The 113222-nt window shown below is 70.1% G+C and carries 108 protein-coding genes and 1 pseudogene (1 of these 109 running past the window's edge); 49 read left to right on the top strand and 60 right to left on the bottom strand.

Features of this window, described 5'->3' with window-relative positions:
* Positions 1-91 precede the first annotated feature (91 nt).
* The 3 genes from ACLQ2T_RS09360 to ACLQ2T_RS09370 form a co-directional block, all read right to left on the bottom strand.
* On the bottom strand, positions 92-1339 hold the full coding sequence (locus ACLQ2T_RS09360) for a phosphatidylserine decarboxylase (protein ID WP_425765605.1): 1248 nt from the start codon (positions 1337-1339) through the stop codon (positions 92-94).
* A gap of 184 nt (positions 1340-1523) precedes the next feature.
* Positions 1524-1913: a hypothetical protein gene (locus tag ACLQ2T_RS09365; RefSeq protein ID WP_425765606.1), complete on the bottom strand. Its 390-nt coding sequence runs from the start codon at positions 1911-1913 to the stop codon at positions 1524-1526.
* On the bottom strand, positions 1910-3730 hold the full coding sequence (locus tag ACLQ2T_RS09370; RefSeq protein WP_425765607.1) for a PspC domain-containing protein: 1821 nt from the start codon (positions 3728-3730) through the stop codon (positions 1910-1912). Before ACLQ2T_RS09370 ends, ACLQ2T_RS09365 begins: the two co-directional genes overlap by 4 nt.
* Before the next feature lie 192 nt (positions 3731-3922).
* On the opposite strand from ACLQ2T_RS09370, the gene ACLQ2T_RS09375 reads away from it, so the two are divergent.
* The 7 genes from ACLQ2T_RS09375 to ACLQ2T_RS09405 all read left to right on the top strand — a co-directional run bounded on the left by ACLQ2T_RS09375 (position 3923) and on the right by ACLQ2T_RS09405 (position 12019).
* Positions 3923-5161, top strand: a complete 1239-nt coding sequence (locus ACLQ2T_RS09375; protein WP_425765911.1) for a PspC domain-containing protein — start codon at positions 3923-3925, stop codon at positions 5159-5161.
* Complete coding sequence (locus ACLQ2T_RS09380; RefSeq protein WP_425765608.1) at positions 5161-5847, top strand: response regulator; 687 nt, start codon at positions 5161-5163, stop codon at positions 5845-5847. Before ACLQ2T_RS09375 ends, ACLQ2T_RS09380 begins: the two co-directional genes overlap by 1 nt.
* A 363-nt stretch (positions 5848-6210) precedes the next feature.
* Positions 6211-7842: a peptide ABC transporter substrate-binding protein gene (locus tag ACLQ2T_RS09385; RefSeq protein ID WP_425765609.1), complete on the top strand. Its 1632-nt coding sequence runs from the start codon at positions 6211-6213 to the stop codon at positions 7840-7842.
* A gap of 106 nt (positions 7843-7948) precedes the next feature.
* Complete coding sequence (locus tag ACLQ2T_RS09390) at positions 7949-8959, top strand: ABC transporter permease (protein ID WP_425765610.1); 1011 nt, start codon at positions 7949-7951, stop codon at positions 8957-8959.
* A gap of 71 nt (positions 8960-9030) precedes the next feature.
* Positions 9031-9975, top strand: a complete 945-nt coding sequence (locus tag ACLQ2T_RS09395; protein WP_425765611.1) for an ABC transporter permease — start codon at positions 9031-9033, stop codon at positions 9973-9975.
* Positions 9976-9978: 3 nt separating this feature from the next.
* Positions 9979-11016 (top strand): ABC transporter ATP-binding protein, encoded by a 1038-nt coding sequence (locus ACLQ2T_RS09400; RefSeq protein WP_425765612.1) that lies wholly within the window; start codon positions 9979-9981, stop codon positions 11014-11016.
* The gene (locus ACLQ2T_RS09405) at positions 11009-12019 is read left to right on the top strand and encodes an ABC transporter ATP-binding protein (protein WP_425765613.1); all 1011 of its coding nucleotides are present in this window, start codon (positions 11009-11011) and stop codon (positions 12017-12019) included. The genes ACLQ2T_RS09400 and ACLQ2T_RS09405 overlap by 8 nt, the downstream gene beginning before the upstream one ends.
* 197 nt (positions 12020-12216) lie before the next feature.
* Here the strand turns inward: ACLQ2T_RS09405 and ACLQ2T_RS09410 are convergent, their stop codons facing one another.
* Positions 12217-12576 carry a chorismate mutase gene (locus tag ACLQ2T_RS09410; protein ID WP_425765614.1) on the bottom strand — a complete coding sequence of 120 codons (360 nt, stop codon included), beginning with the start codon at positions 12574-12576 and terminating at the stop codon, positions 12217-12219.
* Positions 12577-12878: 302 nt separating this feature from the next.
* Here ACLQ2T_RS09410 and pcrA point away from each other — a divergent pair, with 302 nt between their 5' ends.
* Together pcrA and ACLQ2T_RS09420 are read left to right on the top strand one after the other, a co-directional pair.
* Positions 12879-15263: a DNA helicase PcrA gene (gene pcrA / locus ACLQ2T_RS09415; RefSeq protein WP_425765615.1), complete on the top strand. Its 2385-nt coding sequence runs from the start codon at positions 12879-12881 to the stop codon at positions 15261-15263.
* Between the two features lie 228 nt (positions 15264-15491).
* Positions 15492-17147, top strand: coding sequence for an ATP-binding cassette domain-containing protein (locus ACLQ2T_RS09420; protein ID WP_425765616.1), 1656 nt, complete (start codon positions 15492-15494; stop codon positions 17145-17147).
* A gap of 4 nt (positions 17148-17151) precedes the next feature.
* Here the strand turns inward: ACLQ2T_RS09420 and ACLQ2T_RS09425 are convergent, their stop codons facing one another.
* Both ACLQ2T_RS09425 and ACLQ2T_RS09430 read right to left on the bottom strand, forming a co-directional pair.
* Positions 17152-17940 (bottom strand): M23 family metallopeptidase, encoded by a 789-nt coding sequence (locus tag ACLQ2T_RS09425; protein WP_425765617.1) that lies wholly within the window; start codon positions 17938-17940, stop codon positions 17152-17154.
* Positions 17941-18216: 276 nt separating this feature from the next.
* Entirely contained in the window at positions 18217-18930 is a 714-nt protein-coding gene (locus tag ACLQ2T_RS09430; protein ID WP_327024121.1) for a M23 family metallopeptidase, read from the bottom strand.
* Between the two features lie 448 nt (positions 18931-19378).
* Between ACLQ2T_RS09430 and ACLQ2T_RS09435 the strand changes: the two genes are divergently transcribed.
* The 3 genes from ACLQ2T_RS09435 (at position 19379) to sucD (ending at position 22369) form a co-directional block, all read left to right on the top strand.
* Positions 19379-19783, top strand: a complete 405-nt coding sequence (locus ACLQ2T_RS09435) for a cobalamin B12-binding domain-containing protein (protein WP_425765618.1) — start codon at positions 19379-19381, stop codon at positions 19781-19783.
* Between the two features lie 517 nt (positions 19784-20300).
* On the top strand, positions 20301-21479 hold the full coding sequence (gene sucC / locus ACLQ2T_RS09440) for an ADP-forming succinate--CoA ligase subunit beta (RefSeq protein WP_425765619.1): 1179 nt from the start codon (positions 20301-20303) through the stop codon (positions 21477-21479).
* A 2-nt stretch (positions 21480-21481) separates the two neighbouring features.
* A complete protein-coding gene (gene sucD, locus ACLQ2T_RS09445) occupies positions 21482-22369 on the top strand; it encodes a succinate--CoA ligase subunit alpha (protein ID WP_425765620.1) in 888 nt (295 codons plus the stop codon).
* A gap of 46 nt (positions 22370-22415) precedes the next feature.
* Here sucD and ACLQ2T_RS09450 read toward each other — a convergent pair whose 3' ends face one another.
* A complete protein-coding gene (locus tag ACLQ2T_RS09450) occupies positions 22416-22679 on the bottom strand; it encodes a DUF4190 domain-containing protein (protein WP_425765621.1) in 264 nt (87 codons plus the stop codon).
* 156 nt (positions 22680-22835) lie between these two features.
* Between ACLQ2T_RS09450 and ACLQ2T_RS09455 the strand changes: the two genes are divergently transcribed.
* Positions 22836-24128 (top strand): DUF6350 family protein, encoded by a 1293-nt coding sequence (locus ACLQ2T_RS09455; protein ID WP_425765622.1) that lies wholly within the window; start codon positions 22836-22838, stop codon positions 24126-24128.
* A gap of 53 nt (positions 24129-24181) precedes the next feature.
* On the opposite strand, the gene ACLQ2T_RS09460 is transcribed toward ACLQ2T_RS09455, so the two are convergent.
* Together ACLQ2T_RS09460 and ACLQ2T_RS09465 are read right to left on the bottom strand one after the other, a co-directional pair.
* Positions 24182-24784 carry an ABC transporter permease gene (locus ACLQ2T_RS09460; protein ID WP_425765623.1) on the bottom strand — a complete coding sequence of 201 codons (603 nt, stop codon included), beginning with the start codon at positions 24782-24784 and terminating at the stop codon, positions 24182-24184.
* Between the two features lie 103 nt (positions 24785-24887).
* Positions 24888-25853, bottom strand: coding sequence for an NAD-dependent epimerase/dehydratase family protein (locus tag ACLQ2T_RS09465; RefSeq protein ID WP_425765624.1), 966 nt, complete (start codon positions 25851-25853; stop codon positions 24888-24890).
* A gap of 110 nt (positions 25854-25963) precedes the next feature.
* On the opposite strand from ACLQ2T_RS09465, the gene ACLQ2T_RS09470 reads away from it, so the two are divergent.
* Positions 25964-26659, top strand: a complete 696-nt coding sequence (locus tag ACLQ2T_RS09470) for a TetR/AcrR family transcriptional regulator (RefSeq protein ID WP_425765625.1) — start codon at positions 25964-25966, stop codon at positions 26657-26659.
* A gap of 83 nt (positions 26660-26742) precedes the next feature.
* Here ACLQ2T_RS09470 and ACLQ2T_RS09475 read toward each other — a convergent pair whose 3' ends face one another.
* On the bottom strand, positions 26743-27495 hold the full coding sequence (locus ACLQ2T_RS09475; protein ID WP_425765626.1) for a DUF4190 domain-containing protein: 753 nt from the start codon (positions 27493-27495) through the stop codon (positions 26743-26745).
* Between the two features lie 5 nt (positions 27496-27500).
* On the bottom strand, positions 27501-27800 hold the full coding sequence (locus tag ACLQ2T_RS09480) for a CD225/dispanin family protein (RefSeq protein ID WP_327024128.1): 300 nt from the start codon (positions 27798-27800) through the stop codon (positions 27501-27503).
* 154 nt (positions 27801-27954) lie between these two features.
* Between ACLQ2T_RS09480 and purN the strand changes: the two genes are divergently transcribed.
* The gene (gene purN / locus ACLQ2T_RS09485; protein WP_425765627.1) at positions 27955-28572 is read left to right on the top strand and encodes a phosphoribosylglycinamide formyltransferase; all 618 of its coding nucleotides are present in this window, start codon (positions 27955-27957) and stop codon (positions 28570-28572) included.
* Entirely contained in the window at positions 28569-30140 is a 1572-nt protein-coding gene (gene purH, locus ACLQ2T_RS09490; protein ID WP_425765628.1) for a bifunctional phosphoribosylaminoimidazolecarboxamide formyltransferase/IMP cyclohydrolase, read from the top strand. Before purN ends, purH begins: the two co-directional genes overlap by 4 nt.
* Before the next feature lie 77 nt (positions 30141-30217).
* Here purH and ACLQ2T_RS09495 read toward each other — a convergent pair whose 3' ends face one another.
* The 5 genes from ACLQ2T_RS09495 to ACLQ2T_RS09515 form a co-directional block, all read right to left on the bottom strand.
* Complete coding sequence (locus ACLQ2T_RS09495; protein ID WP_425765629.1) at positions 30218-31240, bottom strand: ABC transporter ATP-binding protein; 1023 nt, start codon at positions 31238-31240, stop codon at positions 30218-30220.
* The gene (locus tag ACLQ2T_RS09500; protein WP_425765630.1) at positions 31224-32261 is read right to left on the bottom strand and encodes an ABC transporter ATP-binding protein; all 1038 of its coding nucleotides are present in this window, start codon (positions 32259-32261) and stop codon (positions 31224-31226) included. Before ACLQ2T_RS09500 ends, ACLQ2T_RS09495 begins: the two co-directional genes overlap by 17 nt.
* 7 nt (positions 32262-32268) lie before the next feature.
* Positions 32269-33225 carry an ABC transporter permease gene (locus ACLQ2T_RS09505; RefSeq protein WP_425765631.1) on the bottom strand — a complete coding sequence of 319 codons (957 nt, stop codon included), beginning with the start codon at positions 33223-33225 and terminating at the stop codon, positions 32269-32271.
* On the bottom strand, positions 33218-34156 hold the full coding sequence (locus ACLQ2T_RS09510; RefSeq protein WP_425765632.1) for an ABC transporter permease: 939 nt from the start codon (positions 34154-34156) through the stop codon (positions 33218-33220). The genes ACLQ2T_RS09505 and ACLQ2T_RS09510 overlap by 8 nt, the downstream gene beginning before the upstream one ends.
* Positions 34157-34240: 84 nt before the next feature.
* Entirely contained in the window at positions 34241-35845 is a 1605-nt protein-coding gene (locus ACLQ2T_RS09515) for a peptide ABC transporter substrate-binding protein (protein WP_425765633.1), read from the bottom strand.
* Between the two features lie 440 nt (positions 35846-36285).
* Between ACLQ2T_RS09515 and ACLQ2T_RS09520 the strand changes: the two genes are divergently transcribed.
* Together ACLQ2T_RS09520 and ACLQ2T_RS09525 are read left to right on the top strand one after the other, a co-directional pair.
* Positions 36286-37146: a bifunctional methylenetetrahydrofolate dehydrogenase/methenyltetrahydrofolate cyclohydrolase gene (locus ACLQ2T_RS09520; protein WP_425765634.1), complete on the top strand. Its 861-nt coding sequence runs from the start codon at positions 36286-36288 to the stop codon at positions 37144-37146.
* 176 nt (positions 37147-37322) lie between these two features.
* Complete coding sequence (locus ACLQ2T_RS09525; RefSeq protein ID WP_425765635.1) at positions 37323-38273, top strand: malate dehydrogenase; 951 nt, start codon at positions 37323-37325, stop codon at positions 38271-38273.
* Positions 38274-38346: 73 nt separating this feature from the next.
* Here ACLQ2T_RS09525 and ACLQ2T_RS09530 read toward each other — a convergent pair whose 3' ends face one another.
* Positions 38347-39129: a TetR/AcrR family transcriptional regulator gene (locus tag ACLQ2T_RS09530; RefSeq protein ID WP_425765636.1), complete on the bottom strand. Its 783-nt coding sequence runs from the start codon at positions 39127-39129 to the stop codon at positions 38347-38349.
* Between the two features lie 76 nt (positions 39130-39205).
* On the opposite strand from ACLQ2T_RS09530, the gene ACLQ2T_RS09535 reads away from it, so the two are divergent.
* Together ACLQ2T_RS09535 and ACLQ2T_RS09540 are read left to right on the top strand one after the other, a co-directional pair.
* Positions 39206-39604, top strand: coding sequence for a VOC family protein (locus tag ACLQ2T_RS09535; protein ID WP_425765637.1), 399 nt, complete (start codon positions 39206-39208; stop codon positions 39602-39604).
* 242 nt (positions 39605-39846) lie between these two features.
* Positions 39847-41064, top strand: a complete 1218-nt coding sequence (locus ACLQ2T_RS09540; RefSeq protein ID WP_425765638.1) for an NADP-dependent isocitrate dehydrogenase — start codon at positions 39847-39849, stop codon at positions 41062-41064.
* 415 nt (positions 41065-41479) lie between these two features.
* Here ACLQ2T_RS09540 and galT read toward each other — a convergent pair whose 3' ends face one another.
* The 3 genes from galT to ACLQ2T_RS09555 form a co-directional block, all read right to left on the bottom strand.
* Positions 41480-42556, bottom strand: coding sequence for a galactose-1-phosphate uridylyltransferase (galT, locus tag ACLQ2T_RS09545; protein ID WP_425765639.1), 1077 nt, complete (start codon positions 42554-42556; stop codon positions 41480-41482).
* Complete coding sequence (gene cysC, locus ACLQ2T_RS09550) at positions 42556-44085, bottom strand: adenylyl-sulfate kinase (RefSeq protein ID WP_425765640.1); 1530 nt, start codon at positions 44083-44085, stop codon at positions 42556-42558. The genes galT and cysC overlap by 1 nt, the downstream gene beginning before the upstream one ends.
* Positions 44086-44210: 125 nt before the next feature.
* On the bottom strand, positions 44211-45758 hold the full coding sequence (locus tag ACLQ2T_RS09555) for a glycosyltransferase family 2 protein (RefSeq protein WP_425765641.1): 1548 nt from the start codon (positions 45756-45758) through the stop codon (positions 44211-44213).
* Between the two features lie 214 nt (positions 45759-45972).
* Here ACLQ2T_RS09555 and ACLQ2T_RS09560 point away from each other — a divergent pair, with 214 nt between their 5' ends.
* Genes ACLQ2T_RS09560 through ACLQ2T_RS09575 form a run of 4 tightly spaced genes read left to right on the top strand, consistent with a single transcriptional unit; the run spans position 45973 to position 49406 of the window.
* Positions 45973-46887, top strand: a complete 915-nt coding sequence (locus tag ACLQ2T_RS09560) for an ABC transporter ATP-binding protein (RefSeq protein WP_425765642.1) — start codon at positions 45973-45975, stop codon at positions 46885-46887.
* Complete coding sequence (locus ACLQ2T_RS09565) at positions 46880-47755, top strand: ABC transporter permease (protein ID WP_425765643.1); 876 nt, start codon at positions 46880-46882, stop codon at positions 47753-47755. Before ACLQ2T_RS09560 ends, ACLQ2T_RS09565 begins: the two co-directional genes overlap by 8 nt.
* A complete protein-coding gene (locus ACLQ2T_RS09570) occupies positions 47752-48696 on the top strand; it encodes an ABC transporter ATP-binding protein (protein WP_425765644.1) in 945 nt (314 codons plus the stop codon). Before ACLQ2T_RS09565 ends, ACLQ2T_RS09570 begins: the two co-directional genes overlap by 4 nt.
* Positions 48696-49406, top strand: a complete 711-nt coding sequence (locus tag ACLQ2T_RS09575; RefSeq protein WP_425765645.1) for an ABC transporter permease — start codon at positions 48696-48698, stop codon at positions 49404-49406. Before ACLQ2T_RS09570 ends, ACLQ2T_RS09575 begins: the two co-directional genes overlap by 1 nt.
* 134 nt (positions 49407-49540) lie before the next feature.
* On the opposite strand, the gene valS is transcribed toward ACLQ2T_RS09575, so the two are convergent.
* From valS to ACLQ2T_RS09590, 3 genes are read right to left on the bottom strand one after another with little or no spacing between them, the layout of a single operon-like run.
* Complete coding sequence (valS, locus tag ACLQ2T_RS09580) at positions 49541-52156, bottom strand: valine--tRNA ligase (RefSeq protein ID WP_425765646.1); 2616 nt, start codon at positions 52154-52156, stop codon at positions 49541-49543.
* Between the two features lie 43 nt (positions 52157-52199).
* Positions 52200-54107 (bottom strand): ABC transporter ATP-binding protein, encoded by a 1908-nt coding sequence (locus tag ACLQ2T_RS09585; protein ID WP_425765647.1) that lies wholly within the window; start codon positions 54105-54107, stop codon positions 52200-52202.
* Positions 54104-55927 (bottom strand): ABC transporter ATP-binding protein, encoded by a 1824-nt coding sequence (locus ACLQ2T_RS09590; protein WP_425765648.1) that lies wholly within the window; start codon positions 55925-55927, stop codon positions 54104-54106. Before ACLQ2T_RS09590 ends, ACLQ2T_RS09585 begins: the two co-directional genes overlap by 4 nt.
* A gap of 299 nt (positions 55928-56226) precedes the next feature.
* Here ACLQ2T_RS09590 and ACLQ2T_RS09595 point away from each other — a divergent pair, with 299 nt between their 5' ends.
* The gene (locus ACLQ2T_RS09595) at positions 56227-56409 is read left to right on the top strand and encodes a hypothetical protein (RefSeq protein WP_425765649.1); all 183 of its coding nucleotides are present in this window, start codon (positions 56227-56229) and stop codon (positions 56407-56409) included.
* Between the two features lie 13 nt (positions 56410-56422).
* Here the strand turns inward: ACLQ2T_RS09595 and ACLQ2T_RS09600 are convergent, their stop codons facing one another.
* Positions 56423-56944, bottom strand: a complete 522-nt coding sequence (locus tag ACLQ2T_RS09600) for a methylated-DNA--[protein]-cysteine S-methyltransferase (protein WP_425765912.1) — start codon at positions 56942-56944, stop codon at positions 56423-56425.
* 77 nt (positions 56945-57021) lie between these two features.
* A pseudogene (locus ACLQ2T_RS09605) lies at positions 57022-58527 on the bottom strand (DNA-3-methyladenine glycosylase 2 family protein); the annotation flags it as partial.
* 260 nt (positions 58528-58787) lie between these two features.
* Between ACLQ2T_RS09605 and ACLQ2T_RS09610 the strand changes: the two are divergent.
* The 4 genes from ACLQ2T_RS09610 (at position 58788) to ACLQ2T_RS09625 (ending at position 63280) form a co-directional block, all read left to right on the top strand.
* Positions 58788-58967, top strand: coding sequence for a hypothetical protein (locus ACLQ2T_RS09610; protein ID WP_425765650.1), 180 nt, complete (start codon positions 58788-58790; stop codon positions 58965-58967).
* Between the two features lie 82 nt (positions 58968-59049).
* Positions 59050-60042 (top strand): MvdC/MvdD family ATP grasp protein, encoded by a 993-nt coding sequence (locus tag ACLQ2T_RS09615; protein WP_425765651.1) that lies wholly within the window; start codon positions 59050-59052, stop codon positions 60040-60042.
* The gene (locus ACLQ2T_RS09620) at positions 60039-61121 is read left to right on the top strand and encodes a TIGR04500 family putative peptide maturation system protein (RefSeq protein WP_425765652.1); all 1083 of its coding nucleotides are present in this window, start codon (positions 60039-60041) and stop codon (positions 61119-61121) included. The genes ACLQ2T_RS09615 and ACLQ2T_RS09620 overlap by 4 nt, the downstream gene beginning before the upstream one ends.
* Positions 61106-63280, top strand: coding sequence for a peptidase domain-containing ABC transporter (locus ACLQ2T_RS09625; RefSeq protein WP_425765653.1), 2175 nt, complete (start codon positions 61106-61108; stop codon positions 63278-63280). Before ACLQ2T_RS09620 ends, ACLQ2T_RS09625 begins: the two co-directional genes overlap by 16 nt.
* On the opposite strand, the gene ACLQ2T_RS09630 is transcribed toward ACLQ2T_RS09625, so the two are convergent.
* Complete coding sequence (locus tag ACLQ2T_RS09630; protein WP_425765654.1) at positions 63267-65873, bottom strand: LuxR C-terminal-related transcriptional regulator; 2607 nt, start codon at positions 65871-65873, stop codon at positions 63267-63269. The two genes, ACLQ2T_RS09625 and ACLQ2T_RS09630, sit on opposite strands and share 14 nt — an antisense overlap.
* A 374-nt stretch (positions 65874-66247) precedes the next feature.
* Here ACLQ2T_RS09630 and ACLQ2T_RS09635 point away from each other — a divergent pair, with 374 nt between their 5' ends.
* Together ACLQ2T_RS09635 and ychF are read left to right on the top strand one after the other, a co-directional pair.
* On the top strand, positions 66248-66733 hold the full coding sequence (locus ACLQ2T_RS09635; protein ID WP_425765655.1) for a hypothetical protein: 486 nt from the start codon (positions 66248-66250) through the stop codon (positions 66731-66733).
* Between the two features lie 47 nt (positions 66734-66780).
* Positions 66781-67866: a redox-regulated ATPase YchF gene (gene ychF, locus ACLQ2T_RS09640; protein WP_425765656.1), complete on the top strand. Its 1086-nt coding sequence runs from the start codon at positions 66781-66783 to the stop codon at positions 67864-67866.
* Positions 67867-67886: 20 nt separating this feature from the next.
* On the opposite strand, the gene ACLQ2T_RS09645 is transcribed toward ychF, so the two are convergent.
* From ACLQ2T_RS09645 to ACLQ2T_RS09705, 13 genes are all read right to left on the bottom strand, one after another.
* The gene (locus ACLQ2T_RS09645) at positions 67887-68957 is read right to left on the bottom strand and encodes a tyrosine-type recombinase/integrase (protein WP_425765657.1); all 1071 of its coding nucleotides are present in this window, start codon (positions 68955-68957) and stop codon (positions 67887-67889) included.
* Between the two features lie 35 nt (positions 68958-68992).
* A complete protein-coding gene (locus ACLQ2T_RS09650) occupies positions 68993-69184 on the bottom strand; it encodes a helix-turn-helix transcriptional regulator (RefSeq protein WP_425765658.1) in 192 nt (63 codons plus the stop codon).
* Positions 69185-69206: 22 nt separating this feature from the next.
* A complete protein-coding gene (locus ACLQ2T_RS09655) occupies positions 69207-70988 on the bottom strand; it encodes a replication initiator (protein WP_425765659.1) in 1782 nt (593 codons plus the stop codon).
* Positions 70988-71257, bottom strand: coding sequence for a hypothetical protein (locus ACLQ2T_RS09660; RefSeq protein WP_425765660.1), 270 nt, complete (start codon positions 71255-71257; stop codon positions 70988-70990). The genes ACLQ2T_RS09655 and ACLQ2T_RS09660 overlap by 1 nt, the downstream gene beginning before the upstream one ends.
* Positions 71254-71988: a hypothetical protein gene (locus ACLQ2T_RS09665; RefSeq protein ID WP_425765661.1), complete on the bottom strand. Its 735-nt coding sequence runs from the start codon at positions 71986-71988 to the stop codon at positions 71254-71256. Before ACLQ2T_RS09665 ends, ACLQ2T_RS09660 begins: the two co-directional genes overlap by 4 nt.
* Before the next feature lie 70 nt (positions 71989-72058).
* A complete protein-coding gene (locus ACLQ2T_RS09670) occupies positions 72059-72436 on the bottom strand; it encodes an RRQRL motif-containing zinc-binding protein (RefSeq protein WP_425765662.1) in 378 nt (125 codons plus the stop codon).
* Positions 72433-72732: a hypothetical protein gene (locus tag ACLQ2T_RS09675; RefSeq protein ID WP_425765663.1), complete on the bottom strand. Its 300-nt coding sequence runs from the start codon at positions 72730-72732 to the stop codon at positions 72433-72435. Before ACLQ2T_RS09675 ends, ACLQ2T_RS09670 begins: the two co-directional genes overlap by 4 nt.
* The gene (locus ACLQ2T_RS09680) at positions 72729-73166 is read right to left on the bottom strand and encodes a DUF6197 family protein (RefSeq protein ID WP_425765664.1); all 438 of its coding nucleotides are present in this window, start codon (positions 73164-73166) and stop codon (positions 72729-72731) included. The genes ACLQ2T_RS09675 and ACLQ2T_RS09680 overlap by 4 nt, the downstream gene beginning before the upstream one ends.
* Positions 73167-73251: 85 nt before the next feature.
* Positions 73252-73461: a hypothetical protein gene (locus ACLQ2T_RS09685; protein ID WP_425765665.1), complete on the bottom strand. Its 210-nt coding sequence runs from the start codon at positions 73459-73461 to the stop codon at positions 73252-73254.
* Complete coding sequence (locus ACLQ2T_RS09690; RefSeq protein WP_425765666.1) at positions 73458-74333, bottom strand: FtsK/SpoIIIE domain-containing protein; 876 nt, start codon at positions 74331-74333, stop codon at positions 73458-73460. Before ACLQ2T_RS09690 ends, ACLQ2T_RS09685 begins: the two co-directional genes overlap by 4 nt.
* A gap of 84 nt (positions 74334-74417) precedes the next feature.
* Positions 74418-75362, bottom strand: coding sequence for a hypothetical protein (locus ACLQ2T_RS09695; RefSeq protein ID WP_425765667.1), 945 nt, complete (start codon positions 75360-75362; stop codon positions 74418-74420).
* Between the two features lie 109 nt (positions 75363-75471).
* Positions 75472-75900: a DUF3307 domain-containing protein gene (locus ACLQ2T_RS09700; RefSeq protein WP_425765668.1), complete on the bottom strand. Its 429-nt coding sequence runs from the start codon at positions 75898-75900 to the stop codon at positions 75472-75474.
* A 247-nt stretch (positions 75901-76147) separates the two neighbouring features.
* Entirely contained in the window at positions 76148-76465 is a 318-nt protein-coding gene (locus tag ACLQ2T_RS09705; protein WP_425765669.1) for a hypothetical protein, read from the bottom strand.
* A 216-nt stretch (positions 76466-76681) separates the two neighbouring features.
* Here ACLQ2T_RS09705 and ACLQ2T_RS09710 point away from each other — a divergent pair, with 216 nt between their 5' ends.
* Together ACLQ2T_RS09710 and ACLQ2T_RS09715 are read left to right on the top strand one after the other, a co-directional pair.
* A complete protein-coding gene (locus ACLQ2T_RS09710; protein WP_425765670.1) occupies positions 76682-77515 on the top strand; it encodes an AAA family ATPase in 834 nt (277 codons plus the stop codon).
* A complete protein-coding gene (locus ACLQ2T_RS09715; protein WP_425765671.1) occupies positions 77515-78057 on the top strand; it encodes a phosphotransferase-like protein in 543 nt (180 codons plus the stop codon). The genes ACLQ2T_RS09710 and ACLQ2T_RS09715 overlap by 1 nt, the downstream gene beginning before the upstream one ends.
* Positions 78058-78521: 464 nt before the next feature.
* Here ACLQ2T_RS09715 and ACLQ2T_RS09720 read toward each other — a convergent pair whose 3' ends face one another.
* From ACLQ2T_RS09720 to ACLQ2T_RS09730, 3 genes are all read right to left on the bottom strand, one after another.
* A complete protein-coding gene (locus ACLQ2T_RS09720; protein WP_425765672.1) occupies positions 78522-79553 on the bottom strand; it encodes a hypothetical protein in 1032 nt (343 codons plus the stop codon).
* A 998-nt stretch (positions 79554-80551) separates the two neighbouring features.
* Positions 80552-81706 (bottom strand): FG-GAP repeat domain-containing protein, encoded by a 1155-nt coding sequence (locus tag ACLQ2T_RS09725; protein ID WP_425765673.1) that lies wholly within the window; start codon positions 81704-81706, stop codon positions 80552-80554.
* A gap of 221 nt (positions 81707-81927) precedes the next feature.
* Positions 81928-82647 (bottom strand): SanA/YdcF family protein, encoded by a 720-nt coding sequence (locus ACLQ2T_RS09730; RefSeq protein WP_425765674.1) that lies wholly within the window; start codon positions 82645-82647, stop codon positions 81928-81930.
* 162 nt (positions 82648-82809) lie between these two features.
* On the opposite strand from ACLQ2T_RS09730, the gene ACLQ2T_RS09735 reads away from it, so the two are divergent.
* On the top strand, positions 82810-83280 hold the full coding sequence (locus tag ACLQ2T_RS09735; protein WP_425765675.1) for a hemerythrin domain-containing protein: 471 nt from the start codon (positions 82810-82812) through the stop codon (positions 83278-83280).
* A 150-nt stretch (positions 83281-83430) separates the two neighbouring features.
* Entirely contained in the window at positions 83431-83895 is a 465-nt protein-coding gene (locus ACLQ2T_RS09740; protein WP_425765676.1) for a DIP1984 family protein, read from the top strand.
* A 262-nt stretch (positions 83896-84157) separates the two neighbouring features.
* On the opposite strand, the gene ACLQ2T_RS09745 is transcribed toward ACLQ2T_RS09740, so the two are convergent.
* From ACLQ2T_RS09745 to ACLQ2T_RS09765, 5 genes are all read right to left on the bottom strand, one after another.
* The gene (locus tag ACLQ2T_RS09745; RefSeq protein ID WP_425765677.1) at positions 84158-85081 is read right to left on the bottom strand and encodes an AEC family transporter; all 924 of its coding nucleotides are present in this window, start codon (positions 85079-85081) and stop codon (positions 84158-84160) included.
* Positions 85082-85088: 7 nt separating this feature from the next.
* Positions 85089-85214 (bottom strand): hypothetical protein, encoded by a 126-nt coding sequence (locus tag ACLQ2T_RS09750; RefSeq protein WP_425765678.1) that lies wholly within the window; start codon positions 85212-85214, stop codon positions 85089-85091.
* 125 nt (positions 85215-85339) lie between these two features.
* The gene (locus tag ACLQ2T_RS09755) at positions 85340-85747 is read right to left on the bottom strand and encodes a GntR family transcriptional regulator (RefSeq protein WP_425765679.1); all 408 of its coding nucleotides are present in this window, start codon (positions 85745-85747) and stop codon (positions 85340-85342) included.
* Positions 85748-85752: 5 nt separating this feature from the next.
* Positions 85753-86169, bottom strand: coding sequence for a GntR family transcriptional regulator (locus tag ACLQ2T_RS09760; RefSeq protein ID WP_425765680.1), 417 nt, complete (start codon positions 86167-86169; stop codon positions 85753-85755).
* A 166-nt stretch (positions 86170-86335) separates the two neighbouring features.
* Complete coding sequence (locus tag ACLQ2T_RS09765; protein ID WP_102660878.1) at positions 86336-86743, bottom strand: winged helix-turn-helix domain-containing protein; 408 nt, start codon at positions 86741-86743, stop codon at positions 86336-86338.
* A gap of 293 nt (positions 86744-87036) precedes the next feature.
* Here ACLQ2T_RS09765 and ACLQ2T_RS09770 point away from each other — a divergent pair, with 293 nt between their 5' ends.
* Together ACLQ2T_RS09770 and ACLQ2T_RS09775 are read left to right on the top strand one after the other, a co-directional pair.
* The gene (locus ACLQ2T_RS09770; RefSeq protein WP_425765913.1) at positions 87037-87336 is read left to right on the top strand and encodes a DivIVA domain-containing protein; all 300 of its coding nucleotides are present in this window, start codon (positions 87037-87039) and stop codon (positions 87334-87336) included.
* On the top strand, positions 87336-87587 hold the full coding sequence (locus ACLQ2T_RS09775) for a hypothetical protein (RefSeq protein ID WP_425765681.1): 252 nt from the start codon (positions 87336-87338) through the stop codon (positions 87585-87587). The genes ACLQ2T_RS09770 and ACLQ2T_RS09775 overlap by 1 nt, the downstream gene beginning before the upstream one ends.
* A gap of 46 nt (positions 87588-87633) precedes the next feature.
* Here ACLQ2T_RS09775 and ACLQ2T_RS09780 read toward each other — a convergent pair whose 3' ends face one another.
* Complete coding sequence (locus tag ACLQ2T_RS09780; protein WP_425765682.1) at positions 87634-87996, bottom strand: PH domain-containing protein; 363 nt, start codon at positions 87994-87996, stop codon at positions 87634-87636.
* 58 nt (positions 87997-88054) lie between these two features.
* On the bottom strand, positions 88055-88381 hold the full coding sequence (locus ACLQ2T_RS09785; protein ID WP_425765914.1) for a 4a-hydroxytetrahydrobiopterin dehydratase: 327 nt from the start codon (positions 88379-88381) through the stop codon (positions 88055-88057).
* Between the two features lie 183 nt (positions 88382-88564).
* Here ACLQ2T_RS09785 and ACLQ2T_RS09790 point away from each other — a divergent pair, with 183 nt between their 5' ends.
* Complete coding sequence (locus ACLQ2T_RS09790; RefSeq protein ID WP_425765683.1) at positions 88565-89005, top strand: (deoxy)nucleoside triphosphate pyrophosphohydrolase; 441 nt, start codon at positions 88565-88567, stop codon at positions 89003-89005.
* A 159-nt stretch (positions 89006-89164) separates the two neighbouring features.
* Here ACLQ2T_RS09790 and ACLQ2T_RS09795 read toward each other — a convergent pair whose 3' ends face one another.
* The 7 genes from ACLQ2T_RS09795 to ACLQ2T_RS09825 form a co-directional block, all read right to left on the bottom strand.
* The gene (locus tag ACLQ2T_RS09795) at positions 89165-90058 is read right to left on the bottom strand and encodes a hypothetical protein (protein WP_425765684.1); all 894 of its coding nucleotides are present in this window, start codon (positions 90056-90058) and stop codon (positions 89165-89167) included.
* Between the two features lie 264 nt (positions 90059-90322).
* A complete protein-coding gene (locus ACLQ2T_RS09800) occupies positions 90323-91390 on the bottom strand; it encodes a succinate dehydrogenase/fumarate reductase iron-sulfur subunit (protein WP_425765685.1) in 1068 nt (355 codons plus the stop codon).
* Positions 91390-93360: a fumarate reductase/succinate dehydrogenase flavoprotein subunit gene (locus tag ACLQ2T_RS09805; protein WP_425765686.1), complete on the bottom strand. Its 1971-nt coding sequence runs from the start codon at positions 93358-93360 to the stop codon at positions 91390-91392. The genes ACLQ2T_RS09800 and ACLQ2T_RS09805 overlap by 1 nt, the downstream gene beginning before the upstream one ends.
* 12 nt (positions 93361-93372) lie before the next feature.
* Positions 93373-94179 carry a hypothetical protein gene (locus tag ACLQ2T_RS09810; protein WP_425765687.1) on the bottom strand — a complete coding sequence of 269 codons (807 nt, stop codon included), beginning with the start codon at positions 94177-94179 and terminating at the stop codon, positions 93373-93375.
* A gap of 270 nt (positions 94180-94449) precedes the next feature.
* Complete coding sequence (locus tag ACLQ2T_RS09815; RefSeq protein ID WP_425765915.1) at positions 94450-95832, bottom strand: TldD/PmbA family protein; 1383 nt, start codon at positions 95830-95832, stop codon at positions 94450-94452.
* 26 nt (positions 95833-95858) lie between these two features.
* Positions 95859-97295, bottom strand: a complete 1437-nt coding sequence (locus ACLQ2T_RS09820; RefSeq protein WP_425765688.1) for a TldD/PmbA family protein — start codon at positions 97293-97295, stop codon at positions 95859-95861.
* 103 nt (positions 97296-97398) lie between these two features.
* Positions 97399-99543 carry a prolyl oligopeptidase family serine peptidase gene (locus tag ACLQ2T_RS09825; protein WP_425765689.1) on the bottom strand — a complete coding sequence of 715 codons (2145 nt, stop codon included), beginning with the start codon at positions 99541-99543 and terminating at the stop codon, positions 97399-97401.
* 86 nt (positions 99544-99629) lie between these two features.
* Between ACLQ2T_RS09825 and mshB the strand changes: the two genes are divergently transcribed.
* The 3 genes from mshB to ACLQ2T_RS09840 all read left to right on the top strand — a co-directional run bounded on the left by mshB (position 99630) and on the right by ACLQ2T_RS09840 (position 101541).
* Positions 99630-100556 carry an N-acetyl-1-D-myo-inositol-2-amino-2-deoxy-alpha-D-glucopyranoside deacetylase gene (gene mshB / locus ACLQ2T_RS09830; RefSeq protein WP_425765690.1) on the top strand — a complete coding sequence of 309 codons (927 nt, stop codon included), beginning with the start codon at positions 99630-99632 and terminating at the stop codon, positions 100554-100556.
* A 14-nt stretch (positions 100557-100570) separates the two neighbouring features.
* Positions 100571-101011, top strand: a complete 441-nt coding sequence (locus tag ACLQ2T_RS09835) for a hypothetical protein (RefSeq protein ID WP_425765916.1) — start codon at positions 100571-100573, stop codon at positions 101009-101011.
* Between the two features lie 77 nt (positions 101012-101088).
* On the top strand, positions 101089-101541 hold the full coding sequence (locus ACLQ2T_RS09840) for a hypothetical protein (protein WP_425765691.1): 453 nt from the start codon (positions 101089-101091) through the stop codon (positions 101539-101541).
* A gap of 84 nt (positions 101542-101625) precedes the next feature.
* On the opposite strand, the gene ACLQ2T_RS09845 is transcribed toward ACLQ2T_RS09840, so the two are convergent.
* Positions 101626-102639, bottom strand: a complete 1014-nt coding sequence (locus ACLQ2T_RS09845) for a GNAT family N-acetyltransferase (protein WP_425765692.1) — start codon at positions 102637-102639, stop codon at positions 101626-101628.
* A 79-nt stretch (positions 102640-102718) separates the two neighbouring features.
* On the opposite strand from ACLQ2T_RS09845, the gene fdxA reads away from it, so the two are divergent.
* From fdxA to ACLQ2T_RS09870, 5 genes are read left to right on the top strand one after another with little or no spacing between them, the layout of a single operon-like run.
* The gene (gene fdxA, locus ACLQ2T_RS09850) at positions 102719-103045 is read left to right on the top strand and encodes a ferredoxin (RefSeq protein ID WP_007464872.1); all 327 of its coding nucleotides are present in this window, start codon (positions 102719-102721) and stop codon (positions 103043-103045) included.
* Entirely contained in the window at positions 103042-104151 is a 1110-nt protein-coding gene (dapC, locus tag ACLQ2T_RS09855) for a succinyldiaminopimelate transaminase (protein WP_425765917.1), read from the top strand. Before fdxA ends, dapC begins: the two co-directional genes overlap by 4 nt.
* A gap of 21 nt (positions 104152-104172) precedes the next feature.
* Positions 104173-105189, top strand: coding sequence for a prephenate dehydrogenase (locus ACLQ2T_RS09860; protein WP_425765693.1), 1017 nt, complete (start codon positions 104173-104175; stop codon positions 105187-105189).
* A 43-nt stretch (positions 105190-105232) separates the two neighbouring features.
* Positions 105233-105877, top strand: a complete 645-nt coding sequence (locus tag ACLQ2T_RS09865; protein ID WP_425765694.1) for an SIMPL domain-containing protein — start codon at positions 105233-105235, stop codon at positions 105875-105877.
* On the top strand, positions 105877-106524 hold the full coding sequence (locus ACLQ2T_RS09870; protein ID WP_425765695.1) for a nucleoside/nucleotide kinase family protein: 648 nt from the start codon (positions 105877-105879) through the stop codon (positions 106522-106524). Before ACLQ2T_RS09865 ends, ACLQ2T_RS09870 begins: the two co-directional genes overlap by 1 nt.
* A 67-nt stretch (positions 106525-106591) precedes the next feature.
* Here the strand turns inward: ACLQ2T_RS09870 and ACLQ2T_RS09875 are convergent, their stop codons facing one another.
* Positions 106592-107149: a sugar O-acetyltransferase gene (locus tag ACLQ2T_RS09875; RefSeq protein WP_425765696.1), complete on the bottom strand. Its 558-nt coding sequence runs from the start codon at positions 107147-107149 to the stop codon at positions 106592-106594.
* A gap of 175 nt (positions 107150-107324) precedes the next feature.
* Here ACLQ2T_RS09875 and ACLQ2T_RS09880 point away from each other — a divergent pair, with 175 nt between their 5' ends.
* Positions 107325-110618, top strand: a complete 3294-nt coding sequence (locus tag ACLQ2T_RS09880; RefSeq protein ID WP_425765918.1) for a S8 family serine peptidase — start codon at positions 107325-107327, stop codon at positions 110616-110618.
* A 95-nt stretch (positions 110619-110713) separates the two neighbouring features.
* Here ACLQ2T_RS09880 and dapD read toward each other — a convergent pair whose 3' ends face one another.
* The gene (dapD, locus tag ACLQ2T_RS09885; RefSeq protein WP_425765697.1) at positions 110714-111673 is read right to left on the bottom strand and encodes a 2,3,4,5-tetrahydropyridine-2,6-dicarboxylate N-succinyltransferase; all 960 of its coding nucleotides are present in this window, start codon (positions 111671-111673) and stop codon (positions 110714-110716) included.
* A 136-nt stretch (positions 111674-111809) separates the two neighbouring features.
* Between dapD and dapE the strand changes: the two genes are divergently transcribed.
* Positions 111810-112883, top strand: coding sequence for a succinyl-diaminopimelate desuccinylase (gene dapE / locus ACLQ2T_RS09890; protein ID WP_425765698.1), 1074 nt, complete (start codon positions 111810-111812; stop codon positions 112881-112883).
* 32 nt (positions 112884-112915) lie between these two features.
* Here dapE and ACLQ2T_RS09895 read toward each other — a convergent pair whose 3' ends face one another.
* Positions 112916-113062 (bottom strand): hypothetical protein, encoded by a 147-nt coding sequence (locus tag ACLQ2T_RS09895; protein ID WP_327024183.1) that lies wholly within the window; start codon positions 113060-113062, stop codon positions 112916-112918.
* A 146-nt stretch (positions 113063-113208) separates the two neighbouring features.
* Here ACLQ2T_RS09895 and ACLQ2T_RS09900 point away from each other — a divergent pair, with 146 nt between their 5' ends.
* Positions 113209-113222: the beginning of a TIGR00730 family Rossman fold protein gene (locus ACLQ2T_RS09900; RefSeq protein ID WP_425765699.1), read on the top strand. It continues 823 nt past the right edge of the window; only the first 14 of its 837 coding nucleotides appear in the window; its start codon is at positions 113209-113211; the stop codon falls past the right edge of the window.

Raw genomic sequence — 113222 nt, forward strand, 5'->3', positions numbered from 1 at the left:
GTGCTCTGGCTGCACCAGCGTCGCACCATCTGATCTCCGTACCGACGAAAAGGGCGCCGCGGTCGACCGCGGCGCCCTTTCTCGGCCTCGATCAGCGCCAGCGGGCGATGACGGTGGCCCCGCCGACCACCTTGTCGCCGGGCCCGACCACCGGGTCCGCGGCCTCTACCGGCAGGTAGACGTCCGTGCGGGAGCCGAATCGGATCAGCCCGAACCGCTCGCCCCGCGCCAGCAGGGTGCCCACCGGCGCCCGCTGCACGATCCGCCGGGCGATCAGGCCGGTCCGCTGCGCCACCACGACCGTGCCGTGTGCGGTGTCCAGCACGGTGTACGCGGCCACGTTGTGCTCCGCGTCCGGCTTCATCGCGTTGACGAAGCCCCCGTCGGCGACGAAGTAGTCGACCACCTTGCCGGCCACCGGGGAGCGGTTGACGTGCACGTCGAGCACCGACAGGAAGACCGCGATCCGCAGGAACTCGCTGTCGCCGAAGCGTTCGTCGTGCAGTCGCTGCACCGACAGGACCTTGCCGTCGGCCGCGGCCACGATCGCCGAGGGGTCCTCCGGCACCTCCCGCTGCGGGTCCCGGAAGAAGGCGGCCACCGGCGCGGCGGCGAGCGCGGGAACCAGCCACAGCTTGGACTTCGGCCGAGTCAGCCGGGTGACGGCGGCCAGACCGAGGGCGATGCCGGCGGCGGCCACCCCGTTGGAGTCGATGTGCATGCCCCGGGTCAGCGGCACGCTGGACGGGCGGTAGGCGGGGGCGAGACGCTCCGCCGCGGCGGAGTCTGCCGGGGTGAACCGGAGTCGGTAGACCCGTACCGGCTCCGCGTTGCGCAGCACCAGGTCGACCCCGACGCCGTGCAGCGCACCCTGGCGCTCCATCTCGATGGCCGCACCGGCGGTCCGCCCGACCGCGGTCGCCACGCTGAGCACCGCTCCGTCGGCCAGGTACTTGGTCAGGGTCTCGATGGTGGTGCGGGCCTCTTCGGCGGTACCGGACAACGCCTCACCGGCCACCACCACCGCGGCCGGCTCGGCCTCGGCCAGGCTGTCCACCACCCGGACCCGATCGGCGACCCAACGCCCCTGGGCGGTGACATGCTCACGCAGCGCCGCGGGGCTGACCGACTCGGCCGGCACCACGGTGAGGGTGTCGCCAGGCAGCAGGGCTTCAATGGCCGCGGCCAGCACCGCAGACTCCGGCGCCGCACCTACCAGCAGTGCGGCCTTGGGGTCGTTGATCCGGGCTAGCTCGGCGACGAGGGTGCGGGCGGCACGCTCGCCGAGGCGGACCGGGCCGGACCGGCCGGCGGCACGCACGCCGGGAAACTGGGTCATCTGCAACGGGCTCCTGACGGGATAGAGGCGACTGACGCGAGATCACCGCCCGGCGGCGCGATCGGCCCGGCCGCGAGCGGCCCGCGCGAACCGGTGACCCGCGCGGGATGCCCCGCGACGTGGGCCGGCCGGAAGGCGGGAGCACACCGGCCAGCATAGGCGGCGTGGCGCCGCTGCCGCATGGTCAGGCAGTCGGGCCGCGCCGCTGTGGCGTGGGCGGCTCCTCGCCGATCAGATCGAGGGTGCGGTCCTCCCCGGTCAGGAGGGTGCGGTCCTCCTCGGTCAGGTTCAGGGTGTGGTCCTCGTCGCTGCGCAGATCCGGATCGGTCGCCACCTGCGGCCCCCCGTACCCCTCGGCCGCCGGGCCGGGCTGCTCGGGCTGGTCGGCCTGCTTGGTGGAGCGCAGGGCACCCAGCAGACCGAGCAGGCCGATCAGGATCAGCCCGCCGGCCAGGAACCAGCCCACCGGCGGCAGGACGAGGCCGAGCACCTGGGCGAGCAGCCACCACGCGGCGAGCGCCAGGAAGAGCAGCCCGAAGACGAACGACACCAGGTCGGTACGGTGTGCCCTCATCGGGTCACCTCCATGTGTCCGGCGTTGACGTGCAGGTTCAGGCGGAGCTTGCCGCCGCCCGGTCCGTCCGGACCCAGGTCGACGACCTCCCGGCGCTGGTCGTCCCTCGACCAGCCGCGCCGGTCACCGAGGATGTTCGCGTCACCGGCGGTGACCTCGGTCACCGCGGTCACGTCCACGTTCGGGGGCAGCAGCACGGTGGCCTGACCGAAGTTGATGACCACGGTGATCTCGGTCTCCCGCTTGTCGAAATCCACCGCCCGCAGGTCCAGCACCGCGTCGGAGAAGCTCTGCTCGTACCGCAGGGCCAGGTCGTCGTGGCTGGCCGGGGCCCAGACGACCGAGTTGCCGAAACCATCGGCCCGCTCGTACGACTCCGCCACGGTGGCCACCCCCAGGGCGGCTGCGGTCACCAGGCCCAGGGCGATCAGCCAGCGGGCCCGGCCGAACCAGGCGCCCACGAGCAGACCCAGGCCGATCACGGTGAGTGCCGCTGCGAAGTAGGCCGAGGCGCCGATCCGGAAGATGTCCAGCAGATCGAGTACGCCCACCAGACCCAGCGCCACGAAGATCAGCGAGAAGGTCACCGCACCGAGGGCGGAGCGTTCCCGGGGCTTCTTCGGCGGCTTCGGTCTCGGCTGCGGGGGAGGTGGGGCCATGGTCCGCGGCGCGTACGGGCCGTGCGGAGCGAACGGGGGACGGTACGTCGGTGGCGGGGTCACCGTGGGCGAGGTCAGCGGGGTGCTCGCCGTCGACCAGGGCGGCGCGGGGAAGGGATGCACGGCGGGTTCTTCCGGTCGTGGGGTGGGGGGGACCGTCGCGTACTGCGGGTAGGCGGTGGCGGTCTGCGGGTTGCCGGCGTACTGCGGGTAGGCGGGGGTCTGCGGGCTGCCGGCGTACGGCGGCGGGTAGGGGCTCGGGGTGGGGTGGCTGACCGGTGGGGCGGGGGCCGGTGGTGGACCGGGTGGGGTGGTCGCGGGGCCCGGTTCGGGCTGCCGCTGCTGTTGCTGACGGTTGAGCAGCAACGCCCCACCGACCAGGATGGCCGCGCCGAGCAGCACCGCGCGGAAGGCGTCCGTGACGATGTAGCCGAAGGCCACCGCGACCAGGATGCTGAGCACGATCACGGTGACCGGGGACATGCTCGATCTGCCCCGGCCCAGCATCGACTCGACCGGGGAGGCGGTGTCGCCCTCGCCCGGGATGATCAACCAGGCGGTGACGTAGACCAGGATTCCGATGCCACCGAAGAAGCCGAGCACCGCCAGCAGCACCCGCCAGAGCACCGGATCGGTGTTGGTGGCCCGGCCGATGGCCGCGCAGACCCCGGCCAGGTACCGGCCGTCGCTGGGGCGGACCAGCCCGTACCGGGAGGTGAAGCCGGCCCCCCCGAAGGGTCCGCCGGCACCCCCTGCGGGCGGGGGCCCGCTGGCGGTCGGGCCGCCGCCGGGCGGGGGAGCGCCCCAGCCGCCACCCGGAGGCGGGACGGCGGTGGGACCGCCCCGGCCGCCACCGGGAGGTGGGACGGCGGTGGGGTCGTGCGGGGTGCCGGTCCAGCCGGCGCCGGGAGGTGGGACGGCGGTCGAGTCGTACGGTGGCGGGCTGGTCGGCCCGGGCCCGGCGGAGGGTGCGGGCGAAAGGGGTGCGGTCGGTGCCCCGGCGGCCGTGGTGGGCAACGGGTGGGTGCCCGGCGCTGCCGTGTCGTCCCCGGCCGAGCCCGGCGATGCGGGCGCGGCCGATGATGCCGACGGGATCGGCGAGGTCGCCTCGGCTTCCGTCGGCTCCGGTCGGTGCGGCTGCGCAGGGTCGTCGGTCATGTCTCGATCCTGCGACGCCGGAGGCCCGAGTGACCTCAGGAGGCGACCCTGACCCCACCCTGAGATCCGACGCCACCCAATCTCCGGGGCCTCCCCGTGGTCGGCCGGCTGCCCTGCATGTGACGATCAACCTGGGCCGGAGCCCGACCGCATCCGGCGAAGATCCTGCCCAGGGAGCCCGTGATCAGTGCCGTGAGTCAGCCACCCCGCCTCTACCGCGCCCCGGAGAACCGGATGGCCGCCGGGGTGGCCGCCGGCATCGCCGAGCACCTCGGGGTGCCGGTGCTGCGGGTCCGGATCGCCTTCATGGTGCTGCTCGGGTTCAGCGGTCTCGGTCTGCTGCTGTACGCCGCCTTCTGGGCGGTCGTCCCGCTACGCCCCGGCGACACCGCGGCACCACCCCGTCGAGACATCGCCCAACTGTTGCCGTTCGTGGCGATCGGGCTCGGGGTCCTGCTGATCCAGGTGATGGTCTTCGACTCGGTGGGCGCGGCCGGTACGGCGGGCTGGCTGGTAGCGATCATCGCGGTCGGCGCCGGAGTGATCTGGCACCAGTCCGGGCCGGAGCGGCGGCGCCAGTGGGGCGACTCGATGCCGGTGCCGTGGCTCAGCGCGGTGGTGGAGGAGAGCGACCGGCGAGCCTTCGTGCTGCGCTTCGTCGGCGGCGGGGTGCTGGTAGCGGTCGGCATCATCGGGGTCGCCGCGGTGTACTCCCCGGCGCAGAACATGGACGCGGTGATCAACGGGGTCATCTTCGCGCTGGTCGGGCTGGCCGGGGTGGGGGTGGTGGCCGCCCCGGTGCTCTGGCGGACCTGGAACCAGCTCCGGTCGGAGCGGGAGGGGCGCATCCGTGAGCAGGAGCGGGCCGAGTTGGCGGCCATGGTGCACGACCAGGTGCTGCACACCCTGGCGTTGATCCAGCGCAACGCCAGTGACGTCAAGATGGTGCAGCGCCTGGCCCGGGGCCAGGAGCGCTCCCTGCGTAACTGGCTCTACAAGCCCACCGGATCACCGACGGAGCGGTTCGCGGCCGCCCTGGAGCAGGCGGCGGCCGAGGTCGAGGACACCTTCGCGATCACCGTGGAGGCGGTGGTGGTCGGCGACCGGGAGACCGACGAGCGGGTCGGCGCGCTGGTCGCCGCCGCCCGCGAGGCCCTGGTGAACGCCGCCCGGCACGCCGGGGTGCAGACCGTCTCGCTGTACGCCGAGGTCGAACCCGACCAGGTCAGTGTCTTCATCCGGGACCGGGGTGCCGGGTTCGATCCGGATACCGTGGAGGATCACCGACACGGGGTCCGAGGTTCCATCATCGGACGGATGAAGCGGCACGGCGGCCGGGCGGAGATCCGCTCCCGGCCTGGGGAGGGGACCGAGGTCCGGCTGATCTTGCCGATCGCCCGGGAGTCGGCCACTGCGGAGAGGGGCAGATGATGGCTGAGCAGTCGAGGCAACCGGCTGAGGCGGCCGAGGCCCGCCCTGAGCGGCTGCGGGTGTTCCTGGTCGACGACCACGCGATGTTCCGGGCGGGCGTACGCGCCGAGTTGGGAGCGCACGTGGAGGTGGTCGGCGAGGCGAGCACGGTGGCCGAGGCGGTCAGCCGGATCGCCGCCACCGGACCCGATGTCGTGCTGCTGGACGTACACATGCCCGACGGTGGGGGCCGGGCGGTGCTGGAGGCGATGCGGCGCAGCCATCCCGAGGTGCGTTTCCTGGCCCTGAGCGTCTCCGACGCCGCCGAGGACGTGATCGGGCTGATCCGGGCCGGTGCCCGGGGTTACGTCACCAAGACCATCTCCCCGGACGAGCTGGCCGCGGCGATCCGCCGGGTGGCCGACGGGGACGCGGTGTTCAGCCCTCGGCTGGCCGGCTTCGTGCTGGACGCCTTCGCCGCCCGCCCGGACGCCCCGGTCGCGGACCCCGAACTGGACCAGCTGACCAACCGCGAGCGCGAGGTGCTGCGGCTGCTGGCCCGGGGGTACGCGTACAAGGAGATCGCCCGGGAGCTCTACATCTCGATCAAGACGGTGGAGACCCATGTCTCCAACGTGTTGCGCAAGCTCCAGATGTCCAACCGGTACGAGTTGTCCCGGTGGGCGGCGGACCGTCGACTGGTCTAACCGATCGTCGGGGCCGGCGGATCAATCACCCGGATGATCAACCTGCCTGCACGTCTGGAACTCGACTCCTACTTTTGGGTAGGATCCTGCCACGAGTGGCTGGATTCACGTTCTGATTTCTCGCCGTCACAGAGATCATCAACGTCCCCCTGCCAATCGGCCGATCGGGCGCGAAAAGCCGTTGACGGGCAGGTCATACCATGCATGTGGGGTGACGCGAACTCGCCTCCAGGCGGATGTCGGCACCGTCCCGGGCGGGTATCGGCTTGATAACACGCCTTCCGGCTTGGGTGCATTTGGTGTCACAGTGGCAGGCACCTCACAACCCCCTCGTGAGCCCGAGCGCCCTGAGGAGGCACTCCCATGCGCGGGAAATTCCTGAAGGTGGCGGTCGCGGCGACCGCCACCGCCATGTTGGCTACCGCCTGCGGCGGCAGTAGCGACAACGACAACGACAACGCCGGCTCGACCGGCGGCACGTTGCGCGTCTACAACGCGGAGCCGGCGTTCCTGACGCCCTCCGGTGGTGACGACGAACCGTCGCTGTACGTGATCCGTTCGCTTTTCCGTGGTCTGGTGAAGTACAACGCCCAGAGCTCCGCGGTCGAGATGGACCTGGCCGAGTCGGTCGAGTCGGACGACCAGAAGCTCTGGACGATCAAGATCAAGAGCGGCTACACCTTCGACAACGGCGAGGCGGTCAACGCCGACGCCTTCATCCGTTCCTGGAACTTCGCGGCCTACAGCCCGAACGCCCAGAACAACGGTTACTTCATGAAGCGCATCGCCGGGATCAAGGACGTCCAGTCCACCGACCCGGACGGCGACGGCCCGCAGAAGGCCCCGGAGCCGAAGGCCAAGGAGCTCTCCGGCCTCAAGAAGGTCGACGACCTGACCTTCACCGTCGAGCTGGAGGCTCCGTTCTCCGGCTTCCCGACCACCATCGGCTACCCGGGCTTCTTCCCGATGGCCGAGGCGTGCGTCGCCGACATCGCGGCCTGCAACGAGAAGCCGATCGGTAACGGCCCGTACAAGATGGACGGCAACTGGCAGCACAACGTTGCGATCAACGTGGTTCGCAGCGACACCTGGAAGGGTGAGCCCGGCAAGCCGGACCGCATCGAGTACCGCATCTTCGCCGACGTCGACGCCGGTTACGCCGCCTTCCAGGCCGGCGAGCTGGACGTGATGTACACCGTGCCGCCGGCCCGCTACAAGGAGGCCAAGGCCACCTACAGCGACCGGATGTACGAGCAGCCGGGTGACAGCTTCACCTACGTCGGTATGCCGCTGTACCAGGACAACTTCAAGGACAAGCGGATCCGTCAGGCGCTCTCGCTGTCGATCGACCGCCAGTCGATCATCGACGCCGTCTTCGACGGCCGGTTCACCCCGGCCACCGGCTTCGTCGCCCCGACCTTCGAGGGTGCCCGCGCCGACGTCTGCAAGTACTGCAAGAAGGACGTCGAGAAGGCCAAGCAGCTGCTCGCCGAGGCCGGCGGCTGGCCGGCCGGTGAGAAGCTGATCCTGTGGGCCAACGCCGGTGCCGGTCACGACCAGTGGCTGCAGGCCGTCGGTGACCAGATCAAGGACGCCCTGGGCATCGACTACGAGCTGAAGGTCAACCTGCAGTTCGCCGAGTACCTCGAGACCGCGGACCAGAAGAAGTTCACCGGTGGATTCCGGCTCGGCTGGGGCCCGGACTACCCGTTCATGGAGACCTTCCTCTACCCGCTCTACGGCACGGGCTCGGGCAGCAACAACTCGACCTACAGCAACCCCGAGTTCGACGCCGCGATGAAGGAGGGTGACTCGGCCGACTCGATCCAGGCCGCGATCCCGTCCTACCAGAAGGCGGAGGACCTGGTCGGTGAGGACCTGCCGGTCATCCCGATGTGGTTCAACAAGGTTGGTGCCCTCTACAGCGAGAAGGTCGACCAGTTCGTCTGGAACGCCGTTTCGGACGCGGACTACGCAGCGACCTCTCTGAAGTAGACCTGAGCTTCAGGCTCCTGACCCAGCCGTAATACGACGTGGCGGTAACGGTCACCTCACCAGGGTGATCGTTACCGCCACGTCAGCGCCGAGAGGAGACCCCGAGATGGGGCGCTACGTCATTCGACGGTTGCTCCAGTTCATTCCCACCGTGCTGGGCACCATGTTCCTGCTCCACTACATGACTTCGCTGGCGATCCAGTTCAGTGGGAACCCGGTCCGGGCGATCTTCGGTGACCGGACCCCGCCGCCCGCGCTGTTGCAGGCGATCACCGAGCGACTCGGCTACGGTGACCCATGCCTCGACCAGAAGGGCAACCCCTGTTTCGGGCTCTTCCTGGATCGGCTCCAGAACATCTTCCTCCACTTCGACTTCGGCATCAACCTGCGTCAACGTCCGGTGACGGAGTTGGTGGCCGACGCCATCCCGTTCACCCTCAAGCTGCTGGTGATCGCGATCGTCTTCGAGGCGGTCGTGGGTATCGCCGCCGGTGTGCTGGCCGGTCTGCGCGGCGGCAGCTTCCTCGACTACATGGTCAAGATCAGCACGGTCTTCATCATCTCGGTGCCGATCTTCGTGCTCGGCGTGGTGGTGCGGGAGTTCGTCGGGGTCAAGTTCGGTAACGTCCTACGGGGCCAGGACTGGGTTCCTGACCTGATCTCGGTCGGGGTGTTCACCCCTGGATTCAAGCCCGACTATCCGTTCGCCAGCTTGATCATTCCCGGCATGGTCCTCGGTGCGGTCTCACTGGCCACCACGGCTCGGCTGACCCGGACCAGCATCATGGAGAACATCCGGGCCGACTACGTCCGGACCGCCAAGGCCAAGGGCCTGACGAACAAGCGGGTCATCGGCGTGCACACGCTGCGCAACTCGCTGATTCCGGTGATCACCTTCCTCGGTGTCGACATCGGTGCGGCGATGGCCGGTGCGGTGGTCACGGAAACGATCTTCAACGTTCCCGGTATCGGTCGACTGGTGACCCTCTCCGCCCGTACCGGCGAATCGTCCGTCGTGGTCGGCGTGGTGACCATGCTCGTCCTGGTCGTCCTGGTCGCCAACCTGCTGGTCGACCTCCTGTACGCCGTGCTCGACCCGAGGATCCGCTATGAGTGACCGAACCGTGGTGACGATGCGGTCCGCTGGGCATCAGACCGCCTCCGGCTGGAGCGAAACGAGGTGTGGACATGAGTGACCTGACGAGTGCGGGTGCGGCCGTCGGTGGCGCGCCGGTCGGGGGTGACGGCCCGACGACGGAGGCCACGACCGGCGGCAGCGGCAAGGAGCGCAGCGCCAGCCTGTGGGCGGATGCCCGGCGGCAGCTGGTCCGCGATCCGGTCTTCGTGATCGCCTCCCTCTACATCCTCGCGGTCGGCTCGATGGCCGCCTTCCCGTGGCTCTGGACCAGCCAGGACCCGCGTAACTGCAGCACCGACCGGTCTCGGATCTCGCCGAGCTGGGAGCACCCCTTCGGGTACGACATCCTGGGTTGCGACTACTACTCACACGCCATCTACGGCGCCCGGCCCTCGATGGTGATCGCGGTGATGGCGACCTCCGCCATCGTGATCGTCGGCGGCCTGCTCGGCCTGCTGGCCGGCTACTACGGCGGCTGGGTCGACGCGATCATCTCCCGCGTGATGGACATGTTCTTCTCGCTGCCGTTCCTGCTCGGCGCGATCGTGTTCCTGACCGTGATCAAGCGGCAGAACATCTGGACCATCACGATGGTGTTGTTCCTGCTGGCCTGGCCGACCATCGCCCGGATCATCCGGGGCAGCGTGATCTCCGCGAAGGATCTGGACTACGTGCACGCGGCGAAGGCCGTGGGTGCCCGCAACTCGCGGCTGATGTTCCGACACATCCTGCCCAACGCGATCGCCCCGATGCTGGTGTACGCCACCATCGTGCTCGGCTCCTTCGTCGCCGCGGAGGCCACGCTGACCTTCCTCGGCGTCGGGCTCCAGCCGCCGGCCCAGTCGTGGGGCATCATGATCTCGGTCCACCAGGTCTACTTCCTGGAGGATCCGTGGCTGCTGCTCTTCCCCTGCGGCCTGCTGATCGGCACGGTGCTGTCCTTCATCCTCATGGGTGACGCCCTGCGTGACGCCCTCGACCCGAAGTTCCGGTGAGGCATGAGCACTGACGTGAACGTGAAGTTGGACGCGCTGCCGGGCCTGGACCCGAACGCGCTGCCACTGGAGGTCAAGAACCTTCAGGTGGAGTTCCGTACCCGTAACGGCATCGCCCACGCGGTCAACGGGGTGAGCTTCGACGTGCGGGCCGGCGAGACCCGGGCGATCCTCGGCGAGTCGGGCTGCGGCAAGAGCGTGACCGCTCAGGCGATCATGGGCATCCTGGACAGCCCGCCCGGGTTCGTCACCGGTGGAGAGATCCTTTACCGGGGTGTCGACCTGCTCAAGCTGCCCGAGGCGCAGCGCCGTCGGGTCCGGGCCAACCGGATCGCGATGATCTTCCAGGACGCCCTCTCCGCGCTGAACCCGGTCTTCACGGTCGGGTTCCAGTTGGCCGAGATGTTCCGCAAGCACCGGGGCATGTCCCGCCAGGCCGCCAAGGCCCGCGCCGTCGAGCTGCTCGACCTGGTCAGGATCCCGGCGGCGAAGCAGCGGGTGAACGACTACCCGCACCAGTTCTCCGGGGGTATGCGGCAGCGCGTGATGATCGCGATGGCGCTGGCGCTCGACCCCGAGATCCTGATCGCCGACGAGCCGACCACCGCGCTGGACGTGACCGTCCAGGCCCAGATCATGGCCCTGCTGGCCGAGCTCCAGCAGGAGCGGAACATGGCCCTGGTGCTGATCACCCACGACATGGGCGTGGTCGCCGACGTGGCGGACCGCATCTCGGTCATGTACGCCGGTCGGGTCATCGAGGAAGCCGGGGTGGACGACATCTACGCCAGCCCGGCCCACCCCTACACCAAGGGTCTGTTGGAGTCGATCCCGCGCCTGGACCTCAAGGGTCAGGAACTCAGCGCCATCAAGGGGCTGCCCCCGGCGCTGACCAACATCCCGCCGGGCTGCGCCTTCAACCCCCGTTGCCGGTACGCACAGGACGTCTGCCGCCAGAACCCGGGGCCGCCGCTGTATCAGGTGACGCCGAGCCGCACCTCGGCCTGCCACTTCTGGAAGGAGGTCAAGGGCGATGAGTGACTTCGTGCTGGAGACCCGCGACCTGGTGAAGCACTTCCCGCTGACCCAGGGGATCGTCTTCAAGAAGCAGATCGGCGCGGTGCGGGCGGTCGACGGCGTCAACCTGCAACTGCGCCGGGGGGAGACCCTCGGTGTCGTCGGCGAGTCCGGCTGCGGCAAGTCGACCCTGGCCCGGATGCTTGTCGGTTTGGAGGCGCCGACCTCCGGTGACCTGTTCGTGCAGGGCCGCAACATGGCCAAGGTCGGTGCCGAGGAGCGGCGGCGGGGCCGGCGCAACATCCAGCTGGTGATGCAGGATCCGTACACCTCGCTGAACCCCCGGATGACCGTCGGCGACATCATCGGCGAGCCGTTCGAGGTCCACCCGGACGTGGTGCCCAAGGGTCAGCGGCGGGGCAAGGTACAGGATCTGCTGGAGCTGGTCGGTCTCAACCCCGACCACATCAACCGGTACCCGCACCAGTTCTCCGGTGGCCAGCGGCAGCGCATCGGCATCGCCCGGGCCCTGGCGCTCAACCCGGAGATCATCCTCTGTGACGAGCCGGTGTCGGCGCTGGACGTCTCCATCCAGGCACAGGTGATCAACCTGCTGGAGAAGCTCCAGAACGAGCTGGGTCTGTCGTACATCTTCATCGCCCACGACCTGTCCGTGGTCCGGCACATCGCCGACCGGGTCGCGGTGATGTACCTCGGCAAGATCGTCGAGATCGGCACCGAGGACGAGATCTACGAGACGCCGACGCATCCGTACACCCAGGCGCTGCTGTCGGCGGTGCCGGTGCCGGACCCGAAGCTGCGCGGCCAGCGGGACCAGATCGTGCTGACCGGCGACGTGCCCTCGCCGGCCAACCCGCCGTCGGGTTGCCGGTTCCGGACCCGCTGCTGGAAGGCTCAGGACATCTGCGCCGAGCAGGAGCCGCTGCTGGAGATCCGGGACAAGTCCGGTCACCCGAGCGCCTGCCACTTCGCCGAGGTACGCGACGTGGTGCACGCTACGGAGTAGCCGCATAGACGCCGCCGGCTCTGATCATCCGTATGGGACCGGCGGTAAAGGTAGTGCCTCCTCAGTGATCCGGGGCGTCGGCCGTCACCAACGGCCGGCGTCCCGGATTCCTGTCTCGGGCGCAACTGCCCCACCAGGCGGGCGGGTCAGAGCTGCCCGACAGGCGACCGGTCGGAGCTGCCTGCCGGGCGGCCAGGTCAGAGTGGTCCCCGGCCGGCGCGTAGGAGCAGCAGGGCGAGCTGGGTGCCGTCGGCGCCGAGGGCGCTGTTGAAGCGCTCCAGGATCTCCTGCTCGCGGGAGAGCACCAGCCGGGTTCCACCGGAGGCCAGTCGGGTGGCCCCCACCTCGCGGGACAGGGCGGACCGTTCCCGCCACAGCTCGATGAGGGTACGGTCGATCTCGTCGATCCGGGTCCGGATCTCGGCGATCCGGGCGGCGGCCATCGGCTCCGTGGTTCCGGTGCCCGGCTTCACCGAGCCCGTTGCATCGGCACCGCCGGTGCGCTCGGGTACGTCGGCGCCGGCCGGGACGCCACTCTGCTCCATCACGTCTGACATCTTCGGGTACCTCTCAAGATCTGGTGCCCGCTACCCGAATCCCGGGACGATGAAAGCCCCGGGCTCCGTGAGCCCGGGGCTTTCGTAGGTCTGATTGATCAGGCGCGACCCACGGCTGCCGGACTCCCGGTGCCGTAGTAAAAAAAGTGGCGGCGCTGATCGAACACGTCGTCGAGTATGCCTCCCCGGGCCGGGGGGATGCAAGAAAACGACCGGCGCAGCCTGCGAGGATGCGGTTGACCGGGGCCCATCCTTCACCGCAGGGCGGGGGTGTCCGGGGGTCGGCATAGACTCGCTCTGCGATGCATCCTCTCTTCGACATCCCCGTGTCCCCGCCGGAGCAACCGCCGCGCCGGGCCGCGCCGAGCGGCCTCGACCCGTTGCAACTCGTGGCCGACCTCAACGGTCCGCAACGGGAGGCGGTGACCCACGCCGGGTCGCCGCTGCTGATCGTCGCCGGTGCCGGTTCGGGCAAGACCCGGGTGCTCACCCACCGGATCGCCTACCTGCTGGCCGCGCGGGAGGTGCACCCCGGCGAGATCATCGCGATCACCTTCACCAACAAGGCCGCCGGTGAGATGAAGGAGCGGGTGGCCGCCCTGGTCGGGCCGCGCGCCCGCCTGATGTGGGTCTCCACCTTCCACTCGGCCTGTGTACGGATTCTGCGCGCCGAGCACGAGCACGCCGGCCTGAAGTCGACCTTCTCGATCTACGACGCCGACGACTCCCGTCGGCTGATGCAGATGGTCGCCCGGGAGTTGGATCTCGATCCCAAGCGTTACCCCGCCCGGGGGTTGGCCGCCCAGGTCTCCAACCTGAAGAACGAGCTGGTCGATCCGGAGACCTTCGCCGCCCGTGCCTCCGGGCCCAACGAGCGGGCGCTGGCCGAGGCGTACACCCTCTATCAGCGGCGGCTGCGGGAGGCGCACGCCCTGGACTTCGACGATCTGATCATGACGACGGTGCACCTGCTCCAGTCGCATCCGCATGTCGCCGAGAGCTACCGGCGTCGGTTCCGGCACGTCCTGGTCGACGAGTACCAGGACACCAACCACGCGCAGTACGTGCTGATCAAGGAGTTGGTCTCCGGCACCGAGGGGCTGGAACCGGCCGAGCTGTGCGTGGTCGGTGACGCCGACCAGTCGATCTATGCCTTCCGGGGCGCGACCATCCGCAACATCCTGGAGTTCGAGCGCGACTTCGCCGACGCCCGCACCATCCTGCTGGAGCAGAACTACCGCTCCACCCAGACCATCCTGAACGCCGCGAACGCGGTGATCGACCGCAACACCTCCCGCAAACCCAAGCGGCTGTGGAGCGATGCCGGCCACGGCGAGCCGATCGTGGCGTATGTCGCCGACACCGAGCACGCCGAGGCCGACTGGGTGGCCCGGGAGATCGACCGGCTGGTCGACGCCGACGAGGCCCGGCCGGGTGACGTGGCGGTCTTCTACCGCACCAACGCCCAGTCCCGGGTCTTCGAGGAGGTGTTCATCCGGGTCGGCCTGCCGTACAAGGTCGTCGGCGGGGTGCGCTTCTACGAGCGCAAGGAGGTCCGGGACGCCCTGGCCTACCTGCGCGCGGTGGTCAACGACGACGACACCGTCAACCTGCGCCGCATCCTCAACACCCCGCGCCGGGGCATCGGCGAGCGCGCCGAGGCGTGTGTGGAGGCGCTGGCCGCCCGCGACCGGATCTCCTTCGGTGCGGCCCTGCGTCGGGCCAAGGAGGCCCCGGGTATCTCCAGCCGGGCGGCCAACGGCATCGCCGACTTCGTGGCCCTGCTCGACTCCGCCCGGGAGTCGGCCGTCGAGGGCACCCCGGAGGAGGTGCTGGAGGCGGTGCTGACCCGCTCGGGTTACCTGACCGAGTTGGAGGAGAGCCTCGACCCGCAGGACGCCGGGCGGGTGGACAACCTTCAGGAACTCGTCAGCGTGGCCCGCGAGTACACCGAACGGATCGAGGCGACCGGCGAGGAGGGGGAGCGGGCCACCCTGGCCGGCTTCCTGGAGCAGGTGGCGCTGGTCGCCGACGCCGACCAGATACCGGCCGACGATCCGGACCACCAGGGGGTGGTCACCCTGATGACCCTGCACACCGCCAAGGGCCTGGAGTTCCCGGTGGTCTTCCTCACCGGTCTGGAGGACGGGGTCTTCCCGCACCTGCGCTCCCTCGGCGACACCCGGGAGCTGGAGGAGGAGCGTCGGCTGGCGTACGTCGGCATCACCCGGGCCCGGCAGCGGCTCTACCTCTCCCGGGCGGTGACCCGGTCGGCCTGGGGGCAGCCCTCCTACAACCCCCCGTCCCGGTTCGTCGAGGAGTTGCCCCCGGAACTGGTCCGCTGGGAGCGGACCGAAGGGACGTACACCTCCTGGGGTGGCGGTGGCGGCGGGGTGGGTGGCCGCTCCGAGCGCACCCCCGGCGGGCGTGGCACCTTCACCGGGGGCACCCCCCGGGCGGTGCAGTTGGCCCGCAAGCTCGGTGTGGACGGCAGCCGCCTGGCCACCGCCAGCGACCTGCCGCAGGGGCCGAAGGTCGCCGCCGGGGACCGGGTCAACCACCAGCGGTACGGGTTGGGGCGGGTGGTCACCGTGGAGGGGCACGGCCCCGGTGCCCGGGCCCAGATCGACTTCGGTGACCAGACCCTCTGGTTGGTGCTGCGGCACGCCCCCATCGACAAGCTCTGAGGTCCCGCCCTCGTTGATCAACGAGGGCAACGGGAGAAGGCCGCTCGCGGTACCCTCGCAGCATGTATTCGTGCGCCGTCTCGATGAAGCCCTGGTTCCGCCGCTGACGGCGGCAGGGTCTACCGGCTTTCTCTGAGCAAGCTCTGCTCCGCCGTCCTGGGTGTTCCTGCCGGGCGGCGTGATCGTGCTGCCCGGCTCCACGACGAGCCGAAGAGCAGACAAATGATCATGAGCGAGTTGCATTCCGCCGGCCGACTGCCGGCAGGCCACCGGGCGCACGTACGGGCGGACGGCGTTCGGGTGGTGCGGGGTGGTCGGGTAGTGCTGTCCGAGGTCAGCGTGACCGTCTCGGCCCGTTCCCGGCTGGCCATCGTCGGTGAGAACGGCCGGGGCAAGACCACCTTGCTGCACGTACTGGCCGGGGTGATCACACCCGAGCAGGGCACGGTGGACCGGGCCGGCACCATCGGCCTGGCCGAGCAGGGGCTCCCGGCGTACGACGGCGAGACGGTGGGCACCCTGGTCGGGGCCGCCACCCGGGAGTCCCGCCGCGCCCTGCGGGCCCTGGACCGGGCGGCGACAGCCCTGACCGAGGGGGTCAGGGGCGCGGACGACGCCTACGCCGCCGCCCTCGACGCGGCCACCCGGCTGGACGCCTGGGACGCGGAGCGTCGGGTCGACATGGCCCTGGCCGGGCTGGACGCCTGCACCGACCGGCAGCGCCCGCTGTCGACCCTGTCGGTGGGTCAGCGCTACCGGGTTCGGTTGGCCTGCCTGCTGGGGGCCCGCTACGACCTGCTGATGCTGGACGAGCCGACGAACCACCTCGACGCCGCCAGCCTGACATTCCTCACCGGTCGGCTGCGCGACCATCCCGGCGGGGTGGTGGTCGTGACGCACGACCGGGCCCTGCTGCGCGATGTGGCCACGGAGTTCCTGGACCTGGACCCCAGCGAGGACGGACGACCGCGGCTGTCCGCCGGCGGGTACGCCGGTTGGCAGGAGGGGCGGCGCCGGGAACGCGACCGCTGGGAGCGGGACTACGAGGCCCAGCAGGTCGAGCATCAGCGGCTGGCCGACGCGGTGACCGAGGCGCAGCTTCGGCTGAGCACCGGTTGGCGCCCGGAGAAGGGACACGGCAAACATCAGCGCCAGTCCCGGGCCCCCGGGGTCGTCCAGGCGCTGCGGCGCCGCCAGGAGGACCTCGCCGCCCACCGACTCACCGTGCCGGAGCCGCCCCTGCGGCTGCGCTGGCCCGATCTCGGCATCCGAGGTCGGTCACCCGTCCTGCGCTGCACGGAGGTCACCGTGACCGGGCGGCTGCGTACCCCGGTCACCCTGAGCCTCGACGGCGCCGACCGGCTGTTGCTGACCGGCCCCAACGGGGCGGGCAAGTCCACCCTGCTGGCGGTGCTGGCCAAGGAGCTGACCCCGTCCACCGGCGAGGTGGATCATCTGGCGCGGGCCCGGGTCACCCTGCTCGGGCAGGAGGTGCCGGCCTGGCCGCCGACCCTCCTCGCGCACGAGCTGTACGACCGGCATGTCGGCCACCTCCAGACCCGGGGGCGCCTCGGCGAGCACGAGCGGCTGCCGCTGACCGCCACCCAGTTGCTCGACCGGGAGGCCCTTCGCACCCCGGTCGGGCGGATGTCGCAGGGGCAGCAACGCCGGTTGAACCTCGCGCTGCGGCTGGCCGAACGGCCGGACCTGCTGCTCCTCGACGAGCCCACCAATCACCTGTCCGCCCCGCTCGTCGACGAGTTGACCGCCGCCCTGCGCCAGACCTCGGCGGCGGTCGTCGTCGCCACTCACGACCGGCAGATGCTCGCCGACCTGGCGGACTGGCCCACCCTGTCGTTGGCCGACCCGGTGGAGGTGGTGTGACCGGTCAGCAGGTCACCTCGATGCCGCGGGCCCGCAGGAAGGGTGCCGGGTCGATCTGATTCCACATCTGTCCCTGGTGCACCTCGAAGTGCAGGTGCGGGCCGGTCGAATCGCCGGTGGAGCCCTCCAGGCCGATGGTCTGCCCGGTGCTGACCTTCTCGCCCACGCTCACCCTGGTGGTGCTCAGGTGGGCGTAGTGGGTCAGGTAGCCGTTGCCGTGGTCGATGACGACGGAGATGCCGTAGCCGTCTCCTACGTCACCGGCCTTGGTGACGGTGCCGCCGAAGGCGGCGCGGACCGGGGTGCCGGCCGGCAGGGCGAAGTCGATACCGGCGTGCAGGGTGCCCCAGCGGGGACCGTAGCAGGAGGTGATGGCGGCACCCGCCATCGGAATCACCCAGCCCGAGGCCGTACTCTTGGTCGGCTTCGGCGCGGCCTTGGTGGCCTTGGTGGCCTTGGGGCTGGCCTTGCTGGCCTTGGGGCTGGGCTTCGCGGTGGGGCTGGGCTCCACGGTCGGGCTGCCGCTCGGAGTCGGGCTGCCGAGCGCGCTCGCCTCGACCGGTCCACGGTCCGACCGGTCGGCACGGGCGGCGGCCTCGGCTCGGGCCTGTGCGTCGAGGGAGACCGGGCTCGGCGTGGGCTGGTCGTCGTGGGTCGTCACGGCGACGCCGCCGAGACCGACCAGCGCTACCGCGCCGATGACCAGGCTGCGGTTGCGCCAGCCGACCGGACGCCGGTGTCGGGCCGGAGCGTCGGGGATCTTCCGGTACGGGGTGGGGTTGTCGTCCTGCACGGGCGGACCTCACTGGATCGAAGTGGCACGTGACCTCGAAATCCTGGTGTCGTTTCGCCTGGCCAGGGGTACCGGGGGTTGGCGGGCCGGTACGGCAGCGCCCTCCCGCTGTCCGGGTCTGTCCGCTGCCGGGGCCGACTGACCGGGTCCGTCACGCAGAGTCAATGTGGCATCAGCCACAGTCGCTACTGTGGGCTGAGACACTTTCCGGTCGTACCGGCAAAAGAAAACCGCCCGGATCGACTGATCCGGGCGGTCAACGGGCCTTACTGATGGTCAGGAGTCGGCTACGTCGCTGTAAATTGCCTCGACTTGCAGCTTGATGTCCACTCCGCGCTCCTGCAGCCACGGCACCGGGTCGAGGGGCGAGCCCTTGACATGGATCTCCAGGTGCAGGTGGGAGCCGTACGAGTGGCCGGTGTTGCCGACCAGGCCGAGCTGGTCACCGGCCTTGACCTGCTGACCCTCCCGGACACTGAGTGCCGAGGAGTGGCCGTAGATCGCCTCGCTGCCGTCGGCGTGCTGGACGATCACGGCGTAGCCGTAGCCGCCGAACCAGCCTGCCTTGGTGACCTTGCCCTCGTGGATCGCCACGTAGGGGGTGCCTTCCGGTGCGACCAGGTCGATGCCGGTGTGCAGCTTGCCCCAGCGCATGCCGTACGGGGAGTTGAAGTCGTAGCCCTGTAGGGGGAGCAGCCAGACACCGGAGTCGGCGACGATCTCCGAAGCGCCCCGGCCGTCCCGGGAGGCGCGATCCGCGGCGTCGGCACGATCCGCCGCACCCTGGCTGCTGATCGACGCCTGCTTCAGCTCATCCAGCACCGAGGGGTTGACGCTCTTGGCGTCCGGCAGGGCACCGGCGCCCAGGGCCACCACACCGGCGCCGACGAAGGCGGTGGTGACGACTGCCGCGTAGCGGCTGCGTGGGGGGGTGGGTACTCGGCGGCGGCCGCGATATCGATCGGGCTCAGACGACAGGCGCTGGCGCACGCATACCCTCCGTTGTCGGGGTTCCGATGCGGCCCGGCCCACACCCGGACCGAGATCCCGGTGGTGGCTGGTGCCGCGTCGTCACCCGTCCGTAGACCTGATGACAACCGTGGACACGGTAGCCAACCGTCAGGCGAGCCACAAGCCGGAGCGCCGAAATCACCGCTCCATTCTGTCCCTTTCCGTCCACCATTGTCAGGTCTTTGGGTCTTCCTTGGCTGTCCCGGTCATCATCCTTTCGTAGCGCACTGTGACCGTTCGGCTGAGTCGTCCTGCTTGACGGCTCAGGTGCCCGTAGTGAAGTTCCGGAGTGTGAAAAGGCCCCGCGATTCGCGTCGGGGGTCGGCGGCCGCTGTGCGATCTCTCTCGCCCCGGTTTCCCGGGCCAGGCTGTGCGGGTTACCGTTCGTTCAGGTGATTGCCGCTATGCCGGTGAAAGGGATGCGCAGATGAGCTCTCGTGTTCGGGTCGTCGTCGCCAAGCCAGGCTTGGATGGTCACGACCGTGGCGCAAAGGTGGTGGCCCGGGCATTGCGGGACGCCGGCATGGAGGTCATCTACACCGGCCTGCACCAGACCCCGGAACAGATCGTGGAGACCGCTATCCAGGAGGACGCGGACGCGGTGGGTCTGTCGGTGCTCTCCGGGGCGCACATGACCCTGTTCCGGCGGGTGCTCGAACTGCTCGACGAGCGCGACGCCCGGGACATCGTGGTCTTCGGGGGCGGCATCATTCCCGACGCCGACCTTCCCGAACTGGAGCAGCTCGGCGTCGCCAAGATCTTCACCCCGGGCGCGACCACCCAGTCCATCGTGGAGTGGGTGCGGGCGAACGTAGCCCAGCCGGTGGCCTGAGGCCCGGGGTCGACCGGCCGGTACGCCGGGACCGGGTTTCGACCGGCCGGTCGGCCGGGACCGAGGCCAGGCGGAGGTTCGACGGGCAGAGTGAGGGGCCGGACGCACCCCTCACACGTCCGGCCCCTCTATGCACGATGCCCCGCCGCCACCCCTCGACCGACAGGGCATCGGCCGCTTTCCTGTCCTCGCGCCTTCCAGCGCTCCGACATCAGACTCAACGAGGCCTGTCCGGTGGGGTTACGCACCAGCAGCGAGATCCCTCGGCGGAGCGGCCAGATCGCTCGATCGGGTGACCTGCCGCCGGGCCGTCGCGCCGCCGTGGTGCGGGACTTCGGGCAGGCTGTGGATTACGGCACACCGCGCACCCGCTCGGTTGCCCCTCGTGCCGTCCTCGCTAGGCTGCGCCCAATGGCCTGCTTCAACTTCCACTGATGTCAGGCATCGCACTGTTTTCTTTCCATACGCTGGTGGCGGCGCGACGGTGCGCCGCAGAGACGGGACGGGACGCGCAATCGTGGACCTGTACGAATACCAGGGGCGGGACCTGTTCGAGCGGCACGGTCTGCCCGTGCTCGCCGGCGGCGTCGCAACGACCCCAGAGGAGGCCCGCGCGATCGCCGAACGCCTCGGCGGCCGGGTGGTCGTCAAGGCACAGGTGAAGGTCGGCGGCCGAGGCAAGGCCGGCGGCGTCAAGCTGGCCGAGGGCGCGGAGGAGACGGTGGCTCGGGCCACCGACATCCTCGGCATGGACATCAAGGGTCACACGGTCCACAAGGTCATGATCACGGTGACCGCCGACGTGGCCGAGGAGTACTACTTCTCATACCTGCTCGACCGGGCGAACCGTACCTTCCTCTGCATCGCCAGCGTCGCCGGCGGCATGGACATCGAGCAGGTCGCGGCCGACACCCCGGACAAGGTCGTCAAGGCTCCGATCGACGCGGTCAAGGGCGTGGACGAGGCCAAGGCGCGGGAGATCGTCGAGGCGGCCGGCTTCCCGGCCGAGGTCGCCGACCAGGTCGTCGAGACCGCGGTGGGCCTGTGGCAGGCCTTCGTGGCCGAGGACGCCACCCTGGTCGAGGTGAACCCCCTGGCCAAGACCAAGGACGGCAAGCTGCTGCTGCTGGACGCCAAGGTCTCCCTCGACGAGAACGCCGGCTTCCGGCACCCGGACCACGAGGCCCTGGTCGACCAGGCCACGGTGGACCCGCTGGAGCAGGCCGCCAAGGAGAAGGACCTCAACTACGTCAAGCTCGACGGCGAGGTCGGCATCATCGGCAACGGCGCGGGTCTGGTCATGTCGACCCTCGACGTGGTCGCCTACGCGGGGGAGCGGCACGGCAACGTCAAGCCGGCCAACTTCCTCGACATCGGTGGCGGCGCCAGCGCCGCGGTGATGGCCAACGGTCTGGAGATCGTGCTCTCCGACCCTTCGGTCAAGAGCGTCTTCGTCAACGTCTTCGGCGGCATCACCGCCTGCGACGCGGTGGCCAACGGCATCGTCCAGGCCCTGGACCTGCTCAAGCAGCGTGGCGAGGAAGTCACCAAGCCGCTGATCGTACGACTGGACGGCAACAACGCCGAGGCCGGTCGGGCGATCCTCGACGGCGCGAACAACCCGCTGATCGAGCGGGTCGACACCATGGACGGCGCGGCCGAGCGGGCCGCCGAGCTGGCGGCTGCGGGGGTCTGATCATGGCAATCTGGCTGACCAAGGAATCGAAGGTCATCGTCCAGGGGATGACCGGCTCCGAGGGTTCCAAGCACACCCGACGGATGCTCGCCGCCGGCACGAACGTCGTCGGTGGGGTCAACCCCCGCAAGGCGGGCAGCACTGTCGACTTCGACGGCACCGAACTGCCGGTGTTCGCCAGCGTCGCCGACGCGATGAAGGACACCGGTGCGGACGTCACCGTCATCTTCGTACCGCCGCAGTTCACCAAGGGCGCGGTCATCGAGGCGATCGACGCCGAGATCCCGCTGGCCGTGGTGATCACCGAGGGGGTGCCGGTGCACGACACCGCCGCCTTCTGGGCGTACAACGTCGCAAAGGGGGAGCGGACCCGGATCATCGGGCCGAACTGCCCCGGTATCGCCTCGCCGGGCGCCTCCAACGCCGGCATCATCCCGGCCGACATCACCGGCGCCGGCCGGATCGGCCTGGTCAGCAAGAGCGGCACGCTGACCTACCAGATGATGTACGAGCTGCGCGACATCGGCTTCTCCACCTGCGTCGGCATCGGCGGTGACCCGATCATCGGGACCACCCACATCGACGCCCTGGCCGCCTTCGAGGCGGACCCGGACACCGACGCGATCGTGATGATCGGTGAGATTGGTGGTGACGCCGAGGAGCGGGCGGCCGAGTTCATCAAGGCCAACGTCACCAAGCCGGTGGTCGGCTACATCGCCGGCTTCACCGCGCCTCCCGGCAAGACCATGGGCCACGCCGGTGCGATCATCTCCGGCTCGGCGGGTACCGCCGACGCCAAGAAGGCGGCACTGGAAGCGGTCGGCGTCAAGGTCGGCAAGACGCCGACCGAGACCGCCAAGCTGATGCGGGAGCTCATGTCCGGTCGCTGACCGGACCGCTGAACCGCGCTGAGGGGCTGACCGGTCGGTCGGCCCCTCAGCGGTTCCAGTACGGGTAGTTCCCGGTGGCCTGAAGGATCAGGCTGAGCACGATGTTGAGCACACCCAGGCCGATCGCCACGTAACCCAGCACCGGGGACTGGCGGAAGCGCCGCGCGTCACGGATCGACAGCCAGCCGAAGACGATGCCGAGGATGCCGCAGCAGAGCAGGCCCGTGACGATCCCCAGCACCCCCCAGAGGGTGGTGCGGTCCCGACCGGCCGGCGGTGGGGGCGGGGGCGGCGGATAAGCAGTGGACACAGCTTCCTCCGAACGCTAGTCGCCGCGAGGTCTCACGGCTGCCTGGTGCCGAGGCTAGAGCAGGACCCGCGGTGCCACGCGGAATTGGGCAACTGATGATCCGGGTGGCGTGGTGTCGGACAGCCGACCTCGGCGCGGCATGCCAGAGTAGAACCGATGTCATCCGTCACCCCTGACCAGCCCCGGCGGGCCCACGAAGCCCGGGAGGCCGGCGACCGGCCGCCCGGTCGTGCCGGGCCGCCGCGTCGGGTGCCGTCCCCCCGTGGCCGGACCACCGGTCGCCACCACGCCCCGCTGGTGGTCGCCGCCCTGGTGGCCGCCGGTGGCGCCGCCCTGACCTCCTGGCTGCCGGTGGCCTTCGTGATCTGGTTGTTCCAGCTCAGCGAGGGTGCCGCCAGCCTGCTCGGCGCGGTACGCGCGGGAACGGCAGGGTGGCTGCTGGGGCACGGGGTACCCCTGGACACCGCCACCGGTCCGCTGGGTCTGGTGCCGTTGGCGGTCACCGCCCTGGCCCTGTGGCGGTTGTCCCGAGCCGGGGTGCATGTCACCCGTGCCATCGGCGCCCGGGGCAGCCGGTCACCGGGCCGCACCCTGGTCGCCGCGGTCGCGGTGGGGGTCGCGTACGCCCTGCTGGGGGTGTTGGGGGCCCTGTTGGTCGGGGCCGGCGGCCTGAATGTGTCGTCCGTGCGGGCCGGGCTCACCCTCGGCCTGCTCGGCCTGCTCGCCGCCGGTGTCGGGGCGGCCCGCACCAGTGGGGTCTCCAAACTGCTCGCCGCCCGGACCCCGAGGCCGTTGCGGGAGGGTGCGCAGGCGGGACTGGTGGCCGGGCTGGTACTGCTCGGGGTGGGTGCGGCCGTGGCCGGGCTGGCCGTGGCGACCGGCGGGGGTGACGCGGCTGATCTGATCGGCGCGTACCGCACCGGGGTGGCCGGTCAGGCCGGCATCACCCTCGTGAGCCTGGCCTACGCTCCCAACGCCACCGTCTGGGCGACCAGTTATCTGCTCGGTCCGGGTTTCGCGGTCGGCACGGACACCGCGGTGCGGACCAGCGAGGTGGCCGTCGGGGCGCTGCCGGCCATACCGCTGTTCGCCGGACTGCCCGGCGGGCCGGTCGACGGCTTCTGGTCGGTGTCCATCCTGGCGCTGCCGGCCCTGGTGGGGATGGTCGTCGGCGGGTTGCTCGCCCGCCGGTTGCTCCGCGCGGTCATGGCCCAGCGGGCGACCCTGAGCTGGGGGACCCTGTTCCTGTCGGCCGTGTCGACCGGGCCGGTGACCGGTCTACTGATGGGGGTGGCCGCCCAGGCCTCCCGGGGGCCGCTGGGTGAGGGTCGGCTGGCCGACCTCGGCCCGGTCGGTTGGCAGGTGGCGCTCGCCTCGACCGTGGTCATCGGTGCCGGTGCGGTGCTCGGCGCCGCCGCCGTTCGCTGGCTGGCCCGGGCAGCCGCCTGACGACGGAAGGCAGGGTCGTCGCCACCGCCCTCCACAGGTCCGGCGAGGATCGTTCAGCCGTCGGCCAGACGCCGGGATTCGAGCACGGTGGCGAGGAGGTAGGCACCGCCGCCGGCCAGGGCCAGGATCCAGTACGGCCCGGCTGAGGTCAGGAAGAGGGCGGCGGTGGAGACCAGGGCCAGCCAACTGCCCAGGGCGTAGTGCAGCACGTTGCGGCGGACGGCCCCCTCGGCCAGGTAGATCAGCCCGACGACGAAGGCGGAGCCGGTAGGCCAGAGGATGGTGTGCAGTTCGGGCATGTCGAGGGTGACCGCCAGGCCGGTGATGGCAAAGAAGAGACCGGTGAAGGCGACGGCCCAGGCGGTGCCCAGGAGTTTGCCGGAGAGGACCTCCGCCGGACCGGCGCCACGCTGAGCGCGGGTGGCGGCGCGGGTGGCGGCGACACTGCCGGCCAGGATGCCGATGGCCAGCAGGGTCATGGGCAGCCAGCCGGGCAGGTCGACCATCGGGTCGGGGCCGGCCGAGATCGCGGCGGCGCCGTGTCCGAGCAGGTAGGCCACCGCGAAGCTGGCGTACGGGATCCGGTTGTCGAGCCGGGCGGTGCGGCTGCCGGTGCTCTGGGCGACCGCGGGCGGTACGACGGTGACGGTGGACATGCTGATCAACCTCCGGGGTCTGGGCGGGACGACTGGTGCGGGCTGGCCGGGTGGCGACGCCCGTGGCGCACCGTGGCGCACCGGGGCGGCGGGGTGGCGCCGGTCAGACGGCGCTCGGTCGGGTCTGTCGGCTGGCCTGCACCGCTCCCGGCAGGCCCCTGAGCAGCGCCGCGGTCTCCCGTAGCGCCTCGTCCAGGGGCTGGTGGCGCAGGCCGAAGGTGGCGGTGGCCGCGGTGGAGTCCATGACGAAGGGCCGCTGGAACTGGTACGCCGTGGTCTGGAACTCGCGCAGCATGGCCGACAGCCGCCCGGCGGCCCGGAAGATCGGGTCGGGGATGGTGGTCAGCTTCGGCGCGGGTGCCCCTACCACCTCGGTGAATCGGGTGGCGAGTTCCCGGATCGTCAGGGGTGCCGCGCTGGGTACGTGCCAGGGGCGGTTCCAGGCCCGCTGGTCGGTGGCGGCGGTGACCAGCATCGCCGCCATGTCGTTGATCGAGGTCCAGGTGTGCGGCACGTCCAGCGGGCCGGTCACGAAGGCGCGCCGACCGGCCAGCAGGGGTTTCCCGAGCATGAAGCTGAAGATCGACTGTGCCTGGAGGTAGTCGCTGCCGCGTACCTCGGTGGCGGCGCGAATGCGTCCCGCCTGTGCGGCGGCCAGGGCCTCGCGCCACAGGTCGGCCCGCATCTTCAGCTTGGGGTGGGTGGCGGCCAGCGGGGTCTGTTCGGTCATCGCGCCGGTGACCTCGCCGTACCCGTAGAGGCAGCCGGCGATGATCAGGGCGGCGCCGGAGCGCTCGGCGGCGGTGAGCAGCGCGGCGGCCAGCGGCGGCCAGTCGGTCAGCCAGCGGTGGTAGGCGGGGTTGAGGCAGTTGTAGATCGCGGTGGCCCCCTGGGCCAGGTCGCTGATCCGGTCGGCCTCGGTGGCGTCGGCGGCGATCCGCTCGATCGCCGGATGGTTCGGGCCCCGGCCGGAGCGGCTGACCAGGCGGACCTGCTCACCGCGCTCGGCCAACTGTCGGGCGGTGGTCGAGCCGACCATGCCGGCGCCGACGATCAGGTGTGTGGCCACGGGAGTCTCCTCTCGAAATGGAGAGCAGTGCTCTCCTGTGAGAGCTATGTTCACCGAGCCGGGTCGATTAGTCAAGAGCAGTGCTCTCGTATGTGTGCGACACTCGCTGTATGCCAGCCGCCAGCATCCGGGCCCGGGCCAGGGCCGAGATGATCAACGAGATCAAGGCGATCGCCCGTGCGCACCTGGCGGCGCAGGGGGCGAACCTGTCACTGCGGGCGGTCGCCCGGGACATGGGGATGGTCTCCTCGGCGATCTACCGCTACTTCGCCAGCCGGGACGAACTGCTCACCGCCCTGATCGTGGACGGTTACCACGCCCTCGGGGACGCCGCCCAGGCCGCTGACGCCGGGATCACCGACCGCGCGGACCTGCGGGGCCGCTGGCTGGCGGTCTGTCACGCGGTACGCCGCTGGGCGTTGACCCACCCCGCCGAGTACGCCCTGCTCTTCGGTAGCCCGGTCCCCGGCTACGCCGCCCCCCAGGAGACCACCATGGCGGCGGTCCGGACCCCCACCGTCCTGATCGGCATCCTCGCCGAGGGGTTCGCCGCCGGGATCCTGACCGACCCCGGTCCGGGTGACCTGCCGGGGGCGGTGCAGGCCGATCTGGCCGCCGTCCGGGCCGGATTCTTCCCCGGGGTTCCGGAGAGCCTGCTGGGTCGCGGGGCCATCGGCTGGATGCACTGCTTCGGTGCGGTGAGCTTCGAGGTCTTCGGTCAGCTCGACGGCCTGATCCAGGCGCGCGAGGAGTACTTCGATCACCAGATGCGCCGGATGGCCGACCTGATCGGCCTATCCGGATAGCTGCCGAGCCTCGCCGGGGCGCCCGCCCGGCAGACGGCTGAGGGGCGTCCCGATGATCCGGAACGCCCCTCGATGCGTGGTGCTCAGAGTTGTGTCGGCAGGCTGATATTGATCACTAGCAGCACGATCTGGAACAGGCCGAGCAGCACGCCGACACCGCCGCAGATCATGCCGGTCAGCGCCTGCCCCGAGTTGTTGGCCAGACCCTGGTCGGCCTTCTGCTTGCCCAGCCACCCGGTGATCAGCGCGGCCGCGCCCAGCGGGATGCCGAGATAGCAGCAGAACAGCGGAATCGCCGCGATGCCGAGGATCATCGAGATCAGGCCGAGGCTGTTCTGCTGGCCACCCGGGGCGGCGAAGCCGGCCTGCGGGTACATCGGTCCGCCACCGTACGGCTGCTGTGCCGCGTACGGGTCACCGTAGGGCTGACCCGACATCGGCGGCTGTCCGTAGGCCGGCTGCCCATAGGCGGGCTGCCCATAGTCCGGCTGCCCGTAGGCCGGGGGTTGGTTGGCCGGCGGCGCGGAGTACGGGTCGTGCGGTGCCGGGGAGTACGGAGCGTGCGGCGCCGGGGACACCGGCGGTGGGGAGGAGACCGGCGGCGGGGAGGACACCGGCTGTTGACCGTACGGATCGGCCGGGGCCGACTCGGACGGCGCGTACGGATCCGCCGCCGGGGTGTACGGATCCACCGGCGGGCTGTACGGGTTGGCCGGCGGCGGAGAGTACGGGTTCCCCGGCGGCGGAGAGTACGGATTGGCGGGCGGCGAAGAGGTCGGATCGCCGTACGGCGGCTGCTGGCCGTACGGGTCCTGACCGGGGTTACCTGGCTGCATCCGGATCAGTAGCTCATCGCGGTGCTGCTGTTGAGCGCGCCGACCAGGCTGCTGCCCACGCAGCACACCAGAATGATCGCGATCCAGGCGATGCCGACGATCAGGGCCCACTTGGACCACTTCTTCGACTCGGCCGAGGCGGCCTGGGCGCCGGCGTAGTCGCCCTGCTGGAGCAGTGTGTTGACCTTCGAGGCGTTGATGAGCGCGGGGATGGCCAGCGGCCAGAAGAGGAAGATCGCGACGATCGACATCGTCATGTTGTTGTCGATCTGCTGAGGTGGTTGCGAGGGGTATCCGGGCTGCATCTCGATGTGCTCCTCAGGTTGCGTGCACTGACGGGTGCGGGCCGGACGCGCGCCGGTCCCGAGCGACCGGCAGCGTACCTGGTCCACGCGAATTCGGCAGTTGCCGATCCGGTTGCGCCCAGCGTCCGGACCTCGGTCGGGGGCCGGATAGGGTGTGCCGGTGAACGAGCCCGCCCGCATCGTCGTCCTGATCTCCGGCTCCGGAAGCAACCTTCAGGCCCTGCTGGACGCGACCGCCGACCGGGCGTACGGCGCCCGGGTGGTCGCGGTGGGTGCGGACCGTGACGGCATCGCCGGCCTGGACCGGGCGGTCGCCGCGGGGGTGCCGACCTTCGTGGAGCGGGTCTCCGATCATCCGACCCGGGAGCAGTGGGACGCCGCGCTCACCGACCGGGTCGCCGAGCACCGACCCGACCTGGTCATCTCGGCCGGTTTCCTCAAGCTGGTCGGCGCACGTTTCCTCGCCGCGTTCGGCGACCGCTACCTCAACACCCACAACACCCTGTTGCCGGCCTTCCCCGGCATCCACGGCCCGCGTGACGCCCTCGCCTACGGGGTGAAGGTCACCGGGGCGACCCTCTTCTTCGTCGACGCCGGCATGGACACCGGCCCGATCGTCGCTCAGGTGGCGGTGCCCGTCCATGACGACGACGACGTCGACACCCTCACCGAACGCATCAAGGAAGCCGAGCGGCAGCAACTCGTCGAGCAGGTGGGCCGACTGGTCCGCGAGGGCTGGACGATCACCGGAAGAAAGGTCACAGTTCCGTGAGTTCCATCCAGGACGGGCGCCGCCCGATCCGGCGGGCACTGGTCAGCGTCTACGACAAGACCGGGCTGGTCGAGTTGGCCCAGGCGCTGCACACCGCCGGTGTGGAGATCGTCTCCACCGGCAGCACCGCCTCGACGATCGCCGGCGCCGGTGTACCGGTGACCCCGGTGGAGCAGGTGACCGGCTTTCCGGAGATCCTCGACGGCCGGGTGAAGACCCTGCACCCGAAGATCCACGGCGGGCTCCTCGCCGACCTGCGCAAGGACACCCACACCGCCCAACTCGACGAGCACGGCATCGCCGGGATCGACCTGCTGGTGTCGAACCTGTACCCCTTCCAGGCCACGGTCGCCTCCGGGGCCAGCCAGGACGAGTGTGTCGAGCAGATCGACATCGGCGGCCCGGCGATGGTGCGGGCCGCCGCCAAGAACCACGCCTCGGTGGCGGTGGTGACCGATCCGGCCGCGTACCCCCTGCTGCTGGCCGCCCTCGACGAGGGTGGCTTCACCCTGGCGCAGCGCCGGGCGCTGGCCGCCCGCGCCTTCGCCGACATCGCCGAGTACGACGTGGCCGTCGCCGACTGGTTCGCCACCACCCTCGCCCCCTCCGCCGAGGGTTGGCCGCAGTTCGCCGGGCTGGCCCTGCGTCGGCAGGCGGTGCTGCGCTACGGCGAGAACCCGCACCAGGGCGCGGCCGTCTACGCCGACCCGGCGAGTCCGGCCGGGTTGGCCCAGGCCGAGCAGTTGCACGGCAAGGAGATGTCGTACAACAACTACGTCGACGCCGACGCCGCCTGGCGGGCCGCGAACGACTTCGCCGACCAGCCGGCGGTGGCCATCATCAAGCACGCCAACCCGTGCGGCATCGCGGTCGGCACGGACGTGGCCGACGCCCACCGCAAGGCACACGCCTGCGACCCGGTCTCCGCCTTCGGCGGGGTCATCGCGGTGAACCGGCCGGTCTCGGTCGAGCTGGCCGGGCAGATCGCGGAGATCTTCACCGAGGTCGTGGTGGCCCCCGGGTACGAGCCCGGTGCGGCCGAGGTGCTCCAGGCCAAGAAGAACATCCGGTTGCTGCGGGCGCCGGAGTTCCGGCCGCAGTCGGCCGAGTGGCGGCAGGTCACCGGCGGGGTACTGGTGCAGCAGCGGGACGCGATCGACGCAGGCGGCGACGACCCGGCGACCTGGCGGCTGGCCACCGGCGAGGCGGCCGACGAGGCCACCCTGGCCGACCTGGCCTTCGCCTGGCGGGCCGTACGCGCGGTCAAGAGCAACGCCATCCTGCTGGCCCACGACGGTGCGACCGTGGGTGTCGGCATGGGCCAGGTCAACCGGGTCGACTCGGCCCGCCTGGCGGTCAGCCGGGCCGGTGCCGACCGGGCCGGCGGCGCGGTCGCGGCCTCGGACGCCTTCTTCCCGTTCGCGGACGGCCCGCAGATCCTCATCGACGCCGGCATCCGGGCCATCGTGCAGCCCGGCGGCTCGATCCGCGACGAAGAGGTGATCGCCGCCTGTAAGCAGGCCGGGGTCACCATGTACCTGACCGGCACCCGGCACTTCTTCCACTGACCCCGGCACCGCCCGGCGGTGCCCGATGTTAAGAAGGGCCCCTTCCTCTACGCGAGGCGTTAGGAAGGGGCCCTTCCTTACTCCCGGAGGGCGGCGAAGTGGCAGGCGGAGGGGTGCGGGTCGGCCGCGCGCGGTACCGCCTGCGGATCCTCGATCGCGCAGATCTCCTGCGCCTTCCAGCAGCGGGTGCGGAAGTGGCACCCGCTCGGCGGGTCGGCCGGGCTCGGCACGTCACCGGTCAGCCGGATGATGTCCCGGCGGTCCCGGGCCTCCGGGTCGGGCAGCGGTGCGGCGGAGAGCAGCGCCTGGGTGTACGGATGGGTGGCCCGCTCGTAGATCTGCTCCTCGGTGCCGATCTCCACGATCCGACCCAGGTACATCACCGCGATCCGGTCGGAGATGTGCCGGACCACGGACAGGTCGTGGGCGATGAAGATGTACGACAGGCCGAACTCGTCCTGGAGTTCCTCCAACAGGTTGATCACCTGGGCCTGGATGGAGACGTCCAGCGCGGAGACCGGTTCGTCGCAGACGATCACCTCGGGGCGCAGGGCCAGGGCCCGGGCGATGCCGATGCGCTGCCGCTGACCCCCGGAGAACTGGTGCGGGTACCGGTTGATGTGTTCCGGGTTGAGCCCCACCACGTCGAGCAGTTCCCGGACCCGTCGCTGCCGGCTGCCCTTGGGTGCCGCCTCCGGATGGATCTCGAAGGGTTCGCCGATGATGTCGCCGACCGTCATCCGGGGGTTCAGGGAGGTGTACGGATCCTGCATGACCATCTGCATGTTGCGCCGGATCCGGCGCAGCTCGCCCCCGGAGGCGGCGAACAGGTCGCGTCCGGCCAGGGTGGCCCGCCCGGCGGTCGGGCGTTCCAGCCGCATCAGCAGGCGGGCCAGGGTGGACTTGCCGCAGCCGGACTCACCGACGATGCCCAGGGTCTCGCCCCGGTGCAGGGTGAAGCTGACCCCGTCGACCGCCTTGACCGCGCCGACCTTCCGTCTGAACAGCACCCCCCGGGTGATGGGGAAGTGCTTGACCACCTGGTCGACGTCGAGGATGGTCTCGCCCCGGACCGTGGTGGGGCTAGCTGGCGCGGTCATCGTGCACCTCCTGCGCGAAGTGGCAGGCGCTGGTCCGGCCGTCTCCGAGGACCAGGTCGTGCGGCACCACGTCGACACAGACCTGCTGCACGTACGGGCAGCGGGGATGGAAGGGGCAGCCGCTGGGGATGCGCATCAGGTTGGGGGGTAGCCCTCGGATGGTGGAGAGTTTCCCGCCGCGCTGGTCCAGGCGGGGGATCGATTCCAGCAACCCCTTGGTGTACGGGTGGGCGGGCGCCCGGTACAGCGGGCGGACCTCGGCGTGCTCGACGATGCGGCCGGCGTACATGACCGCGATCCGGTCCGCCACGTCGGCGACCACCCCCAGGTCGTGGGTGATCAGGATCATCGCCATGTCCAGGTCGCGCCGCAGGTCGGCGAGCAGATCCATGATCTGGGCCTGCACGGTGACGTCCAGGGCGGTGGTCGGCTCGTCGGCGATCAGCACCTTGGGTTCCATGGCCAGCGCCATCGCGATCATCACCCGCTGGCGCATGCCCCCGGAGAACTGGTGCGGGTAGTCGCCCAGGCGACCGGCCGCCCCGGGGATCTGCACCAGTTCCATCAGCTGCACGGCGCGACGGCGGGCGTCGGCCCGGGACATGCCGAGTCGTCGGCGCAGGGTCTCGCCGATCTGCCAGCCCACCGGAAAGACCGGGTTCAGCGCGGACAGGGCGTCCTGGAAGATCATCGCGATCTCCTTGCCGCGTACCTGCCGGCGCTGCTCCTCGGGCAGGGCCAGCAGGTCCCGGCCATGGTAGTAGATCTCGCCGCAGCGGATGTCCGCCGGCGGAATGTCCAGGATGCCCATGATGGCCTGGGCGGTGACGGACTTGCCGGAGCCGGATTCGCCCAGCACGGCGAGCGTCTCACCGGGGTCCAGGTGATAGCTGACCCCGTTGATCACCTTGGCCACCCCCTCCCCGGTACGGAACTCGATGTGCAGATCCCGTACCTCGAGCAGGTGGCCGCCGGGGGGTGTCGGGGAGACCGGCGTCGGTTCGACCGTGTGCTGACTCATGGGCAGGTCACCGCAGTTTCGGGTCGAAGGCGTCGCGGATCGCGTCGCCGAGCATGATGAACGCCAACACGGTCAGGGCCAGGAAGGTCGACGGGACCACCAGGGGGGTGGCCGACTCCCGCATGTGCACCCGACCGTTGTTGATGTCGATGCCCCAGGAGATGGTGGGTTCCTTCAGCCCGATGCCGAGGAACGACAGGGTCGCCTCGGCGGCGATGAACGAACCCAGGGCGATGGTCAGCACCACGACCGCCGGGGCCAGCGCGTTCGGCAGGATGTGCCGCCACATGATCCGGCCGTTACCGGCGCCGAGCATTCGGGCCGCGGCCACGTAGTCCTGCTGCCGGGCGGTGATCACCGAGGAGCGGACCACCCGGGCGGTCGTGGTCCAGCCGAGCACCGCCAGCACGAAGATGACCGAGGCGAGTCGTACCGTGGCGCTGTCACTGGCCACCCGCTTGAGCAGGACGATCGCGGCCAGCAGCAGCGGGATGCCGAGCACGATGTCGACGATCCGGGAGAGCACCGCGTCGACCCAGCCGCCGAAGTAGCCGGCCAGCATTCCGACGACCAGCGCGATCACCCCGGTGAGCAGCGCCGAGAGGGCGCCGACCAGCAACGAGGCCCGGGCACCGTAGACCGCCCGGGCGTACGTGTCGCAGCCCTGGAAGTCGTACCCGAAGAGGGCCCCGCCGCTCGGGGCGGCATGTTGGCGGGCCAGTACGCAGTCCGCCGGGTCGTTGCGGGTGAACAGCCCGGGTGCGACCGCCATCGCGGTGATCAGCAGCACCAGCAGCAGGCTGATCCAGAAGATGGGTTTGCGGCGCAGGTCCCGCCAGGCGTCGCCGGCCAGGCTGCGGGGCTTGTTGGGCTGGCCGATCCGGCCCGGGGTGCGCGGATCGCCCGACACCCCCCGCCGGGCGGCCTGGTTCTCCGAGGACGCCACCGTCTCGAAGTCACTCATAGCGGATCCTCGGGTCGAGTACGGCGTACAGGATGTCCACCACCAGGTTGGAGACGAGGTAGACCACGACGAGCACGCTGACGATGCCCACCACCAGTGGGCCGTCCTCGGTGCGGATGCCACGGAACAGGTTGAAGCCGACGCCGGGGATGTTGAACACCCCTTCGGTGATGATCGCGCCGCTCATCAGGTTGCCCAGTTCCACCCCCAGGAAGGTGATCACCGGGATCAGCGAGTTGCGCAGCACGTGCACGCTCACCACCCGTCGCCTGGGCAGGCCCTTCGACCGGGCGGTACGCACGTAGTCGGCACGCAGGTTCTCCGCCACCGAGGTACGGGTCAGCCGCAGCGCGGTGGCCAGGGAGAGGGAGCCGAGCACGAGGCCGGGCAGCAGCAGGGCGTAGAAGTCCGGGTCGGCGCCGGAGGTGGCCGGGAAGAGTTGCCACTTGACGCCCAGGAGGTACTGCGCGAGCGGGGCCAGCACGATGGTCGGGATGCCGAGCACCAGCAGGGTCAGCAGCAGGGTGGAGTTGTCGAAGATGCTGCCGCGCCGGATGCCGGCGAGCACCCCTGCGGTGACCCCGAAGATGACGGCGACCGCTATGGCGATGAGGGCCAACTTGATGGTGACCGGCCAGGCGTTGGCGAGGATCTCCCCGATGGACCGGCCGGTGAGCGACTCGCCCAGGTCACCTCGGACCAGGTTCGACAGATAGTCGAAGTAGCGGTAGAAGAAGCCGCCGATGCCGGTCGCGTCCAGGTGGTACTTCTCGGTCAGGTACGCCCGCTGGGCGGCGGTGACGGGCCGCTCGCCGGCCAGGGCCTGGATCGGGTCGCCCTGACCGGCGAACATCAGGGCGTAGACGATCAGGGTGGTGCCGAAGAAGGCCACGACCATCTGGAGCAGCCGCCGCACGATGAAGCGGAACATACTTGGCAGTCTCCCTGAAAAAGGGCGAATGCCGTGGCGGGTCGGGTCATCACGCGATGACCCGACCCGCCTTTTCGTGCTGTGTTACTTGACTGCCTCGATCTTGAGCAGGTCGACCCGGTCGAAGAGGTCCACCTCGACGTTCTTCACCTTGGTCGAGTGCCCGAAGTTGTTCTGACCGAACCGCAGCGGCACCACCGGCATGTCCTGGGCCAGCAGGTCCTCGGCGGCCTGGTACTTCTTGATCGCCTCTTCCTCGCTGGACGCGCTGACCCCCTCGGCGAGCAGCTTGTCGAACTCGGGGTTGCTGTAGCCGTAGTAGTTCGACGAGCCGTTGCTGCTGAACAGCGGGCCCAGGTAGTTCTCCATGGAGGGGTAGTCCATGACCCAGCCCATCCGGAACAGGCCCACCGGCTGCTTGTCCTTCACCTTGGTCAGCAGGTCGGCGAACTTCGGCTCGGCGTTGCCGACGCAGTCCACGCCCAGGTTGGCCTTGAGCTGGTTGCAGGTGGCGTCGATCCAGTCCTTGTGACCACCGTCGCCGTTGTACGACAGGGTGATCTTCGACGGGCCACCGGCGGCCTGGTACAGCTCCTTGGCCTTGACCGGGTCGAACTCACCGGCGGTGCCGATGGTGTTGTCCCGGTACCCGGCGACGACCGGCGAGACGAACGAGCGGGCCGGCTGCTGGGAGTCCTTGAAGATCGACTTGGTGATCTCGTCGCGGTCGATCGCCATCGAGATGGCCTTGCGCACGTCCGGGTTGCTGAACTCCTCCTGGAAGGTGGGGAAGGCCAGGAAGTGCAGCGAGGAGGCCGGGCTCTGCCGGAACCGGTCACCCAGGTCGACGGAGGCCGTCGACAGGTTCTCGGTGGGGATGGTCTTGATCACGTCCAGGTTGTCCGACAGCACATCCGCGTACGCGGCGGTGAGCTGCTGGTAGATCCGGAACTCGACGCCGGCCACCTTCGGCTGCTCGCCGGGGAAGGCGTCGTACCGCTCGACCTCGACCTTGGCGTCGTGCTGCCAGTCGCCCTTCATCTTGAACGGGCCCTGACCGATCGGCGCCTGCTCGTACCCCTCGGCCAGCACCCCGGGTGCGGAGAAGGCGGCCTTCGGCAGGGGGTAGAAGGCGGTGTAGCCGAGGATCGACTTGAACTCGCTGTACGGCTGGGACAGGGTGACCGTGAAGGTCTGGTCGTCGACCTTCTTCAGCCCGCTGAGGGTGGTGGCCCCGGGGGTCTCGCCCTGCAGGTCCTCGTAGCCGGCGATCTTCTCGAAGAAGTAGCTGGAGTTCTGCCCGTTGGGGGCGTACGCGCCGTAGTTCCAGGCGTCGATGTAGTTGTCGGCGGTGACCTTCTCGCCGTTGTGGAAGGTGTAGCCGTCCTTGAGCTTCACGGTCCAGGTGGTGTTGTCCTCGGACGTGATCGACTCGGCCGCCACCTCGTACGGTTTGTGCGCCTCGTCGTAGTCGACCAGCGGGCTGAACAGGGCCGACAGCACCTGGGAGCCGCTGGTCTCGTTGGTGTTGGTCGGCACCAGGTGTTGCGGCTCGGCGATCTCGATCCGCACGGCCGCCTGGGGGTCGCTCTCGCCGGATCCACTGCCGCCACCCGAGCCGCAGGCCACCAGGCCCAGGGTCACCGCGAGCGGGATAGCAGTCCAGGCCGCGAGCCTACGAACACGCATCAGGCCTCCTCATCTCCTTACGCAACGCAGCCGGACCCGGCATTGGGTGACTCTGCGTAACGAGAAGCAACGGTAGATCCGTGAGCTGCGGCCGACCACGTGCCGGTTGCGAACGGATAACGGAAGGGGGTCGGTGCGCTTGTCGGGTGGGCTTGTCCGTGCTATAAGTTCCTCCTGCTTTATCCCGACATCAGTGGGCAAAAAGTATGCGAGGTTTCGGGAAGGCTGGGGGAGGTTGGTGGCCAACCGGGGCTGGTCCGGCGGTCTGCCAAACCCTGGGGCCTCCCCGCCCGGTTGTCCGATCCGAGGTCCGAACAGCCGCCGGCAGATCACTCAGGGTGACAATGGGCACATTGCGGAGAGTGGCCCCCCGGCTCGGGTGTGGTGAGCTGGCCTGGTCCGCGCCAGCCGGACGTACCGGTCATGAGACGATCTGAGGCGTGACGGCGACGCTTCTGGACGGTAAGGCGACCGCAGCCGAGATCAAGGACGAGCTGCGGGCACGGGTCAAGGCGCTGGCGGAGCGGGGCATCGTGCCCGGGCTCGGCACGGTGCTGGTCGGCAGCGACCCCGGCTCCCAGGCGTACGTCAACGGCAAGCACCGGGACTGCGCCGAGGTCGGCATCGCCTCGATCCGGCGGGAACTGCCGGCCGAGGCCACCCAGGCCCAGGTCGACGAGACCCTGGCCGAGCTGAACGCGGACCCGGCCTGCCACGGCTACATCGTCCAGCTGCCCCTGCCCGGTCACCTGGACACCCAGCGGGTGCTGGAGCTGATCGACCCGGACAAGGACGCCGACGGTCTGCACCCGGTCAACCTGGGGCGGCTGGTGCTCGGCTACGACGGGCCCCTGCCGTGCACCCCGCGCGGCATCGTGGAACTGCTCCGCCGGCACGAGGTGCCGCTGCGGGGGGCCAACGTCGCCGTGGTCGGCCGGGGCAACACCGTGGGCCGCCCGCTGGGCCTGCTGCTCACCCGACGCAGCGAGAACGCCACCGTGACCCTGTGCCACACCGGCACCCTGGACCTCGCCGCGCACACCCGCGCCGCCGACATCGTGATCGTCGCCGCCGGGGTACCCGGGCTGCTCACCGCCGACATGATCACCCCGGGGGCGGTCGTGGTCGACGTGGGCATCACCCGGGTGATCGGCCCGGACGGCAAGGGCCGCTACACCGGCGACGTGGACCCGGAGGTCGCCGAGGTGGCCGGCAAGCTGGTGCCGATGCCCGGCGGCGTGGGCCCGATGACCCGCGCCATGCTGCTCAGCAACGTGGTGGAACGCGCCGAACGCGGCTGAGGTGTAAGGAAGGGCACCTTCTTAACGCCTCCGGTAGAGCAAGGGTCCCCCATTAACACCCAGGGCAGCGCAGCGAAACCCCCTAGCTGCTCATAACCGTCCGCCCCTGGCCTGATCGGTGCCACCATGGCTGATACGGTCCGGAAAACCGACTGGTATCAGGGAGTGGGACGACCATGGGTAAGAAAGTCACTGTCGTCGGCGCCGGTTTCTACGGCTCCACCACCGCACAGCGCCTGGCCGAGTACGACGTCTTCGACACCGTCGTGATCACCGACATCGTGGAGGGCAAGCCCGCGGGTCTCGCCCTGGACCTCAACCAGTCGCGGGCCATCGAGGGCTTCGAGACCAAGATCGTTGGCGTCACCACCGGCCCGAACGGCGAGGGTTACGAGGCCATCGAGGGCTCGGACGTGGTGGTCATCACCGCCGGTCTGCCCCGCAAGCCGGGCATGAGCCGGATGGACCTGCTGGAGACCAACGCGAAGATCGTCCGCCAGGTCAGCGAGAACGTGGCCAAGTACGCCCCGAACGCCGTGGTGATCGTGGTCTCCAACCCGCTGGACGAGATGACCGCGCTGGCCCAGCTCGCCACCCAGTTCCCGCACCAGCGGGTGCTCGGCCAGGCCGGCATGCTGGACACCGCCCGGTTCACCAACTTCGTGGCCGAGGCACTGAACGTACCGGTGAAGTCCGTCAAGACCCTGACCCTCGGCTCGCACGGCGACACGATGGTGCCGGTGCCCTCCAAGAGCTCGGTCAACGGCAAGCCGCTGCGCGAGGCGATGCCCGCCGAGCAGATCGAGGAGCTGGTCGTCAAGACCCGCAACGGTGGTGCCGAGGTCGTGGCGCTGCTCAAGACCGGCTCGGCCTACTACGCCCCCTCGGCCGCCGCCGCCCGCATGGCCAAGGCCGTCGCGGAGGACTCCGGCGAGGTCATGCCGGTCTGCGCCTGGGTCGACGGTGAGTACGGCATCTCCGGGGTCTACCTCGGGGTCGAGGCCGAGATCGGCGCCCAGGGCGTCAAGCGGGTCGTCGAGACCGACCTCGACGCCGACGAGCTGGCCGCCCTCAAGGAGGCCGCCGAGGCCGTCCGCGCCAAGCAGGCCGACGTAGCCTCCATGTAACCCACCCCTTGCTGAGTTGATCAAGAGGTTTGCGTCTCGGAGGAACCGATCCGAGACGCAAACCTCTTGATCGTCAGGGGGAAGGGTGGGTGGGTGGGGGTGGGGCAGTGATCAGGGTGGTCAGGGAGTCCAGGACTCGGGTCAGGCCGAAGGTGTAGGCGTGGTCCGGGTGGTAGGCGGCGTTGTGGGCGGCGCCTGCGGCGGCACCTACCCGGACAGCGGTGGGGTACCGCCGTTCGTCGAGGACCTCGGCCAGCAGGGGGGCGTTGGCGGTCCACCACTGTTCGTCGGTCCAGGCGCTGGACTGTCGGGCGGACTGCGCCTCGATCGCGGAGCGGGCCGCCGCCCGGACGAAGTCGAGAACGTAGGTCAACGCGGCGTCCCGGGTCACATCGTCCAGGCCGGTGTCGTCGAAGGCGCGTAGCTCGTACTCGTACTTGGCCATCAGGCCCGGCCCCAGCGGCGGCCGGCCGGTGGCGACCTCCGCGGCCCACGGATGGGCCGCGAAAAGCTCCCGGTTGTCCTGGGCCAGCGCAGCCACCCGGGTACGCCACGACTGGCCGGAGCGGTCCGGCCGGGACATCTGTGCGTAGAGCGCGTCCAGCATCAGGTCGAGCAGTTCGGCCTTACCCGGCACGTACGTGTAGAGGGTCATCGGCGCCACACCGATCGCCTTGGCCAGCGACCGCATGGTCACCGCGTCCAACCCCGCACCGTCGGCCAACTCGATCGCGGCCTGCACGATGTCGTCCAGCGAGTGGCCCTGGCGTGGGCCGCGCCGCGGACCCTCCTCGGTTCGACGCCACAGAAGTCGCAGGGTGTGGGCGGGGTCTCCGCCTCCGGTCCGGTGGGGCATCCCTGGATCCTCGCAGGTCAAATCACCGTACGCAGTACGTAGTACAATGTACGAAGTTTAGTTTCTGGGAGGGCACGTGCAGATCACCGGATCGGCCATCTCGCTCAACGTCCAGGACGTCTCGGCCTCGGCCGAGTTCGTCAAGCAGCACTTCGGGTTCCGGGAGGAGATGTCGGCCGACGGGTTCGTATCACTGATCCGCGAGGGGGTGGGCTTCAACCTGGTCTTCCTGCGTACCGGGCTGGAGAGCCTTCAGCCGCCGAGCCTCAAGGCCCAGCGGGCCGAAGGGGTGCTCGTCGCCTTCGTGGTGGACGACATCGACACCGAGTACGCCAACATCCAGGCGGCCGGTGTGCCGATCACCACACCGATCCAGACCGAACCCTGGGGGGAGCGCTTCTTCCAGGTGACCGACCCCAACGGGGTGATCCTCCAACTGGTCCAGTGGATGCACGACCCGGCGCAGGCCGGCTGAGCCCGGCGCGCGGACAGGCATGTTCCGGGCCCGGTGGGGTACTTCCGCGCCGGGCCCGGCGGCCCGTCCGAGCGCGCTGACCGAATCGCCGGCCCGGCAGCCCGCCTGCGGCGCGAGGGCCTGGTCGCGACGGTTCAGGTCCTGGGCGATCGGCCGACCGGTGGCCGCGACGTTCCTGGTTCGGGCGGGTCCAGTACGCTCGTACTGCTTGAGCATGTGTCCCCCGAGAGGAGCGCCGGCCGATGGCGAAGATCAAGGTAAACAACCCGGTCGTGGAGCTCGACGGCGACGAGATGACCCGGATTATCTGGAAGCAGATCCGGGAGCAGTTGATCCTGCCCTACCTCGACGTCGACCTGCACTACTACGACCTGTCGATCCAGCACCGCGACGCCACCGACGACCAGGTGACCGTCGACGCCGCCAACGCCATCAAGGAGCACGGCGTCGGCGTCAAGTGCGCGACCATCACCCCGGACGAGGCCCGGGTGGAGGAGTTCGGGCTCAAGAAGATGTGGCGGTCGCCGAACGGCACCATCCGCAACATCCTCGGCGGTGTCGTCTTCCGCGAGCCGATCATCATGTCCAACGTGCCGCGGCTCGTCCCCGGCTGGACCAAGCCGATCATCATCGGCCGGCACGCCCACGGTGACCAGTACCGGGCCACCGACTTCGTCGTGCCCGGCCCGGGCAAGGTGACCATCACCTACACCCCGGCCGACGGCGCCCAGCCGATCGAGATGGAGATCGCCAACTTCCCGGGCGGCGGCATCGCGATGGGCATGTACAACTACGACGACTCGATCCGGGACTTCGCCCGGGCGTCGTTCCGGTACGGCCTGGACCGGGGCTACCCGGTCTACATGTCGACCAAGAACACCATCCTCAAGGCGTACGACGGTCGGTTCAAGGACATCTTCGCCGAGGTCTTCGAGAACGAGTTCAAGGCCGAGTTCGACGCCGCCGGCCTCACCTACGAGCACCGGCTCATCGACGACATGGTCGCCGCCGCGCTCAAGTGGGAGGGTGGCTACGTCTGGGCCTGCAAGAACTACGACGGTGACGTGCAGTCCGACACGGTCGCGCAGGGCTTCGGCTCCCTCGGCCTGATGACCTCGGTGCTGCTCTCGCCCGACGGCCGTACCGTCGAGGCCGAGGCCGCCCACGGCACGGTCACCCGGCACTACCGGCAGTGGCAGAAGGGCGAGAAGACCTCGACCAACCCGATCGCCTCGATCTACGCCTGGACCCGGGGCCTGGCCCACCGGGGCAAGCTGGACGGCACCCCGGCGGTCACCGAGTTCGCCAACACCTTGGAGCAGGTCATCGTCGACACCGTCGAGGGCGGCCAGATGACCAAGGACCTCTCGCTGCTGATCTCGCGGGACGCCCCGTGGCTGACCACCGACGAGTTCATGAACGCGCTCGACGAGAACCTGGCGCGCCGCCTCGCCGCCTGATCCGTCGCACCGAGCGAGCCCGTCGACCCCTCAGGGGCCGGCGGGCTCGCTCGTTCCCCGGCTCTCAGCTCCGGCCCGGCCTCCGCTCCCGGTCCCGACCCCGGGCTGGTCTCGGCACAACCGACGTGTCCGGACAAGACGTGCCAATCTGGCGTCACCTGCCCCGGCGCGCCTCGTTGACCTGAGTGGACGAGATGCCAGTCCCGTCCCTGGAAGGTTGATCGTGGCCGCCGTGCGGCCCGAGTGCCCAGCCAGCCTTCCCGGCTGTCGAGCACAGCCAGCCGTCCCTTCCCTGCGGGGGGCCCTGTCCCGGGCCCCCCGCGCCCTGTTCCGGCCCGCCTCGCTCTGTCCGGGGCCCTCGCGCTCTGTCTTCAGGACTTGCCGCTGCCCGGCCCGCGATTCAGGCGGCTGTGGGTCAGGCGGCGCGGAGTAGGGCGGCGGCCTGCTCCGGGGCGATGTCGTTGATGAAGACTCCCATCGCGGACTCCGACCCGGCCAGGTACTTCAGTTTGTCCGCCGCCCGCCGGATGCTGAACAGTTGCAGATGCAGGTGACCCAGTTCGCGGTCGATGCGTACCGGGGCCTGGTGCCAGGCGGCGATGTACGGCATCGGGCCGTCGAACAGCCCGTCGAAGCGGCGCAGCAGATCCAGGTAGAGGGGGCCGAAGGCGTCCCGTTCGGCCTCGGTCAACGCCGGCAGGTCCGGCACCGGCCGGTGCGGGGCGACATGCACCTCGAAGGGCCACCGGGCGGCCGCCGGGACGTACGCCGTCCAGTGTTCGTTGGCGGTGACCACCCGCTCGCCGGAGGCGCGTTCGGCGCCCAGCACGTCGGCGTAGAGGTTGCGCCCGCCGGTGCGGGCGGCGTGGCGGCGGGCCGCGGCCAGCAGTGAGCGGGTACGCGGGGGAAGGAAGGGGTAGGCGTAGATCTGCCCGTGCGGGTGGTGCAGGGTCACCCCGATCTCCACCCCCCGGTTCTCGAAGCAGAAGACCTGTTCCACCTCGGGCAGCTCACCCAGCACGGTCGTACGGTCGGCCAGGGCGTCGAGCACGGTGCGGACCCGGCGCGGCGGCAGGGCGGCGAAAGAAGCCTGGTGGTCGGCGGTGAAGCTGACCACCTCGCAGCGGCCCCGGCCGGGTCGGGCCGGGGTCAGGGGGGTGATCTCCGCCGGCTCGGCGACCACCCGCTCGCTGAAGGCCGGGAACCGGTTCTCGAACACCACGACGGCGTAGTCGGGCGCCGGGATCTCGCTGAGCCGCTGGGCGGTGGAGGGGCAGAGCGGGCACCGGTCGGCCGGGGGCAGGAAGGTGCGGGTCTGCCGGTGTACGGCCAGCGCCACCCACTCGTCGGTCAGCGGGTCGTAGCGCAGCTGGGAGGCGGGCGGGGGAGGCGGCAACTCCCGCCGGTCCGGCTGGTCCCGGACGACATCGTCGTGCTCGTCGTAGTAGATCAGCTCCCGGCCGTCGGCCAGCCGGATCGCGGTGCGCCGCATCAGAAGGACTGTAGGCGCGGCTCGATCCAGCCGGTCTCGGTCAGGTGGATCAGGACCTGCTGGACCGCCTCGTCCACGTCCAGGTCACTGGTGTCGACGACCAGGTCGGCGTCGGTGGGTTCCTCGTACGGGTCGTCGATGCCGGTCATCCCGGTCAGCAGCCCGGCTCGTGCCCGTGCGTAGAGGCCCTTGCGGTCGCGTCGCTCGCAGACCTCCAGCGGGGTGGCGACATGCACCAGCACGAACCCGGCACCCGCCGACACCGCCATCTCCCGGGCGGTCGCCCGAGCCTGGGCGTACGGTGCGATCGGGCAGCAGATGCCGATGCCCCGGTGCCGGGCGAGCTCGGCGGCCACCCAGCCGATCCGGCGTACGTTGGTGTCCCGGTCGGCCTTGCTGAAGCCCAGCCCCGCGGTCAGTTCCCGGCGCACCACGTCCCCGTCGAGCAGGGTGATCGTCCGTTCGCCCTGTTCCCGTAGCGCGTCGGCCAGCCCCCGGGCGATTGTCGACTTGCCCGAACCGGAGAGGCCGGTGAGGAAGACCACCAGGCCCCGGTGCCGTCGGGGTGGCCGGGCCCGGCTCAGTTCCTTGGCCACCGCCGGGGGAGTGTGCCACTCCGGCAGCGGGAAGCCCCGGTCCAGCAGGTCCTCGATCTCGTCGTGGGTCAGGGCGAGGCGCCGGTTGCGCGGCGGGATGTCCTCGCGCCAGCGCCACTGGCCGTCCCGGTTGTCGTAGGCCAACTCCCGGGGCACCAGCACCCGCAGCCCGCCCCCGGAGAGCATGTCGCTGGTGGAGAGCAGGTGGGTGACGCCGTACGCGGCCGACACCCGGGCCCGCAGCAGGGCGTCGCCGATCTCGTCCCGTCGGCGGGCCAGGGGCACCGCCACCACGGTCGCCGGGGGCATCCGGTCACGGGCGGCGAACACGCAGCGCACCAGCGCCTCCGGCGGCAACCCGCCGGTGCCGTCCTCGCCGACCGGAATCATGACCAGCAGGTGGGCGCTCAGGGTGCGCACGGCGTGCGCGATCTGGGCCAGTTGCGGCCGGTGCAGGGGCCGGTCGGCGATGACGCCGAGGACCCGTCCCGGTGGCAGCAGGGCGCGGATCTCCTCCGGGGTACGCCGTAACCGCTGGAACGGCCCGTGCCCCCCGTCACCGAGGCGGCGTACGCTGCCGCCCACCCCGGCCACCCCCTCGCGTACCTGCCAGGCGTCGGTGACCTCCAGGGCCGCCACCGGCGCCCCCTCGCCGTCGGTGAGCACCAGGGTGCGTCGGTCCGGGTCGGCCGGGTCGATGTCGCGCAGCAGGGCGGCGGGCACCTGAAGGGTCACCGCGACCGGCCAGGGGGTGCCGTCGACGAGTCGGCCCCGGCGGCTGACCGAGACCAGGTCGGCCCGGGTCAGGAAGCCGGTCAAGGGTGCGTACGCACCGGTCAGCAGCAGCTCCAGATCCGCGAGCTCGCCGGGACGCGGCGTGTACGCCGGTGCGTCCCGCAGCACCTCGTCGGGCAGCACCCACCCGTTGCTCATCAGACCCCCAACTCCGGCGACCGGCACACAGTTTTGCAGCCGACCGCCGATCGGTCGAGGGCACCACCGTCAGCGGCCCGATCACGTCCACTGCTGCCGGACAAAAGCCTCGGCGGCGTACCCGCCTAGGTTCGGGCCAGACCCAGTTGGCGCCGGACCGATCCCGCCATCCGCCGCAACCGGCCCGGTCCGGGTTGCGGTGGCGCGGCCGGGGCCTTCTTCTTCCGCTTGTCCACCACCACCGGCCGGGCACCGTCGGCGGGGCAGGTGATCTCCAGGGGCAGCTTCGTGTCGAGGGACCAGCCGTAGCCGGTGACCCGGGCCTTGAGGATCCACCCGCCCTGGGTACGACCACCGTTGAGGCCGGCGAAGTCGACCGTGACCGCCCCCCGGTAGCGCACCTGGAACTCGTCGGCGGCACCGGCTTCCCGGTCCACCTCGAAGTGCACCGGCAGGAAGAACTCCTCGTGCCCGGTGGCGTGCTGGGCGACCACGTCGAGGCGGGCCCGGCCCAGGTCCTCGGTGCAGTCGACCCACTCGTCGGGCACCTCGACCGGTAGGACCAGCCGGTCCCGGCCGTCGACCTGCCGGATCGTAAGAGGCTCCTCGCCGCTGCGGAGCTGGCTGTTGAGCAGCACGGTCAGGGTCGAGCCGGTCAACTCGTACGCCTTCAGGCGGGTCCGGGCGCGGATGCCGGCGTCCCATTCGGCCAACCGGAGCAGGTCCTCCACCCGTCCCTCGGTCACCAGCCCGACGACCGTACGCTCGACGGCCGGCAGTTGGCCCGCGACCGTCGGCGCGAACCGCTCCTGGATGGTCTTCCGCACCTCCGCGGCGACCTGGTCGACCCAGTCCCGGGGAGCGTTACGCAACCGGTTGCCGCGCAGCCGGCGGATCATCTCGGTGCGCAGCCACCGCCGGTGCAGCTTGTCGCGCAGGGGCCCCGGCTCGGTGTGCGCGTCGACGATGTCCAGCACCTCGCGCAGGCTGCCGTAGTAGCCGGCCGGCTCCATCCGGGTGGCGGTCAGGTTGCCCCCGTCCGGCCGCCGGGCATGGTGGTAGCAGGTGTAGTCGGACAGCACACTCGTCCGCCGGGAGAGCAGGTACGCCCGGATGACGAAGTGATGGTCCTCCAGCCGCTTGCGGTGCTCATCCGGAAAACGCAGGTCGTGCTCCAGCAGGAAGGCCCGGCGGAACATCTTGTGGCAGGTGAGGCTCCCGATCAGCGGCGAGTTCGCCAGCCTGGCGTCGGGGCGGTTGACCCGGAACAGATCCCGGGGCACCGACCTGCCGTGCCCGGTCATCTTGCCGATGGCGATGTCGGCACCGTTGGTCACCGCGTAGCCGTACAGCCGTTCCAGGGCCTCCTCGGCCAGCCAGTCGTCGTCGTCGACGAACTGGACGTACTCGCCGCGGGCCCGGGCCAACGCCAGGTTGCGCGGGCGGGACGGCCAACCGGAGTGCGGGCAGCGCAGCACCTCGACATTGGGGTGGGCGGCGGCCAGAGCCGCCAGCCGGGCGGGGGTGTCGTCGGTCGAGCCGTCATCGGCGAAGATGATCTCGAAGTCCGTCGCCGGCATCGACTGGCGCAACAGCGAGTCGATCAACTGCTGGAGGTGCCCACCCGAGTTGTAGGTCGGGACCACCACACTTACCTTGACCTCGCCCGTCATGGCTCACCGCTACCCATCGTGGTCGTCACAAGACGATTGGTGGGCTTCAGTCTGTACCAGACAATCGATCTTTCCAGGGCGGGGTGGGTGCCCGACCGTCCGGCGGCTGCGCCGGATGCGGCGTCTCCCTAGGGGGGTCGCCGGAAGCAGGATCAGGGAAATCCGGGGCGTGTGCCGGACAGACCATCTTGGCGTCCGTCTCTAGGCTGTCGACGTGACACTGATCGAAACCGAGTCGTTGACCAAGGTCTACGGCGGTGGGGTGACCGCACTGTCGGAACTGACAGTCACGGTCCAGCCGGGAATCGTCGGCCTCGTCGGGGCCAACGGTGCCGGCAAGTCGACCCTGATCAAGCTCCTGCTCGGCCTGCTCACCCCGACCCGTGGCCGGGTCCGGGTGCTGGGTTTGGACCCGACCACCGACCCGGCGAGGGTCCGCGCCCGGGTCGGCTACATGCCGGAGCACGACTGCCTGCCACCTGACCTGTCCGCCGCCGAACTGGTCACCCATCTCGGGCAGATCAGCGGCCTACCGCGTACCGCCGCCCGGGAACGGGCCTCCGAGGCGCTGCGGCACGTCGGGCTGCACGAGGAACGCCATCGCCCGGTGGGGGGCTACTCCACCGGCATGAAGCAGCGGGTGAAGCTCGCTCAGGCCCTGGTGCACGACCCCGACCTGCTGCTGCTCGACGAGCCCACCAACGGCCTCGACCCGGCCGGCCGGGACGCCATGCTGGCCCTGGTGCACCGGATCGGCACGGAGTTCGGCATCTCCGTACTGGTCTGCTCCCACCTGCTCGGCGAGGTCGAGCGGATCTGCGACACCCTGGTCGCCATCGACGGCGGACGGCTGCTGCGAGCCGACCACATCGCCGCGATGACCTCGACGACCGATGTGCTCGCCGTCGAGGTCAGCGAGGGCACCGAAACCCTGGCCGCCCGACTGGCCGCCCTCGACCTGCCGGTCAGCCGGGAGGGGCGGCTGCTGCTCGTCCCTCTGGCCGACCAGCAGACGTACGACCTGATCATCGGTGCGGTTGCCGACCTGGACCTGCCGCTGCACCGGCTCGACCAGCGCCGGCACCGGGTGGCCGAGCTCTTCGCCCGGAGGGAGGACAGCCATGTCTGAACCGACCGGGGTCATCCACGACATCGGCTACCAGCGCTACACCGGCCCACGACTGGGCCGCCGACACGTCTTCGGCGCGATGTACCGCCACGGGGTGCGGACCGCCTTCGGGCTGGGCCGCAGCGCCAAGGCCAAGATCTTCCCCTGGCTGTTGGTCGGCATCGTCCTGATGGTGGCCGTCGCCGCCACGGCCATGCGTACCCAACTCGGCCAGGTGGTGATGACGTACGCCCAGTTCGCCGACAACATGAGCTGGCTGGTCATCTTCTTCGTCGCGGTGGCCGCACCGGAACTGGTCTCCCGGGACCTGCGCAGCGGGGTGCTCCCGCTGTACTTCTCCCGGCCGTTGCCTACCGCCGACTACCCGTTGGCCAAGCTGCTGGCGCTGGTCACCGCGCTCTGGCTGCTGCTCGGCGCGCCGCAACTGCTGATGTTCCTCGGTGCCGCCTTCACCAGCGACGGCATGGGCGCGGTCTGGGACGAACTGCTGGACCTGCTGCCCGGCCTGCTCTACGCCGGGTTGTGGGCGGCGGTCTTCGCCTCGGTGGGCCTGCTGATCGCCTCGCTGACCGGCAAGCGGGCCTTCGCCGCCGGTGGCATCGTCGCCGTGTTCCTGATGACCACCCCGATCGTCGGGGTCCTGTCGATCCTGCCCTCGCAGGCCGCCAACCAACTGGCCGGTATCGCCTCGCCGTCCACCCTGGTGCAGGGGGTCGGAATCTGGACCATGCGCGACCAGTTGATCACCGAGGGGGAAGGCCCGGACCTGGGATCCTTCGGCCCGGTGTACGCCCTGGTCGCCGTCGCCCTGATCGCCGCCGGGGTCGCTCTGCTGCTGGCCCGCTACCGGAAGGTGGCCGCCCGATGACCACGACCAGTAATCCCGCCCCGGCCGCCACCAGCACCCTCGACCTCGCCGGGGTGTCCCGCTGGTACGGCAACGTGGTGGCGGTCAACGACGTGAGCATGAGCCTGGGGCCGGGGGTCACCGGACTGCTCGGGCCCAACGGCGCCGGCAAGACCACCCTGCTACACATGATGGCCGGGTTCCTGGCCCCCTCCCGTGGGCAGGTGACCCTGGACGGTCTGCCCACCTGGCGCAACCCGGAGGTCTACCGACAGTTGGGGTTGGTCAGCGAGCGGGAGGCCGTGCACAGCTTCCTCACCGCGTACGAGTTCGTGCTGGCCACCGCGAAGCTGCACAAGCTGCCCGACCCGCAGGCGGCGGCCCGCCGGGCGATCGCCATGGTCGAGTTGGAGAGCGCGCAGGACCGCCGGATCGGCACCTACTCCAAGGGCATGCGGCAGCGTGCCCGGGTCGCCGCCTCCCTGGTGCACGACCCCCAGGTGCTGCTGCTGGACGAGCCCTTCAACGGCATGGACCCGCGGCAACGGCTGCACATGATGGAGTTGCTGCACTCCCTCGGCGACGCCGGCCGCACCATCCTGTTCAGCTCGCACATCCTGGAGGAGGTCGAGCAGGTCTCCGGGACGGTGCAGGTGATGGTCGCCGGGCGGCTGGCCGCCTCCGGTGACTTCCGCACCATCCGTCGGCTGATGACCAACCGGCCGCACGTGTTCGCCATCCGCTCCACCGACGACCGGGCCCTGGCCGTGGCCCTGATGGCCGAGCCCTCGGTGACCGGGGTGGAGTTGGGCCGCGACGGGCTGACCGTACGGGCCGGCGACTACGGCGCCTTCACCCGGGTGCTGCCGAAGGTGGCCCTGGCCCAAGGCGTACGGGTGCGCCAACTGTTGCCCGAGGACGAGTCCCTGGAGAGCGTCTTCTCCTACCTGGTGGAGGCCTGATGTCCACTGTCTGCTGGATCACCGCGCGCGGGCTGTTCGGGCGTCGCCGGTTCCTGTTGCTGCTGCCCCTGCCACTGCTGCTTGTCGTGCTGGCCGTGCTGTCCCGCGGTCTGGGGGTGGCCCCGTCCGACTGGGGGCCGCCGGTGCTGGTCGGCCTCGGGCTGGCCGTGGTGCTGCCGGTGGTCGCGTTGATCGTCGGCACCGGGGTGCTCGGTGCCGAGATCGACGACGGCACGGTCGTGCACGTGCTGACCACCCCCTTGCCGCGCTGGCAGATCGTGCTGCCGAAGCTGGCCGTGGCGGTCGGCGCCACCGCGGCCACCGTGGCGGTGCCGCTGTTCGCCGCCGGCCTGCTGGCCGACTCGGTACGCCTCGGGCTGGGGCTGGCCGTCGCCGCCTCGGTGGGCGCCCTGGCCTACTCGGCGCTGTTCGTGGCGGCCAGCCTGCTGACCCGGCGGCCGGTCCTGCTCGGCCTGGTCTACGTGCTGATCTGGGAAGGGCTGCTCGGCAACGTGGTCACCGGCACCCGGGTGTTGTCCATCCAGCACTACGTGATCGCCCTGGCCGACCGGCTGGCTCCGACGAACCTGCTCGACACGACGGTCTCCGTACCGGTGGCGGCCGTGATGACCGTGCTGATCTGTGTCGGTTTCACCCTGCTGGCCATCAACCGCCTCCGCTCCTTCTCGGTAGCCGGCGAAACCAGCTGAGGTGTAAGGAAGGGCACCCTTTTAACGCCTGCGGTAGAGGAAGGGCCCCTTATTAACAGTGCCCGATCGGCACGTGTTAATAGGGGGCCCTTCCTATGCATGAGGCGTTAATAAGGTGCCCTTCCTTACATCCCTCAGAAGGCGCAGGCGATGACCAGTTGGGGGGTGCGGTCGGGCAGGAGGTCGAGTTTGTCGATGTGACCGGCCGAACGTAGGTCGTCGACGAACAGGGTCAACTGGTCCAGCAGGGCGGCCGGGCCGAGCGCCTCGGCCAACGGCACCGCCGCCTTCATCGACAGCTTCCGCTCGGACTTGGCCCGCCGGACCTGCCCCAACGCGTCGGAGGCCAACCGCAGCAACGCCGGGTCACCCTCGCCCTGGAGTGCCCGGCCCACCTCGTATCTGGTGGGCCACGGTGCCCGGTGCACCGAGCCGTACCGCCACCAGGACCACACCTCCTCGGTCGCGTACGGCAGCACCGGGGCGAACAGCCGCAACTGCACCGACAAGGCGGTGGCCAGGGCGGCCCGGGCCGAATCCGCCCCCGCCCCGGTGCCGTAGGCGCGTTCCTTCACCAACTCGATGTAGTCGTCACAGAACCCCCAGAAGAACGACTCCGTGGCCTGCAAGGCGGCGGTGTGGTCGTACGCCTCGAAGGCCGTGGTGGCGGTCGTCACCACCTCGGTCAGGGTGGCGAGCATGGCCCGGTCCAGGGGTTCGGTGGCCGGGGCACGCAGGGCCTCGGCGGCGCCCAACCCCAGGGCGAAGCGGGAGGCGTTGAGCAGCTTCGTGGCCAGCCGCCGCCCGATCTTGATCTGGGCCGGGTCGAAGGCCAGGTCGACCCCGGGACGCCCGGTGGACGCCCAGTACCGCACCGCGTCGGAGCCGTGCTGCTCCAGCAGGGCCATCGGGGTGACCACGTTCCCCTTGGACTTGGACATCTTCTTGCGGTCCGGGTCCAGGATCCAGCCGGACAACTCGGCGGTGCGCCAGGGCAGGGTGCCGTGTTCCAGGTGGGCCCGCACCACCGTGGCGAACAGCCAGGTTCGGATGATCTCCTGCCCCTGAGGACGCAGGTCCATCGGGAAGACCCGGCGGAACAGGTCCGGATCGGTCTCCCACCCGGCGGCGATCTGCGGGGTCAGCGAAGAGGTGGCCCAGGTGTCCAGCACGTCCGGATCGCCGATGAAACCCCCCGGCATCCCGCGTTGGGACTCGTCGTACCCGGCGGGGGCGTCCTCGGAGGGATCGATCGGCAGCGAATCCTCGTCCGGCGTGAGAGGCTGGGACCAGTCCGGCTCGCCAGTGCCGTCGAGCCGGTACCACACCGGCACCGGCACCCCGAAGAAGCGCTGCCGGCTGACCAACCAGTCCCCGGTCAGCCCACCCACCCAGTGCTCGTAGCGGTGCCGCATGTGCTCCGGCACCCAACGCAGATGTTCTCCCCGGGCCAGCAACGCCGCCCGCAGGTCGGCGTCCCGGCCACCGTTGCGCAGATACCACTGCCGGGTCGAGACGATCTCCAGCGGCCGGTCACCCCGCTCGTAGAACTTCACCGGATGGGTGATCGGGCGGGGCTCCCCGACCAGCTCACCCGCCTCGGTCAGCAACTGCACGATGGTGCGTCGGGCCGCGTTGACGCTCTGCCCGGCCAGCGCCGCGTACGGTCGCCCCGGCACCCCGGCCGGCGGCTCCGGCAGCAGCCGCCCGTCCCGCCCGATCACCACCCGGGTGTCCAGGTCCAGCTCCCGCCACCAGGTCACGTCGGTCAGGTCACCGAAGGTGCAGACCATCGCGATGCCGGTGCCCTTGGCCGGCTCCGCCAGCGGGTGCGCGCACACCGGCACCTCCACCTCGAACAGGGGAGTACGCACAGTGCCGCCGACCAGGTCCGCGTACCGCTCGTCCTCGGGGTGGCAGACCAGGGCCACACAGGCCGGCAGCAGCTCCGGACGGGTGGTGTCGATCAGCACCTCCCGCCCGTCGGGGGCGTGGAACCGCAACCGGTGGTACGCCCCCGGCCGCTCCCGATCCTCCAACTCGGCCTGCGCGACGGCGGTGGCGAAACCGACGTCCCACAGGGTCGGCGCCTCCGACTGGTACGCCTCACCCCGGGCCAGGTTGCGCAGGAAGGCCCGCTGCGAGGCGGCCCGGGCCACCGGACCGATCGTGGTGTACATCAGCGACCAGTCCACCGACAGGCCGAGCCGACGCCACAGCGCCTCGAAGATCTGCTCGTCCTGCGCGGTCAACCGCTGGCACAACTCGATGAAGTTGCGTCGGGAGATCGGGGTCGGGTCCTTGCGGGCGGCGTCGTCCACCGGGGCGGCCGGGGCCTGCCAGTGCGGGTCGTACGGCAGGGACGGGTCGCAGCGCACCCCGTAGACGTTCTGCACCCGGCGTTCGGTGGGCAGCCCGTTGTCGTCCCAGCCGATCGGGTAGAAGACCGTCCGCCCCCGCATCCGCTGGAACCGGGCCACCAGGTCGGTGTGGGTGTACGAGAACACATGCCCCATGTGCAGCTCGCCCGATACGGTCGGCGGCGGGGTGTCGATCGCGTACACGTCCGAGCTACGGCCATCCGGGCTCGGCGAGTCTGACGCCTCGCCGCGACCCCGGACAGCCGCCTTCGAGCGGTCGAACGCGTACGTGCCCTCCTCCTGCCAGCGGCGCGACCAGGTCTCCTCGAGCCCGTCCAGAGTCGGACGCTCGGGGACCCCGGTGCGGGCCGTCCTCGCCGTATCAGTCATCCGTCGATGGTAGGCAGCCACGCCCCGCCGGGCATCGAATTACCTACAGCAGCGACTCGACCCACTGGCGGTGCAGGGCGGCGTACCGGCCCTCCCCGTTGATCAGTTCGGCCGGGGGGCCGTCCTCGACTATCCGGCCCTCGTCGAGGACCAGCACCCGGTCGGCGATCTCCACCGTGGAGAGCCGGTGGGCGATCACCACCGCGGTCCGGTCCCGCAGGATGGTGCCCAGGGCGTGCTGCACCAGCCGCTCGGTCGGGATGTCCAACGACGAGGTGGCCTCGTCCAGGATCAGCACCGCCGGGTCGGCCAGGAACGCGCGGGCGAAGGCGACCAGTTGCCGCTGCCCGGCGGAGAGCCGCCCGCCGCGCCGATGCACCTCGGTGGCGTACCCGTCGGGTAGCGCCGCGATGAAGTCGTGCGCGCCGATCGCCCGGGCGGCGGCCTCGACGGCCGCGTCGTCGGCGTCCGGGCGGCCGAACCGGATGTTCTCCGCCACGGTGCCACCGAACAGGTGGGTCTCCTGGGTGACCAGCACCACCGCCCGGCGCAACTCCGCGTCGGCCACCTGGCGCAGGTCGACCCCGTCCAGGCTGACCGTGCCGGTCACCGGGTCGTGGAACCGGGCGAGCAGCTTGGCCAGGGTCGACTTGCCGGCACCGGTCGGCCCGATCAACGCCACCGTCTGCCCGGCGGGGATGGTCAGGTCCAGCCCGGCCAGGATGGGTGCCTGCGGCCGGTACCCGAACCCGACCTGGCAGAAGGTGACCTTCCCCCGGGCCGGTCCGGGCGGCAGGGGCACCGGCCGGGTCGGCTCGGCCACCTCGGGTCGTTCGTCGAGCACCCCGGCCAGCTTCTCCAGGGCGGCGGTGGCCGACTGGAGGGAGTTGTAGAACTGGCTCAGCTCCTGCATGGGCTCGAAGAACCGACGCAGGTAGAGCAGGAAGGCCGCGAGCACCCCCACCCCGGTCTCCCCGCCGAGCACCCGGGCCCCGCCGTAGCAGAGCACCACCGCCACGGTGATGTTGCCGATCAGTTTGATCCCCGGCGCGTATGTGGCGATCAGCCGGTAGGCGTATCGGCTGGAGCGGCGGTACTCGTCATTGACGGAGGCGAAGATGTACTGGTTACGCGGCTCCCGACGGTAGGCCTGCACGGCCCGGATGCCCCGCATCGACTCCACGAAATGGACGATGACCAGCGCCATCGCCTCCCGGGTACGGCGGTAGGCCACCGCCGAGGCCCGGGCGAACCAGCGGGACAACCAGAACAACAGCGGGAAGGCCAGCAGGGTGACCGCGGCCAGCGGCAGATCCAACCAGAGCAGGATGCCGGCCACCGACACGATCGTCAGGGCCGCCATCACCAGGCTCTCCACCCCACCGTCGACCAACTCGGCGATGGAGTCCATGTCGCTGGTCAGCCGCGAGATCATCCGACCGGAGGTGTACCGCTCGTGGAAGGCCACCGGCAGGCGCAGGAAGTGCTCGTACACCCGTTGGCGCAGATCCAGCAGGACGGCCTGGCCGATCCGGGCGGAGAGGGTGAGGAAGGCACGTCGGGCGGCGTACTCGATGCCGGTGGCGGCGGCGAAGGCCACCGCCACGGCCGCCAGGGGGCCGGTGTCGCCGTTGCGCAGCGGGTCGATCGCCCGGTCGATGCCGAGCATGACCAGGTACGGCCCGGCCATCGCCGCCGCGTTCTGGGTCAGCAGCAGCGCCACCGCGCCGCCCAGCCGACCGCGATGCGGGCGCAGCACCTGGGCCAGCAGGGCCCGGCTGCGGACCCGCAGCCGAGCCACCGCCTCGGGTGAGCTGTCCTCGGCGAGACTGCGGTCGGCGTGCGGATCGGCGGCCAGCCCTCGCCAGTGCACCGGATCGACCCCGTCCGATCGCTGCTCGGGTGTCCGCCCCGGTAACGGGCCGTCCGGCCGATCCGCCCCGGCGGTCACGAGCACACCAGTGGGGGACCGCCCGGCGCCGGGCCGACCCCGGCCGTCTCGGCGGAGAGCAACCTGCGGTACGCCGGCACCTCGGCCAGCAGGTCGGTGTGCCGTCCCACGGCGGTGATCCGACCGTCCTGGAGGAGGGCCACCCGGTCGGCCAGGGCGATCGTGGAGGGCCGGTGCACCACCACCAGCGCGGTCATCTCCCGCAGCACCTGCTTGAGTGCCGACTCCACCAGGGCCTCGGTGTGCACGTCGAGCGCGGACAGCGGATCGTCCAGGACCAGCACCGCGGGACGTACCAGCACCGCCCGGGCCAACGCCAGACGCTGCCGTTGCCCGCCGGACAGTGACAGCCCCTGCTCGCCCAGCCGGGTGTCCAACCCCCACGGCAGGTCGTACGCGAACTCGGCCTGGGCCAGGGTGAGGGCCGCCCGGACCTCCTCGGCACCGGCGTCGGGCCGACCCAGGGTCAGGTTCTCCCACACCGACATGGAGAACAGGGTGGGTTCCTCGAAGGCCACCGCGACCAGCCGACGCAGCGAGGTCAACCGCAGCTCCCGCAGGTCGTGCCCGTCCAGGGTGATCCGGCCCGCCGTGACCTCGTGCAACCGGGGCACCAGGGACAGCACTGTGCTCTTGCCGCTGCCGGTGGCACCGACCAGCGCCAGGGTCTCCCCGGGCTCGACGGTCAGGTCGATGCCGTCCAGCACGGGTGCGGCGGTACCCGGATAGCGGAAGGTGACCGCCTCGAAGCGGAGTCGGCCGCGTACCTCCGAGCGGGGCAGGGCGATGGCCCCGGGGGAGTCGACGATGGCCGGCGGGGTGTCCAGCACCTCCTGGATCCGGTCGGCGGCGGTGGCCGCCTCCTGCCCGTTGGCGATGATCCAACCCAGCGACTGCACCGGCCAGATCAGCATCAACTGGAGGCTGGCGAAGGCGACCAGTTCACCGATGGTGAGGCGCCCTTCGGCGACCGCGGCGGCACCGGCCACCAGCACGATGCCGAGGGTCAGGTTCGGCACCAGGTCGAGCAGGGCGGCGGTACGGCCCAGCAGTCGGCCCTTGCCCACCCCGGTGTCGTGCAACGCCCGGGTGCTGGTGACGAACCGGGCGGTCAGTTGGGGCCCCCGCCCGTACGCCTTCATGGTCCGCAGCCCCTGCGCGGTCTCCTCGACCTGGGTGGCGACATCCCCCTGCTGGTCCTGCATCCGGCGGGAGGCGGCGTGGTAGTACCGCCCGAAGCGACGGGCGATCAGGAACAGCGGCACCGCGCTGGCCGCCACCAGCAGGCCGAGCGTCGGATGCAGTCGGATCAGCAGCACGACCACGACCAGGTAGGTGGCCAGGTTCAGGACGAGGAAGAACAGCCCGAAGGCCAGGAACCGGCGCAGCACCGACAGGTCGCTGGTGATCCGGGAGAGCAACTGGCCGGAGGGCCACCGGTCGTGGAAGCTGGCCGGCAGCCGTTGCAGATGGGCGTAGAGGTCGTCGCGGATCCTCGTCTCCATCGCCACCGAGGAGGACGACTGCACCCACCGGCGAATGAAGATCAGCAGGGCCTCGATCAGGCCGAGGGCCAGCGCCAGCCCGGCCAGTTGGAACAATCCCCTCAGGTCCCGGTCGGCCACCGGGCCGTCGACCACCCGCTGGGCCACCAGGGGTACGGCGATTCCCGCCCCGGTCGCGGCAAGGCCGGCCAGCAGCAGGAAAATGAACTCCACGACATGCGGACGCAGGTAGCGCCGCAGCCGCCACAGGTTACCGAGTGGATGTCGCCTGACCTCGGCCCGTCCGGCCGGGCCGCCGCCGCTCCCCGCAGCCACCAGCCGACGGTAGCGGTAAATGAGCAGGGTGAATGTGTCAGCTTGTTGTCAGTGTTGTTGCCCTTTTGCTGACCGACCTCGGCGTCTACGGTCGCTGCCCTGACGGTGAAGTCCATCGATGCCAGAATGGGTCATCGCCATCCTGGACAACTACCGCCAGATCGTCGGCCGGTCGGCGGTCCGCCAGCCCGTCGCGGCGGCGTTCGTGGCACGGTTGCGAGACGGCGGTACGCCGCTGGCCATGGTGCTCACCGCAGAGCAGGGCACTGGCTCGTACGTCGTGGCCGGGTTCACCGCCGGTGCGTTCGGTCTCGCCGCCGCTGGTGGTGGCCGTGCTGGTGGCTCTGCTGTCTGGCGGCGGAGCACTCGCCGGCGTGCTGATCGAACGAGCCGGGACCAGCGGCACGTTCCTGTTCACCGCGGGCGTGGCACTGGCCGGCGCTGGCGTCCTGTGGGCTCGACCAGCGGCATCGACTTCGTGAGCCAGCGGTGGCGTCAACCCCTTCGCTCGTGCGCGAGCAGCCATTCCTTGACCGGCAGCCCCCAGCGGTAGCCGCCCAGCTTTCCGTCGGTACGCAGCACCCGGTGGCAGGGGACGAAGAGGGCGGCGGCGTTGCGGGCGCAGGCCGCTGCTGCGGCGCGTACCGCGGCGGGGCGACCGGCCAGCGCGGCGTACCCGGTGTAGGTGACCGGCTGACCCGGCTTCACCTCGCGCAGCATCTGCCAGGCGTGCGACATGAAGGCCCCGCCACTGTGCTGCCGGACCGGTACGTCGTCGATCGCGGTCAGGTCACCGCCGAGGTACGCCGCGACGGCCGCGGTGACGGGCCCGAGTTCGCGCCGCTGGCGCGACTCGCCGCGCAGGCTGGGGTGCATCACCGCGAGCACCACCGCCGGGTCGGCGGTGAACCCGGCGGCCCGGACCGCCCCGTCCGGACCGGCGAGGATCGTGAACGGGCCGACGGGCGTGTCGATGGTGGCGCTGTCGAGAATCGTGCCGTTGGTCTGCAAGGTCATACTCATCGCGCTCTCCCCGGTCGGATGGGTGCGGCTTCCCACGGTTGGATTGGTACGGCTGTCCCCGGTCGGACTGGTGCGGCTCGCCACAGTCGGACGATCGCGTACGAGCGCCACGGCCGCCAGCGGGCGGCGTACTCGTCAAGGGTCGACGGGGCGTCGGGCAGTCCGAGGGCGGCGGCGCCTCGGCGTACCGCGAGATCGGTGGGCAGGAACACGTCGGGATCGCCGAGCGCACGCATCGCGACGTAACCGGCTGTCCACGGCCCGATTCCCGGAAGCTGCGCCAACCGCCGCGCCACCTCGCCCCGTTCTCCACCGGCCTCCAGATCGAGCCCGTCCTCCACCACCGCCCGCGCCACCGCCCGAATCGCCTCCCGTCGCCTCACCGGCATCCGAAACCCCGCGTCCGGCGCGGCCAACACCTCCTCCGCTCCCGGAAAACACCCCGTCGTGCCGATCAAGAGGTTTGCGTCATCCTGGCGGGCCTGCCCGACGCGAACCTCTTGATCAACACTGCCGGTGTGGTCGACGGGGGTGGGCCGTTCGGGGGTGCGGACGGTGGAGATGAGGTGGGTGAGGGTGGTGCGGGCGGAGGCCAGCGAAACCTGTTGGGTGGCGATGGCGCGGACGGCCATCTCGAAGCCGTCGACGGCGTGGGGGACGCGTACGCCGGGTTCGGTGGCCACGGCGACGGCCAGCGGGGGATCGGCGGCGAGGGTCTGATCGACGGCTACCGGATCCGCGTCGAGGTCGAACAGGTGCCGGCAGCGGGCCACGGCCGGGGACAGGTCACGCAGATCGGTCAGCCGCAGGGTGGCCCCGACGTGCCCGTCCGCCGGGGTCAGCGCCGCCTCGCCGGTGCCGTGCGGCAGCCGCAACCCTCGGCGGTACGTCCCGTCACGGACCTCGTCGACCCCGGGCAGGGCACGCAGCGCGAGAAAGCCGAGCAGCGCGCCCGCGTGCAGCGGTGGACGGTACGCCAACCGTAGGGTGATCGTGCCCGACCCGCCGATCGCCGCCCGCCGGCCGACTCGAAGCTGGGACGGAGGAACCCCGTACACCTCGCGGACCGTGTCGTTGAACTGCCGGACGCTGCCGAACCCGGCGGCGAAGGCGATCTCGGCCAGCCCCAGCCCGGTGGTCTCGATCAGGGTCCGGGCGGTCTGCGCGCGTTGCGCCCGGGCCAGCGCCAGCGGCCCCGCACCGACTTCCGCCCGCAGCATCCGGTGCAGGTGCCGTTCGGTGTACCCGAGCCGGGACGCCAACCCGGGCACCCCGTCCCGGTCGACCACCCCGTCGGAGATCAGCCGCATCGCCCGCCCCACCACATCGGCCCGGACGTCCCACTGCGGGGAGCCGGGGGAGGCATCCGGCCGGCAGCGCCGGCAGGCCCGCAGCCCCGCACCCTGCGCCGCAGCCGCAGAAGGGAAGAACCGGACGTTCTGCCGCTTCGGGGTGATCGCCGGGCAGGAGGGCCGACAGTAGATCCCGGTCGAGGTCACCCCCGTGTAGAACCACCCGTCGAACCGCTGGTCACGGCTGTCGACGGCCCGATAACACCGCTCAAAGTCCAGCTCCACATCCCGATGATGCGCCCGTCCCCAACCCCCTAGCTGGCGGCTTTCGGACCTGAGCGTGAGGAAGGGCCCCTTCTCGGCAACGTCCCACGCTGGTCGGGCGGGCCTGTCCGGGATCGAGTGACGGGCGCCACACATCTTTGAGTAGTCACTACTCAGGCGTGCGCCCAAGCGTGAGGACCACCATCGGTCTGAGATCAAGGCGGTGCCGGTTCCGGGTGGTACGCGGCACGCTGCACCGCCCAGCCCAGTAGGGAGAAAAGATGACCAAGATTCAGATCGACGACCTTGCGCCGGAGGAGACCGGCATCGTCGAGCTCGTCGAGGACGACGACCTCGACCTCATCGTCGGCGCGATGGCCCCCGGGTCGGGCTTCATCTGCTCCGTCAGCAGCGGAGACACGGAGTTCAGCAAGACCTCGGAAGAGTGCTTCCGGGTCTAGCGTCTGACGGGATCCGGCGTGGCGCGCACCGGTGAGGGGACGACCGCGCGCCACGCCGTTCCATGTAGCCCTGGAGTGCCACATGATCTTGATCATCAGTAGCCCCGACGACGCCGTCACCATCGACCTCGTACGCCTCAAAATGGAAGCGCGCGGAGTCCCGGTGCTCTGGTGGGACGAGGACCAGTACCCCGCGCACAGCCGGCTGACCGCGGCGATCGACGGCGACGGCTGCCGGCAGATCCTCAAACACGACGGCCAGACGTACGACCTGGCAGAGGTGACCGCGGTCTGGGACCGTCGCCCCAGCCCGATCCAGGTCAACGACCTGGTGACCGAGGAGGACTACCGGGCGTACGCCGAGTTGGTCGCCCGTCGCTTCCGGGACGGCTTCTGGGAGCTGCTGCCGGCGCGCTGGATGCCGGCCCAGCCCATCCGGGCGCTACGGTCGGACAACAAGCTGGTCCACCTCGCCAAGGCCGCCGAACTCGGCTTCACCGTGCCGCAGACGCTCTTCACCAACGACCCGGACGAGCTGATCCCCGCGTGGAACCGCGCCGGCGGGCAACTCATCAGCAAGGCGTTGACGTACCGGGATTTCTTCGTCTATGGCGAGCAGCACCTCATCTACACCACCAAGGTGCAGCGGCGCCACCTCGCCGGCCGGCACCGGATCCAGCACGCGCCGGTGATCCTCCAACCCGACGTCGCCAAGGCCGCCGAGCTGCGGGTGACCGTGGTGGGCGACCAGATCTTCGCCGCCGAGATCGATTCGCAGTCGTCCCGGCTGACCGCGCAGGACTGGCGGCGCTACGACGACAACACGGTCGAGTACCGCGCCGTCGAGCTTCCCGACGAGGTGGCCAAGCGCTGCCTGGACTTCATCTCCGCACTCGGGCTGAACTTCGGGGCCATCGACCTCATCCGGAGCACCGAGGGTGATTACGTCTTCCTCGAAGTGAACGTGAACGGGCAGTGGGGCTGGATCGAGAAGCTCACCGGTCTGCCGATCAGCGACGCGATCACCGACTGGCTGACCGCGAACGAACCCGTGACCAAGGAGACCGCGCTGTGACCACCCAATCGGTAGCGACGATGACCGCGCAAGCCGGCGACGTGCCCATGCCGGACGCCGATTTCGGCGCGGATCTGGCTGGCGCGGCCGCGCTGCTGCGCCGGCTGCCCCGGCACCGTGACCAGGTCCGCGAGGCCCGCCGGCTGGTCGCCGACTGGGCTGCCGCCCACCCGCAGCGCCGGCCCGAACTCGTCGTCGACGCCCCACCGGGAGACCTGCGGGTCAGCTACGACCTGGTGCTCGCCCACCCTGACGGCGGGAATGTCGCCCTCACCGGTCAGACCGAGGACGGCGTTCCCTGGGCGATCGAGTACTCCACCCACTTCGCTGCCAACCGGCTGGTCAGCGTCAACGAGAGAGCCCTGTCGGTGCCCTCCGCGCTGTTCACGATCCGGGCCCTCAGCCGGCGCGATCCCACCCTGCACCGGCAACTTGTCGATCACTGCCTCCTGTGGGACGAGGTTTTCGACGACAACGAGGTGCCAGAGGTGACCGCCGAGGAGTTGGCGGCGGCGGCTGACACCTTCCGCCGCGCGCGGGGCCTGCACAGCCGGTCCGCCACCCTCGAATGGCTGGCCGACGTCGGTCTCACCGAGGCCGCCTTCACCAGCCACATCGAGTTCGTCGCCCGCATCGACCGGTTCCGGCGAGATTTCGTCGCCGAGCACGCGGCCGACCACCTGCGGACCCACCTGAGCGACTTCGACCGGGTCGACGCGATCTGGGTGCAGGCCGCCGACGCGGCGGCGCTGGACGCCCTCGCCACCGTGAAGACCCCCACCGACCTCATCACCCGGCTCGGCCGACTCACCGGGGAGAACCGAGCTGCCGGGGAGGTCCAGCTCACCACGGGCCAGCGCTGGGCACTGGATCTGCCCGCGCCGCTGCGCTCCCTTGCGGCCGGGGAGGTGACCGGGCCGGTGACAGAGGCGGGACAGGTCATCGTCGGTGGCGTGTGGCGACGGGAAGCCAGCGCCGCGACGGACCCGGCGGCGCTGGCCCGCGCCGGCGCAGCGGCACTTACCGAATGGCTCACCGAGCAGCGTGCCAAGGCGACGATTCGATGGCACTGGCTGTGACCCGGCTGCGGCGGCGCGTACCGCTGCGAATGCAACTGTCCGCCACGGACTGCGCCGCCGCGTGCCTGGCGATGCTGCTGAGCGCTCACGGGCGGCGTACCACCGTGATCGAGGCACGCCAACACCTCCCGTCGGACCGGGACGGCGCGAACGCCCGCGAGCTGATCGCCGCCGGAAGTCACTTCGGTCTCCCGCTGCGCGCCTTCGCCGCGCCGGCGGCCAGCGTCGCCCGGCTACCGGTGCCGTTCATCGCGCACTGGGGAAAGAACCATTTCGTCGTCGTCGAGGACGTCCGGGACGCTGGCGTCAGCATCGCGGACCCGGCCCGGGGCCGTCGCCGGCTGAGCCACGACGAGTTCAAGGCCGACTACAGCGGTGTGGCACTGTGCGGGAAGCCCGCCGGGAAGCTACCCCGCGGCTCCGGCTCGACCTGGGGCACCGCCGCCCGGCTGCTCGCCGGCGTGCTCGGTGACTGGCGGCTGATCGCCGCCCTGGTCGCCGCCTCCCTCGCGGTGCAACTGTTCCCGCTGCTGGTCGCGGGGGTCACCCGGACGGTCGTGGACGGGACGACCGGCGGGACCCTGCCCGAGCTGCTGCTGCCGCTCACCGCAGCGGTGGGTGTCGCGTGGTTGGTCTTCGCTGTCGTGGGCTGGCTGCGGTCGGTGCTGTTGATCCAGTTGCAGACCGGCGTGGCGGCCCGTCTGATGCGCCGGCTGGTCGAGCACACCTTCACGCTGCCCTTCCGCTTCTTCGACCAGCGTGGCTCCGGTGATCTGCTCAGCCGCCTCTCCACCGCCTCCACGTTGCGCGACCTGGTGACGGAGCGCTCCCTCGCCTTCGGCATCGACTGCCTCACCGGGCTGGGATACCTGCTGCTGCTCGCGTTCGCCGCCCCGCCGATCGCGATCGCCGCCGCCGCCGTCGCGGCCGTGCAGGTGTCGATCGCGCTGCTGGCCGGGCGGGCGAGCATCCAGCTCACGCACGAGTCCCTGAACGCCCAGGCCATGACGCAGAACACCCTGGTGGAGAGCCTCGGTGGGGTGGAGACCGTGATCGCCTGCGGAGCGGAGGAAGCCACGGTGGCCCGTTGGCGTACCCGCCACGACCACGAGCTCGCCGCTGCCCGGCGCCGGGACCGGTACCTCGCCGGAGTGCAGGCGGTCACCACCGCCGGACAGACCGGCCTGACCGTCGGCCTGCTGCTCGTCGTCGCCTACCAGCTACCCAGTACGACGCAGCTCGGCGAACTGCTCGCCCTCGCCGCGCTGGCCGGTGCCGCGCTGGCCCCGCTGGGGTCGCTGCTGACCACCGTCCAGCAACTGCACGCCGCGATCGCGCACCTGGAACGCCTCGGCGACATCATGGACACCCCACCGGCACCGACCGGGCAGATGCGGTTGCCCGGGGGCCTGCGCGGCGGCATCGAGGTGCGCAACGCGTACTTCGGCTACCACCCCGCGCGCCCGGTGCTGCGCGACATCACCCTGCGCGTCGAGCCGGGGCAGCGGGTCGCGATCGTCGGGTCGTCCGGTTCCGGCAAGACCACCCTCGGTCGGCTCCTGCTCGGCCTGCTGGAACCCACCGCCGGGCAGATCCGGTACGACGGGGTGCCGCTGGAACTGCTCGACCGCCGGCGACTGCGCCAACAGATGGGGATCGTCACCCAGCAGCCGTTCCTGTTCGAAGGCACGATCGCCGACAACATCATCACCGGGAAGCAGCACTGCACCCCCGAACAGGTCCGGGCAGCGGTACGGGTGGCCGCGCTCACCGACGACATCGAGGCCATGCCGATGGGGCTGCACACCACCGTCGGTGAGGCCGGCGCACAGGTTTCCGGGGGCCAGCGGCAGCGGATAGCGCTGGCCCGCGCCGTGGTGCACCAGCCCAGCGTCCTGCTGCTCGACGAACCGACCTCCAGTCTGGACGCGCAGACCGAGGCGCAGATCGAGGCGGGGCTGACGGCGCTCGGCTGCACGCAGGTGGTGATCGCGCATCGCCTCTCCACCATCCGGCGCGCGGACCTCATCGTGGTCATCGACCGGGGGGCGATCATCGAGCAGGGCACCCACGACACCCTGATCGCCCGGGGCGGCCGCTACGCCCAGCTCGTACGCGAACAACAGGACCAGCGGGATCCGGCGGTCAGCGAACGGTGAAGCCGTCCTCGGCGAGCGCCGCCGCAAGCTCCGTACGGCGGTGGATGCCGAGCTTGCCGTAGGCCCGCTGGAGGTGGTTCTCGACCGTCCGGGTGGACACCGTCAATGATCGCGCGATCGCGGCGGTGTCCATCCCGCCCGCAGCCAGCTGGCAGATCTGCTGCTCCCGGCGAGTCAGCACCGGTGCGGTCTTCGGCTCGGGCAGCCACTCCGGCCAGGTGCCCTGATGTTCGCCGAGCAACCGTTGGGTGCGTCGGACCAGCGCGTTGACCTCCCGGCCGCCACCGAACATCGTTCCGGTGGCGGCGGCCTCCAGCGCGAACCCGCGGTACCCGAGCTTCTCGAACGCGGCGCTGACCCGGTTCATCTCGCGTACGTTCCGGCGGGCCAGCGCGGTGGCGTGATCGGCGAGGAGGTTGTACAGCTCACCGTCGGTGCCCGCCGCGATCCGCTGAAGCCGGGTGGCCGTGGCCTCGGACGGGTTGAGCCTCATGTCGACATGCAGGAACTCGGTCGCCATCAACCGGTTGCCCATGGCCAGGGCCTCCGCCGCGCGGCGACGTAGGACCGCCCCGGCGCCGCTGCGATCGCCGGCCAGAACCAGCGCCCACACCTCGCCAAAGGCGCCGTAGTCGGCCGTCGACGGGTCGACAGCGGTCTCGTCGAGCCGGGCTAGCAGTTCGCGGGCCTCGTCGACGAGGCCGAGCTGCGCGGCGACACCGGCGCTGATCGCCAGCACAGTCTCCCGGAACCGGAAACCCGGTTGGTCGTCGGTCAGCGCGCGGGCCTCCCGCAACCAGGTCGCGGCCTGCTCGCTCTGCCCCTGGTAGTAGGCGCAGATCCCGCCGGCCAGGGCGACGAGGCCCACCCCGGCCGGCGAACCGTGCTCGACCGCGTCGTGGTAGTAACGCTGCACCGTCTCGGCCGCCTGTGCGACCTCACCGGTCATCACCAGCGCCTGTACGTGGCAGAGCTGGGTCATCGCCCGCATCATCGGCCACACGCCGGCGAGCCCGGCCTGATCCGTGGACAGCTCCACGATCGCCTGCGCCGGTCGACCGGCGAAAAGCAGCAACTGCGACCGCACCGGCGCGATCGCGCCGAGCAGGACCGGATCATCAGGTGGCTGCTGCCGCAGGCGGGCCAACATCTCGCCCGCCGTGTCGACCCGGCCTTCGAAGACCGCCACGAGCGCCTCGGCGGCCAACAGCTCACCGCAGTCGTCCCCGGGCAACGCGGCCCTGGCCTCGGCGATGACCTCAAGGGCCCGTTGCGGATCCCGGAAACCCCAGAAGAGGTTGACTGCCCGTAGGGCCGCGACGTTCGCCCGCTGGGCCGGATCGGTCAGGCTTCCGGCCGCGTCGGTGAGCCACTTCTCGGCCTCGACGTACTCGCCCCGGGCCACCAGCACCCGACCCAGCCGCCAGGTGCCGGCCGGCGTAGTGACCTGGCGGGAGAGCTGTTCCGCCGCCGCCACGTCGCGCTGGTGCAGCGCCTCGTCGGCCGCCGCCAGCACCTCGTCGTCGGGTACGTCCAGCTCGGCGGCGAGCCGCCACTGCACCACGCGCAGCCGATCCTCCGGCCGGTACGCCATCACCGCCGTGGCCAGTTCGGCCCGGATCCGCCGGAGCCGTAACGCTCCGGTACGCGCGATCACGGCATGGGCGTGCAGCGGGTGGGTCAACCGCAGCAGCGGGACCCGCGCGGACCGGTCCAGCTGGATGAGCCGGTGATCCTCCAGTCGTTCCAACACGGGCAGCGCGACGAGCCGCTCGATCACTTCCAGTGGGGCGGAACGGACAACGCCGATGTAGCGCAGCGCCTCGAACTCCTCCGGGGAGAGGGCATCCAACGCCGCGGCCGCCGTGTCACTCGGACGAACCTCGCCGGCCAGCCTGTCATGCCAGGTCACGACCCCTTCCCGGACGGTCAGGGCGCCGTTGTCCAGCGCACCGGCGAGCAGCTCGCGCAGGAAGAGTGGGTTGCCGCCGGTGATCCGCCACAGCCCGTCCAGGGTGAGCCCGTCCACCGGAGCATTCAGGACCGCCTCGATGAGCTTCTTCGTCTGCGGCCGGTCCAGCGGGGCGAGGTCCACCCTGGCCCACCGGCCCCAGCGCCGCAACGCCTCGATCGACGGTGTCCCGACCGCTGTCGGCTGGGTGACCAGCAGCATTCGGGCTCCGGCGTGGACGACGAGGTGCTGGATGACTTTCGCCGACGCGTCGTCCAGCCAGCTCGCATCGTCGACGGCGATGACGACCGTACGTCCCTCCACCTGCTTGAGCAGGACCGCGGCGACGTCCTCCGGGCTACTTGCCGCCAACCCGTCCGGCCCCGGAAGGAGTTGGCGGACCGCCCCGAACGGCAGGTCCTGCTCCGCCGGCGTACAGGTGACCCGCGCGACGTGGCACGAGCTGGCGACACAGCGGTGGAGGACGGCCTCGGCGACGCGACTCTTGCCCACCCCGGTGTCGCCGACGAGCAGCACCCCGTGCTGGTCATCGGCGAGCAGCAGCCGGACGATCGCCTCCACGTCCGGGCCTCGCCCGGTCAACGGCCACCGTCGCCGCGCGAGTTGGCTGGAGGCAGTCACACCACGGTCGGGCTCCGTACGGCTAGCGGGAACTCTCGTGGGAACTGAGGAGCGGTTGATCAGCGACCACCGGTCCCGTGCTGCTGTATCGCGCATCAGGGTGTCAGCCGTCCGTAACCTCGATGAGGACCCGGAGACCTGTCACCCGCCGTTGTTCCGTGCGGGGGCCGGGCGCAGGGGAGTGTATCTGATCTCCGTCATGACACCACCCCTCCAGACTCATGTCGGACCTCGACCTGTGGGACCGGGAATCCGTTGGGAAGGGCCCCTGTCAACGCCTGTGCTAGAGGAAGGGCCCCGTTGACGGGCGGCGCGAGAAAGTGTCGGCTGCGGTGGGTAGCGTGCGGCCACCAATCTCAAGAAGGGGTACGGGGATGGGGAGCGTGGCGGGTCGGACGGCGACGACTAGGTACAGGCACCCACCGCTGGACGAGGTCGTGGTCCAACGCTTCTACGACCGGATGCGCGCGGTCGCGCCGGCAGCGGTCGGCGCCATCGATCGGGATCGCGCCGACGACCCCGCCCGGGCCTTCGCCGACACGGCCTGCGGGCGGCTGCTGCGCTCGCTCGACGAGGACGGCGTACGGGCGCTCGGCATGTGGGTGCACCACTGGTGCATGCGCTTCTACGACGACGACACCCGGGCCGCACTGCGGCTGCTGCGGGAGATCGCCGGCCGGCCGAGGCTCGGCTGGACGGCCGACGAGGTGCACTGGATGCTCCGCGAGTCGCACCAGGCCGACCCCGGGGCCGCCGCCCGACTCACCCTTCCGCTGGCTGCCGCCGCCGAACTCGCCCCGGGCGCCCTGCGGATCGACACCCTGGTGCCCCAGCAGGCCGCCCCGACCCGCCGCAGCTGACCCACCGCTGCCCGGGGGTGCCGGGCGGCGGCGTAAGCTGGCTCGTCGTGAGTCTCACCATCGGCATCGTCGGCCTGCCCAACGTCGGCAAGAGCACCCTGTTCAATGCGCTGACCAAGAACGACGTGCTCGCGGCGAACTACCCGTTCGCCACCATCGAGCCCAACGTCGGCGTGGTCGGGCTGCCGGACGACCGGCTGCACAAGCTGGCCGAGATCTTCGGATCGCAGAAGGTGATCCCCGCCCCGGTGTCGTTCGTCGACATCGCCGGGCTGGTCCGGGGTGCCTCCAAGGGGCAGGGGCGCGGCAACGCCTTCCTGGCCAACATCCGCGACGCCTCGGCGATCTGCCAGGTGGTACGCGCCTTCTCCGACCCGAACGTGGTGCATGTCGACGGCAAGGTCTCCCCGGCCGACGACATCGAGACGATCAACACCGAGCTGATCCTGGCCGACCTCCAGACCCTGGAGAAGGCGCTGCCCCGGCTGGAGAAGGAAGCCAAGCTCCGCAAGGACCGGGCCGCCGCGGTCGCCGCAGCCAAGCAGGCCGTCGAGGTCCTCGATGCCGGTACGACCCTGTACGCGGGCGCCAAGGACGCCGGTATCGAGCTGGAGCACCTGCGTGAGCTGCACCTGCTCACCACCAAGCCGTTCCTGTACGTCTTCAACGTCGACGAGGCCGAGCTGAACAACGCCGAGTTCCTCGACGAACTGCGGGCGCTGGTGGCCCCGGCCGAAGCGGTCTTCATGGACGCCAAGATCGAGTCTGAGTTGGTGGACCTGCCCGAGGAGGAGGCCCGCGAGCTGCTGGAGTCGATCGGGCAGTCCGAGCCGGGCCTGAACCAGTTGGTCCGGGTCGGCTTCCGCACCCTCGGCCTCCAGACGTACCTCACCGCCGGGCCCAAGGAAGCGCGGGCCTGGACCGTCCCGGTCGGGGCGACCGCCCCGGAGGCCGCCGGGGTGATCCACTCCGACTTCCAGCGCGGCTTCATCAAGGCCGAGGTCGTCTCCTACGACGACCTGGTCGCGGCCGGTTCGATGGCGGCGGCCAAGGCGGCGGGCAAGGTTCGCATCGAAGGCAAGGAGTACGTCATGCAGGACGGCGACGTGGTGGAGTTCCGCTTCAACGTCTGAATCCGGCCCGTTCGCCCAGGTCAGCGAGTTAGAGCTTCGCCGTGGGGCACATCGGGGGCACATCCCCACGCGTCATCGACCGCCCGGCGGGTGCGCTCCTCCGAGTCCGGCATGAGGTGCCCGTACGTCGACAGGACCAGGGCGGCGTTCTCGTGCCCCAACCGTTCGGCAACCACGATGACCGACTCGCCCTGCATCAGCAGTACCGAGGCGTAGTGGTGCCGAAGGTCGTGACTCGTGGTGCTCTCCGGTAGCCCGGCCTTGCGGACCGCCGCGCCGAAGATCAGTGAGCCGTAGTAGTCGTGCCGGTACGGCCCGGCGAAGCGGGTCGTGAAGACCGTCCCGTCATCGGCGGGCGGGTAATCCGCACAGTGCGTGCGGAGGGCATCTGCGACGACCTGGGGCAGCGGCACCGTACGGCGGGACCGGGGCGTCTTGGGTTCCGTTCGCACCTTGGACTGCGGCGCGAACTGCCATTCGATCCGGACCAGGCGTGCGGTGAAATCGATGTCCTCAACGCGTAGCGCGAGCAGCTCTCCGAGACGCAGCCCCAAGCCAGCCTGTGTGATGACCATGGCCCGGTTGCGGGCGGGCATCGCGTCCGCGAGCGCGCGCACCTGGTCAACGGTGAGCGGCACAATCCGCTTGCGGTGCGCTGACGGCAGGCTGACCCGGACCACGGGGGAGCGGCCCACGAGCCGATCGAGGACCGCCGCCGCGTAGATCGAGCGCAGCAGACCGACGAGGTTGCGCAGAGTCGACGGAGCCAGCACCTTCGCCCGGTCGGCCGCCCACGCCTGTACCTCGGAGGGCACGACCGCCGCCAGGCGTCGAGAACCCAGCGGCGTTGCGGCAAGGTGCGTCTCGATCAGACTGGCGACACGCCGAGCGGTGGTGGGACGGTGCGCGCGGCCAGCGGCCCAACGACGGGCGTACTCGACGACCGTCGTCTTGTCGGACGGGTCGACGTACTGGCCGCGCAAGATGTCGGCTTCCACCTGGGCGAGGAAACGGTCAGCATCGACCTTGCGGGTGAACGACCGCTTGCGCTGCCGTCGGGCGTCATCGCGCCACCGGGCCAGGTAGGTCACCTTGCCGTCACGGACCCGCTTCTCAACGCTTCCCATCAGGCCGCCTGCCCGGTCAGCCAGGACCGCACATCAGCCGGGTCGTACCGTAGGTGACGGCCGACCTTGAACGCGCGAGGGCCGGTACGCCGATACCGCCACTGGTAGAGCGTGCCGACCGGTACCCGTAGGAAGGCTGACACCTCCTCGATTGACCACAGCTCCTCGGTGGCTGCGTCTCGTCTAGCCAAGGTTGTTCCTCCTTCTCATCTGCTACGCGGCCAGGACCAGGCCGTCTGGGTTCGTGCCAGATTCGTGGGCGAGTTCTTCGCGTCCGGCGCTGTTTCGCTCGCGGGCCATTGCGGCGGCGGTGGCGGCGAGGAGGGCGTCTCCGGTGGTGTGCCAGCCGACGCCGGCGAAGGTGAGGGTGCCGACGATCAGGGTCGTGTCGTCGTCGTGGTGGTCGACGGCGCGCAGCGTGCCGGGGTGTTCGTCGGCCTGGTCGTGATGCTCGTGCCGCCGGTAGCTGACGCGGGTGTCGCGCAGCAGTTGGAAGGTGACCGAGTAGCGGCGGCCTTTGGTGAGGAAGTGGCCGCCGAAGCCGAGCATGTGAGCCCATCGGCGTAGCCGGGCGTACGGGTTGCCGGTGGCGGGTTTTGCCGGTTCGGTGTCAAGGGCGGCTTGACGTTCGGCGACGCAGACGGGGCAGGCGGCGTAGCGGGTGTGGGTGCCGCAGTCGGGGCACTCCCACGCGGGTATGAAGCCGGGTCGGGGTCGAGGGTCGCGGGGCCGCTCGGCTAGCGGTACGGGTGTGTGGGTGGGTCGGCCGATGCGCCAGCAGGCGTCGATGAGGCGGGCGGTGTGGTCGCCGTCGGGGTCGGCGTAGTCGCCGATCGAATCGGCGGTGAGGCGGGTGGAGGTGTGCCCGGTGGCCTCGGTGCTTTTGGTGGCGTATTTGGCAAGGTAGCCGGCGACCATGCCATCGGTGACCTCACCGGCACCATCGGTGGTGATCGGCCTGACGTCGACCTGTTCGCCCCACGAGATCGGCCAGCCCTCGGGCCGGTCGGGATGGGGCGGGGTGTGGAAGGCGATCTGTGCGGCGGCGTGGCGGAGCGCGTCGACGAGGTCGGTGGTGGTGAAGCCGGGCGGGGGTGGGATGACGGCGGCCGGGTCGGTGGGGTGGATGCCGTCGAGTCGGGCGATGGCGTGGAAGTGGACCGCTCCCCGCGCCTGGAGTTCGGCGACCTTGCCGGGCGAGAGTCGGACCGGGGGAACCTTGCGGATGGTGCCGGAGGCGGTGACGACCTCGACGCGGGGAACACCTCGGCGGCGGGCGAGTTTGGCCAGCCATCGTTCCGCGGCTTGTTTGGTGCGGTGCCACAGTTCACCGGAGAACAAGTTGAACACGACCTGGTGGTCGTGGTCGTAGCAGTCCAGGCACAGCGGCTGGCCGAGCACCGCGTCACCGGGTTCGTGCCTGGCCCAGCAGACGGCCGGCTGTCCGTGCTCGCATAGGCCGGCGTCGCGGCGGGCGTGGCAGGGTTCGGCCCGGCAGTCACAACGACGGCGGTTGCCGCAGGTGTGTTTGCGGATCACGCGGCTGTGGACGGTGCCGAAGGAGGGTGCGGTGAAGGTGGCGAACACCGCCGGATGCTGCGCGACCGTCTCCGGCACGCCCTTGCCGCCGACGAGGCCCGCGCGCAGGAGTTGGAAGGCGTCGCGTTGGTAGGTGTGAGCGCAGGACGGGCAGACGGTAGCGCGGCGGTTGCCGCAGGCGGTGTAGATAGCCGCGTCGGGCATTCTGTCGGTGTGCCGGGCATCGAGCACACGGCCCGTGGACTGCTCGACGGTGAGGAGTTGGCCGGCGAGACGGATCGGTCGGGTGCAGCCGGCGGCGGCCCGGACGTGTTCCAGCCAGCCGAAGTAGTCCGGACGGGTGGAGCGGATGAAGGCGGACCCGGCGGCGGTGTAGTCGTACACGGGGGTGGTGTCGGCGTTCGAGCCCACACCCCGGGCCGAAGCGCGGGGTGTGAGGTCCAGCGTCGACGCCATCAAGCCGCATCCCCGATGGTGTGGGGGCGGGTGGTGATGGTGCGTTCGCGCACGATGATTCGGCAGGTGCCGCACTGGCGCTTGGCCGGCTCGTGCCGGTGACAGGGAATGACGGCGGTGGTGTTGCCGCAGCGGATGGTGACCGGGGTGCGGCAGGGTCCGCCGGGGATGACGTCGATGACGGTCCGGCGGGTGTCGTAGGGGTGTGGCTTCGGGACTCCGGGGCAGGTGTGGGTGAGGTGTTCGATGTCGACGAGGTAGATGGTCATCGGGCACCACCGGTCAGGGTGGTCAGGAGTTGCCCGGCGACGGCCGGGGCGATGTCGAGTCGGTCGGCCAGCTCGTCGGCGGTGATGGGCCGTCCGGTGGCCTGTTCGTGCTGCACGGCCGAGAACCGGGCCATCGGCAGCAGATGAGCGGGGACGTCGACCGGTTCGACGGTCGGCGTGGTGACAGGCTCCGGAGCCGAGACCGGCTTGACTACCGGGTCGCCGGCCTGGGTGGGTTCGAGTGCGGTGATCGCGGCAGGTGCTTCGGTGCTGACCTGCTCGGCGGCCTGGACGTGGATAGGTTCGATCGGCTCTACCGGTGGCGCGTTGGTGCCCTTAGCGGGGGCGAGGACGAGTTTCACCAGGGCCATGAAGGCCAGGGCGGGGACGGCGGACAGGAGCCAGCCAGAGACGCCCGGCTTGGCGACCGCCAACTGTGCGGCCAGAGACAGGCTCGCGGCGGCGACCAGGAGGAACAGCGGATAGCCGATCGGAGCACCGGCCCGGCGACGACGCCGGATGGTCAGCAGGCAGGCGATGGGGACGAGTTCGGAGATGACGGCGTTGGCCCAGCCGAACCACTCGCCCGTTCCGGCCGGGGAGTTGGCCAGAGTCCAGTCTTTGACGTGGGTGAAGGAGGCGGCACCGGCGAATCCGGCGACGACGAGGAGGATGAGGACCAGGACGACACCTTCGATGCGGGTGCCGGTGGTGGTGGGTTGAGGGTTCATCGGACACCGCCCATGTAGGCCATGGCGACGCCGATGAGCAGGATGACGGCGAAGGTGATCAGGACGCCCATCAGGAGTCTCCTTCGTGGCAGTCGAAGCAGCAGCCGTAGCGGCGACGGATGTAGTAGGGCTTGACCTGGGCGCAGTAGCGGCAGGTCCGCCGAGCAGTCAGCGCCTTCGCAATGGCCTCCCGTTGTGCGGGGGTGGCGGTGCGCTTGGGTTTGGCGCAGTCGAGGCGGTAGAGGTAGGCGACCCGCTTGCCGCGTCGCCAGAGGATCTGGGCGACCGGGTCATGACCACCGGGCCGCAGGCCGGCGGCACGGAGCTGACGGCGAGTGGCCAGGCCGGTGGGGGCCATCCGGTAGGGGAAGGTGGGGAACCCGTAGCGGGTGCCGAGCGGGTCGTAGAAGCGGACCCGCAGCCCGATGTGGTCAGCGAAGTCGGTCATGGCCGATCACCCCAGCGTTGCTGGGCGGCTTGTCGGGAGATGCCGAGGCGGGAGCCGATCTCGGCCCATGAGTAGCCGAAGGCGCGGAGACCGATCACGGCGTCGGTGATGGCCTGGTCGATGGCTGCCGACAGGGCGGTCAAGTCACGGAGGGCTTCCACATCCCCTGTTGCGACGCGGCGGCCGTGAGCGCGAATAATGCGCCGGGCGAAGCCTGCGAACTCGGTGTTCTCGACGACTTCCCGCCGCCTCTGTCGCGGAGCGACAGGTGTCAAGGACTTCTTGACGGTGCTCACCGGTTCTCACCTCCCGTGGTGTGGAGGCAGTCCCATTCGTCGGCGGCCGTCTCAAGGGCGGTGATGACCTGCTCGGCGGTGCGGCCGGGGTCGTCGTTCCACGAGTACGGGGAGGTGTGTTCGTCGATGAGGTAGCCGTCCTCGTCGATGAGGAACAGCGGTTCGGCGGTGTCGAGGTAGTCGACGAACACGCCGAGCGCGGCGAGGTAGTCGCCCTGGACGTCGGGGGCGAGTTGGGAGAAGTGCTCGACGCGGTGGCCGGCGGCGGCGATGGCGATGGCCCCGGCGGCGCAGGCCGGCGGCGTCAGGATGTTGGTGGTGGCGTAGTAGGTGCCCTGGTGCCAGCCGTGCCGGCGTAGGTAGAGGGCAGCCATCCGCAGCAGATCGGCCGGGGTGACCGGCGCGAGGGTGGGCGGTTGGTGGGTAGCCTTCATGGCAGCCACGTCCTTTCAGAAGGGCTTGGTGGAGGTCGGCAGGACCAGATCTGCTGGCAGGCGAATCACTGGTCCTGTCGACCGGCTAGTGGTTGCGCAGCCGCAGGTAGCGGCGGTGGCGGGTGTCGTCACCACCCATGGCGTGTGGGGCGGAGACGTAGACGAGCCGGCCCGTGGCGCGGGCGGCGTGGATCATCACGGCCAGGTCTTCCGGGGTGCCGACGACCCAGATTTCGGTGTATTGGTTGGCCCGCTGGTTGCTGGCCTTGGCGTAGGCGCGTTCGCGGGTGGTCATGCCGCTTTCCCCATGTCGACCTGGGTGAGGTCGGGGACGAGGGTCGGTAACCGGCGTGGCCGGCGGATCCAGGCGGCGTAGTCCGCGATCCCGGCGATCTGCGCATCGGTCAGGTAGGCGACCTTGATACGACGCGGGACACCGCCCTCGGCGATGAGGTATGCGGCGCCCTGATTGGTGGGGGCGATGTCGGTGGCGGAGTAGCCCTGCTCGGCCCATCCGTGGCCGAGGACGATGTTGGAGCTGTTGGGGGTGGTGCAGCGGAACGCGGCCCGGTAGCCGAACAGGTCCCGCAGGCTGGTGGGGATGATGTCGAAGGATGGCCGCTGGGTGGCGGCCACGACGGGGATGCCGGCGGCACGGCCTCGGGCGACCAGGTCCCGCAGGAGAGCGACGAACTCTTCTTGTTCCTGCTTGGCTCCGACGGTGGCGGAGTAGAAGGCGATTTCGTCGACCAGGACCGTGATCACGGACAGGCGGTCGGCGGCGGTGAGCTTGCGGCGGTTGTGGGCGCGTAGCCAGGCGTAGCGGTTGTTCATCACGACCTGGAGCCGCCGCAGGACGTCGAGGGCGGCGGGCATGTCGGGACCGATGAACGCGTCAGCGGAGTCTTCCCATTGCCCCAGTTCGACGAGCTTGCCGTCGAGGAGGACGAGGCGGGAGTCGACGGAGAGGGCGGCGTGTGCGGCGATGGCGTTGAGGAGGCCGGATTTACCTCCGCCGGGTTCACCGCCGGCGAGGAGGTTGCGGTAGGCGAGGGTGATGTAGACGGGCTGGCCGAACTCGTCGATGCCGATGAAGATCGGGTCGAACATCGACAGACCAGGCCCCACCGGAACCCCCGCAGAAGGGGAGGCGGTAGCGGTAGCCATGAGATGCCCTCCTTGGGCAATTGGTGGGCGCGAGAAGCCACACGAATGAGCCGTGACGGCTCCTCGCGTCCTGGTGGGAAGAGGTCAGATCCAGTCGGAAACGTCGTCCTCGGCGGTGGAGGACGTTGCCGCGGGCTTGCTGCCGTTGGCCGAACTGGTGGTGGCCGGCTTTCGGTCGGCCGTGCTGCCCTGCTTGGGCAGGGTGATGGTGGGTGCCTGCACGTCGGGCAGGTCCAGAGCGGTCGGCACCACCGGGGGTGCCTGCTCGACGGTGGGGGTGTCCGGGTCGATCACGTCGACCAGCGGCGAGGCCACGTTGGCGTTCAGCACCTCGCGGCGTTTGATGTCGAACCGCACGTAGGCGGAGTTGCCGTCCGATGCCCGTTCGATGAGCACGGTGGAGGCGTGGCAGGTCACAGCGATCTTGTCGAGCCGTGATTCGAGGTCCTTGACCGACAGGCCAGGGCGCAGGTAGACCCAGACTCGTTCACCGACCGGGGTCGGAATGGCCCACAGGATCAGCGGCAGTGAACCGGACTGGTTGGCGATGATGAACTGCGCGAAGCACACCCGCAGTCGATGCCTCACCACGAGGCACCATCCCCACGCCACCACACGGCGGCGGATCACCGGGACGCCAGCCGGGACACCCACGACCAGGGCGACAACGAGCAGCGTCACCAGAGTCGGAGTGTGGGAGGCGAGCTGCACCCAGCCGGTCAGCAGAACGACCGCGAGGATGATTTCCGGGGTCCACCACCACAGCAGCCGGATCACCGGCCAGATGCGGACCAGCACCCACACGATGCCGCCCAGGGGAACGCCGACAATGATGCCGACGAACAGGGCAAGGATCGGGTGCATGTAGGAGGAGGCGACCACGGCCGCCAAGATGCCGGCGATGACCGCCGTCAGGACGAACGCCATGCGGGCGTTACGGGCCCAGGACCGGTGGACACGGGCCTCGATGACCGTCACCGTTCCGGTTGACTTCCCGCCGAAGGGGCGGCGAGGGCTAGACTTGGACATGACACGTCCTCCCAAGTAATTGGGGTGGATGGGTTGGAGAGCCCGGGGTCGGCAGGTTGCGAGCCAGTACCGGCCCCGTGCTCGATTTCCAGAGGCGCTGACCAGAAGGTCAGATGCAGGCGATGAACAGGGACGACACCCACAGGCACGCGGCGTGTAGGGACTGATCGGCCAGGTACATCCCGCAGATCGGGGCCTGACGGTCCGCGAAATCGCTACTGCCGGTGTGGGTCAGCAGCCACCGCACCGGCCAACGCCGGTCGAGAACCGCGTGACTGATCGCGGAGAAACCCAGCCCAGCGGCCAAGCCGAGGGCAGTGACGGGCAACTCCAACGCGACGATGGTGACGGCCAACATGACCACCACCACGAGGTGATAGGCCACGACGTGGCCCAGCAGGTGACGCCAGCCGTGCCAGCCCGGCGCGGCCTTGTGCGCGGCCTGCTTGTCCGACTGGCCGAACACGTGATCGGCCACCTGATGACCGGCGTAGAACGTCGCCGCGACGACGGCGAACACGACAGCGGAAATGAGCACGACAACCACTCCCCACGACAAAGGGGCGGACGGGTTGGAAGGGCAGGCGGGGTCGGCAGGTATGCGAGCCAGTACCGACCCCGCGCCTCATAGGGTTGTGACCACCTGACGTGGCCACCGGCCGGAAACGTGCGAGCCAGAACCGTTTCCGGACGTCATGGAACAGATCAGCGGACCATCAGACCGCTACACGCGCAGATGCGCGAGGAGACACCGCAGGCTTCACACAGCACGCTGTGCGAAGGACTTACTTGGCCGAGGAACCAGCCTTCGGCTTCAGCGAGATCGCACGAAACGCCACGCCGTTACGCCCGTTGGTCGCCCACGGGATGGCCTCCAACTGCTCGACCTCGATGAGCTGCCCCACCATCACACTCGGCTTCTCACCCGCCGTGGTGATGGTGATGACCTCACCGCCGTTCTCGTCGAGAACGAAGACCTGGGTGGACCACATGAGCCGGCCCGTTCCCTTCTCCGACCGCTGATTGCCGTTCTGGTCGTTCTTCGGCTCCGGGTCCTTCGACACCGTCACCTGCTTCGCCTTGGTGTCCACGTACAGCTTCACGCGATACCTCCAGGGTTCTTGAGCGCGTCCCCTATGGACGACTGCCCGATGCATCGACGCTAACAGTTGGTTGGATAGCAAAGCAACTGTTAGCTATGCACTATCTGAACTGGCGTGGCTAGCGGTCAGGGGCAAGCCCGTCTGTTAGGCAACTGGTAGCATCTGGTAGGTAGTCACCCACGCCTGAGGATGCCCATGTCATCACCCCGGCCCCGGTTGACCCGGGGTGAGTCCAAGCAGCAGCAGATCGCCCGGCACATCCGCAACGAGATCGCGGCAGGGGTCCGCCGAGACGGTGACGTGCTTCCGTCAAGCCGCGAGATGGCCGCCGAATGGGACACCAGCGGATTCACCATCACTGGCGCGATGAAGATCCTTGAGGCAGAAGGATTCATCGAAAGCAAGTCCCGCTCGAAGCGCGTCGTACGGGTGCCTAACCAGGAACGTCGTGGCCCGGTTCGTCTACCCAAGCCGCGTGTGGTGCTCATCGGCGGATATGCAGGCAGCGGCAAGACCGAGTTGGGCCGAATCCTGGCACGGGCTACCGGATGGCCCATGCTCGACAAGGACACCTTGACGCGTCCCATCGTCGAGGCAGCGCTAGAGATTCTCGGCCAGTCTCCGAACGATCGGGAGTCTGAGACCTACTTGAAGCTTGTCCGACCACGCGAGTACGAGGCACTGAACAGTGCGGCGGAAGAGAACGTGCAGTGCGGCAACAGCGTCATCGTTACCGCACCGTTCATCGCCGAGTTTCAGAACCCTCAGTGGCTGGAGCGAGCCCGAGCCAGGTTCGCGGATCTTGGAGCAAGCGTGAGCGTGGTGTGGGTGTACTGCGACCCGGACACCATGAACATGTACATCCGCAGGCGCGGAGCTGCCCGGGACACCGCGAAGCTTGCAGACTGGCCCGGCTACCTCAGCCGGATCGACATCGAAGCCCGCCCACTGACCGATCACGTTGTCATCAACAACTGCACGTCGGCTAGCCCGCTTCAGGACCAGGCGGAAGCGCTCGTGAAGTCGCTCATGGGGCTGGAACTCGACTGATGCGCGGCGTCATCCTCTATGGTCCGCCAGCATCAGGCAAGGACACCATCACCGAAGCGCTGCACCAGCTCGACAACAGCTACCAGCAGTTCGAGCGGCTAAAAGTTGGCAGCGGTCGAACGGCCGGCTATCGCATGAGCACCGATCAACACCTGGCAGCGCTCCGGGCCGCAGGTGACGTGCTCTGGGAGAACCGGCGGTACCGCTCTACCTACGTCGTCGATGCGCCAGCTCTGCGTCAGCACCTTGGGCAAGGAGTCCCCGTGCTGCACCTCGGCCAGGTCGACGCCGTCGACGCCGTCCGGAAGGCGCTCCCAGCGGTCCGATGGACCGTAGTTGCTCTCACCTGTCCCCGCGATCTGGCAGTGCAGCGCATAACCGCCCGTCAGACCGGCGACACGGCTGAACGCCTCAGCGCTTGGGACGCCACTGAGCCACTCACGACCGCCGACATTGTCGTTGACACGTCCGTGGTCCAGCCCGATGAGGCTGCCACGCTGATCGACCGCGCCAGCAGGCACGCGGCGGCGTTAGGGCAGTAGCCGGCCGGCTGCCCGGCGAAGTGGTTCAAACTTTCTGTACGTCTTCAAGGCGGCCCTGAACGGGCCGCACGCGCCGCCGCCTGGGCGCGCGTCCGTCGCTCCGCTGTCGCTCCGACTCCGGCCACGCAACACGCCCAGCGGCTGGCGCGGAGAGCGGAAAGCCCATGGGCCGCGGCAGACGGGACGGGTCCAGGAGTGGTGGAGGTTCGTCGCCGGCAGCCGGCCGCGCCGCGCCCGAGCGACGCGGCGCAGGGGAAGGGCACGCCGGGCCCGTGCAGGCGGGTCGCGGCGCGTGGACCGGTCGCGGTTACTGCGCCTCCGGCGGGGGCGCAACGACTCCAGGATGGCCGGGGCTCCGTCCGCGCGTCGCGGTCCGTGGGTGGTTGCGCAGGGCCATCCCGCCAGACGACGACCCGGGCGAGCCGAGCAGACCACCGCCCGACCCGCCAGCGCCCGTACGTGCGTCAAGGTCCGCTTGACGTGGCGGGCCGGGCGGCGGCCCGCTCCCCAGACGGGCGGGTCGGCGGCAGACGGGATGGCAACCCGCTTTGCGAGCGGGGGTTTGCATCCCCGCCCGCTTCATCGGCATTCCTAAGGAGTTCCGCGATTAACTCCTCTTCGTTGGGCAACCCACGACGAGCCAGGATCGCCCTGTATGCGTCGATGAGCAACGCCCAAGATGAAGACCATTTCTCTCGATTTTGCTCGGTATCATCTCGAAGGCTTCCACCATGAGCAATCTTCGATCGAACGTTATACGCCTTTTTGGCCTCATTGAAATACGTGAGGCGACTCTTGGCCGCTCCTTGAAGTTGCGCCAGGTAAAGAGCAAGCCTAAAAGATACCTCGCTCTGAACTTTTGGGAAGAGCGATTCGAGACCTGTCCACATTTGAAGGATTCCCTGACCAATATTGGTTGTTTGCGGAACGGAAAGGATCGTGTCTTCCAGCACGTGCAACACGGGCTGGTGCTTCACCAGGTCGCGCCACAGCTCAGCCTCGCTGGTTGCTTCCGCAAGAAGTTCCGCCGACACACGACGGGTGGCACCTAGTGCGGCCCGCCCTCCGCTGCTTGTAGCGGCAGGCCAGATCTCAACAACCTCCTCCTTCGAGGCAATCCGCTTTGCGCGCTCGTGGCGCGGGTCATTTTCGTCGCGTGCCGCCCCGCTGATATTGGAGAAGTCGTTGATACTGTGCGTCGACACCATCGGCACCCCGAACGGTGCTACACCCGAAGCAAGCAAGGCAACAGTAATAGAGCGGAAGCTTTGGACCGCCGCATCCGCCGTATCTGCCTCTACCCGGAACTCTAAATTGCAACTATGCGCGTAGGAGTCGGCTAGTTGATAAGGCACGTGCATCTTGTGCTGAGAAGCCAGCAAAGCCCAATCGAATATCGCCACGCCCCATGCTCGGGGAATGAGATGACACGACTCTGCCCCTCCCGCTTCGCCATCGGGGACGAGGCCAAGCGCCATGATGTAGAACGACGGCATGTCTACAGCCTGGCGGCACCGCGTGGTTGAGCGCATCAGCAATACGGATGGCGGCAACAGTAGACCGCACCTCACGGCAGCCGGCGCGTGCCCGACGCGTGCCCGTTCAGGGAGCCAGCAGGGGTCAACAACGGAGCATTGAGCGGACCCGCTCGGCACAGAGAGCTACCGCTGCCCCTGGTCAACCGCCCTGTCTGGGAGACCAAGGGTGCAGATCAATGCACCTTCCAAACTGACGGCGCGGAGCATCGGCAAGCTTGAGGGCAGACCTTAACGGGCGAAGCGTGAAACCATGCCCACCGTGACTCGGAGCCGTCTCGCCCTGATGACTGGTGGCTTCCTGGTGATCGCGGCGACCGTGGTTGGGTGCTGCGCCCCCTTCGTCCTGCAACCGCAACCTCCTTGGGAGGATGTCGTCGCTCAACAGGCGGCCTGGAACAGGGTCATGCGGTGGCTTGTCGTGGTCGCTAGCGGCCTCTTGCTCGGTGCGTTTCCGTTCCTGGCTTACGGTCTCGTTCGATGGCGGATGGAGCGTCGTGTGTCGCGGGCACAGGCAGCCGCACGGAGTGCCAGATCCGTGCCAGGTCGATAGGTCGCCGTGGGGGACTGGCGGGGAAAGTGACCGCTCGGCCGCAGGTCACGACCACCGCAGGCCCGGGCGATTCGAGAGATCCCCCTGGCAGTGTGGGGCACACAGGGGGCACAAGACACCGTGAAACGCTGGCAACCAGCCATCAACGATGGCAACCTGAGACGCCGTGCGAGCAGGCGTGGTGCGCTGTTCCCGCTGGTGGCAGGGCAGCGGCTCTAAGTTCCGCTTCAACGTCTGATTGCGGTCGTTCGCCCAGGTCGGCAGGTCGATCCGACGTTGCGGGACACAGTTGTGCCCCCGGTCATGGACCGGGGGCACAACCGTTCATCGTTGCTGCGGTGAATCAGCGACCAAGCGGTGAATTGTCGTCAGACGGGGTCCACCGGTCGCCCGGTCGAGAAGGGCCCTATGCCGGGTGGACGTGGGCGAGGCTCCAACTGAGCCCGAGGTTGAGCCAGAAGCTGGTGCTCCCGTCGAACGAGTACCCGTGATCGATCCGGCCGTCTCCGTTGAGGTCCACCCAGCCGTGTGAGACGGTGAGAAGCAGCTGGTGGCGGTCCCGGTGGGAGTAGGTGGCACCGAAGCCGTCCCCGGTCGACACCGTGCAGCCACTGAAGTCGTTGGTCTGTCGGCAGTAGTCGGCACGGCCGTCACCATTGAAGTCGGCCCATTTCGCAGTATCCGTGTATCCGGCGTCCAGGTAGGGCGACGTGTAGGTTGCCCCGAAGTTGTTGCCGGTGGAGACGGTGCACTGGAGCTGCCGCTGCCCCGCGAGCAGGCCGATGACCCGGCAGTAGTCGGCGCGTCCGTCGCCGTTGAAGTCGACCCAGACGCGGCTGTCGTCCCACCCACCGTCCAGGTTTCCAGAGGTGAAGGTGCTGCCGAACCCGGTACCCGTGGACAGGGTGCACTGGAGCTTGCTTTTGTCCACGACCCGACAGTAGTCCGCCCGGCCGTCCCCGTTGATGTCCGTCCAGCCTCGACCGGCGTCCCAGCCCGCCTCGAGGTTGCCCGAGGTGTAGGTGGCGCCGAAGCCCGTCCCCGTGGAGACAGTGCACTGGACCTTCTGGCTCCAGGACCCGATCACCCGGCAGTAGTCGGCCCGTCCGTCGCCGTTGAAGTCGATCCAGGCCTGACCGGCGGTCCAGCCGGGATCGACCGACCCCGAGGTGTACGTCGTGCCGAATGACGTGCCGGCCGAGACGGTGCAGGAGAGACGTCCGCCGGCGACCCGGCAGTGGTCGGCCCGTCCGTCGCCGTTGAAGTCGACCCAGGCCTTCCCTTGGCTGCCCTGGTCCGTGTTTGTCAATCTGATCACTTGACCGAGCCTGTCGCCGTTGGAGAGCGAACACCGCAGTTCCGTATTCCCGTATTGCGTACAGAAATCGGCCCGGCCGTCGCCGTTGAAGTCGACCCAGCCCCGGCCGCCCTGCACGCCCTCGAAGCCGCCTACGGCGGCGTGCGCGGCGGTTGACGGTGCAACGGCCACGGCACCGGTGAGGAGCGCGACGGTGAGCAGTACCCGAGCCCCCCATCTGCTGAGGTTTCGCCTGTACGACATGGTGGATGACTCACTCTCTCTGGTGGATGTGGGTCTCCGCTTCCCAATGGAGCCCGGGCTGATGGTGACCCGGGACGTCGTACCTGCGCCTGAGTAAGCGGTACTCAGATCTGTGTCGTACAGGCGACACTGCGGCCCGCTGGATCCGGTTCGTCAGCGCAGCCCTGGCCCTCCTGCTGCTCACCGTCGGCCGCTGCGTCGTGTTCCGCCAGCAGCCAGGATCAGCCCTTGCTGAGGGCGTCGTCGACGCCGGTCTCGCGGCGGCCGAGGTGTACCGGGTCGCGGCCGGAGAGCACGTCCAGCGCGGCCTTCACGCTGGCGCCGTACTCCCGGGTGGAGCTGATCCGCCAGGTGCGGGCGTACTCCCGGGCGGTTTCGTCGCCGACCCCGACGGCGTCCACGCCGAGGTGGCGGCAGACCGTGACGGCGCGGGCCAGGTGGAACTGCTGGGTCACCACGGTGGCCCGCTCCACCCCGAAGATCCGCTTGGCCCGGGCGCAGGAGTCGTACGTGTCGAAGCCGGCGTGGTCCAGGATCACCTTGTCGGCCGGTACCCCGTTTTCTACCAGCCAGCGCTGCATCGCCTCGGGCTCGTTGTAGTCGGCGTTCATGTTGTCGCCGGAAACCAGGACGGCCCGGACCTTGCCGGTGGCGTACAACTCGCGGGCGATCTCCAGACGGGCGGTGAGGAAGGGCGCCGGGGTGCCGTCCGGCTGGACCCGGGTGCCCAGCACCAGGGCGACCGGGGTGTCGGGGACGGTCTGCGCGGTGTGCATCCGCCCTTCGGCGCCGGACCGGATCCAACTCACACTGGCCCAGCTCGCGGCGACCAGCAGCAGGGCACCGACCGCACCCGCGAGCACCGCCCGGCGCAGCCAGCGACCGCGACCGCTCTCCCGGATCCGACGCAGCCGGGCCAGCACAACGGTACGGATCGCCATGCTGATCATTGTCTCAGGCGGCATCATGCGGGGCGGTGCGTCGATGCGACCCCTGGTACTTTGGCCGCAGCGTCGCGTGTCGGTGGCAGACCGTGTCAGGCATGGAGGCGTCGGACCGAAGGATGTCGATGATGCTTATCGTCGTACCTTCGTCTCTCACCTGTGGGTGAGGGCGAGAAGACCAGGCTGGTGGCCTGGAGCAATGAGCTGCGCCGGGTGCACGACCGGCTGCGTGAGGCGCTGCGGCTGACCCAGGATGCCGTGGCCGACGGGGAGTCGGCGGAGTCGGCTACCCGCGATCTGCTGCTGTTCTGTCACGGGTTCTGTGCCGCTCTGACCGCCCATCACGAGGGCGAGGACCGCGACCTGTTCCCCGCCATCGCCGAACGGCACCCCGAGCTGCGGGACACGCTGTACTACTTGCGGCAGGACCATTCGATGATCGCGCACCTGCTGACCGGGCTCCAGGCCGCCGTGGCCCGGGCTGCCCCGCCCGCCGAGCTGGATCGGCATCTGGAGGGGCTGGCGGCCATCATGGAGTCCCACTTCCGCTACGAGGAGCGCCAGCTACTCACCGTGCTGGACACCCTGGCCCTGACCGCCGACCCGGAGACCGTGCTGGGGCCACTGTGAGCTGGTGCATCACTCAGGCTTTGTCGCTGCGTCGGCCGAGTGCGCGTCCGGCGAACCGGCTGGACAACAGGCCCGTGACCCATCGCGGGCCGCCCATTGCCTGGGTAAATGGCAGGCGGCGTGGATCTTCGCTGGGTCATACTGGTGCCCATGAAGCTTGCCGAGGCTCTTGCGCTGCGCGCGGATGCGGCGCGTCGCGCCGAACAACTCCGTGCCCGCATCGTCGCCAGCGCTCGATACCAGGAGGGCGAGACGCCTGCCGAGGACGCCGCGGCTCTCCTCACCGAGGCGGGGGAGGTGCTCGGCGAACTGGAGTCGTTGATGCGGCGGATCAACCGCACCAACGCCGCCACCCCGGTCGAGGGTGGCACCCTGACCGACGCGCTGGCCCGCCGCGACGTGCTTCGCCTGCAGCACCGCATGGTCACCTCCGCCGCCGACGCCGCTGCCGGTGAGGGCCAGCGAGGGTTCCGTCAGTTGCGGTCCGAGTTGAAGATGATCCCGGCACTCCCGGTGGCGCAACTGCGCAGCCAGGCCGACGACCTCGCCCGGCAACTCCGCGAGGTCGACACCCTGATTCAGCGGACGAACTGGGAGGTCGACCTGCTGGACTGAAGAGGTTGCGGAGCAGGTAGCCGACGTGGAGGCGTGCACGAACCCGAGAGCCGGCGGGTAATCCGGTTCACTCCTGGTGCGCCGAGGGCAGGCGCAGGGGTTCGACTCCCCGGCACACATCGCATGCCCAGCACAGCACACAGGTGACGGCGCACAGGGCACGGCACACTACCGGGTGCAGATCCACGACGGCGAGGGTGGGACAGGGGCTTTCCGCAACGCTCGTTCGCTACGACCTTCAATGCCCGCACTGCTGACGGGCCTACCCGAGCAACGCCGCCACCGCGGCCAGGGTGGCCAGGGACAGCGTCGTGGTCACCACCACCGCCCGATTGGCCACCGCCTCACCGACGCCGTACTCCTGGCCGAAAATGTAGGTGTTCTGCGCGGTCGGCAGACCAGCGCACACCACCACGGCGAGCAACTGCGGCGCGGACAGATCCAAGGCCAGCCCGGCCGCGTACGCGATGACCGGCTGCGCGACGACCTTCAACGCGGTTATCACGGCCAGTTCGGTCGGCCTGACCGGCTCGGCCCGCGTCGGTGCCGTTGCGTGCAGCGACGCGCCGAGCGCGACCAGGGCGGTCGGCACCGCGGCGCCCGCCAGCAGGGTTAGCGGCGCCTCGGCCGCCGACGGCAGACGCAGGCCGGCAGCCGAGCAGGCGACACCGAGCAGCGACGCCAGGATCACCGGATTGCGTACCGGCAGGGAGGCGATACGGCGGACCCGTACCCGCCCGGCCGGGTCGCTGTGCCGGTCCAGGGCCACCAGGATCACCGGGGTCACCACCAGCGTCTGCAACAGCACCACCTCCGCCAGGAACGACACGTCCCCGAGAACCTGCGTGACGATCGGAATGCCGAGGTTCGCCGAGTTGACGTACCCGGCGGCCATGCCCCAGATCGGCCGTTCGCCGGGCGTGCGACCGAACAACCGGCTGACCCCGACCCACCCGAACCCGACGACCGCAGCGGTACTCACCGCGAAGGCGAGCAGCGAGCGGCCGGCGAACCCGGACAGCGGCATCCGGGACAGGGCCAGGAACAGGGCGGACGGCATCGCAAGATGGAACACGAACCGGCCGAGCACCGACGCCGCCGCCTCGCCCAGCAAACCCCAACGACAGGCCGCGTAGCCGACCGCAGTGAGAATCCAGATCGGTACGAACGCCGCCACCAAGCTCATCCGGCCGTCACCGGCGGACTTTGGCGTCGTGCCGGCTCAAGGACTGGCGGGCGTACGAGTCGAGAATCGCCGCCTGGACGAAGAGGTCATTGACCTGCCGGGTGCCGTGACCCTCCATCGCCCTCGGATTCATCGAGGCGTCCGAACGAGCGATCGTTCGACTGTGCTTTGGGTGGGCCGGCGACAGTCGGTGTGTCGTAACAACTGAGTGCGTGGCGATCTGTCGGTGCTGGACGGCTCGTGTCATGAAGAGCCTAGCTACAGGCAGCTGAGCGCTACCTCGTCAGCCGGGAATGTCTGCACGGTCCCGTCCGGCGAGCGGACCTCAAGGATTGGCACTCCCTCGGCTGTATCCATTTGTCGACGTTCGTTGCTGTTCGGCGTCCTGGCAGAAATAGTGCTTCCCGGCAGGATCTCGACCAGCCGTTGTTTGGGACGTGGTCGCACCCGGGTGGGTTGGCCACGGCTGCTGGTGACCAAGCCTTCAGATCGCAGAACCGAGATGGCCTTCCGCACGGCGACTCTGCCGAGTCCGTACTCCTGGCTCAGCCGCGCCTCGCTCGGCAGTGGTGCACCGGAAGGTAGTTCGTCGGACTCGATTCGATCGCGGAGCAGATCAGCCAGCTGCATGTAGAGCGGCGTGTGTGATCGGTGATCGATGCTCATGCAGGTCAACCCTTTGTGGGACGAGTGAGCTCGACTTCGTCGCCGGGAAGAACCTCAGTTTCGCCCTCGGCGTCGCGGATTTCCAGTACCGGCACGCCTTCGTCAAGTCCGAGATTGTGGCGTTCCGTTCGGGTCGGCATCCGAGCGATCGCCGAACTGCCTGCGGCAAGCTCGATCGTGCTGCGTTTGACGCTATCTCGTACGTAGCTGCCGTGCCCGCGCTGAGTACGAACCAGTCCCTCGGAACGCAGGAGCGAGACGGCCATTCGGATTGCTTCCCGGCCAATCCCATACTCCTGGGTCATCCGCGTCTCGCTCGGAAGTGCACTCCCAGGCCTTAGCTGGCCCGACTCGATCTGGTTCCGAAAGAAGGCGGCGAGCTGCATGTAGAGCGGCGTGTGCGAGCGGTGATCGATAGCCATGCCCCGCATCAGCACTTTCTCGCGTCAACGAGCTCGACCGCGCTCACACAACTCCCCCGGGGCAATGCGAACCGTGTGCACACGATGTGTGCTTGTCCCAAGCACCTTACGCGATCGTGATGGTGCTTGATGTCCCGTGAACTCCCATGGCGGGGGTGAAGCAGCACTACGGGAAGGTCAGCTCCACCTCGTCGCCCGGGAAGCTTTCCGTGCTGCCGTCCGGGTAGCGCACCTCAAGGACGGGGACGCCCTCGTCCAGGTCAAACGACCTCCGCTCCGCACCGCTCGGCATCCGGGCGACCACGGCGGCACCTGCCGGAAGCTGGACCGTTCTGCGCTGGGGAGTCTCCCGGACCCGGGTGCCGAACGGGCGGCTCGTGGTGACGAGTCCCTCCGAGCGAAGCAAGGAGATGGCCATCCGTACAGCGTCGCGTCCGATCCCGTGCTCCTGACTCAACCGGGCCTCGCTGCCGATGCTCGATCCGGGAGCCAGGGCACCGGTCTCGATCTGCTCGCGGATCAGGTCTGCGAGCTGGACGTACACCGGCGTGTGGGAGCGCGGATCGATCGTCATGAAGCAAGCCTTGTGCCGCCATAGGAACGACCCGACACGGCTATATAGCCATGATGCATTGTTGGATTGTCGCCACATTGCTATGGTCGGTTGTGCGCTCGATGTGGGAGGCGGGAACACGAGGTGCCTCACTCCCGAGCGTGACGTTGAGCTGCTCTGTCGCCGTACTGCCGGTGGGCTGCGGTGGCAGGGCCGTGGGCACCCGCCTGCCGGGGTTGGCGGGTGCCCACTTCCAGGAAGATCCACAACGGGAGGGGTAGGGCGTGGGAATCCTCCGGCGTATCGGACGGTGGGTGTGGGCCGGTCGGGGCGAGTCGGTTCGGCAGACGCACGAGCCGGGCTACTACCGGTCGGCGGCGTACTCACCGTTGCGGCCGTGGCAGGTGCGGGGTCGGCAGTTCCGGTCCACCCGGCGCTGGCGGCGTGGGCTCGATCCGGAAGAGGTACGTGAGTTCCTGGATCAGGTGGCCGACGACCTGGCCAGCGTCTACTCCGCCCTCGGCGTCAGCAGGCAGGAGGCCGACCGGATCAAGGATGCGTTGCGCTGCTGGCAGTCCGAGCAGGCCGAGCGGGCCCACGCGGGGCAGCGCTGATGGGTCAGCGGTACGTCATCCACCTGCCGGTGGTCGCCGGGGACCTGACCGCCGCCGTACGCCTGGGTCGAGTCGTGGCGCGGTGGGCGAGTCTGCTCGCCCAGACCGACCCGGGGGAGACCACCGTCTCGGCCGAGGACTCCCAGGGCGTACGCCATCGGGTCTTCTGTGATCTGCGGGTGGTCGGCGGTCGGCGGTGTGTGCTGCGCGCCGACCACGACGGGCCGTGTTCCCTGCGGCTGACCCGGTGACCGATCCGGTGGGTGGGGCCCGGTTCGGGCTGGGGGAGCGGCCTGGTCAGCTGATGTAGTGCAGGATCACGTTGTGCACGTGGTGGCTCTTCTGGTCGCCCCGGAACTCCACCTCGTAGGTGTGGGTGCCGACGTGGATGGCGATGGCGCCGGTGGAGAAGAACGAGCCACCCCAGGACTTGTTGCTGACCACGCTGACGCTGGTGACCTTCGAGTACGGGATGCTGGTGATCGCGTACCGCTTGCCGATGAACGAGCGGTCCTGGATGATCACCCGCCGGTCGGTCAGCCCGATGAACCCGGTGCCGGTGCCGACGGCGTCGTACACGGCGATGATTTGTTCGCCGTCGAGCAGGCCGCTCTGGATCTGCTGGAACTGTTCCTTGCGGTCGTACGTGGGGTTGGCCATGAGCCCCACGGTAGGCGGCCGACGCCAGTTCACCTCAGGTCAGCCGGTCCGTTTCCGGTCAGCCGGGCAGGCCCTCGCCCGGTTCGGCCACGGCCCGGTACGCGTCCTCGATGCGAGCGGCCAACAGGACCTCACCCTCAGTGAGGGGACAGTTGCCGTGACCGACCCGGATCTGGGTGGTGTGGTCGGCGCGGCGGCTGATCTCCGGCCGGATATGAAGGGCGTCCGCGACAACCTTGACTCGCTCCGTCAATGCGGCATGCTGACTGTCGTCGATTACCAACGTACGCCGGATCTGTTCGCCCTCACGCGTCCACCCGTTCAGCAGGGTCAGGGCGTCGCTGAGGTAGTCGTGCTTCGTACGACCGCCGAACAGCGCACGCATCACCGCGCCTCCCAGGCTTCGTTGCCGGCTTGTGGCCAAATCGTCGCCGCCCCGTGTCATTGTCGGTGTCCCTAGTCTTACGTTGCATGCAGGGTGTGTCCACGCCCACACTTCCGGGGATTCCTGGCCTGACGGACGACCAAGCTACCCAAACCGCCGATTGATCTGGCACGCTGGACGCCCGTGTGGACCGAACGGGCGAACGGTGACGGACAGGCTGCCCCACGAGAGCCGAAGGTGATCGTCGGGGCGGCGATCATCGATGGCGGCCGGGTGCTGGCCTGTGCGCGCTCCGCGCCACCAGAGGTGGCGGGCATGTGGGAGTTCCCCGGCGGCAAGGTGGAGCCAGGGGAGACCGAAACCGCAGCGCTCGTCCGCGAATGCGCCGAGGAACTAGGCGTACGGGTGGAGATCGGCGAGCGGGTAGGCCGCAACGTCCGGATGGCCCACGGCCGCAGCGTCCTCAAGGTGTACGCCGCCCGCCTGCTCCACGGCGACCGCCCCCAGGCCCTGGAACACTCCGAACTCCGCTGGCTCTCCGCCACCGAATTGGACACCGTCCCCTGGCTCCCCGCCGACACCCCCATAGTCGCCGCCCTCCACCCCCTCCTCCAATCCCCCTAACCCACCCCCCACCCCCCACCCCCCTCTCGCCCCCCTTTCCAGCCCCGTTGATCATGAGGTTGGCGGCAGTATTCGATCTCCACGGTGCCGCTAACCTCATGATCAACGGGGATCAATGGGGTGAGGGCGAGGGCGAGGTGCGTGGGGGGTTGGGGTGGGTTAGGGGGTGGAGAGGGCTTGGCGGACTGCCCAGGGGATGTAGGCCGGGTCGAGGGTGTCCTGCCAGGTGAAGCGGAGGACGGACCAGCCGGCGTTGACCAGGCGGTTCTGGCGGCGGCGGTCGGCGAAGATCGCCTCCGGGATGTCGTGCGCGCCTCGGCCGTCCGCCTCGGCGATCACTTTCCGCCTACGCCAGCCCAGATCCCCGATGCCGAGCAGGTAGCCGTCGTCATCGCGTACCTCCAGTTGCAGGGTCTCGGGTGGCACCCGACCGTCTACGCAACGCAGCCTGGCGCGGGTTTCCAGCGGGGACTGCGCCCGCCCGTCGGCCTCTGCCAGGTAGCCGCGCGCGGCTACCGCGCCCCGCCTGCGCCTGATCCGGCGGGCGATCAACCCGAGATCTTCCTTGATCAGCAATCCACGGTTGAGCGCCGAGTCGAGCACCGAGACTGCCGGGTACCGCTGGACGCGGAGGATGACGTCGCTGACCGTGCTGATGGGGTCGGTGGCCAGCAGGCCGCCCAGGCTGGTCAGCGATTTCACCGGGTGGTCCAGTTGGTGCAGCACGATGTGGGGTTGTCTGATCCGGGCCTGCTTCGCGGCCGTCGAGGGCAGGCCGATGTGAATCTCGTCGGACGCCGGCAGGCCGCCGATCCGGTGCAATTCTGCGGCGGTCCCGAAGACCGCGAACGCGGTCGGCCCCAGCGACAGCAGCGCTGCCCGGACCTGCTGACGCCGCGACGGCTGCACCGCCCAGACCGGGCGCGGAAGGTAAACCGCCCGAGCCAGCGCCTGCCACCGCCCGAAGGTGACCAGGTTGTCGACCTCATGCCGGGTGAAACCGGCCTCCAGCGCCTGCCCCCGACCCACCAGCCCGTCCTGCCGGGCCGCCACCCACGAAATCCGTCCCTCTCGATCCACCCCGCTACCCTGACCCGCCCCCACCCCCCACCGCAGCCCCTGTGGATAACCCCGCCCACCTCCTGTGGACAACTCCCGCCCCAGCCCCGTTGATCATGAGGTTGGCGGCACCGTGGAGATCGACTACTGCCGTCAACCTCATGATCAACGGGGCTGGGGCGGGGCGGCGCAAGCGCAAGCGGGGGGAATGGGGGAGGGGCTGCGGCATCGCCGCAGCCCCTCCCCCATTCGCGGTGGTTAGTGCTTTTCGTCCTGCTCGGGGTGCGCGAAGTTGAGGTGCTCGGGCGGGAGCGGGAAGGTCACGTCGTCGCCGAAGGGGCTCGGGGCGGCGGCGCGGTCGAAGGTCAGCTCCGTCAGGGGGAGCTTGCCGTTCGCGTCGACTGCCGGGGCGGTCGGATGCGGCACCTCGCGGTGCCAGTTGACGCCCTGCTGCGCCTGCACCTCGGCGGCGGAGTCGTGCGAGCCGCCCGCGTGCGAGTGCACACCGTGGCCGGTGGCGCTGGAGCGCACCGCGCCCGGGGAGTGTTCACTGGTCACGCTGGTCTGAGGCACTTGACCCCTCCGGAAGATCTTGCTGCCGAGCCACACAAGAGGATCGTACCTGCGGTCGACGACCCGTTCCTTCATGGGGATGATCCCGTTGTCGGTGATCTTGATGTGCTCGGGGCAGACCTCGGTGCAGCACTTGGTGATGTTGCAGTATCCGAGGCCCTGATCCGACTGCGCGTACTCCTTGCGGTCGGTCCGGGTGTCCAGGGGGTGCATGTCCAGTTCGGCGGCCCGGATGAAGTACCGAGGCCCGGAGAAGGCCGGCTTGTTGTCGTCGTGGTCACGGATGACGTGGCAGACCGTCTGGCACAGGAAGCACTCGATGCACTTGCGGAACTCCTGCGAGCGTTCCACGTCGACCTGCTGCATCCGGTAGTCACCGGGGGCCAGGTCGGCCGGGGGAGCGAAGGCAGGGGTCTCCCGCGCCTTCTCGTAGTTGAACGACACGTCCGTGACCAGGTCCCGGATGACCGGGAAGGTGCGCAGCGGGGTGACCGTGACGGTCTCGTTCTCCTCGAAGGTCGACATCCGGGTCATGCAGCCCAGCTTGGGCATCCCGTTGATCTCCATCGAGCAGGAACCACACTTGCCCGCCTTGCAGTTCCACCGGCAGGCCAGGTCCGGCGCGTCGGTGGCCTGCAACCGGTGGATCACGTCGAGGACCACCTCGCCCTCGTTCACCTCGACGGTGTAGTCCTGCAACTCGCCACCGTCGGCGTCACCCCGCCAGATCCGGAACTGACGCTTCGTACCCATCAGCTGTTCTCCTTCTCGACGGCGTCGGTGGCCGCGGCGTCTGCGGCGGCGAAGGCGTCGAACTCGGCGAGTTCTTCGTCGGTGAGGTACTTGGCCAACTCCGCGCGGTCGAACAGGCCGATCAACTCGGCGCGCATCTTCGGCAGCGGCTTGCGGTCCAGCCGGACGGTGTCCCCGTCGAGCGAACAGACCAGGTTGACCCGCCGCCACTGCGGATCCATGGTCGGGTGGTCCTCGCGGGTGTGCCCGCCCCGCGACTCGCGGCGCTCCAGGGCCGCCTTGGCGGTGCACTCGGAGACGACGAGCATGTTGCGCAGGTCCAACGCGAGATGCCAGCCCGGGTTGTAGCGGCGGCCACCGGCCGCGCTGACCTTCGCCACCCGCTCACGCAGCTCCGCCAGGCGGGCCAGGGCGTCCTCCAGCTCGGCCTCCCGCCGGATGATGCCGACCAGGTCGCCCATCACCGCCTGAAGGTCCTGCTGGAGGGTGTACGGGTTCTCCCCGGTGTCCCGCTGAAGCGGAGCCAGCGCGGTCTCCACCGCGGTCTCCACCGCGGCCACCGCCACCCGGGGGCGGGCGGCCAGCTGGTCGACGTAACCGGCCGCGTGGCCACCCGCCCGCTTGCCGAAGACCAGCAGGTCGGACAGGGAGTTGCCGCCGAGCCGGTTGGAGCCGTGCATGCCCCCGGAAACCTCACCGGCGGCGAACAGCCCGCGCACCGAGCCGTACGCGGCACCGGTGTCCGGGTCGACCTCGACGCCACCCATCACGTAGTGGCAGGTGGGGCCGACCTCCATCGGCTCCTTGGTGATGTCGACGTCGGCCAGGCCCTTGAACTGGTGGTGCATCGAGGGCAGGCGGCGGCGGATCTCCTCGGCCGGCAACCGGGAGGCGATGTCCAGGTAGACCCCGCCGGCCGGCGTACCCCGGCCTGCCTTGACCTCGCTGTTGATCGCGCGGGCGACCTCGTCGCGGGGCAGCAGCTCCGGCGGGCGCCGGTTGTTGTCCGGGTCGGTGTACCAGCGGTCCGCCTCCTCGGGCGTCTCCGCGTACTGCTTGCGGAAGACGTCCGGGACGTAGTCGAACATGAACCGCTTGCCCTCGGAGTTCTTCAGGATCCCGCCGTCACCGCGCACCGACTCGGTGACCAGGATGCCCTTCACCGAGACCGGCCAGACCATGCCGGTGGGGTGGAACTGGAGGAACTCCATGTTGATCAGGGTCGCCCCGGCGCGCAGGGCCAGGGCGTGCCCGTCCCCGGTGTACTCCCAGGAGTTCGAGGTGACCTTGTACGAGCGGCCGACGCCGCCGGTGGCCAGCACCACGGCCGGCGCCTCGAACAGGACGAACTCCCCGGACTCGCGGTAGTAGCCGAAGGCCCCGGCTACCCGGTCACCGTCGAGCAGCAGCTCGGTGATGGTGGTCTCGGAGAAGACCTTGATCCGGGCGTCGTACGAGCCGAACTCCCGCTTGTCCTCCTGCTGCAAGGAGACGATCTTCTGCTGAAGGGTGCGGATCAGCTCCAGGCCGGTCCGGTCGCCGACGTGGGCCAGCCGGGGGTACTCGTGGCCGCCGAAGTTGCGCTGCGAGATCTTCCCGTCCTTCGTACGGTCGAACAGCGCGCCGTACGTCTCCAGCTCCCAGATCCGCTGCGGTGCCTCCTTGGCGTGCAGCTCGGCCATCCGGAAGTTGTTGAGGAACTTGCCCCCGCGCATGGTGTCCCGGAAGTGCACCTGCCAGTTGTCCCGGCTGTTCACGTTCCCCATGGCGGCTGCGGCGCCACCCTCGGCCATCACGGTGTGGGCCTTGCCGAACAGCGACTTGGAGATGATGGCGGTCTTCTTGCCGGCCAGCCGGGCCTCGATCGCCGCCCGCAGACCGGCGCCGCCGGCCCCGATCACGACCACGTCGTAGTGGTGTCGTTCGATGCGAGTGGTGGTGCTCGTGTCGTGCTGAGAATTGGTCGTCATGGTGTGGGGCCCCTAGTTGATGAACCGCAGGTCGGAGATCCACCCGGCGGCGACGGACATGACGTAGAAGTCGGTCAGCGCCAACGTGCCGAGGGTGATCCAGGCGAGCTGCATGTGCCGGACGTTCAGCCAGGAGACGTAGCCCCAGGCCCGGTACCGGACCGGATGCTTGGAGAAGTGCTTCAACCGGCCACCGATGATGTGCCGGCAGGAGTGGCAGGAGATGGTGTACGCCCACAGCATGATCACGTTGCCGAGCAGGATCAGGTTGCCCAGGCCGAAGCCGAAGCCCTCCGGGCTGCGGAAGGCGGCGATGGCGTCCCAGGTGTTGATCAGCGAGATGATCGCGGCGAAGTAGAAGAAGTACCGGTGCGAGTTCTGCACGATCAGCGGGAAACGGGTCTCACCGCCGTAGGAGGCGTGCCCGTCCGGCACCGCGCAGGCCGGCGGCGAGAGCCAGAACGACCGGTAGTACGCCTTGCGGTAGTAGTAGCAGGTCAGCCGGAACAGCAGCAGGAACGGCAGGGTGAAGGCGGCGTCCGGGATGATCCACCAGCCGGGTAGGTACTGCCCGAAGTGGGAGGCCTCCGGAATGCACCGGTCGGTCACGCAGGGGGAGTAGAACGGGGTCAGGTAGTGGTATTGCTCGACCCAGTACCACTTGTGCATGAAGACCCGGACGGTTGCGTACGCCACCCATGCGCTCAGGCCGATGACCGTGATCAGCGGGGCGATCCACCAACGGTCCGTACGCAACGTCTTCGCCGCGATGGCGGCGCGGGCGCGCGCCCCCCGCAGCTTCGTTGCCGATGATGTCATTCGTGTCGTCTCCCTGACGGGGCCCTCTCACGGGCGGCGGAACACTTCCCGGTCGGCACCCGGATCGGCGCTGCCGAATCCGTTTGCCACGTCATGCGCACACCAACGACCGCGCCGGGCGTACCGGAGCAGCTAAGTGACACACGTTACGCCGATCTAGGCGGGCCGTCCGCGCAAGGCAGTGTCCCGTGTGTCCCGCTCTTTGGAAACCCTCTCGCCATGATCAATATGCGAGCGTCCCAAAAAGATCGACCAGCGGCCGATGGCTGGTCAGCCGGACGCTCCTCCGGTGAAGTTCCATGCGGCCAGCCGCAGCGCGGGCGCCTCCCACCAGACCCCGTCCCAACGACCCGGCTGCCGGACCGCGCGCCGCCCCAGCTCCAGCACCCCACCCGGCCCCAGAGCCCGGGGGTACGACTCGGTGAACCGCAGATCGCGCACCGCGCGGGTGACCTGCCCGTCCTCGACCAGCCACACCCCGTTGCGGGTCAGTCCCGTGATCACCAGACTCTTCGGGTCGAGTACCCGGGTGTACCACAGGTCGCTGACCAGCAGCCCGCGTGACATCCGGGAGACCAGGGCGGCAGTGTCCGCATCGGCCACCGCCCCGGCTGTTCCTGTGGCGGTTGTCGGGACGCCTGGGGTGTCGGTGGTTGTCGTGGCTGGAGCGAGGCGCAGGTTACGCGGGACCGGGCCGATCGTGCTGCTGCCGGTCCAGGCGTGCCCGGTGGACTCGCCGCCCACCTCGGCGGCACTGCGCCGGTCGTGCACCACCGCTCGGGTGACGCCCGCCTCCACCAGCGGCAGGGTGTACGTCGGCGTACCCTCCAGATCGAACGGCAGCCCGGCGGCACCGAGCGGATCGTCGACCAGGGTCACCGCCGAATCGAACTGGGCCACCCCGGGCTCGGCGAAGGACTGCCCCTCGGCGTACTGCCTGCCGTTGAAGCCGTACCAGGAGAAATTCTGCAGCAGGTCGGCCACGGCGGCCGGTTCCAGCACCACCGGATACCGTCCGGGCGGCAACTCGATCGGGTCGGTTCCGGCGCGGGCCTTGGCGGCGGCCCGGCGCCCCAACTCGGCGGCGTCCAGGTCGGTCAGCCGCTGCGCACAGTCGCGGGCGGTGCCGTCGGCGCCGTCGGCCCGGGCGATCCCGTCCATCGCCGCCTCGACCGTGCGGCCCTGCACCGCCTGACCGGCCGAGTTCGCGAACGCCACCGTCCGTACCGCCGTCCGACAGTAGCCGGCGGTCTCCAGGCCACCGGCCGCGTCGACGAAGGCCCGGACCAGCGCCGCCCGATCATCCGGCCCGGCCTGCGCGGTGGCCGCGTCCCACGGCGGCGGGGCCGCCACCGGCTGCGGTGGGGCCAGCCCCGGCCAGGCCGGATCCCGCGGTGCGAACCGGGCCGCCGCCAACACCCGTTCCACCAGCCCGCGCAGACCCTCCGAGGTGACCGTGGTGCCGCTACCGGCGACGGTACGACCAGCCAGGTGGACCCGCAGCCGGACCTCCACGGCGGACTCGGCGACATTCTGATGGATCGCGGAGTTGGCGAACCGGGTCAACGCCAACTCCCCCCGGCTGACCGTCACCTCGGCCTGCGCACCCACCCCGCCGAGCCGGCCGACCAACTCGATCACCTGCCCGGCCATCGCCAGCTCACTGTCCGCGCTCGCGCTCACGCTTGAACTCCTACCCGGACGTTGCGGAAGCGGGCCGGGGCGGCCGGGTGACCGGTGTGCCCGATCTGACCGGGCTGACCCTTGCCGCAGTTGGGGGTGCCCCACGGGACGATCTCGGAGGAGAGCATGTCCATCGAGCGCCAGAACAGCGGCCCGATGCCGGTGTAGGTGGGGTTACGCAGCATCCGCCCGCGCCGGCCCTTGCGGATCTCCCACCCGATCTCGCAACCGAACTGGAAGTTCAGCCGTTTGTCGTCTATCGACCAGGACCGGTTGATGTCCATCAGCACCCCCTCCTCCGTGGCGGCGATGATCTCCTCCAGGGTGTGCGGGCCGGGTTCCAGGCCGACATTGGTCATCCGGACCATCGGCAGCCGCGCCCAGCCGTCGGCGCGTACGCTGCCGCCGTAGTCCAGGCCCGCGACGGCGGCCGAATCCCGCCCGGCCAGCACCCCCACCCACCGCCCGGCGCGTACCGCGTCCCGCTTGACCGCCGGGGAGCCTTCGTCGTCGTAGCCGAAGCTGCCCAGCGCGCCCGGGATGGTCGGGTCGATGGTGATGTTCATCAGCTCCGAGCCGTAGCGCAGCGAGCCGAGCTGGGCCAGGTCCAGCCAGGAGGTACCGGCGAAGGCGGCCTCCCAACCGAGGATGCGGTCCAGTTCGATGGCGTGCCCGACGGACTCGTGGATCTGCAACGCCAACTGCTCACCGCCGAGGATCAGGTCGGTCTCCCCGGCCGGGCACAGCGGCGCGGTCAACAGCTCCCGCGACTCCTCGGCGATCCGCGCCGCGTGGGCGGTCAGGTCCAGCGAGTCGACCAGCTCCCAGCCGGTGGTGCCGTACTGGCCGCGGTAGCTGGGCCAGGACCGGCGCTGGGTCTCGCGGTCGCCGATCGAGGTGGCCGAGATGCCGCCGCCACATTCCCGGATGTGCTGGTCGATGCGGTGGCCCTCGCTGGAGACGAACCACTTCGTGGTGTCCCAGATCTGGTAGAGCCCCTCGGCCAGGTCGGCCCCGTGGTCGGCCGCCGTGGCGGTGGCGGCCACCAGCAGGTCACCCTTGGTGGCCAGGGAGACCGCTAGCGGGTCCACATCGTACGGCGATGACCAGCTGGCGGTGGTGGGCGCGACCGGGACCAGGTCCACCGGGGGGCCGGGGACCAGGCCACTGGCGGCGGCGGTCCGGGCAGCCCGGTGACCGGCGTCGCGGGCGGCGCGGTCGGACAACTCCGGTACGGCGTGGAAGCCCCAGCTCGCTCCGACGAGCGCGCGTACGCCCAACCCCAGGCTCTCGTCCTGGGTCAGCGCATCGATCTCGCCGTTGCGGGCGGACATCGACTCGTAGCGCCGGTGCATCACCCGCGCGTCGGCGTACCTGGCGCCCGCGTCCAGGGCGGCCTGCACGGCCGCAGTCGCCACCTCGAACTCGCTCATGGGCCGACCCTAGGCGAGCCCACCGACGCCCGCTGGCCGGTTTGTTAACCGGGGACCCCTGCTCTACCGCAGGCGTTAACAAGGTGCCCTTCCTTGCACCTCCTCAGGTCAGGTGGGTGCGGAGGAAGTCGAGTTCCAGGCGGAGGAGGCGTTCGGAGAGGCCACCGGCGGCCATGTGGGTCGCGCCGGTCAGGGGGATCACCGAGTGCGGTCGCCCGGCGGCCAGCATCGCCGCCGACAGACGCAGGGTGTGGGCGGCCACCACGTTGTCATCGACCATGCCGTGCACCAGCAGCAACGGGCGGGCCTCGGCCGGGTCGGTGACCGGCTCGGCGGCCAGGTCGACTAGCGAGTGGTGGGCGTACACGTCCAGGCCGTCGTCGGGCATGCCCAGGTAGCGCTCGGTGTACGCGGTGTCGTAGAGGGCCCAGTCGGTGACCGGGGCACCGGCGATCCCGCACTTGAACAGCTCCGGATGGCGCAGCACCGCCAGCCCGGCCAGCCACCCGCCGAACGACCAGCCGCGTACCGCCACCCGATCCAGGTCCAGGTCGCGATGCTTGTCCGCCAGGGCGTGCAGCGCATCCACCTGGTCGGCGAGGATCACGTCCGCGACCCGCCGGTGGATGGCCTTCTCGTAGGAGGGCGCGATGCCCGGAGTGCCCCGGTTGTCGATCACGACTACCGCGAAGCCGGTGTCGGCCCACCACTGTCGTTCCAGCCAGGCTGCTCGCGTGGCCACCACCTCCTGGTGGCCGGGCCCGCCGTAGATGTCCAGCAGCACCGGCAGCCGTCGGCCGGTGACGTGATTGTCCGGGTAGAGCACCGCCGAGGGCAGCCGCCGGTCGGTCACCCGTTCCAGCAGGGGCAGCGGGGAGTACGACGGGGTGGCGGCCAGCGACCGCAGGGTGGCCACCTCCCGGTCGCCCTGACGTACGGTCCAGCGGATCCCGGGGTGGTCCAGCGAGGCGGTGCCGATGACCAGTACCTCCCCGCCGACCGCGGCGGTGTGCCAGCCCGAGTCGGTGGTCAACCGGCGGGCGTCCACCCCGCCACCGATGCTGGTACGCACCCGGAACAGGTGCTGCTCGCTCGGCTCCCCGTCGCTGGCCTCCACCAGCAGGTCCGCCGGTCCGCTGACCGTGGCCAGCCGCCCGACCACCCGACGTACGTACAGCGAGGGTGGGGTCAGCAGGGTGCCGTCGGCGAAGAGGCAGCGGGCGTCGTACCCGTCGTGGGCCAGTTCGCCGCCGACCAGCACCCGCCCGTCGGGCAGATGCGCCGGAGTGCCCGCGATCGGCTCCACCCAGCGGGGGTCGGCCAGCTCGGCGTGCACCTGGGTCTCACCGGTACGCGGGTCGATGGCGAGCACCAGCCCGTGCTGTTGCGAACGGCGCAGCACGGTGATCAGCGGAGCGCCCTCGGCCCAGTGCACCGCTGTCAGGTACGGGTAGGTCTCCCGGTCCCAGTGCACATCCACCCAACCCCCGTCGAGGTCGAGCAGGTGCAGGCTGACCTCCGCGTTCGGGCCACCCGCCACCGGGTACGCGACACTCTCCGGTGGGCTGGCCGGCTGGGCCGGGTCGTGCAGGTGCCAGCGGGGCAGCCGGGTCTCGTCGACCCGGGCGGCCAGCACGGAACGGCCGTCCGGTGCCCACCAGTAGCCCCGGTGCCGGTGGAACTCCTCGGCGGCGATGTGCTCGGCCAGTCCCCAGACCACCCCGGAGTCCTCACCGGCGAGGATGCTGTCGGTGCCGTCGCCGTCGACCACCCGCAGCTGCCCCCGGCGTACCCCCTCGGCCGTGTCGGTGACGTACGCCAGCCGTTGGCCGGTCGGATCGGGTCGGGGGTCGAGGACCGGTCCGGCGACCGGCACCTCGATCACGTCGCCGTGCACCAGGTCGGCTCGGAACAGCCGACCGGCCAGCGCGAACACCGCCACCCGACCGGCGGCGTCCACGGCGTACGAGCCGATGCCGGAGGCGGACAGCCGCATCCGTTCGCGGCGGGCCCGTTCCCCGGGGCTCAGCGCGGCGGGGTCGGCGTCCGCCCCCAGCAGGGTGAGCGGGCAGGCGACCAGCCACTCCTCGCCGGTGGCGACGTCCAGTTGCCAGAGCGCGTCGGCCGGATCCTGTGGGCCGCTGGAGCGCAGGAAGACCACCCGGGCTCCGTCGCCGGCCACGGTGACCGAGCGCGGCGCCCCGTGGCTGAACCTGCGGGTGCGGGCGGCCAGCTCGGGAAAGTCCACAGGCCAGATGGTAGGCCCGCAGCCAGCGCAATGTGAGCGACCTGCGGGGACGCGTCCGGACCGGCGCGGACAAACCGCCGGTTAGAGTGACCGTCGTGACGACGCTGCCCGACCGCCGCCTGTTGCTGGTCCACGCGCATCCCGACGACGAGACCATCGGCACCGGTTCGACGATGGCCTACTACGCCGCCGAGGGTGCTCAGGTCACCCTGGTCACCTGCACCCTGGGTGAGGAGGGTGAGATCCACGTCCCGGAACTGGCCGGGCTCGCCGCCGCCGAGGCGGATCAGCTCGGCGGGTACCGGATCGCCGAACTGGCCGCCGCCTGCGCCGAACTCGGCGTCACCGACCACCGCTTCCTCGGCGGGGCGGGGCGCTACCGGGACTCCGGCATGATGGGCCTGCCCACCAACGCGCACCCGCGCGCCTTCTGGCAGGCCGACCTCGACGAGGCCGCCGGCTATCTGTTGGAGGTCATCCGGGAGATCCGCCCGCAGGTGGTCGTCACGTACGACGACAATGGGTTCTACGGCCACCCGGACCACATCCAGGCGCACCGGGTGACGATGCGGGCGGTCGAGTTGGCCGCGGGGGAGGGCATCGGCCCGGCGAAGGTCTACTGGACGGCGATGCCGCAGAGTGTCCTGGAGGCGGGGATGACGCACTTCGAGGAGGCCTCGGACAACCCCTTCGCCGGTATCACGGACGCCACGGAGTTGCCCTTCTGCACCCCGGACCCACAGATCGCGGCGCGGATCGACGCCACCGAGCAGCACGCGGCCAAGGAGGCCGCGATGCGGGCGCACGCCACCCAGATTCCCGCCAACTCCTGGCTCTACTCGATCGCCGGCAACTTCGGTGCCGAGTTCATGGGGGTGGAGTACTTCACCCTCGCGGTCGGCACCAAGGGGCCGGGCAGCGGCCCGTACGGTTGGGAATCGGACCTGTTCGCCGGGTTGGACGTCGGTGGGAGCCCGCAGCCGTCGGCGGTCCTGTCGGCCGGCCGACGGTGAGCTCGTCCGCCGCGATGTCGGTCGCCCCGCAGGAGCAGCTCCCGCCGCCGCCCAGGGCGGCCGGGGTGCGACGTGTCCTGGATATGGGGCTGCGGGTGGCCGGCGGAGTCGTGGCCGTGGTCGCCGGGGCGGTGACCGCGGTGCTGGAACTGCTGCTGGCGCCGTTGCGGATCGGTGGCTACCTGATCGGGGTGGCGGCGCTGGTGGCCGTGGTGGTGAACATCGCGCTGAGCTGGTTCGCCATCGAGACGGTCGGTCGGCGCTGGGCGGTGGCCCTGCCGGCGCTGCCCTGGGTGGCGATCATGATCGCTGCCGCCGACCGGACCACCGAGGGTGACGTGCTGCTGATCGGCAACTGGGTGGGGCTGGCTCTGGTGGTGGCCGGGGCGATGGCCTTCGCGGTGACGGCCTTCCGGTCGATCGTCGCAGGGCCCCCCAGGCCCGGTCGCTACTGACGACGGCACCGCCCGGGTGGTAGATATTCCTGCCAGGAGTCCGCCACGAGGGCGGACGGTACGGCGGGAGGCTTGCGATGGGTCAGCGGTGGCGCGCGGTCGGAGTACTCACGATCGCGCTGTTCGCAGTCAACGTGGTCGCCCGGTTGATCATCCGGTTCGGCTTCGACGGTGACGAGGCGGCCGCCGACCGGGTGACCCTCGGGATGTTCGTGGTGATCGGCCTGATCCTGGCGGGGACCGCCATCGTCTGGGGGCAGTCCCGCCCACCGGCGCAGTGGGGCGTCGAGGTCGCCGCCGCGATCGGCATGGCGCTGGCCTTGACCATGCTGGTGGGACCGTTGCTGGTCGGCCAGAACCCGTTCGGCAGCGGCAGCGCCACCTTCTTCTGGCAGGTCCTGCTCTACCTGCTGGCGACGAGCATCGGCGCGATCCTGGGCCACCTGCTCCTCACCACCCTGGGCCGCGACTACCGCTCCCAGCGCCTACAACGCCTGGCCCAATCCGCCCCCACCAAACCCCGCCGCTAACCCCCCACCCCACCCCTTGATTCACCCCGTTGATCATGAGGTTGACGGCGAAGTCGATCTCCCTGACTGCCGCTAACCTCATGGTCAACCAGGTCGGTGGGAGGGCGGAGGGGGAGGGGTGCGGGTTCGGTAGGTGTGGTGGGTGGTGAAGCCGAGTTTGCGGTAGAGGGTGACTGCGGGGGTGTTGTGTTGCTCCACCTGGAGGAAGGCTTGGGTTGCGCCTGCCGCTTGGGCCCAGCGGCCCAGGGTTCGGGTCAGGGCGGTGGCGTGGCCCTGACCGCGGGCGGCGGGTAGCACCTCGATCAACGACAGGCCCAGCCACCGGCCCTGGCCGGTCACCGTGCCTCGGCCGACGGCCACCAGCGCCCCGTCGACGTACGCGTGGGCGAAGCGGACCTGGTCCACGGCGGTGAGTACGTGCCGGGCGGCCTCCGGGAGGTCGCCCTTGCGGCTGGCCGCCACCGCCAGCCACTGCTCGGAGGGCTCGTCGGCAAGCTCGATCAGGGCCGCCGACACCGACCTACCCGGCTCCGGCGGCGTCGCGCCCGACTCGGTCTCGGAGGGCGTGGTGAGGAGGGGTAGGGCGAGGGTCTGCACCAGTACGGTCGGGCGGCTGCCCCAGCCTCGCAGGTCGAGTTCGGCACCGACCGGCGCGGCCAGCGGCAGGGGAGTGGTGACCAGCGGCTGCTGCCCCCGGGCGGCGTACCAGCGCTCGACCTCGTCCAGCGCGGCCGGCAAGGGGCGGTCCGGGTCGCCCACCGGCAGGGCGGAGTTGGCGCGACCGGTCCAGCCGTCGGCGGCCCGCAGCAGCCAGTCACCGAGTCGTACGCGCACCGGTGCGGGCCAGGCCTCGTCGGCGGCGAGTTCGAGTTCGATCACGGCGTCGGCGGCCGGGCGTCGGGCCGGAGGCACCCGCTTCGCCCGGTGCACCTCGGTGATCGGGACCCGCACCTGCCCGGTACGGGTGGTGAGGGTGAGGTGGGAATCGGACACCTCGACCAGTTCGCCGAGAGCGTCGGAGTAGACCGGACGACCGGCGCGGGTGCCCACGACACGCCGGACCACGATCCGGTGTCCTAAATCCTGCTCTCCGAGCACGATCGACCTCCTCCCCGACGAGATACTAGGCTCTTAGCGTCGCGGGTGATCGCGGCGTGTCTTGCGGAGGAGAAGACCGGTGACCTACATCATCGCCGAGCCGTGCGTGGATGTGCTCGACAAGGCATGCATCGAGGAATGCCCGGTCGACTGCATTTACGAGGGCAACCGGATGCTCTACATCCACCCCGACGAGTGCGTCGACTGTGGTGCCTGTGAGCCTGTCTGCCCGGTAGAGGCGATCTTCTACGAGGACGACGTTCCGGAGCAGTGGAAGGACTACACCGGCGCCAACTACGAGTTCTTCGAGGACCTGGGCTCGCCCGGGGGTGCCTCGAAGATCGGCAAGGTGGAGAAGGACGCCACCTTCGTCGCCGCGCAGCCGCCGCGCGGCGAGGGGCACTGAGCCGGCCCGCGCCGGTCTCGTCACGGCTTCCCGACTTCACCTGGGACACCCTGGACGCCGCGGCCGTGCTGGCCGCGGCGCACCCGGACGGGTTGATCAACCTGTCCATGGGGACGCCGGTCGACCCGGTACCAGAGGTGATCCAGCGGGCGCTGGCCGACGCGGCCGACGCTCCGGGTTATCCGCTGACGGCCGGCACGGTCGCGTTGCGGGAGGCGATCGCCGCCTGGGTAGCCCGATCCTGCGGGGCCGGGGTGGACGGGCTCGGTGTGCTGCCCACGATCGGCTCCAAGGAGTTGGTGGCCTGGTTGCCCACCCTGCTGGGGCTGGGGCCGGGCGATGTGGTGGTGGTGCCCTCGGTCGCCTACCCCACCTACGAGGACGGGGCTCGGCTGGCGGGGGCCACCACGGTACGCGCGGATTCCCTGACCGCCGTCGGGCCGACCTCCCGGGTGGGTCTGGTCTGGGTGAACTCGCCGAGTAACCCGACCGGCCGGGTGCTGCCCGCCGGCCACCTGCGCAAGGTGGTGGATTGGGCGCGGGAGCGTGGCGCGGTGGTCGCCAGTGACGAGTGTTACCTGCCCCTGGGGTGGACGGCGCAACCGGTGTCGGTGCTGTCCCCGGAGGTCTGCGGCGGCTCGTACGACTCGGTCCTGGCGGTGCACTCGCTGTCCAAGCGGTCCAACCTCGCGGGCTACCGGGCGGGTTTCGTGGCGGGTGACCCGGCCCTGGTGGCGGAGCTGCTGAAGGTCCGCAAGCACGCGGGCATGATCGTGCCGGCGCCGGTGCAGGCGGCGATGGTGGCCGCCCTGGGTGACGAGCAGCACGCCGACGAGCAGCGGGAGCGTTACCGGGCCCGCCGCGACATCCTGTGGGCGGCCTTCACGAAGGCCGGTTTCCGGGTGGAGCATTCCGAGGCGGGGCTCTATCTCTGGCTGACCCGGGACGAGGACTGCTGGGACACGGTCGACTGGCTGGCCCGCCGGGGCATCCTGGTCGCCGCCGGTGTCTTCTACGGCCCGGGTGCCCGCCGGTACGTCCGGGCGGCCCTGACGGAGTCCGACGAGCGGATCGCCTCGGTAGCCGCCCGTCTCGCCGAGGTCTGACCCGGGACGCCGAGGTACGCGATGGTGGTCGGCAGGCAGGCACGGCCCCGGGTGGCCGTGCTCGGCACCGGTCTGATCGGCGGTTCGGTGCTGCTGCGACTGCACGCCGCCGGGCTGGACGTGATCGGCTGGGATCCGGACGAGGCGACCCGCCGACAGGCGCGGGCCCTCGGCGTACCCACTGCCGACCTGTTGGTCGAGGCGGTGGCCGACCGGGAGGTGGTCTTTCTCGGTGGGCCGCTGCCCACCCTGCCGGCGACCCTGGTCGAGGTCGTCGCGGCGACCGACGAGCACTGCCTGCTCACCGATGTCGGCAGCACCAAGGGGCAGGTGGCGGCGTTCGCCGCGGCGCAGGGGCTCACGGACCGGTTCGTACCCGGTCATCCGATGGCCGGCAGCGACCGGGCCGGCCTGTCGGCCGCCGTGCCGGACCTGTTCGCCGGTGCGGCCTGGGTGCTCTGCCCGGCTGCCGAGGGGCTTGCCGCGTTCCGTCGGCTGGTGGCCCTGATCACGGAGGTCTTCGCCGCCCGGGTGGTGCCGATGGCGGCGAATCGACACGACGCCGTGGTCGCGCTCGCCTCGCATGTGCCGCATCTGCTCGCCGGGGCGTTGGCGGGGGCGGCCGAGCGGTCCCCGCTGCGCGACGCCGTGCTCACCCTGGCTGCGGGTAGCTTCCGGGACGGTACCCGGGTGGCCGGCACCCCGCCGCAGCGGACGACGAACATGTTGCGCGGCAACCGCGACGAGGTGCTGGCGGCGCTGGCCGAGGTGCGGGGATATCTCGACGAGCTGGCCGAGGCCCTGCGCGCGGACGATCCCGACCTGCTCACCGCCCGGTACGCCGAGGCCGCCGCGGCCCGCGGAGGGCTGGCCGGTCGGCCGTACGCCGAGCAGGACCGGTCGTTTCCGGTCGCGGGCGTACCCGCCGAGGAGGTGGCCTGGTTGTGCGCCCTGGGTGCGGCCGGTGGGCAGCTCAGCGGCTGCCGGGTGGACGGCGAGGTGGTGACCTACCTGGCGCACCGCCCAACCTCCGCCTGACCATCGGTGGGCGTGCGGCCCGCCCCGCCGTTAGGGTGAGGTCATGGTGGACGGACCGGTGGTGACGGTACGCGGCGAGGCCTACCGCGAGGTCGACCCGGAGATCGCCCGATTCGCGGTCACCGCGCTGGCCCGGGACCGCGACCGGGAGGTCGTGCTGACCCGGTTGGCCGAGCGGGCCGCCGCGATCCGGGTGCTGCTGGATGCGGCCGAGTCGTCGATCGACCGCCGGGAGACCGGTGACCTGCGGGTGCGGCCCGAGACCCGACGCTCCGGCGAGCGGGTGGTGGCCTGGCACGGTTCCGTGGTGACCACGGTGACGGTCACCGACTTCACCGCTCTCGGTGAGCTGATGCTGCGCCTGGCCGACCAGGATCAGGTCGAGGTGGCCGGTCCCTGGTGGTCGCTGCGCCCGGACAGCCCGACCTACCGCCAGGCCCGGCACGACGCGCTCACCGACGCCCTGCAACGGGCCCGGGAGTACGCGGAGGCCCTCGGTGCCCAGGTCACCGACCTGATCGAGTTGGCTGACGAGGGTGGCACCGTGCAGCCCCAGATGATGCGGATGGCCTTCGACGCCGGGGAGTCCGCCGGTGGCACCCCGCAACTGGACTTCGACCCCCAGCCCCAGGGGGTGCACGCCGCCGTACGGGCGCAGTTCCACATCACCCGACCGGTACTGTCCTGATGCCCCCCGCCGAGGTGTTGGCCGTCGAGGATCTGGTGGCGCGGGCCGGCCGGCTGGCCGACGCCGGTCCTCGTCAACTGCTCGGCATCACCGGTGCCCCCGGGGTGGGCAAGTCCACTCTGGCCGTACAGGTGGTGGCGGCCCTCGGCCCGGTCGCCCGGCTGGTGCCGATGGACGGCTTCCACCTGGCTCAGGCCGAACTCGACCGGCTGGGACGGGCCTCGCGTAAGGGTGCCATCGACACCTTCGACGCCAACGGTTACGTCTCCCTCCTGCGTCGGCTCAGACGCAAGGAGCCGACCTCCGTCTGGGCACCCGAGTTTCGCCGTGAGCTGGAGGAGCCGGTCGCCGGGGCGATCGAGGTGCCGCCGGAGGTCCGGCTGGTGGTGACCGAGGGCAACTACCTGTTGGTGCCGCAGCCGCCGTGGGACGAGTTGCGTTCGTTGCTGCACGAGGCATGGTTCCTCGACCTGGACGCCGAGTTGCGGCACCGTCGGCTGATCGCCCGGCATGTCGCGTACGGACGCTCGCCGGAGCAGGCCCAGGACTGGGCGCTGGGCAGCGACGAGGTCAACGCCGCCCTGGTGGCCGGCACCGCCGACCGGGCCGACCTGGTGGTACGCCTGGCCGAGCCGCCACCGGAATGAGGTAAGCCCCGGTCGGTCAGCCTGGATGAGGCGGGCCCAGCGGCCAACGGAGTCGCCGGGCGGGTGGTCAGCCGATCCGGCGTATCGGTCGGGCGGGGCTTCCGACCGCCACCACGCCTGCCGGCAGGTCCCGGGTCACCACGGCACCCGCACCGACGACCGTGTTCTCACCCACGGTCACTCCGGCGAGGACGATCGCACCGCCACCCAGCCACACGTTGTCCCCGATGGTGATCGGCTGGGCCGCCTCCCACTTGGCCCGGCGCTGCTCCGGCTCGACCGGATGAGTCGGGGTCAGTAGTTGGACGTTCGGGCCCACCTGCACGTCGGCCCCGAGGGTGATCGGTGCGGGGTCCAGGAAGACGGACTGGAAGTTGACGAAGCTGCGCGGCCCGATCCGGATGTTGTAGCCGTAGTCGCAGTGGAACGGTGGGCGGATCCAGGTCTGGTCGCCGAGGTCGCCGAGCAGGTCGCGGAGCACGGCCAGGCTGGTTTCGCGCTGGTCGGCGGGGGCGGAGTTGAACCGTTCCAGCAGCCGCAGGGCGTGCAGGTGCTCGGCGATGAGGTCCGGATCGTCGGCGAGGTACGGCTCACCGGCCAGCATGCGCTCCTTCATGGATCTCATCTGCTGATCGTGACCCTCCCGGACACCCTGAGTACTCAACTTCGTCGAATTTTCGACTTCCTGTTGCATACTCAGTATGCAACCCTAGTTGTGTCGATGTACTCACATCGATAGACGCTCACAGCAGGAGGATCAGTTGCAACAAAGGAGCAAACTGACCGCCATCGGCCTGGGGATGGTCCTGGTGCTCGGAGTGCCGGGCGCCGCCTCGGCCACCCCCTCCGGGCCGGCCGCACCGCAGTCCCCCCAGGTCACTGCCCGTCCGGCAGCGCCGGGCCAGTCGACCGTCACCCTGATCACCGGTGACCGGGTGACCGTCACCGAGTCCGGGGCGACGAGCGTACGCCCGGCCGAGGGCCGGTCCGGCATCCGCTTCCTCACCCAGCGTCAGCGGGACCACCTGTGGGTGATCCCGCAGGATGCCCTGCCGTTGGTTCGCGAGGGCCGGGTCGACCGGCGGCTGTTCGACGTGACCGGGCTGATCGCGGCCGGCTACGACGACGCCCGGCGGGACCACCTGCCCCTGTTGATGACTCACCAGCCGGGGGCGGCCCGGCGGAGCGCGGCACCCGAGGGGGTGACCGTCACCCGCGACCTGGCCGCCATCGGCGGGGTCGCGGCCACCGCCGACAAGCGGGAGATCACTGCGCTCTGGACGAGTCTCGCCGGTGGCCCGGCCGCTCGGCTCGACAATGCGGGGGGTGTCGAGCGGATCTGGCTCGACGGCAAGCGGCAGCTGACCCTGGAGCACAGCGTGCCGCAGATCGGTGCCCCCGCCGCCCACCAGGCCGGTTACACCGGCCAGGGGGTCCGCGTGGCGGTGCTGGACACCGGCGTCGACGCCGCCCACCCGGACCTGGTCGGGCGGGTCGCCGAGGCGCAGAACTTCAGCGAGGAGGAGAACCCGGGCGACATCGTGGGGCACGGCACCCATGTGGCGGCGACCATCGCCGGCAGCGGGGCGGCCTCCGGTGGACGCAACCGGGGGGTGGCCCCGGACGCCACCCTGCTGTCCGGCAAGGTCTGTGAGGAGTACGGCTGCACCGAGTCGGCCATCCTGGCCGGCATGCACTGGGCTGCCGTCGATCAGCAGGCCGATGTGATCAACATCAGCCTGGGTGGGTCGGACACCCCCGAGATCGACCCCCTGGAGGAGGCGGTCAACACCCTGACCGAGCAGACCGGCGCCCTCTTCGTGATCTCGGCCGGCAACAGTGGCCGGGCCGGCACTGTGGGCTCGCCGGCCAGCGCGGAAGCCGCGCTCGCCGTCGGCGCGGTGGACCGCGACGACGAACTCGCCTACTTCTCCAGCCAGGGCCCGCGCGTCGGCGACGACGGGCTGAAGCCGGAGATCACCGCACCCGGGGTGGACATCGTCGCGGCCCGGGGCGCGGGCACCGAGCTCGGCGACCCGGTCGGGGAGCACTACGTCTCGCTCTCCGGCACCTCGATGTCCGCGCCGCACGTCGCCGGGGCGGCGGCCCTGCTGGCCCAGCAACGCGGCGACGCGACCGCGGCACAGCTCAAGGCCCTGCTCATGGCCTCGGCCCAGCCGCACCCGGATCTGACCGCGTACCAGCAGGGAGCCGGTCGGGTCGACGTGGCGCGGGCGATCAACCAGCAGGTGGTCAGCGAACCGGCGAGCGTCTCGCTCGGTCGTACCATCTGGCCGCACGCCGACGACGAGCCGGTCACCCGGGAACTGAGCTGGCGCAACACCGGCGGTACGGCGATCACCCTCGATCTCACCGTGCAGGCCACCGGCCCCGGCGGGGAGTCGGCCCCGGACGGCATGTTCTCGCTCAGCACCCAGCAGGTCGTGGTGCCGGCCGGCGGTACGGCCTCGGCCACCGTCACGGCGGACACCAGCATCGACAGCCCGGACGGCCACTACACCGGCCGGGTGCTGGCCCGCTCCGGCGACACGGTGGTGACCACCCCGCTGGCGATCAACAAGGAGGTGGAGAGCTACGACGTGACCCTGCGGCACCTGGGTCGCGACGGTGCCGTGGCAGGCGATCACTTCACCTTCCTGCTCGGGCTGGCGAACTTCGACGAGTTCGTCGCGTACGACCCGTCCGGTACCTCCGAGCTCCGGGTGCCCAAGGGCCGGTACGGGCTCGTCAGCTACCTGTTCGACGAAGCGACCGAGCAGGTGACGATGATGGCCGGGCCGGAGTTGGAGGTGAAGCGGGACACCTCGGTGACCATCGACGGACGCAAGGCGGGCGCGGTACGACTCACCGTGCCGGATCGTTCGGCGAAATCGGCGCTGGCCGTGGCCGACGCGACCTTCCTGCTCGGCGACCTCGGTGCCGCCAGCTTCGGCGCGATCGGCGATGACTTCGGCGGTATCGCCATCGGGCAGCTCGGCCGACCGGTACCGGCGGACCGTTTCGTCAGTTCGGTGTCGAGTCAGTTCGCCGACGTGGAGGCGGCCAACAGCACCTACTTCTACGGGCTGGGCGAGTCCTTCCCCGGCCGGCTGCCCAACGGGGTGACCAAGCACTACCGCAACAGCGACCTGGCCAAGGTCACCCATCGGTTCCAGGGTGGCTATTCCGGGGCGCTGGCCGAGCGGGTCGTCTACCCGGTCTTCGAACCTGACCTGGGCGGCTGGGCGGCCGTGACGAGGGTCGCGGTGCCGGGTCAGCGGGTCGAGTACTACAACGCCAAGCAGGTCCGCTGGTTCGGCGAGTTGGCGTTCGGTACTCCGGTGGAGGACCAGCCGTGGCTGGACCTGGTGGCCGCCTTCTGGTCGGAGCCGACGGCGTACCGGGCCGGTCGGCATCACCGGGAGACCTGGAACGCCGCACCCTACGGACCCTCGTTCTCGACCCCGCGGTGGCCGGACGACGGTGTGACCCGCCAGGGTGACGTGATCGGGGTGGCGCTGGGGTTGCACAACGATGCGGCGGGTCACATCGGTGGCACGCTGATCGATGCCGGGCGTACCGCGCTGTATCGCAACGGGAAGCTGGTCGGGGAGAGCGAGGAGCACGGCTGGGGGCAGTTCGAGGTGCCACCCGGTACGGCGAACTACCGGCTGGAGACCTGGGCCAAGCGCAGCTTCACCGACCTGAGCACCGAGGTCGGCGCCGTGTGGACCTTCCGGTCCGGACATGTCCGGGGCGACGAGTACGCGCGGCTGCCGGTCAGTGTGGTCCGGTTCGCGCCCCCGCTGGACGCGCACAACTCCGCACCGGCCAACCGGGCCTTCGTCATCCCGGTCCAGGTGCAGCGCCAGGCGGGTGCCCCGAAGGGGCGGACCACCTCGCTGACCGTCGAGGTCTCCTACAACGGCGGGAAGACCTGGCAGAAGGCGAAGGTGGTCAAGACCGGCAGTAGCTGGCAGGCCATGGTGAAGCACCCCCGGGGTGCCGACCACGTGTCCCTGCGGGCCACCGCCCAGGACAGCACCGGCAGCACGGTGACCCAGCGGATCATCCAGGCGTACCGCCTGCGGTGAACCGCGCGGTGGGCCCGGCGCCACAGCGCCGGGCCCACCGGGTAGTCCTTCGTTGAACAGGGCCCCTTCCGTGCGGGAGGGGCCCTTCCTCGTACTCAGTCGTTGGCGTGCAGGGCGGCGTTGAGTTCGATGCCCCGGCCGGAACGCGGGTGGGCCTCCAGGGCGCCGGTGACGGAGTTGCGCCAGAACCGCAGCCCGTCGACCCCGGAGAGTTCACGGGCCTTGACCACCCGGCCGTCCGGCAGGGCGATCTTCGAGGCGGCGGTGATGTAGCACCCGGCCTCGACCACGCAGTCGTCACCCAGGGAGATGCCGACCCCGGCGTTCGCCCCGATCAGACTGCGCTCGCCGATGCTCACCCGGTCCGTGCCACCACCGGAGAGGGTGCCCATGATGGAGGCCCCGCCGCCGATGTCCGAACCGTCGCCGACCACCACGCCCTGCACGATCCGACCCTCGACCATGGAGGTGCCGAGGGTGCCGGCGTTGAAGTTGACGAAGCCCTCCTGCATGACGGTGGTGCCGGAGGCCAGGTGCGCGCCGAGGCGGACCCGGTCGGCGTCGGCGATGCGTACCCCGGAGGGCACCACGTAGTCCGTCATCCGGGGGAACTTGTCCACCCCGTACACGGCCAGGTGGCGGCCGGCGGCCCGCTCGATCACCCGCAGCTCGTCGACCCGCTCCGGTGGGCACGGCCCGGCGGAGGTCCAGGCCACGTTGGCCAGCTTGCCGAAGATGCCGTCGAGGTTGAGCTGGTTGGGCTGCACCAGGCGGTGGGAGAGCAGGTGCAGCCGCAGGTACGCGTCGGCCGTGTCCTTGATCGGGTCGGCCAGCGAGCCGATCACGGTGACCACCTGCACGGTACGCAGACCGGGCAGGGCCCGGTCACCGAGCGCCCCCGGCGGAAGGTCCAACACGTCGGACTCGTCCTCGCCGGGCACCAGCGGCAGCTCACCCAGGCCCAGCTTGCCGGTCGGGTACCAGGTGTCGAGCACCTGGTCATCGGCGGTAACGGTGGACAGGCCGATGCCCCACGCGGAATCTGTCGACGTCACGTACTCACCTCTCGTTGCCTGCTGTGCTGGCTGCTGCTCGCGACTGCGGCCCGGCGGGCTGACTTCTCCGCACTCGGCCGAAGGTCTGCCGGGCTCGCGTCTCCCCGTCGCCAGTTGTGACGGTACCGTGCGGACCATGGAGAACCCGCTCACCCCCGAGGTCCTCGCCGATCCGGTGGCGCTGACCCGTGCCCTGGTCGACATCGAGTCCGTGTCCCTCAACGAGAAGGCCATCGCCGACTGTGTCGAGCAGGTGCTGCGGGGAGTGCCGCACCTGGCCACCTACCGGCACGGCAACACCGTGATGGCCCGTACCGACCTGGGGCGGGACTCCCGGGTGGTGTTGGCCGGTCACCTGGACACCGTCCCGCTGAACAACAACTTCCCGTCGACCATGCGGGGGGACCTGATGTACGGCTGCGGTACCTCCGACATGAAGTCCGGGGTGGCCTTCGCCCTGCACCTGGCGGTGACCCTGGCCGAGCCCCGGTACGACGTGACCTACTTCTTCTACGAGGCGGAGGAGATCGAGTCCCGGTACAACGGGCTGCACCTGGTGGCCCAGGCGCACCCGGAGTGGTTGGCGGCCGATTTCGCCCTGCTGCTGGAGCCGACCCACGGGGTGGTGGAGGCCGGCTGCCAGGGCACCATGCGGGCCACCGTGGTCACCACCGGGGTTCGGGCCCACTCGGCCCGCTCCTGGCACGGGGTGAACGCGGTGCACGGCGCCGGTGAGGTGCTCCGCCGGCTCGCCGAGTACCAGGCCCGGCGGGTGACCATCGACGGGTGCGAGTACCGCGAGGGGATGAACGCGGTGCGGATCCACGGTGGGGTGGCCGGCAACGTGGTGCCGGACCGGTGTGAGATCGAGGTGAACTACCGCTTCGCGCCGGACCGTACCCCGGCCGAGGCCGAGGCCCACCTGCGCGAGGTGCTGGCCGGGTACGAGCTGCAGGTGACCGACTGCGCCCCCGGCGCCCTGCCGGGGCTGGAGGCCCCGCCCGCGCAGGAGTTCCTGGCGGCGGTGGGTGCGGCCCCGATCGGCAAGCTGGGCTGGACCGATGTGGCCCGCTTCGCGGCGTTGGGCATCCCGGCCCTCAACTTCGGCCCCGGTGACCCGAATCTGGCCCACCACCCGGACGAGCACGTCGAGATCGACAAGATCCGCGAGGGGGCGATCACTCTGCGTCGCTGGCTGGCCACCAACTGAGCGCCCTGACCGGACGGCCGGTGGCCGTCCGGTCAGGCGACGGTGAGTCGGGAGTCGGCGGTGGGTTCGGCGACCGGCTCGGGAGCCTTTTCGAGCAGGCGGGCGCGGCGGCGCTCGGCCACCACGTCGCGGATGCGCCGCTGCATCTGTCGCCGGAGTCGCAGTCGTTCGTTGCTCATGATCACGCGTTGTCTCCTCTCCGGAAGCCGCGCGCCGGGGCATACCCGGTATGTGAATAGTAAGACGTCTGGCAACGCGATTTGGTTGCACAAGATCACGAAGTGTTTGCCGGGTTCCGCGGCGCTGCTCCACTACGGTTGCTCCCATGGAGCAGAGCAA

Origin of the sequence: Micromonospora sp. DT229 (genome assembly GCF_049844505.1) — a bacterium.
Taxonomy (GTDB): domain Bacteria; phylum Actinomycetota; class Actinomycetes; order Mycobacteriales; family Micromonosporaceae; genus Micromonospora.

Coding starts and splice junctions, on each gene's coding strand:
- ACLQ2T_RS09360 (WP_425765605.1), bottom strand. CDS start 1,339: ATGACCCAGTTTCCCGGCGTGCGTGCCGCCGGCCGGTCCGGCCCGGTC.
- ACLQ2T_RS09365 (WP_425765606.1), bottom strand. CDS start 1,913: ATGAGGGCACACCGTACCGACCTGGTGTCGTTCGTCTTCGGGCTGCTC.
- ACLQ2T_RS09370 (WP_425765607.1), bottom strand. CDS start 3,730: ATGACCGACGACCCTGCGCAGCCGCACCGACCGGAGCCGACGGAAGCC.
- ACLQ2T_RS09380 (WP_425765608.1), top strand. CDS start 5,161: ATGGCTGAGCAGTCGAGGCAACCGGCTGAGGCGGCCGAGGCCCGCCCT.
- ACLQ2T_RS09385 (WP_425765609.1), top strand. CDS start 6,211: ATGCGCGGGAAATTCCTGAAGGTGGCGGTCGCGGCGACCGCCACCGCC.
- ACLQ2T_RS09390 (WP_425765610.1), top strand. CDS start 7,949: ATGGGGCGCTACGTCATTCGACGGTTGCTCCAGTTCATTCCCACCGTG.
- ACLQ2T_RS09395 (WP_425765611.1), top strand. CDS start 9,031: ATGAGTGACCTGACGAGTGCGGGTGCGGCCGTCGGTGGCGCGCCGGTC.
- ACLQ2T_RS09400 (WP_425765612.1), top strand. CDS start 9,979: ATGAGCACTGACGTGAACGTGAAGTTGGACGCGCTGCCGGGCCTGGAC.
- ACLQ2T_RS09405 (WP_425765613.1), top strand. CDS start 11,009: ATGAGTGACTTCGTGCTGGAGACCCGCGACCTGGTGAAGCACTTCCCG.
- ACLQ2T_RS09410 (WP_425765614.1), bottom strand. CDS start 12,576: ATGTCAGACGTGATGGAGCAGAGTGGCGTCCCGGCCGGCGCCGACGTA.
- pcrA (WP_425765615.1), top strand. CDS start 12,879: ATGCATCCTCTCTTCGACATCCCCGTGTCCCCGCCGGAGCAACCGCCG.
- ACLQ2T_RS09420 (WP_425765616.1), top strand. CDS start 15,492: ATGAGCGAGTTGCATTCCGCCGGCCGACTGCCGGCAGGCCACCGGGCG.
- ACLQ2T_RS09435 (WP_425765618.1), top strand. CDS start 19,379: ATGAGCTCTCGTGTTCGGGTCGTCGTCGCCAAGCCAGGCTTGGATGGT.
- sucD (WP_425765620.1), top strand. CDS start 21,482: ATGGCAATCTGGCTGACCAAGGAATCGAAGGTCATCGTCCAGGGGATG.
- ACLQ2T_RS09455 (WP_425765622.1), top strand. CDS start 22,836: ATGTCATCCGTCACCCCTGACCAGCCCCGGCGGGCCCACGAAGCCCGG.
- ACLQ2T_RS09460 (WP_425765623.1), bottom strand. CDS start 24,784: ATGTCCACCGTCACCGTCGTACCGCCCGCGGTCGCCCAGAGCACCGGC.
- ACLQ2T_RS09470 (WP_425765625.1), top strand. CDS start 25,964: ATGCCAGCCGCCAGCATCCGGGCCCGGGCCAGGGCCGAGATGATCAAC.
- ACLQ2T_RS09475 (WP_425765626.1), bottom strand. CDS start 27,495: ATGCAGCCAGGTAACCCCGGTCAGGACCCGTACGGCCAGCAGCCGCCG.
- ACLQ2T_RS09480 (WP_327024128.1), bottom strand. CDS start 27,800: ATGCAGCCCGGATACCCCTCGCAACCACCTCAGCAGATCGACAACAAC.
- ACLQ2T_RS09495 (WP_425765629.1), bottom strand. CDS start 31,240: ATGACCGCGCCAGCTAGCCCCACCACGGTCCGGGGCGAGACCATCCTC.
- ACLQ2T_RS09500 (WP_425765630.1), bottom strand. CDS start 32,261: ATGAGTCAGCACACGGTCGAACCGACGCCGGTCTCCCCGACACCCCCC.
- ACLQ2T_RS09505 (WP_425765631.1), bottom strand. CDS start 33,225: ATGAGTGACTTCGAGACGGTGGCGTCCTCGGAGAACCAGGCCGCCCGG.
- ACLQ2T_RS09510 (WP_425765632.1), bottom strand. CDS start 34,156: ATGTTCCGCTTCATCGTGCGGCGGCTGCTCCAGATGGTCGTGGCCTTC.
- ACLQ2T_RS09515 (WP_425765633.1), bottom strand. CDS start 35,845: ATGCGTGTTCGTAGGCTCGCGGCCTGGACTGCTATCCCGCTCGCGGTG.
- ACLQ2T_RS09525 (WP_425765635.1), top strand. CDS start 37,323: ATGGGTAAGAAAGTCACTGTCGTCGGCGCCGGTTTCTACGGCTCCACC.
- ACLQ2T_RS09530 (WP_425765636.1), bottom strand. CDS start 39,129: ATGCCCCACCGGACCGGAGGCGGAGACCCCGCCCACACCCTGCGACTT.
- ACLQ2T_RS09540 (WP_425765638.1), top strand. CDS start 39,847: ATGGCGAAGATCAAGGTAAACAACCCGGTCGTGGAGCTCGACGGCGAC.
- galT (WP_425765639.1), bottom strand. CDS start 42,556: ATGCGGCGCACCGCGATCCGGCTGGCCGACGGCCGGGAGCTGATCTAC.
- cysC (WP_425765640.1), bottom strand. CDS start 44,085: ATGAGCAACGGGTGGGTGCTGCCCGACGAGGTGCTGCGGGACGCACCG.
- ACLQ2T_RS09555 (WP_425765641.1), bottom strand. CDS start 45,758: ATGACGGGCGAGGTCAAGGTAAGTGTGGTGGTCCCGACCTACAACTCG.
- ACLQ2T_RS09565 (WP_425765643.1), top strand. CDS start 46,880: ATGTCTGAACCGACCGGGGTCATCCACGACATCGGCTACCAGCGCTAC.
- ACLQ2T_RS09570 (WP_425765644.1), top strand. CDS start 47,752: ATGACCACGACCAGTAATCCCGCCCCGGCCGCCACCAGCACCCTCGAC.
- ACLQ2T_RS09575 (WP_425765645.1), top strand. CDS start 48,696: ATGTCCACTGTCTGCTGGATCACCGCGCGCGGGCTGTTCGGGCGTCGC.
- valS (WP_425765646.1), bottom strand. CDS start 52,156: ATGACTGATACGGCGAGGACGGCCCGCACCGGGGTCCCCGAGCGTCCG.
- ACLQ2T_RS09600 (WP_425765912.1), bottom strand. CDS start 56,944: ATGACCTTGCAGACCAACGGCACGATTCTCGACAGCGCCACCATCGAC.
- ACLQ2T_RS09610 (WP_425765650.1), top strand. CDS start 58,788: ATGACCAAGATTCAGATCGACGACCTTGCGCCGGAGGAGACCGGCATC.
- ACLQ2T_RS09615 (WP_425765651.1), top strand. CDS start 59,050: ATGATCTTGATCATCAGTAGCCCCGACGACGCCGTCACCATCGACCTC.
- ACLQ2T_RS09625 (WP_425765653.1), top strand. CDS start 61,106: ATGGCACTGGCTGTGACCCGGCTGCGGCGGCGCGTACCGCTGCGAATG.
- ACLQ2T_RS09635 (WP_425765655.1), top strand. CDS start 66,248: ATGGGGAGCGTGGCGGGTCGGACGGCGACGACTAGGTACAGGCACCCA.
- ACLQ2T_RS09655 (WP_425765659.1), bottom strand. CDS start 70,988: ATGGCGTCGACGCTGGACCTCACACCCCGCGCTTCGGCCCGGGGTGTG.
- ACLQ2T_RS09660 (WP_425765660.1), bottom strand. CDS start 71,257: ATGACCATCTACCTCGTCGACATCGAACACCTCACCCACACCTGCCCC.
- ACLQ2T_RS09665 (WP_425765661.1), bottom strand. CDS start 71,988: ATGAACCCTCAACCCACCACCACCGGCACCCGCATCGAAGGTGTCGTC.
- ACLQ2T_RS09670 (WP_425765662.1), bottom strand. CDS start 72,436: ATGACCGACTTCGCTGACCACATCGGGCTGCGGGTCCGCTTCTACGAC.
- ACLQ2T_RS09680 (WP_425765664.1), bottom strand. CDS start 73,166: ATGAAGGCTACCCACCAACCGCCCACCCTCGCGCCGGTCACCCCGGCC.
- ACLQ2T_RS09685 (WP_425765665.1), bottom strand. CDS start 73,461: ATGACCACCCGCGAACGCGCCTACGCCAAGGCCAGCAACCAGCGGGCC.
- ACLQ2T_RS09690 (WP_425765666.1), bottom strand. CDS start 74,333: ATGGCTACCGCTACCGCCTCCCCTTCTGCGGGGGTTCCGGTGGGGCCT.
- ACLQ2T_RS09695 (WP_425765667.1), bottom strand. CDS start 75,362: ATGTCCAAGTCTAGCCCTCGCCGCCCCTTCGGCGGGAAGTCAACCGGA.
- ACLQ2T_RS09715 (WP_425765671.1), top strand. CDS start 77,515: ATGCGCGGCGTCATCCTCTATGGTCCGCCAGCATCAGGCAAGGACACC.
- ACLQ2T_RS09720 (WP_425765672.1), bottom strand. CDS start 79,553: ATGCCGTCGTTCTACATCATGGCGCTTGGCCTCGTCCCCGATGGCGAA.
- ACLQ2T_RS09725 (WP_425765673.1), bottom strand. CDS start 81,706: ATGTCGTACAGGCGAAACCTCAGCAGATGGGGGGCTCGGGTACTGCTC.
- ACLQ2T_RS09730 (WP_425765674.1), bottom strand. CDS start 82,647: ATGGCGATCCGTACCGTTGTGCTGGCCCGGCTGCGTCGGATCCGGGAG.
- ACLQ2T_RS09740 (WP_425765676.1), top strand. CDS start 83,431: ATGAAGCTTGCCGAGGCTCTTGCGCTGCGCGCGGATGCGGCGCGTCGC.
- ACLQ2T_RS09745 (WP_425765677.1), bottom strand. CDS start 85,081: ATGAGCTTGGTGGCGGCGTTCGTACCGATCTGGATTCTCACTGCGGTC.
- ACLQ2T_RS09750 (WP_425765678.1), bottom strand. CDS start 85,214: ATGAATCCGAGGGCGATGGAGGGTCACGGCACCCGGCAGGTCAATGAC.
- ACLQ2T_RS09755 (WP_425765679.1), bottom strand. CDS start 85,747: ATGAGCATCGATCACCGATCACACACGCCGCTCTACATGCAGCTGGCT.
- ACLQ2T_RS09760 (WP_425765680.1), bottom strand. CDS start 86,169: ATGGCTATCGATCACCGCTCGCACACGCCGCTCTACATGCAGCTCGCC.
- ACLQ2T_RS09765 (WP_102660878.1), bottom strand. CDS start 86,743: ATGACGATCGATCCGCGCTCCCACACGCCGGTGTACGTCCAGCTCGCA.
- ACLQ2T_RS09775 (WP_425765681.1), top strand. CDS start 87,336: ATGGGTCAGCGGTACGTCATCCACCTGCCGGTGGTCGCCGGGGACCTG.
- ACLQ2T_RS09780 (WP_425765682.1), bottom strand. CDS start 87,996: ATGGCCAACCCCACGTACGACCGCAAGGAACAGTTCCAGCAGATCCAG.
- ACLQ2T_RS09785 (WP_425765914.1), bottom strand. CDS start 88,381: ATGCGTGCGCTGTTCGGCGGTCGTACGAAGCACGACTACCTCAGCGAC.
- ACLQ2T_RS09800 (WP_425765685.1), bottom strand. CDS start 91,390: ATGGGTACGAAGCGTCAGTTCCGGATCTGGCGGGGTGACGCCGACGGT.
- ACLQ2T_RS09805 (WP_425765686.1), bottom strand. CDS start 93,360: ATGACGACCAATTCTCAGCACGACACGAGCACCACCACTCGCATCGAA.
- ACLQ2T_RS09810 (WP_425765687.1), bottom strand. CDS start 94,179: ATGACATCATCGGCAACGAAGCTGCGGGGGGCGCGCGCCCGCGCCGCC.
- ACLQ2T_RS09815 (WP_425765915.1), bottom strand. CDS start 95,832: ATGGCCGGGCAGGTGATCGAGTTGGTCGGCCGGCTCGGCGGGGTGGGT.
- ACLQ2T_RS09820 (WP_425765688.1), bottom strand. CDS start 97,295: ATGAGCGAGTTCGAGGTGGCGACTGCGGCCGTGCAGGCCGCCCTGGAC.
- ACLQ2T_RS09835 (WP_425765916.1), top strand. CDS start 100,571: ATGTCGGTCGCCCCGCAGGAGCAGCTCCCGCCGCCGCCCAGGGCGGCC.
- ACLQ2T_RS09840 (WP_425765691.1), top strand. CDS start 101,089: ATGGGTCAGCGGTGGCGCGCGGTCGGAGTACTCACGATCGCGCTGTTC.
- ACLQ2T_RS09860 (WP_425765693.1), top strand. CDS start 104,173: ATGGTGGTCGGCAGGCAGGCACGGCCCCGGGTGGCCGTGCTCGGCACC.
- ACLQ2T_RS09865 (WP_425765694.1), top strand. CDS start 105,233: ATGGTGGACGGACCGGTGGTGACGGTACGCGGCGAGGCCTACCGCGAG.
- ACLQ2T_RS09870 (WP_425765695.1), top strand. CDS start 105,877: ATGCCCCCCGCCGAGGTGTTGGCCGTCGAGGATCTGGTGGCGCGGGCC.
- ACLQ2T_RS09875 (WP_425765696.1), bottom strand. CDS start 107,149: ATGAGATCCATGAAGGAGCGCATGCTGGCCGGTGAGCCGTACCTCGCC.
- ACLQ2T_RS09880 (WP_425765918.1), top strand. CDS start 107,325: ATGGTCCTGGTGCTCGGAGTGCCGGGCGCCGCCTCGGCCACCCCCTCC.
- dapE (WP_425765698.1), top strand. CDS start 111,810: ATGGAGAACCCGCTCACCCCCGAGGTCCTCGCCGATCCGGTGGCGCTG.
- ACLQ2T_RS09895 (WP_327024183.1), bottom strand. CDS start 113,062: ATGAGCAACGAACGACTGCGACTCCGGCGACAGATGCAGCGGCGCATC.